The 115,343-nt window shown below is 45.7% G+C and carries 91 protein-coding genes (2 of these 91 cut by a window edge); 41 read left to right on the top strand and 50 right to left on the bottom strand.

The window, feature by feature from the left end:
* Positions 1 to 992, bottom strand: the start of a protein-coding gene (locus OCV11_RS12650) for a TonB-dependent siderophore receptor (RefSeq protein ID WP_261893248.1). 1,129 nt of this gene lie to the left of the window's left edge; 992 of the gene's 2,121 nt are visible here — the first part of the coding sequence; the start codon lies at positions 990 to 992; its stop codon lies beyond the left edge, outside the window.
* Between the two features lie 594 nt (positions 993 to 1,586).
* Here OCV11_RS12650 and OCV11_RS12655 point away from each other — a divergent pair.
* The 3 genes from OCV11_RS12655 to OCV11_RS12665 all read left to right on the top strand — a co-directional run bounded on the left by OCV11_RS12655 (position 1,587) and on the right by OCV11_RS12665 (position 6,861).
* Positions 1,587 to 2,468 carry a LysR family transcriptional regulator gene (locus tag OCV11_RS12655; RefSeq protein ID WP_261893249.1) on the top strand — a complete coding sequence of 294 codons (882 nt, stop codon included), beginning with the start codon at positions 1,587 to 1,589 and terminating at the stop codon, positions 2,466 to 2,468.
* 264 nt (positions 2,469 to 2,732) lie between these two features.
* Complete coding sequence (gene gss / locus OCV11_RS12660) at positions 2,733 to 4,613, top strand: bifunctional glutathionylspermidine amidase/synthase (RefSeq protein WP_261893250.1); 1,881 nt, start codon at positions 2,733 to 2,735, stop codon at positions 4,611 to 4,613.
* Positions 4,614 to 4,854: 241 nt separating this feature from the next.
* Positions 4,855 to 6,861 carry a methyl-accepting chemotaxis protein gene (locus OCV11_RS12665; protein ID WP_261893251.1) on the top strand — a complete coding sequence of 669 codons (2,007 nt, stop codon included), beginning with the start codon at positions 4,855 to 4,857 and terminating at the stop codon, positions 6,859 to 6,861.
* A gap of 134 nt (positions 6,862 to 6,995) precedes the next feature.
* Here the strand turns inward: OCV11_RS12665 and OCV11_RS12670 are convergent, their stop codons facing one another.
* The 5 genes from OCV11_RS12670 to OCV11_RS12690 form a co-directional block, all read right to left on the bottom strand.
* The gene (locus tag OCV11_RS12670) at positions 6,996 to 7,853 is read right to left on the bottom strand and encodes a DUF7281 domain-containing protein (RefSeq protein ID WP_261893252.1); all 858 of its coding nucleotides are present in this window, start codon (positions 7,851 to 7,853) and stop codon (positions 6,996 to 6,998) included.
* Positions 7,854 to 7,865: 12 nt separating this feature from the next.
* The gene (locus OCV11_RS12675; RefSeq protein WP_261893253.1) at positions 7,866 to 9,110 is read right to left on the bottom strand and encodes a hypothetical protein; all 1,245 of its coding nucleotides are present in this window, start codon (positions 9,108 to 9,110) and stop codon (positions 7,866 to 7,868) included.
* Positions 9,110 to 9,736: a condensin complex protein MksE gene (locus tag OCV11_RS12680; RefSeq protein ID WP_261893254.1), complete on the bottom strand. Its 627-nt coding sequence runs from the start codon at positions 9,734 to 9,736 to the stop codon at positions 9,110 to 9,112. The genes OCV11_RS12675 and OCV11_RS12680 overlap by 1 nt, the downstream gene beginning before the upstream one ends.
* Positions 9,729 to 13,427 carry an ATP-binding protein gene (locus OCV11_RS12685; RefSeq protein WP_261893255.1) on the bottom strand — a complete coding sequence of 1,233 codons (3,699 nt, stop codon included), beginning with the start codon at positions 13,425 to 13,427 and terminating at the stop codon, positions 9,729 to 9,731. Before OCV11_RS12685 ends, OCV11_RS12680 begins: the two co-directional genes overlap by 8 nt.
* 106 nt (positions 13,428 to 13,533) lie before the next feature.
* On the bottom strand, positions 13,534 to 14,118 hold the full coding sequence (locus OCV11_RS12690; RefSeq protein WP_261893257.1) for a LysE family translocator: 585 nt from the start codon (positions 14,116 to 14,118) through the stop codon (positions 13,534 to 13,536).
* A 109-nt stretch (positions 14,119 to 14,227) separates the two neighbouring features.
* On the opposite strand from OCV11_RS12690, the gene OCV11_RS12695 reads away from it, so the two are divergent.
* Positions 14,228 to 14,671, top strand: a complete 444-nt coding sequence (locus OCV11_RS12695; RefSeq protein ID WP_261893258.1) for an Lrp/AsnC family transcriptional regulator — start codon at positions 14,228 to 14,230, stop codon at positions 14,669 to 14,671.
* A gap of 420 nt (positions 14,672 to 15,091) precedes the next feature.
* Positions 15,092 to 16,603: a PTS transporter subunit EIIC gene (locus OCV11_RS12700; protein WP_261893260.1), complete on the top strand. Its 1,512-nt coding sequence runs from the start codon at positions 15,092 to 15,094 to the stop codon at positions 16,601 to 16,603.
* Here the strand turns inward: OCV11_RS12700 and OCV11_RS12705 are convergent, their stop codons facing one another.
* The gene (locus OCV11_RS12705; protein WP_261893262.1) at positions 16,604 to 17,599 is read right to left on the bottom strand and encodes a LacI family DNA-binding transcriptional regulator; all 996 of its coding nucleotides are present in this window, start codon (positions 17,597 to 17,599) and stop codon (positions 16,604 to 16,606) included. It abuts the gene before it with no gap.
* A 303-nt stretch (positions 17,600 to 17,902) separates the two neighbouring features.
* Here OCV11_RS12705 and hipB point away from each other — a divergent pair, with 303 nt between their 5' ends.
* Positions 17,903 to 18,151, top strand: a complete 249-nt coding sequence (hipB, locus tag OCV11_RS12710; protein ID WP_261893263.1) for a type II toxin-antitoxin system antitoxin HipB — start codon at positions 17,903 to 17,905, stop codon at positions 18,149 to 18,151.
* Positions 18,151 to 19,476, top strand: a complete 1,326-nt coding sequence (locus OCV11_RS12715) for a type II toxin-antitoxin system HipA family toxin (protein WP_261893265.1) — start codon at positions 18,151 to 18,153, stop codon at positions 19,474 to 19,476. Before hipB ends, OCV11_RS12715 begins: the two co-directional genes overlap by 1 nt.
* 96 nt (positions 19,477 to 19,572) lie before the next feature.
* Here OCV11_RS12715 and OCV11_RS12720 read toward each other — a convergent pair whose 3' ends face one another.
* Positions 19,573 to 21,261 (bottom strand): zinc ribbon domain-containing protein, encoded by a 1,689-nt coding sequence (locus tag OCV11_RS12720; RefSeq protein ID WP_261893266.1) that lies wholly within the window; start codon positions 21,259 to 21,261, stop codon positions 19,573 to 19,575.
* 143 nt (positions 21,262 to 21,404) lie between these two features.
* A complete protein-coding gene (locus OCV11_RS12725; RefSeq protein ID WP_261893267.1) occupies positions 21,405 to 23,258 on the bottom strand; it encodes a 3'-5' exonuclease in 1,854 nt (617 codons plus the stop codon).
* A 232-nt stretch (positions 23,259 to 23,490) separates the two neighbouring features.
* Between OCV11_RS12725 and OCV11_RS12730 the strand changes: the two genes are divergently transcribed.
* Positions 23,491 to 24,069 (top strand): class I SAM-dependent methyltransferase, encoded by a 579-nt coding sequence (locus OCV11_RS12730; RefSeq protein WP_261893268.1) that lies wholly within the window; start codon positions 23,491 to 23,493, stop codon positions 24,067 to 24,069.
* Positions 24,070 to 24,073: 4 nt separating this feature from the next.
* Positions 24,074 to 26,515, top strand: a complete 2,442-nt coding sequence (locus OCV11_RS12735) for a DEAD/DEAH box helicase family protein (protein ID WP_261893269.1) — start codon at positions 24,074 to 24,076, stop codon at positions 26,513 to 26,515.
* 197 nt (positions 26,516 to 26,712) lie between these two features.
* On the opposite strand, the gene OCV11_RS12740 is transcribed toward OCV11_RS12735, so the two are convergent.
* Positions 26,713 to 28,437, bottom strand: coding sequence for a KAP family NTPase (locus OCV11_RS12740; RefSeq protein WP_261893270.1), 1,725 nt, complete (start codon positions 28,435 to 28,437; stop codon positions 26,713 to 26,715).
* Between the two features lie 321 nt (positions 28,438 to 28,758).
* Complete coding sequence (locus OCV11_RS12745) at positions 28,759 to 31,884, bottom strand: DUF3427 domain-containing protein (RefSeq protein WP_261893271.1); 3,126 nt, start codon at positions 31,882 to 31,884, stop codon at positions 28,759 to 28,761.
* 352 nt (positions 31,885 to 32,236) lie between these two features.
* Between OCV11_RS12745 and OCV11_RS12750 the strand changes: the two genes are divergently transcribed.
* Together OCV11_RS12750 and OCV11_RS12755 are read left to right on the top strand one after the other, a co-directional pair.
* On the top strand, positions 32,237 to 32,551 hold the full coding sequence (locus OCV11_RS12750) for a helix-turn-helix domain-containing protein (protein ID WP_261893272.1): 315 nt from the start codon (positions 32,237 to 32,239) through the stop codon (positions 32,549 to 32,551).
* Positions 32,502 to 33,932, top strand: coding sequence for a HipA domain-containing protein (locus OCV11_RS12755; protein ID WP_261893273.1), 1,431 nt, complete (start codon positions 32,502 to 32,504; stop codon positions 33,930 to 33,932). Before OCV11_RS12750 ends, OCV11_RS12755 begins: the two co-directional genes overlap by 50 nt.
* A gap of 64 nt (positions 33,933 to 33,996) precedes the next feature.
* Here the strand turns inward: OCV11_RS12755 and OCV11_RS12760 are convergent, their stop codons facing one another.
* The 3 genes from OCV11_RS12760 to OCV11_RS12770 form a co-directional block, all read right to left on the bottom strand.
* Positions 33,997 to 34,233 (bottom strand): hypothetical protein, encoded by a 237-nt coding sequence (locus tag OCV11_RS12760; RefSeq protein WP_261893274.1) that lies wholly within the window; start codon positions 34,231 to 34,233, stop codon positions 33,997 to 33,999.
* A gap of 273 nt (positions 34,234 to 34,506) precedes the next feature.
* The gene (locus OCV11_RS12765) at positions 34,507 to 35,757 is read right to left on the bottom strand and encodes an HD-GYP domain-containing protein (protein WP_261893275.1); all 1,251 of its coding nucleotides are present in this window, start codon (positions 35,755 to 35,757) and stop codon (positions 34,507 to 34,509) included.
* Positions 35,758 to 35,849: 92 nt separating this feature from the next.
* Positions 35,850 to 36,743, bottom strand: coding sequence for a LysR family transcriptional regulator (locus OCV11_RS12770; RefSeq protein WP_261893276.1), 894 nt, complete (start codon positions 36,741 to 36,743; stop codon positions 35,850 to 35,852).
* Positions 36,744 to 36,885: 142 nt separating this feature from the next.
* Between OCV11_RS12770 and OCV11_RS12775 the strand changes: the two genes are divergently transcribed.
* Positions 36,886 to 38,022 carry an alkene reductase gene (locus tag OCV11_RS12775; RefSeq protein WP_261893277.1) on the top strand — a complete coding sequence of 379 codons (1,137 nt, stop codon included), beginning with the start codon at positions 36,886 to 36,888 and terminating at the stop codon, positions 38,020 to 38,022.
* A gap of 66 nt (positions 38,023 to 38,088) precedes the next feature.
* Here OCV11_RS12775 and OCV11_RS12780 read toward each other — a convergent pair whose 3' ends face one another.
* Positions 38,089 to 41,241: a DUF748 domain-containing protein gene (locus tag OCV11_RS12780; protein ID WP_261893278.1), complete on the bottom strand. Its 3,153-nt coding sequence runs from the start codon at positions 41,239 to 41,241 to the stop codon at positions 38,089 to 38,091.
* Positions 41,242 to 41,474: 233 nt separating this feature from the next.
* Positions 41,475 to 42,572, bottom strand: a complete 1,098-nt coding sequence (locus OCV11_RS12785) for an ABC transporter substrate-binding protein (RefSeq protein WP_261893279.1) — start codon at positions 42,570 to 42,572, stop codon at positions 41,475 to 41,477.
* Between the two features lie 286 nt (positions 42,573 to 42,858).
* On the opposite strand from OCV11_RS12785, the gene arfB reads away from it, so the two are divergent.
* Positions 42,859 to 43,272 (top strand): alternative ribosome rescue aminoacyl-tRNA hydrolase ArfB, encoded by a 414-nt coding sequence (gene arfB / locus OCV11_RS12790; protein ID WP_261893280.1) that lies wholly within the window; start codon positions 42,859 to 42,861, stop codon positions 43,270 to 43,272.
* Positions 43,273 to 43,629: 357 nt separating this feature from the next.
* Here arfB and OCV11_RS12795 read toward each other — a convergent pair whose 3' ends face one another.
* Complete coding sequence (locus OCV11_RS12795; RefSeq protein ID WP_261893281.1) at positions 43,630 to 45,111, bottom strand: LysM peptidoglycan-binding domain-containing protein; 1,482 nt, start codon at positions 45,109 to 45,111, stop codon at positions 43,630 to 43,632.
* Between the two features lie 725 nt (positions 45,112 to 45,836).
* On the opposite strand from OCV11_RS12795, the gene OCV11_RS12800 reads away from it, so the two are divergent.
* Together OCV11_RS12800 and OCV11_RS12805 are read left to right on the top strand one after the other, a co-directional pair.
* Positions 45,837 to 48,002 (top strand): methyl-accepting chemotaxis protein, encoded by a 2,166-nt coding sequence (locus OCV11_RS12800; RefSeq protein WP_261893282.1) that lies wholly within the window; start codon positions 45,837 to 45,839, stop codon positions 48,000 to 48,002.
* 207 nt (positions 48,003 to 48,209) lie between these two features.
* Positions 48,210 to 49,757, top strand: a complete 1,548-nt coding sequence (locus OCV11_RS12805) for a carboxylesterase/lipase family protein (protein WP_261893283.1) — start codon at positions 48,210 to 48,212, stop codon at positions 49,755 to 49,757.
* An 86-nt stretch (positions 49,758 to 49,843) separates the two neighbouring features.
* On the opposite strand, the gene OCV11_RS12810 is transcribed toward OCV11_RS12805, so the two are convergent.
* Positions 49,844 to 52,096, bottom strand: a complete 2,253-nt coding sequence (locus OCV11_RS12810) for a hypothetical protein (protein WP_261893284.1) — start codon at positions 52,094 to 52,096, stop codon at positions 49,844 to 49,846.
* A 568-nt stretch (positions 52,097 to 52,664) separates the two neighbouring features.
* Between OCV11_RS12810 and OCV11_RS12815 the strand changes: the two genes are divergently transcribed.
* Positions 52,665 to 53,570, top strand: a complete 906-nt coding sequence (locus OCV11_RS12815; RefSeq protein ID WP_373332790.1) for a DMT family transporter — start codon at positions 52,665 to 52,667, stop codon at positions 53,568 to 53,570.
* Positions 53,571 to 53,656: 86 nt separating this feature from the next.
* On the opposite strand, the gene OCV11_RS12820 is transcribed toward OCV11_RS12815, so the two are convergent.
* Together OCV11_RS12820 and OCV11_RS12825 are read right to left on the bottom strand one after the other, a co-directional pair.
* Complete coding sequence (locus OCV11_RS12820) at positions 53,657 to 55,801, bottom strand: TonB-dependent siderophore receptor (RefSeq protein ID WP_261893285.1); 2,145 nt, start codon at positions 55,799 to 55,801, stop codon at positions 53,657 to 53,659.
* Between the two features lie 34 nt (positions 55,802 to 55,835).
* Positions 55,836 to 56,753, bottom strand: coding sequence for an iron-siderophore ABC transporter substrate-binding protein (locus OCV11_RS12825; protein ID WP_261893286.1), 918 nt, complete (start codon positions 56,751 to 56,753; stop codon positions 55,836 to 55,838).
* Between the two features lie 478 nt (positions 56,754 to 57,231).
* Here OCV11_RS12825 and OCV11_RS12830 point away from each other — a divergent pair, with 478 nt between their 5' ends.
* A complete protein-coding gene (locus OCV11_RS12830; protein WP_261893287.1) occupies positions 57,232 to 58,209 on the top strand; it encodes a ketopantoate reductase family protein in 978 nt (325 codons plus the stop codon).
* Between the two features lie 176 nt (positions 58,210 to 58,385).
* On the opposite strand, the gene OCV11_RS12835 is transcribed toward OCV11_RS12830, so the two are convergent.
* From OCV11_RS12835 to OCV11_RS12875, 9 genes are all read right to left on the bottom strand, one after another.
* Positions 58,386 to 59,678, bottom strand: a complete 1,293-nt coding sequence (locus OCV11_RS12835; protein ID WP_261893288.1) for an amidase — start codon at positions 59,676 to 59,678, stop codon at positions 58,386 to 58,388.
* 46 nt (positions 59,679 to 59,724) lie between these two features.
* Positions 59,725 to 60,231: a flavin reductase gene (locus OCV11_RS12840; RefSeq protein WP_261893289.1), complete on the bottom strand. Its 507-nt coding sequence runs from the start codon at positions 60,229 to 60,231 to the stop codon at positions 59,725 to 59,727.
* Positions 60,232 to 60,277: 46 nt separating this feature from the next.
* A complete protein-coding gene (locus OCV11_RS12845) occupies positions 60,278 to 61,252 on the bottom strand; it encodes a PDR/VanB family oxidoreductase (protein WP_261893290.1) in 975 nt (324 codons plus the stop codon).
* A 38-nt stretch (positions 61,253 to 61,290) separates the two neighbouring features.
* Positions 61,291 to 62,061: an SDR family NAD(P)-dependent oxidoreductase gene (locus OCV11_RS12850; protein WP_261893291.1), complete on the bottom strand. Its 771-nt coding sequence runs from the start codon at positions 62,059 to 62,061 to the stop codon at positions 61,291 to 61,293.
* 9 nt (positions 62,062 to 62,070) lie between these two features.
* On the bottom strand, positions 62,071 to 62,553 hold the full coding sequence (locus OCV11_RS12855; protein ID WP_261893292.1) for an aromatic-ring-hydroxylating dioxygenase subunit beta: 483 nt from the start codon (positions 62,551 to 62,553) through the stop codon (positions 62,071 to 62,073).
* Between the two features lie 2 nt (positions 62,554 to 62,555).
* On the bottom strand, positions 62,556 to 63,860 hold the full coding sequence (locus tag OCV11_RS12860) for an aromatic ring-hydroxylating oxygenase subunit alpha (protein ID WP_261893293.1): 1,305 nt from the start codon (positions 63,858 to 63,860) through the stop codon (positions 62,556 to 62,558).
* A gap of 45 nt (positions 63,861 to 63,905) precedes the next feature.
* Entirely contained in the window at positions 63,906 to 64,433 is a 528-nt protein-coding gene (locus tag OCV11_RS12865) for a nuclear transport factor 2 family protein (protein WP_261893294.1), read from the bottom strand.
* Positions 64,434 to 64,443: 10 nt separating this feature from the next.
* Positions 64,444 to 64,806 carry a hypothetical protein gene (locus OCV11_RS12870; protein ID WP_261893295.1) on the bottom strand — a complete coding sequence of 121 codons (363 nt, stop codon included), beginning with the start codon at positions 64,804 to 64,806 and terminating at the stop codon, positions 64,444 to 64,446.
* 161 nt (positions 64,807 to 64,967) lie between these two features.
* The gene (locus tag OCV11_RS12875) at positions 64,968 to 66,158 is read right to left on the bottom strand and encodes an acyl-CoA dehydrogenase family protein (protein ID WP_261893296.1); all 1,191 of its coding nucleotides are present in this window, start codon (positions 66,156 to 66,158) and stop codon (positions 64,968 to 64,970) included.
* An 828-nt stretch (positions 66,159 to 66,986) separates the two neighbouring features.
* Here OCV11_RS12875 and OCV11_RS12880 point away from each other — a divergent pair.
* The 6 genes from OCV11_RS12880 to OCV11_RS12905 all read left to right on the top strand — a co-directional run bounded on the left by OCV11_RS12880 (position 66,987) and on the right by OCV11_RS12905 (position 73,316).
* Positions 66,987 to 68,132, top strand: coding sequence for an ABC transporter substrate-binding protein (locus tag OCV11_RS12880; protein ID WP_261893297.1), 1,146 nt, complete (start codon positions 66,987 to 66,989; stop codon positions 68,130 to 68,132).
* 93 nt (positions 68,133 to 68,225) lie between these two features.
* Positions 68,226 to 69,266, top strand: a complete 1,041-nt coding sequence (locus OCV11_RS12885; protein ID WP_261893298.1) for a branched-chain amino acid ABC transporter permease — start codon at positions 68,226 to 68,228, stop codon at positions 69,264 to 69,266.
* Positions 69,263 to 71,074: a branched-chain amino acid ABC transporter ATP-binding protein/permease gene (locus OCV11_RS12890; RefSeq protein WP_261893299.1), complete on the top strand. Its 1,812-nt coding sequence runs from the start codon at positions 69,263 to 69,265 to the stop codon at positions 71,072 to 71,074. The genes OCV11_RS12885 and OCV11_RS12890 overlap by 4 nt, the downstream gene beginning before the upstream one ends.
* On the top strand, positions 71,071 to 71,844 hold the full coding sequence (locus tag OCV11_RS12895) for an ABC transporter ATP-binding protein (protein ID WP_261893300.1): 774 nt from the start codon (positions 71,071 to 71,073) through the stop codon (positions 71,842 to 71,844). Before OCV11_RS12890 ends, OCV11_RS12895 begins: the two co-directional genes overlap by 4 nt.
* A 74-nt stretch (positions 71,845 to 71,918) precedes the next feature.
* Positions 71,919 to 72,686, top strand: a complete 768-nt coding sequence (locus tag OCV11_RS12900; RefSeq protein ID WP_261893301.1) for a class II aldolase/adducin family protein — start codon at positions 71,919 to 71,921, stop codon at positions 72,684 to 72,686.
* A gap of 150 nt (positions 72,687 to 72,836) precedes the next feature.
* On the top strand, positions 72,837 to 73,316 hold the full coding sequence (locus OCV11_RS12905; RefSeq protein WP_261893302.1) for a MarR family winged helix-turn-helix transcriptional regulator: 480 nt from the start codon (positions 72,837 to 72,839) through the stop codon (positions 73,314 to 73,316).
* Between the two features lie 66 nt (positions 73,317 to 73,382).
* Here OCV11_RS12905 and OCV11_RS12910 read toward each other — a convergent pair whose 3' ends face one another.
* Entirely contained in the window at positions 73,383 to 73,793 is a 411-nt protein-coding gene (locus OCV11_RS12910) for a type II toxin-antitoxin system YafO family toxin (RefSeq protein WP_261893303.1), read from the bottom strand.
* Complete coding sequence (locus OCV11_RS12915) at positions 73,790 to 74,083, bottom strand: type II toxin-antitoxin system Phd/YefM family antitoxin (RefSeq protein ID WP_261893304.1); 294 nt, start codon at positions 74,081 to 74,083, stop codon at positions 73,790 to 73,792. The genes OCV11_RS12910 and OCV11_RS12915 overlap by 4 nt, the downstream gene beginning before the upstream one ends.
* Positions 74,084 to 74,291: 208 nt before the next feature.
* Here OCV11_RS12915 and OCV11_RS12920 point away from each other — a divergent pair, with 208 nt between their 5' ends.
* Positions 74,292 to 74,630, top strand: a complete 339-nt coding sequence (locus OCV11_RS12920) for a cytosolic protein (protein ID WP_261893305.1) — start codon at positions 74,292 to 74,294, stop codon at positions 74,628 to 74,630.
* 166 nt (positions 74,631 to 74,796) lie between these two features.
* On the opposite strand, the gene OCV11_RS12925 is transcribed toward OCV11_RS12920, so the two are convergent.
* Genes OCV11_RS12925 through OCV11_RS12935 form a run of 3 tightly spaced genes read right to left on the bottom strand, consistent with a single transcriptional unit; the run spans position 74,797 to position 77,580 of the window.
* Positions 74,797 to 75,570 (bottom strand): transporter substrate-binding domain-containing protein, encoded by a 774-nt coding sequence (locus tag OCV11_RS12925; RefSeq protein WP_261893306.1) that lies wholly within the window; start codon positions 75,568 to 75,570, stop codon positions 74,797 to 74,799.
* A 28-nt stretch (positions 75,571 to 75,598) separates the two neighbouring features.
* Entirely contained in the window at positions 75,599 to 76,402 is an 804-nt protein-coding gene (locus OCV11_RS12930) for a carbon-nitrogen hydrolase family protein (RefSeq protein ID WP_261893307.1), read from the bottom strand.
* A gap of 11 nt (positions 76,403 to 76,413) precedes the next feature.
* Complete coding sequence (locus OCV11_RS12935) at positions 76,414 to 77,580, bottom strand: methionine aminotransferase (protein WP_261893308.1); 1,167 nt, start codon at positions 77,578 to 77,580, stop codon at positions 76,414 to 76,416.
* Positions 77,581 to 77,708: 128 nt separating this feature from the next.
* On the opposite strand from OCV11_RS12935, the gene OCV11_RS12940 reads away from it, so the two are divergent.
* Positions 77,709 to 78,587, top strand: coding sequence for a LysR substrate-binding domain-containing protein (locus OCV11_RS12940; protein WP_261893309.1), 879 nt, complete (start codon positions 77,709 to 77,711; stop codon positions 78,585 to 78,587).
* On the opposite strand, the gene OCV11_RS12945 is transcribed toward OCV11_RS12940, so the two are convergent.
* From OCV11_RS12945 to xylA, 7 genes are all read right to left on the bottom strand, one after another.
* Positions 78,557 to 79,654, bottom strand: coding sequence for an iron-containing alcohol dehydrogenase family protein (locus tag OCV11_RS12945; RefSeq protein ID WP_261893310.1), 1,098 nt, complete (start codon positions 79,652 to 79,654; stop codon positions 78,557 to 78,559). The two genes, OCV11_RS12940 and OCV11_RS12945, sit on opposite strands and share 31 nt — an antisense overlap.
* 22 nt (positions 79,655 to 79,676) lie before the next feature.
* Positions 79,677 to 80,612, bottom strand: a complete 936-nt coding sequence (locus OCV11_RS12950) for an L-lactate dehydrogenase (protein ID WP_261893312.1) — start codon at positions 80,610 to 80,612, stop codon at positions 79,677 to 79,679.
* A 169-nt stretch (positions 80,613 to 80,781) separates the two neighbouring features.
* Positions 80,782 to 81,558: a histidine ABC transporter ATP-binding protein HisP gene (gene hisP / locus OCV11_RS12955; protein WP_315972733.1), complete on the bottom strand. Its 777-nt coding sequence runs from the start codon at positions 81,556 to 81,558 to the stop codon at positions 80,782 to 80,784.
* A gap of 8 nt (positions 81,559 to 81,566) precedes the next feature.
* Entirely contained in the window at positions 81,567 to 82,286 is a 720-nt protein-coding gene (locus OCV11_RS12960) for an ABC transporter permease (RefSeq protein WP_261893313.1), read from the bottom strand.
* Positions 82,283 to 82,990, bottom strand: coding sequence for an ABC transporter permease (locus OCV11_RS12965; RefSeq protein ID WP_315972734.1), 708 nt, complete (start codon positions 82,988 to 82,990; stop codon positions 82,283 to 82,285). The genes OCV11_RS12960 and OCV11_RS12965 overlap by 4 nt, the downstream gene beginning before the upstream one ends.
* A 391-nt stretch (positions 82,991 to 83,381) precedes the next feature.
* Positions 83,382 to 84,014 carry a hypothetical protein gene (locus OCV11_RS12970; RefSeq protein ID WP_261893315.1) on the bottom strand — a complete coding sequence of 211 codons (633 nt, stop codon included), beginning with the start codon at positions 84,012 to 84,014 and terminating at the stop codon, positions 83,382 to 83,384.
* Between the two features lie 335 nt (positions 84,015 to 84,349).
* Positions 84,350 to 85,666, bottom strand: a complete 1,317-nt coding sequence (gene xylA / locus OCV11_RS12975; protein WP_261893317.1) for a xylose isomerase — start codon at positions 85,664 to 85,666, stop codon at positions 84,350 to 84,352.
* 284 nt (positions 85,667 to 85,950) lie between these two features.
* Between xylA and OCV11_RS12980 the strand changes: the two genes are divergently transcribed.
* A complete protein-coding gene (locus tag OCV11_RS12980) occupies positions 85,951 to 87,351 on the top strand; it encodes a sugar porter family MFS transporter (RefSeq protein WP_261893319.1) in 1,401 nt (466 codons plus the stop codon).
* A gap of 82 nt (positions 87,352 to 87,433) precedes the next feature.
* Here the strand turns inward: OCV11_RS12980 and OCV11_RS12985 are convergent, their stop codons facing one another.
* Positions 87,434 to 88,606: a XylR family transcriptional regulator gene (locus OCV11_RS12985; protein WP_261893320.1), complete on the bottom strand. Its 1,173-nt coding sequence runs from the start codon at positions 88,604 to 88,606 to the stop codon at positions 87,434 to 87,436.
* Positions 88,607 to 88,807: 201 nt separating this feature from the next.
* On the opposite strand from OCV11_RS12985, the gene xylB reads away from it, so the two are divergent.
* Positions 88,808 to 90,262: a xylulokinase gene (xylB, locus tag OCV11_RS12990; RefSeq protein WP_373332791.1), complete on the top strand. Its 1,455-nt coding sequence runs from the start codon at positions 88,808 to 88,810 to the stop codon at positions 90,260 to 90,262.
* A gap of 24 nt (positions 90,263 to 90,286) precedes the next feature.
* Here xylB and OCV11_RS12995 read toward each other — a convergent pair whose 3' ends face one another.
* Positions 90,287 to 91,201 (bottom strand): LysR family transcriptional regulator, encoded by a 915-nt coding sequence (locus OCV11_RS12995; RefSeq protein ID WP_261893321.1) that lies wholly within the window; start codon positions 91,199 to 91,201, stop codon positions 90,287 to 90,289.
* 169 nt (positions 91,202 to 91,370) lie between these two features.
* Here OCV11_RS12995 and OCV11_RS13000 point away from each other — a divergent pair, with 169 nt between their 5' ends.
* From OCV11_RS13000 to OCV11_RS13020, 5 genes are all read left to right on the top strand, one after another.
* A complete protein-coding gene (locus OCV11_RS13000) occupies positions 91,371 to 92,180 on the top strand; it encodes a putative hydro-lyase (RefSeq protein WP_261893322.1) in 810 nt (269 codons plus the stop codon).
* 17 nt (positions 92,181 to 92,197) lie between these two features.
* Complete coding sequence (locus tag OCV11_RS13005) at positions 92,198 to 92,947, top strand: 5-oxoprolinase subunit PxpA (RefSeq protein WP_261893323.1); 750 nt, start codon at positions 92,198 to 92,200, stop codon at positions 92,945 to 92,947.
* Complete coding sequence (gene pxpB, locus OCV11_RS13010; RefSeq protein WP_261893324.1) at positions 92,944 to 93,687, top strand: 5-oxoprolinase subunit PxpB; 744 nt, start codon at positions 92,944 to 92,946, stop codon at positions 93,685 to 93,687. The genes OCV11_RS13005 and pxpB overlap by 4 nt, the downstream gene beginning before the upstream one ends.
* Positions 93,687 to 94,649 carry a 5-oxoprolinase subunit C family protein gene (locus tag OCV11_RS13015; protein ID WP_261893325.1) on the top strand — a complete coding sequence of 321 codons (963 nt, stop codon included), beginning with the start codon at positions 93,687 to 93,689 and terminating at the stop codon, positions 94,647 to 94,649. The genes pxpB and OCV11_RS13015 overlap by 1 nt, the downstream gene beginning before the upstream one ends.
* Before the next feature lie 98 nt (positions 94,650 to 94,747).
* The gene (locus OCV11_RS13020) at positions 94,748 to 95,983 is read left to right on the top strand and encodes an NRAMP family divalent metal transporter (protein WP_261893326.1); all 1,236 of its coding nucleotides are present in this window, start codon (positions 94,748 to 94,750) and stop codon (positions 95,981 to 95,983) included.
* Between the two features lie 68 nt (positions 95,984 to 96,051).
* Here OCV11_RS13020 and OCV11_RS13025 read toward each other — a convergent pair whose 3' ends face one another.
* Positions 96,052 to 97,626, bottom strand: a complete 1,575-nt coding sequence (locus tag OCV11_RS13025) for a hypothetical protein (protein ID WP_261893327.1) — start codon at positions 97,624 to 97,626, stop codon at positions 96,052 to 96,054.
* Positions 97,627 to 97,862: 236 nt separating this feature from the next.
* Between OCV11_RS13025 and OCV11_RS13030 the strand changes: the two genes are divergently transcribed.
* The 3 genes from OCV11_RS13030 (at position 97,863) to OCV11_RS13040 (ending at position 105,387) form a co-directional block, all read left to right on the top strand.
* Positions 97,863 to 99,128 (top strand): pectate lyase, encoded by a 1,266-nt coding sequence (locus OCV11_RS13030; RefSeq protein WP_261893328.1) that lies wholly within the window; start codon positions 97,863 to 97,865, stop codon positions 99,126 to 99,128.
* Between the two features lie 71 nt (positions 99,129 to 99,199).
* The gene (locus tag OCV11_RS13035) at positions 99,200 to 104,266 is read left to right on the top strand and encodes an AvrE-family type 3 secretion system effector (protein WP_261893330.1); all 5,067 of its coding nucleotides are present in this window, start codon (positions 99,200 to 99,202) and stop codon (positions 104,264 to 104,266) included.
* Between the two features lie 173 nt (positions 104,267 to 104,439).
* Entirely contained in the window at positions 104,440 to 105,387 is a 948-nt protein-coding gene (locus OCV11_RS13040; protein WP_261893332.1) for a transposase, read from the top strand.
* On the opposite strand, the gene OCV11_RS13045 is transcribed toward OCV11_RS13040, so the two are convergent.
* The 6 genes from OCV11_RS13045 to OCV11_RS13070 all read right to left on the bottom strand — a co-directional run bounded on the left by OCV11_RS13045 (position 105,377) and on the right by OCV11_RS13070 (position 109,274).
* Positions 105,377 to 106,033 carry an HrpE/YscL family type III secretion apparatus protein gene (locus OCV11_RS13045; protein ID WP_261893333.1) on the bottom strand — a complete coding sequence of 219 codons (657 nt, stop codon included), beginning with the start codon at positions 106,031 to 106,033 and terminating at the stop codon, positions 105,377 to 105,379. The two genes, OCV11_RS13040 and OCV11_RS13045, sit on opposite strands and share 11 nt — an antisense overlap.
* Before the next feature lie 25 nt (positions 106,034 to 106,058).
* Positions 106,059 to 106,772, bottom strand: coding sequence for a hypothetical protein (locus tag OCV11_RS13050; protein WP_261893334.1), 714 nt, complete (start codon positions 106,770 to 106,772; stop codon positions 106,059 to 106,061).
* The gene (gene sctJ / locus OCV11_RS13055; RefSeq protein ID WP_261893335.1) at positions 106,769 to 107,548 is read right to left on the bottom strand and encodes a type III secretion system inner membrane ring lipoprotein SctJ; all 780 of its coding nucleotides are present in this window, start codon (positions 107,546 to 107,548) and stop codon (positions 106,769 to 106,771) included. Before sctJ ends, OCV11_RS13050 begins: the two co-directional genes overlap by 4 nt.
* A 13-nt stretch (positions 107,549 to 107,561) precedes the next feature.
* Entirely contained in the window at positions 107,562 to 107,942 is a 381-nt protein-coding gene (gene sctI / locus OCV11_RS13060) for a type III secretion system inner rod subunit SctI (RefSeq protein ID WP_261893336.1), read from the bottom strand.
* A gap of 68 nt (positions 107,943 to 108,010) precedes the next feature.
* On the bottom strand, positions 108,011 to 108,964 hold the full coding sequence (locus tag OCV11_RS13065; RefSeq protein ID WP_261893337.1) for a harpin HrpZ family protein: 954 nt from the start codon (positions 108,962 to 108,964) through the stop codon (positions 108,011 to 108,013).
* A gap of 88 nt (positions 108,965 to 109,052) precedes the next feature.
* Entirely contained in the window at positions 109,053 to 109,274 is a 222-nt protein-coding gene (locus OCV11_RS13070; RefSeq protein ID WP_261893339.1) for a hypothetical protein, read from the bottom strand.
* Positions 109,275 to 109,699: 425 nt separating this feature from the next.
* Here OCV11_RS13070 and OCV11_RS13075 point away from each other — a divergent pair, with 425 nt between their 5' ends.
* The 6 genes from OCV11_RS13075 to sctW form a co-directional block, all read left to right on the top strand.
* Entirely contained in the window at positions 109,700 to 110,032 is a 333-nt protein-coding gene (locus tag OCV11_RS13075) for a hypothetical protein (protein ID WP_261893341.1), read from the top strand.
* A 147-nt stretch (positions 110,033 to 110,179) separates the two neighbouring features.
* Entirely contained in the window at positions 110,180 to 112,069 is a 1,890-nt protein-coding gene (locus tag OCV11_RS13080) for a PAS domain-containing sensor histidine kinase (protein WP_261893343.1), read from the top strand.
* Positions 112,066 to 112,710 carry a response regulator transcription factor gene (locus OCV11_RS13085; RefSeq protein ID WP_261893344.1) on the top strand — a complete coding sequence of 215 codons (645 nt, stop codon included), beginning with the start codon at positions 112,066 to 112,068 and terminating at the stop codon, positions 112,708 to 112,710. The genes OCV11_RS13080 and OCV11_RS13085 overlap by 4 nt, the downstream gene beginning before the upstream one ends.
* Before the next feature lie 153 nt (positions 112,711 to 112,863).
* A complete protein-coding gene (locus OCV11_RS13090) occupies positions 112,864 to 113,736 on the top strand; it encodes a hypothetical protein (RefSeq protein WP_261893345.1) in 873 nt (290 codons plus the stop codon).
* Positions 113,737 to 113,793: 57 nt separating this feature from the next.
* Positions 113,794 to 114,117 carry a hypothetical protein gene (locus OCV11_RS13095; protein WP_261893346.1) on the top strand — a complete coding sequence of 108 codons (324 nt, stop codon included), beginning with the start codon at positions 113,794 to 113,796 and terminating at the stop codon, positions 114,115 to 114,117.
* 166 nt (positions 114,118 to 114,283) lie between these two features.
* A protein-coding gene (gene sctW / locus OCV11_RS13100) for a type III secretion system gatekeeper subunit SctW (protein WP_261893347.1) crosses the window boundary here: on the top strand, positions 114,284 to 115,343 show its 5' portion. Its footprint extends 53 nt past the window's final position; 1,060 of the gene's 1,113 nt are visible here — the first part of the coding sequence; it begins with the start codon at positions 114,284 to 114,286; the stop codon falls past the right edge of the window.

Below are 115,343 nucleotides of genomic sequence, written 5' to 3' on the forward strand. Positions count from 1 at the left end.
TCACGTAAATGGCTGTAACGCAGATTGCCGCTTAATTTCATGCCGTTTTCGAAATAATGGGAAATTTGCGCGGTGACGTTCGCACGGTCAACATTGTGTTTGTTGTAATCAGGCTCGCCAAAAAAGTCGCTGCGATCGTACTCTTTGTCCATCGGATAACCACCACTGTTAGGTGTCCCGTCACGACCAAGATAATCGACAATTAAGGTCGCAGTCGTGTCGAGTGAAGGTTGCCAAGACAGCCCCGCCATCACAAACTGAGAGTTATCTTTAGAGTGATCGTATTCTAAATCACTGTCTTTGATTTTAGTGGTAAGACGATAAGCGACCGTTTGTTCATCATCGATGGTATCGCCAAAATCAAGCCCCATCTCTTTATGGTCAAATGAACCATAAGAGACATAACTTGAGCCAAAGCGTTCAAACTTAGGACGTTTACTCACAAAGTTCACTGAACCACCAGGGTCTGCTGGGCCAAACAAGGTAGAGTTCGCACCACGAATCACTTCCACACGTTCAAAAGCGTAAGGGTCTTCACGCACGCCACGCATAGAACCTAGCGTCATGCCATCGCGATAAGTCGTTGCTTCATAACCACGGATTTTAAAGTAATCGTTACGGTCATCAGAGCCGTAATAATCCGTCAGCAAACCTGGAGAATATTGCAGAATATCTTCCGTCGTAGCAACGTCACGCTGATCCATCTCTTTTTGAGTAATCACAGAAACAGAAGCAGGTGTATCGAGAACATTAGTCGCCACTTTACCACCCACCCATAATTCTTTAGGTACGGTAGTTTGTGAATCGTCGGATAAAGCTTGACCATAAACCGAAATAGTATTGATACGGCCTACTTCTTTATCATCGCTATTATTTTGATCTTGAGAATACGCAACCCCTGAATAAGCTAATACAGGGAAACAACACAACAGCAAATGTCTTGGGTTATAACGTGTTTTACCTGAACACGTTCCACTTTTCATAACGCCCATAATAAAAATCCTACGCTGGTAAATTGTAATAATTTTTTTAATAAGTTTTTAAATTAATGAGTTACCCAATTCCCTTCGCTACTTTTTACAAACGTCAAAACACATGTCTTTCATGCTGATTTTTTATTTCCCTTCCCATTTATTTCATTCGCTTAATTTCATATAAACGAAAAATCACGGGATGAGACCAAGATAAAATTCAGACGCCTTATTCTATTTACGGTATGATCACGCAAGACTCATCCGTCCAAGATATTGGCATTCAATCAAATTCCAAACTGGCTGTGTTTTGTTTAGCGATAAAGCATGGTTGTTATCTGCGGATGTGATGAGCGGATTCAAGTCAAAGCTAAACCAAACTTGTCGAGATAAAGAGGCCATTTCTTTACCCGACGCATTCGATGACTTGAGTTATTGAAAATTGAGCGTTGTCCACATTACTGTCAAAACACGGATGAGCTCGACTCTCCACTCGCAAGAACCGATAAGAACCATTGGGTTGGTTTTCTCAATTGCGAAATGATAATGCTTTTTATTTGTAATCAATGAAATTGATATATAGTTATCAACCGATGCCGATTTAGAAGTGAAACGATGGAATTACGTCATCTTAAATATTTTCTGGCTGTAGCCGAAACACAAAACATCCGCTCTGCGGCGAAAAAGGTGCATGTTACTCAACCGGCCATTTCTCGAAAAATCAAGGAATTGGAAGATGAACTTGGAGTGCAACTCTTTGATCGCTTGCCCAAAGGTTTGTCATTAAATAAAGCCGGGAAAGTGTACCAAAAACACCTTGGTGCCATATTTCGTCAAATCGAAGATGCCAATGCTAAAGTACGTCAGTTCGCGAAAACGGAATACGGTTCGCTCGCTTTAGGCGCGCCTGACTTCATTTTGTGGCAAGGCGAAGTGACCAATCAAATCAATCACTTTCGTATAGACAATCCGCAAGTAGAATTAGAAGTGTTTTCCGATTCGCCGGTCGTCCTGCTAAAACGACTTGAGTTGGAACAAATTGATGGCACCTTTATCTATTTTTATCCAGAGCTTACCGCTGAATACGCGACCAAAGTCATCAGTGAAGATCGCTTAGTGCTCGCCTACCCTGCTAGCTGGGAACGGGAAATTTCTTCTGCGATATCCATCGATGAACTTAATCAGTTGCCTGCGATTCGCTTACCGAAAAGTGCCGACCCGTTCTATTTTGAGTGGCAAGAAACTCTGTTCCAACAGCTGGGTTGGGCACCACAAACCGTGCAGTGGGCACATGGTGAGAATACCATGTTAGGTTTAGTGGCCGCCGGTTATGGTGTTGCGATAGTCAACGAGCGTCATTTTTCTCGGCACTCAGATCAAGTTCGTTATACCTCATTAGATATGCTGTCTCAGCGCGCCTCGCTCAGTTTTGTCTATAAAGAGACCTCTGATAACCCAGCGCTCACCACTTTTCTCAAACTGTTAGATCCTGCTTAACGGGCTCTTTCTGCTCATTACTGTTTGGCCTAAAACCACTCCTACTCCTTTATTGTCTCATCTTTAAAAGAGAAGCTTTTGGGAAGACAAACGGCTTTGCCTTCCCAGATCATTTGGTCTTTAACCCGCTCAATTTCCTATCATTTATGGCCTATCCAAAGAGCCATAAACTTTTCCCCGCTAGCCCTTTCCCTATCCAATAGCAGAGTTATAATGCGATTAGTTGCATTTACCAGTCAGTTTTCTATAACTAAGGAATTTGCTTTGCACAAATTACAGTTTCCACCGGAACCTTTTGGCACTGTGCTCGGCCACGCTCCTGGGGGCGTGGCTATCTTCTCCAGCGATTACACCAGTGCTGATCCAGCCGAGTTTCGCCATCGATCGGATTACCGCAGCTACATCGGTAATGAATATATGGGCCACAAATGGCAATGTGTTGAATTTGCTCGCCGTTGGCTTTATCTCAATCGTGGTCTTGTTTTTACCGACGTACCAATGGCTTACGATATTTTCTCCCTTCGCCATTTACGCCGTGTTGAAGACGACGCCCTCTTACCTCTACAAGCCTTTAAAAACGGAACGCAGAAAAAACCCGAAGTTGGCGCGCTGCTGATATGGTCTGCGTATGGCGAATTTGATGTCACTGGCCACGTTGCCGTCATCACTGAAGTATTGGACGACAAAGTTCGTATCGCAGAGCAAAACCGCGAACATTGTAAGCTACCCACAGGCCAACAATGGTGTCGCGAGCTGACCTTAGAACAATCGCAAAGCGGTACTTTCCACATTGTTGAAGATTGGAGTAAAGCGCGCGTGTTGGGTTGGATGATTCAAACCGAAGACACAGAACATGCCGAACCGACTCACTGGTCAAATCCCGCGCTGTTTGATATGAACTCACGCCTAGTTGAAGACAAAGGCCAGTTCAGCAAGCCTTGGCTAGATCATCAAGATCCACTGCAACAAACCTTCTCCCAAGCGATGGGCGGTGATTTCCTTACCGAATCTCCCCAAGAGCAATTGCGTTACTTCCGCCTATCAGAAACCGCTGAACGTGAACTTATTCGCGCGACCAATGAGCTGCACTTAATGTACCTGCATGCCACAGAGCAAGTGCTGCGCGATGATGAATTGATGGCGCATTTCAATATTCCTAAAGTATTGTGGCCTCGCCTACGCCGTTCTTGGCAAACTCGCCGCCACCAAATGATTAACGGCCGTTTCGACTTTTGCCTCACCCATAAAGGGCTCAAAGTGTATGAATACAATGCCGACTCCGCGTCATGTCATACCGAAGCTGGCTTGATTCAAGGCCTATGGGCAAAACAGGCAGGCTGTGAAGATGGCTATGATGCGGGCGAAGATTTGCTTTCCGCCTTGGTGGAAACTTGGCGTCATAGCGATGCCAAAGGTACAGTTCATATCTTGCAAGACGATGATAAAGAAGAAAATTATCATGCTCTCTTTATGCAAAGTGCCATCACTAAAGCAGGTATACGCAGCAAAATTATCCGCGGCCTTGACCAACTGCACTGGAACGACACCGGTGAAGTGGTCGACAAAGACAACGAAGTCATTACCTACGTGTGGAAGACTTGGGCATGGGAAACCGCGCTCGATCAAATTCGCCACGAATGTGAAGACGATGACCGCGCGCCACCCATTCGCACTGGCGAACCTAACTCTCCAGTACGTTTGGTCGATTTACTGCTGCGTCCAACCGTGCAAGTGTACGAGCCGCTTTGGACACTGATTCCCAGCAACAAAGCGATTTTGCCCGTGCTTTGGGATCTCTTCCCTGAACATCGCTACTTGCTCGACTGCTCGTTTGAACTCACCGACGAACTAAAACAGCGCGGTTACGTCATCAAACCGATTGCCGGACGCTGTGGCGACAACATACTCTTGGTCGATAAACATCAACAACAATTAGGGCAAACTGAAGGGCGCTTCGCTCATCAAAACAACATCTATCAAGAGTTGTGGCGTTTACCTCAAATCGATGGTTATCGAGTGCAAGTGTGCACATTTGCAGTCAGTGGCAGTTACGGCGGCAGCTGTTTAAGAGTGGATAACTCGTTAATCATCACCACCGACAGTGATGTGCTCCCGCTGCGAATTGTCCCAGACGACGAACTCTAATCACCACGTAATCGCATCGCTTTGCGTGAATCGGCCTCAACCCCAACTCGGTGAGGCCGATTTTTTTGTCCCGATATTTGCCATCGCTCACCTCACACATCCCAATAATAAAACTGTTTGATATTTGCGCAGTAGCATAGGCGTTACTACACTGAATTCGTACAAAAAACAATCACAACGATGCTGCAAATATTGATTCGTTCAAGAGGTTGGCATGAGAGTTCATTCAATAAGATTAAAGATGATGCTCCCCATCATCTTACTCGCTGTATTAGTTCTCGCGATTTTTGTCTTTATGCAAGTCATCACCAAGATAGAAGCGCGAGCTATGGAAAAACAAACCAAGTCCTATTTTGAAGCCATCGCAGTGGTACTCAATGCGGACCGAGATATCTACCAAGCACGCTTAGCCCAAGCAGAGATGCTCTCTAATTTCGGCGATAAAGTGCAGCAGCTGCAAGATTTCCACGAAAACGCACAACAAGTGTATGACCGCTTTCAGCGGTATCGTAAATATTTGGTCGACGAACCAGAATTGGTTCGCCCTTTTAGTAACTTCGACCAACTCTATGATGATTGGTTACAAAGCAGTAAAAACGTCTCATCAGTTTATACGGCGAACAAGGCTATCAATGAGCGTCTCACTGCTATTGATAAAGACTTTTTCACCTTACGCAGTTTGCTTGACCAAGCCGAGGCAAAACTGCGGGTCCATGCGTCAAGTCGCAGTAGTGAAGATACCGACCGTCAACAACTCAAACGCTACCTTGATGCCCTAGCGGAAGTGCTCAATGCTGACCGTGACTTATATCAAGCACGTCTCGCTCAGCAAAAGTTACTCACAGGCATTGGAGACATAGCCAAAAACCGCAGTGAATTTGAAGAAAATGCACTACAGGCTATCAACCGTTTTCAGTCTTATCGCACCTTAATGTCTCCCGAACCAGACTTTGTCTCCCCTTACGCCCAGTTTGATCACCTTTTCGCGGGCTGGTTTAAAGAGAGTTCGGCGTTAATGGACTCCAATGAGCTGAAAACATCAGTAAGCCAAAACGATATATTGACCGCCACAGATGAGAAATTTGAGCGTATTCGAGATCTCCTCGATAGCGCGGGTGAAGCAGTTAAAGCATATGGTTTGCTAATGGAGCAAAAAACCGTCGAGGAAATTAAAGGCTACCAGCAAGCCGCCATCATCATTGTGATTATCGGTTTTATTATTGCCTTCTTAATTGGCTACTACATGCCTAAGCGCATCACGCAAAACGTCAATAATATCTCCCAACGTATTCGCGAGATTTCGCAAGGCGATGGGGATCTGACCGCGCGCATTAACTCGAAAGCGAAAGACGAATTGGGCGATTTAGCCCATGAGTTCGATGCCTTTGTCGGCAATTTGCAGGCGATTATGAAAGTAATCCAGTCGAAAAGTGCTGCATTAGGGGATTCCACTCATCAACTCGAAGCCGTAGCAAACTCCGTCAGCAACATCACCCAAAGATTGGTTGAATCAAGCGATTCCATCGTAAGTGCAGCCAGTGAGATGTCGATGGCCAATGAGCAAATGGCGGATGTGGCGTCCAATACTTCCGATGAATCCACTAAAGCGGCCGACCATATTGATCGCGGTCGCGGCGTAGTTCGATCTTCTCACGCCAGTATCGATTCGCTGGTCGATAACATCGACATCACCATGACGAAAGCTGAAGAGTTAGAGAAAAACTCAGAGGCCATCTCATCCGTACTGGAAGTGATTCGCGGAATTGCCGAACAAACCAACTTGTTGGCGCTCAACGCCGCCATTGAAGCCGCTCGCGCAGGGGAATTTGGTCGTGGCTTTGCGGTGGTCGCCGATGAAGTCCGTAAACTTGCTACTCAAACCGGCGAAAGTACCAATCAAATTGAACAGATGATCAGCCAACTGACCGCCAGTGTGTCCGATGCGTTTGCCGCCATTAAACTCAGTAAAAACAACGCCACCAGCGCAGTCAGTAACTTTGATAATGTGATTCAAGTCTTTGATGCGCTTAATAGCTCGTTTAACTCAGTACGTGATCTGTCGGAGCAAACCGCTCTAGCCACGCAAGAGCAATCGAGTGTCTCTAACGAAATCAACAAGAACCTGATTTCAATGAAAGACCAAACCGACGGTGTGGACCGCGCATCAAAAGAGATTCGCCAGCAGTTCAACCACCTCAACAACGTGTATTTAGAGCTAAATGGGCAAGTATCGAAGTTCAGAGTTTAAAAGTTAAGTTTCAACTTCTTGGCGTTGAATAGAAGTACAAAGGCTACGATGTCGGTCGTAGCCTTTTTCTTCTATCTTGAACATAACAATTTAAAGAAAACCTAACCGACCTAACCCATCATTTTCTTGTCGCTTTAAACTTGACTCAATTTGATTCCTTTCGCTGCCAATTGCTCCTGCATGATGGCAAGTTCATGTTCAACAATAAAATCATAAACGTTGGCAAGCTGAGGATGAGAGAACTCTGGGTTCTTGCCGTATTTTTGTACCTGTTTCACGAACGTAGCGTGCTTATTTCGCAGCGTCTGATTTTCAATAAGCGTTGGAAATTCCGCATAATTAACCGGCAAGATTGGCACTGCGCCCGTTTGTTGATACCAGCGTTCTGCCATTAAAATCCCTGCCAAATCAAAATCGAAATACCCAAAGCGTGGAGATTGATCTTCTGGTAATTGGGACAAAAGATGTTTGAGATGGGATTGATTACGGCCATGGCCGCGATAAACCAGCAAACAGTGTTGCAACGTTTCCGGTAGACAGGACACCCACCCAGACCACTGGGTGAGCATTGAACCATTTTCAATCACCATCAAAGGCACAGTGAGATCTAGCTGCTCGGGTAACACATTAAATGATGTGTCATTTGGGGTCGTCACCTCACCATGCTTGAGGCGAATAGGAAGATGGTGCGCACGCGCCACCGTCAGCACTTGACCAAACACATTGCCCGTGGCCCATTTTTCATCATCCACCAGCGCAGAAGTGGCGATGCGCTCTTGGGGCAGCGTCAGTTGCAGCACATTGGCGTCCACTTCGAGTTGCAATAGCCGATGAATCTCATCGAGTTCTTGGTGAGTAAAGTGCATCTCTTTGCCACGTAACTGACCTAGTCCGTAGTGCTCAGAAAAATCGCGCAAAGCCTTACTGGCACTTGCCACCTGCTTACGGTGTTGCACAATCCCCTGCAAGAGAGTGAGAGTTCGTTTATCCATCTTCAGCTCGTTTTACTCAAAAGATGAGCGCCGCGAAAAACGCACATCATCAATCCAGTGGTTACCCGAGTATCCCGGTAGCTCTCGTTCAATTCGCTCAAAATTCAATTGCTTAGAGAGTGCACTTCCTTGCGCTTTAAAATGGCTGACTAACGCCATCAGCCAAATATCAAATTCCACATCGGGAGCCAACACCTCATAAGCGTGCGAGCCCGTCATATCATAAGGGCCACGCGTTTGCGTTAACGCATCAAAGAAACACTCCACCGCTTGATAAACCGGGTCAACAGGCTCATCTTCCCAGCTCTGCTCGTTAGCAGTAACGGGAATCACCGCGGTGTTTTTCCCGGCTCCATCATTAGAAGAACTGCGTTTAGCACACGCCTCTTGCGCGAGCGTATCTAAAAACGAGGCGTACTGTTCAGAGTGTAAATCCGCAGCCGCCTCAAACCGCAGTGGCTCAACTCGCGTTAGCGCACTGGGCATATCGTCGGCCAACGACAAATCAGGCTTAAAGGTCGGAACACGCTGATAATGGGCATACAAAGTATCGACCAAGCGATTGAGTTTGGCGCTAGCCAAATCGCGCTGCAATTTTGCTAGAACATCTCGCAGCAACGCCGATGTCGCCACCAGCTCTTTGCGGCACACATCCATGGTCTGTTTCAACTGTTTGAGCAACAAGCGGTTAAGCAGCAAATCACTGCCCGCCATTTCACTTAACTCATTGATATTGAAATCAGCAAACAGATCATTAAGCCGCTTTATTTCATTGAGAGAACGTTCATTTTCACGAATTTTCAGCGTTAAACTGGTGATACCACTGAACTCATTGTGCACTCGGTAAGAAAACTGCTGCACCAGCTCCAACAGCAAATCAGAGAGTTCAAACACTTGCTCATAAATCGCCGCTTCGTAGGTCTGCTGATCGACCGATTCATGATGCTGACAAGCAATGCGATACCCTTCACACGCTTCGCGCAATCCATCAAGTAAGTCGGCCACCGCACCACTCGAAAGTTTTAAGCGATAGTTTTTCGTTACATGGTGAGATAACCGCATCACCGCACTGTTAAGCTGAGTGCCAAATCCTTCGGTACGAAAAGCCAAACGATGCTTGACCAACAGCTCCGCGACTTTCAAACCATCTTCGTCAACGGGCAAAGCGCCACTGTTTTCAAACGCCGCATCAGCAATGATCTCGCCATGCCGCTGCAAGGCTCCAAAGGCACTGATTAGCGATTGCTTTCGGCTCATTAGAACATCTCTCCTTGAATGTGCGTCTCTTCAGTCGGTTCTTCAATCCCCGAAAAACGCAGCACAAAATCCATCTGTTCGTAGAGCAGCGACCATTTCGCCGTAGCTTGATACACCGAACCTGTGCCCGAAATCGCGATCAGATATCCGTTATCTTTCAAATAATCGAATACCTTGCTCAATTTCACTTTCAGAGTGCTCTCTTTACGCCCCACATTGAGCTTGTGCGCCACATCGTCTAATTGCGTTTGCAACACGGGTGAAGATTCCATTTCCGCCAGCAATTCACCCTCTTTCACAATATCGCCCGCAACAATTGGGCGATCGAGATTTTGCGCCATGCGCGCTAAACGCAACCAACTGACCAAACCATCGAGTTTATCGCTCACCAATTCAAACTGGCGGCGAATACTCGCTTTGTGCTCTTCCGGTTGCAGATAGCCGCAGTAATACCCCAGCTCATCATTGGTGACTAACACCACGCGACCGATGCGCCGTAAGAACTGGCTCACCTCATCAAAATGCAGAGGCTGCGCCAAATATTGGGTCAACCCCGGCTGGCTGTAATGGCAAATCACCTCACCTTGCAGGAGCCGTTCAATGGTTTCCGTAAAACGATCACTCATGATCTTCTCCTTCCTCTAACAGTGGATTATGCCCAACCGCCGCTAACGCGGGACGATAACGACTCACGCCGCGTTTTTTATCCAACTCATTTTTCACCACAAAATAGCGACTGAGTGTTGGCGTTGGGTCGGGCTGAGCACAAAATAGCGCAATGTTGTGTTGCTGCATTAACTCAAACAAACGCCCAATATTCGCACCCGATAAGCGGCCAATTTCGTCCAACGGCCAGTGAATGCGCACTCGTTCGTCAGGACACAAAAAGCGCGTCATGCCGCAGAACACCACAATCACCGCCAGCAACGAGATACCGGTACTGCTCGCCCCTTTCAAATCCGCATCGGTGCGAATATGCACCGGACGACCGTTTTCCCGCATTGAGATGGTCAAATCCACCAGCGAATAGAGGTTACTGTTGATATGTGAGCGTTTCATGGTTTCCGACAGCTCTGTGAGCGCCTGAATAAACATCGAATTAGGCAACGATTGCTGTCCTTGCTCTACCCAGTTATCCCACACTTGTTTAAACGATTTGAGCAGCGGCCACATTTCAAACTCCGCCACTTTCGAGCGCAGCTGCACTTCAATATCGCTGATCGCTGGGAACGTGTGTTGGGTGTAGACCTTCTCTTTAAGCATGCTCGAGACTTGATTCACTTTGCGGTTGAGATGCTCTAACGTGTCGTGATATTCAGCAATCAGGTTACCAGACGAGGCGATATTGCTGATAATCGACCGCTCTGCTTGCGGAATAAATTCATTAATCAGTTGGCTAATATCATCAATCACCTCCAACTGATAAGTCGTGCTTGATGACACATGATGCGAGCTTTGACGTCGCGTATCACTGATGTTGCGCCAAAATTCGCCCATCTGAGTAGCCGGAGGTAAGCTTTGCAACTCTGTAGTAATTTCAAGAACTTGCTTACGCAGATTCATCCGACCGGATTCACTACGTTTGAGCAGCGTTTCACACTGGTCTTGCACATGCTGGCGATGGGTTGGCATTACCACAGGTTGGCTAACGAAATCTGTCGGTAACTCTTGCTCTAATGCGTGGATATCCGATGCAATATGTTCAATGCGCTTGAGTTCGTCATTGATCCCTCTCAAGGTCGTTAAATGGGTTTGCTGATCCGCGCGCCACTGCTTGGTCTGATTGTCATACTCAGTTTGATGACGCACCAATTGCTGCTCGATAGTAAACAGCGTTTGTTGCAACGCTTGCTCTGCTTGCTGTTTGCTCGTCAGCCCCGACCACTCGGTTATCAACCAGGCTTGATACTGATTGACCCGCTCACGGTATTGCGCCACCGTATCAACTCGCTGCTGCGCCTCTTCAAGCGCTTGTTTGGCAACCATTAATACCTTTTCATCAATGCCCTTTTGGGCGCAAGCACGCTGAAACGCAGCTTCAAGGTCGGCGATGCGCTGTTCAAATTGCAACGCTGCATGAGTGATTTGCTGTTGGATATGTTTGAGCTGCTCATCGAGATCGGCGGCATCAGCACTTTGGTCACTCTCTATTTGCAGCTTTTGCGCTTGCGTGTTGGCATCCCACTCTTGGCGCTCTTGTTTTGTCGTCTGCTGATACTGTTTGAGCTGAGCTTGCACTTGCTCTAATACCCGTTTTGCCTGTTCGATGCGTGCTTGTGCTGCTAACTTAGCACTCTCTTTGGCTTCTTCGGTGCGCAATTCAATTTGCTGCAAACGCTCTTGCTGTTTCTTTTGCTGCCGTTCGGCGGTGGTTCGCGTCACCATCAAGGTTTCGAGATGCTTTTTCGCTTCACGCAGTGCTTTATCAACGCGTTGAATCATCTCTTGTTTGAGCTGAATCTTACCCTCAACGTCCTGCAGTTGCTCTTGCAGTATGGCCTCATTGGTGGTGATGCTCGCCTCACCTAATACAGACACATCCAACACCAAACCAAAGACCGTTGCGCTTTCTTCGCCCCACGTAGGCTGCAAATCTTTGCGGCTGAATAACTGCGGATCGAGCACCTTAGCAATGTGCTGTTGCCAAGGGCGATCAGCGTTTTTCAAAAAGGCATGCAGGGAGTTATCAGCTGGAAAAAGCTGGCGCGAGAGCGCGGTTTGCTGCTCACGTAATTTGTCCAGTTCATGGTTTTGTTGCCTAAGCAGATCAAGCTGTTCGTCGCGCTCGTTTTTGGCATTGCTTTCGGCAAGTAACGCTTGCTGCCATGCGGCTTGCGCCTCATTTAATGCCTGTTGAGCAGATTTACGATCTTGCTCTAAAGCCGAAATGGCTTGCTGTTCTGGCTCGGTGAAATAACTCGCCACTTGATACTGGCTCTGCTTTTCGCTCACCAAGTTATTGAGTTCTAATAACGATTCGTTGTGCTGTTCAAGGAGCGCATTGCGACCTTTTTGCCGCTCGTTAAGATAGTCGCTTATCTGTTGATGATGGCGTTTAACCAACTCACTTTGCTGTTGCAGCTTGGATTTCAGCTTCTGATCCAATTCGGCATGCTGTTTTTGGTGGCTCTGCTGCAACGACTCTTTGGCGCGCAGCATCTTGGTTTCTTCCGCAGAAACGTGTTTTAACAGGGTATCGTAATGCTGCTTGGCATCACGCAGGCTTTGTTCAAACTGCGGCAATGCCTCAATGTCATTTTGTTTTTGTTGAATCTCTTCTTGTTCCCAGCTATCGCGCTGTTCATACAGTAAATTAAGCGCTTTTACCGTGCTTTCTAAACTGCCCTCGGTATCACTTTTTTCACTGCGTAACGCGTGGCGTTGCTGCTGGTAATGCTCTTCAAGCTGTTTTAACTGCTGACCAATTTGGTTAACTTGCTCTTCCAATTCCGCTTTTTGTTTTACTAACTGGCTTTGCCAGGTTTGCAATTCAGGGAAAGCAGAGAGCAAAAATTGCCAATCCTCTTTTAAGGAATCGTATTCACCCACCAACTTACGTAACACGTTTTCTCGGGAACGAAACGAATCCAGCGCTTCTAAGTCACGAATTAAGCCTTGGTTTTTCGGGCTATAAGGTAATTCAGGAATCGATAGCTGATCTTCAAGAAAGCTATCGACCAACATGATCTTAAATTGCTCTAGCAAGCGATCATGTTTGAGTACCACCGAGGTTAATGCCTCCATGTGCTGCATATGGGTTGTAGCATCACCCAGACAGTAACGCCCCGCATCGGCAAGGGCTTTGACGCCACTACTGCCACGCCCTAAACGGCGATGATCATTTTGCAATACAGCGCGATATTCGCGCGTAGTGTCGTATTGGTTCGACACCTCAAAACCGTATTGAGTAACATGCTGACGGAGCAAAATGCGCGCTTCAACACCCTCATCAAAATGGCGCTGCATCGCTGGGCTAAACAAAGCCGCATCCGCCGAGCCTGCAATAAATCGATAAGCAAAAGTGTTGCTGTTTTTACGGTACATCACCACGCAGCAAGGGCCACTTTTACGCTCGTACTCAAACACCACCATGCTCTGATCGCGTGGCAGATAGAAATCCACAAACGACACCTTATCCGCACTTCTATCGACCAACTTTTGCGGCTCTTGCCCGTAGAAAATAGGAATAAGCGTTAACGCGGAGGTCTTGCCTGCCCCGTTATCTCCGGTGTTATTGGTTTGATCATAACAATCAATCCGAGTGCGAATGCCACGGTAATACGAGTCATGCAAAATAATGGCTTTAAGTCCAAACATGAAGAGACCTTTGAATAAGCAACAAAGGTCTCATTGTACTCATCGCGCCACACAAAAAAGGGAAACACGCCTAAAATCTCAGCAGAAGTGTGATCGCGAATGCCATTTAACCCAACATTGGCAGGGTTGAAGCCACCAGTAAGCTAGCCATTGACCAGTTAAACCAACGCACATGATGATCGTGTTTAAGAAACTGACTGATTTTCTTTCCTGCATAAACCCAACTGGAACAGCAAGGAATGTTGATCAACACAAAAGTCACTGTAATCACACCCAATCCCCATAAAGTTGCCGTAGGGTTATATAAACTGACTGCTGAAAGCGCCATCGACCAGCCCTTTGGATTCACCCATTGAAACAGCATTGCGGAGAAAAATGTCATCGGGCGATAAGCTTGCGTTTCCAATTTAGGTTTACTGCGCGCGATTTTAATTGCCAAATAGAGCAAGAAAAGAACGCTTAATACCTGCAATACTTGGTGCGCGATAGGAAAACGAGTAAACACGCCCGACATGCCAACCCCCACCAAAAACACCATTAAGCCAAACCCCAGAGCCACTCCCAGAATATGCGGAATACTGCGGGCAAATCCAATGTTCGCCCCAGAAGTCATTAACATCATGTTGTTAGGGCCAGGGGTAAAGGTAGAAACAAAAGCAAACAGAACTAATGCCAACAGCTGATCATTCATTTTTTGTCCTTAAGTAACATCATTTGATGAGCAAAAGGATACGTAGAATGCAGCGCAATTTTGTGCTTATATTGTGTTCATTAGCCTTAATTAAACAACAATATTGCCCATGGATAAATTTAACGAAAGAATCTTGCATGAGCTGCGCAAGGACGGCAGATTATCGAATGTTGAGCTAGCAGAACGCGTAGGGCTTTCTCCTTCCGCGACACTGCGCCGTGTACAAGATCTTGAACGCACAGGGGTGATCAAAGGTTATCGCGCCATACTCGATCGCGATCAGCTTAATATCGGCGTGGTCGCTTATGTCTCTGTTGGACTCAATAACCACAGCAGGCAATCGCAGCTCGCCTTTCAGCAACACATTATGGCTGTACCTGAAATTGTGGAATGTCACAACATTACCGGTATTTACGAATACCTACTGCGCATTGAAGCCCGCGATTTAAAACACTTTCAACGCATTCATGCCGATGTGCTTGGCGAATCAAAACAAGTGCGCGAACTCAATACCACCGTGGTGATGGACTCCCCAAAAGACGAAAGACAGTAAGAGCAAAATAGGCAGTTAGAGCACTCTGCCCTACGCCCATTCACACTTTTATGCGCATAAAAATGTAAAATTCCGCACTTTTCTGCGCCTAAAAAATAGACAACAGCGTTAAAACCAACGTGACCGTAAGCCGACCACGTTGGTCTTATCCTCTAGTGGGGATAATTGAATCGTTATCCCCACTAGAGGATAAAGTTCTAAAAGAACAATAAAATGGACTTTTAGATTTCAACATCCACTTACCCAGTTAAAAGTTCATTTAAGTGAACTTTTAACCTCGATGAACATAAAAAAGCACCACATTCCTCAATAATCCTGCGAAGTAAAACGTTTTTCCTCCGGTTAACTCCTTGTTATGAAGGTATAAACTAGGTCTTATACCAAACACAGTGTTCATCGTGCTTCAATTAAAGGATTAATATGGCCAATTTAGTTAAAACACTTTCCACCTCGGTATCCAAACTGTCATTAATAGGTCGAGCTTTGATGCTTCCTATTTCTCTTCTCCCTGCTGCTGGGCTGTTGCTCGCTTTGGGAGACAAGTTTGGTATTGATTTAATGATGCAAGCAGGTGGCGTTATTTTTGATAACTTGCCGCTTCTGTTTGCTATCGGCTCTGCCGTTGGTCTGGCGGGTGAGTCAGGTATCGCAGCCCTTTCGGCAGCGGTATCGATTCTAATCATCAACTCAACCATCAGTTCGCTCCTGCACATTACTCCAGAAATGGCATCAAGCGGCGGAAAATACGCCATGGTACTTGGGATACCAACCCTCCAGATGGGGGTATTTGGTGGCCTCATTTCAGGGATTCTCGCAGCAGTTTGCTACCAGAAATTTCATGATATGAAGCTTCCCGAATTTTTAGGGTTCTTTGCAGGAAAACGATTTGTTGCTATCTCGACAGCAGCCTTTTCTTTCGTTTTGGGATTGATACTGCCCTATGTTTGGGTTTACGTCCAAAATGGCATCGATGCGTTATCACAAATCGTTAATGGCGATAATCAGGCTCTCTCAACCTTCATTTTTGGCTTTGTCGAACGAGCGCTGATTCCACTCGGCTTACACCATGTATGGTATCCGTCATTCTGGTTCTCTTTTGGGGAATACATCGGTCCAAATGGCACAGTGACCACTGGCGATCAGACTATTTGGTTCAAAATGCTTTCTGATGGGGTGAAATCGTTCTCCACCAACACCTACAACGATGCGGGTAAGTTCATGCAAGGCGAATTCCCATTAATGCTGTTTGCATTACCTGCTGCTTGCCTTGCTATGTATCATGAAGCCCACACTCGCAATAAAAAGATTGCTGCGGGTATTCTATTTTCAGCCGCATTAACCTGCTTCATAACCGGCATTACCGAACCCGTTGAGTTCACGTTTATCTTCGTTGCGCCTGTGCTATACGTTTTCAATGCGATTATGGCAGGCTTGTCCTACATGACGATGTACCTCATGGGGGCACACATTGCTAAATCATTCTCAGCCGGACTGATTGACTATATTTCTTTTGGGATCATGCCGTCGTTTAATGGCTTTCAGACACATTGGATTAACGCGATCATCATCGGCATCCCAATGGGGTTGATCTATTACTTTGTGTTTAGAGTGGTCATCCGTAAATTTGATGTCAAAACACCAGGCAGAACCGAAAGCACTAACTCAGTCGATAACCTAGACGATCAAGCGTTAGCCAATAACGTTATTGAAGCGATTGGTGGGTTAACCAATATACACAGCTCAACTGCTTGTATCACCCGTTTACGACTTGAAGTGAATGATAAAAACGAAGTAAGCAAAGAGCAGCTAAGCCAACTCGGCGCTCAAGGCGTTGTTTATGTCGGTGACGTCGGCATTCAAGTCGTGCTTGGTGCTAGGGCTCAATTCATTTCCAACATCATTGAGCAAAAAATGCAGCCCCAGCCTAAGTGATTAAATAAGGGTTGAATTAATCAGCATTTTTTCAATCGGTGAATGTGGCCGTTCTATCTTAGCCAACATGCGTAACGCAGCTGACTGCCCCACCGAATACAAATCGGTTTGAACAGTCATAATGCCTAAATCGCTAAATGAAGATGCACCATATTCACCAATACTGATCAAAGCCACGTGGTCATCTAAGACGTGGCTTTGTCCTATATTTTTACCAAGTCGATTCATTAAGTTCATCACAGCTAATGCGACGTCAGCATCGTGGCAAACCACTGCTGAGACTTGAGCATGCTGACTAAACAGCGAATGCAGAGTTTGCTCAAGATGTTGGTTGTTATCCTCAACGACCAAAATGGATTTACTCAGGCCATTGGATTTCAACGCCAATTCATACCCAGCAATACGCTCATTCCGACAAGCGGTTCCCTTTACTCCACCAACATAAGCAATTCGGCGGTGACCTTGTTGGATTAAATGCTCGGTGGCACAAAAACTGGCTTGGCTATTGTTTATCGCAACACTGTCTATCGTTTCAGCAATATCATGATCGGCAATGCACACCATCGGCACCGAATTCTCTAAATCAAGTTGATAAAGGTTTAAGGTGTTATTCACACTCGCAAACAAAATGCCATCGACGCCTTTTTCTTGCAGCGTCTTAAGCTTTAAGTGAAAGAGAGAATCTTGATACTGGCACTGAGTGAGAAACAGCATGTAGCCACGCTCTTCCAACGTGTTACTGATTCCAGCGATTAACTGATTGGGCATATGGCTATCAATGCCGTTAACGATCAAGCCAATAGTGCGACTGTATTGATTTCTCAAATTGGCTGCCGTTTGATTACGGGTGTAACCTAACGCTTCTACTGCTTGCAGCACTTTTTGGGCTGTCTCTGCAGAGATCTTTCCTTTATTACTCAATACATGGGACACCGTCGTAACGGATACCCCCACATATTTCGCCACATCCTTAATCGTAATCTTGGGGTTTGACATGGAATGGTCCATTTCCAATATAAAAAAGCAAAGACGCTATCTTACTCTTTAGCCCACGGTGTTCAAACCGAAGGTTCATTTAGTTGGAAAAACCCAACTCAGGCTCCCCCACCATAATGACTGGTATTACCTAACCTACTGAATAGGAATCTATTAACAGTGCAACAGTATTTACTCTTGCAGCTCAATTTATCCCCTATAGGGTATAAATTACTTATTATCCCCACTAAGGGATAAAACCTTGCTTATCCCCATTAGGGGATATATATTTTATGCAACTTGGAATTTGGTAAGGACCGTTTCATGATTTATAGCCCGCAACAATTGGCCAATCAATTAAAGCTTATTCGCACTAAACATTCTCTGAGCCAATCTGAGCTTGCTGAAAAAGTGGGAATAAAGCAGTCCACCTTATCCAATTTTGAAAATCACCCAGACACCACGCAGTTAAAAACGGTCTTCAAAATCATTCAGGCATTGGAACTGCAACTCACTGTCAGTGAAAAAGAGCAAGCTTACGTCATCAAAGATCCTTCTGGTGAGGTGTGGTAATGGCTTCTCTCAATGCCTACATGAATGGATTACTGGTTGGCGAGTTAATCAAATTACCCAACGGAGCACATCAGTTTCAATACGATAAAGCGTGGGTAGATTCGCCCATGGGGCGTCCACTTTCCTTGTCTCTGCCGTTAAGTTATTCAAAGCATACCTCAGATAAGGTCATCAATTATTTTGATAACTTATTGCCGGATAGAACTGAGATTCGTGATCGTATCGTAACTCGATATCAAACACCTTCACGCCAAGCATTTGACCTACTCTGTGCCGTTGGTAAAGACAGTGTCGGCGCAATATCGCTGATGACACCAGATAGCCAGCCTAATGTTCAACGGCTTGATTTTGAGCTGCTAAGTAAAGAGAAATTACAACGCGTCCTTATTTCTTATCAGTCCAGCATTCCCCTAGGCATGCTGGAAGATGAAGACGATTTCCGCATTTCAGTTGCCGGCGCTCAAGAAAAAACAGCACTGTTAAAAATGGATGGACAATGGTGCATCCCTCAAGGCTCCACCCCAACGTCTCACATCGTCAAATTGCCTATCGGTGAAATCAAACAGCCAAGTGCAACGTTGGATATGAGCGATAGTGTCGAGAACGAGTATTTATGCCTACAACTGGCAAGAGAAATGGGATTTGACGTTCCAGATGCAGAAATCATCCACTGTGATGAGGTAAAAGCCATCGCAATCAAGCGATTTGATCGCCGCTGGTCTAATGATAAAACGTGGCTATTACGAATTCCTCAAGAAGATATGTGCCAAGCATCTGGGTTATCGTCATCGATAAAATATGAAGCCGATGGCGGACCCTCGATAAAAGATATCATGAACTTACTGATGGGATCATCGAAGGCGCTAGCAGACCGAGAAGCGTTTATGCGCTTTCAAGTATTCCAATGGATTATTGGTGCAACCGATGGTCATGCCAAAAACTTTTCAATATTTATTGAGCCTCAAGGTGGCTACCACCTCACTCCTTTTTACGACATTATCTCAGCCTATACAGTGCTGGGTGGTAAAGGATTAAACATTCGCTCGTTAAAACTCGCCATGGGATTAAAAGCATCAAAAGGGAAAAAATACCGTTTAGATAAGATCCAACCTCGACACTTTCTTGCCACCGCAGAAGAGTGTGGTTTTAGTAAACAGAAGATGACTGAGATTCTTGAAGAATTTGCGACTGAGTTTCCTAAAGCGGTTGAGCGAGTAAAACACAATCTCCCAGTAGATTTTCCAAAACACGTCTCAGAGGCCATTTTCAGCCACTCGCTGAAAATGGTAAAGAAGTCGGGGCTTGTAAATAAAGAGGCTGAGTAACAGCATCTAATAACAAGTTAACTTAAAAACATCCCCCTTTGTACATCAAAGAGGGATGTCCGATAGAAATAATGAAAGCCGTGCTGCGCTTTTACCTCACCCCAGCACCTCAAGCTTACTGCGCAAGTTCTCTAGTGAAGCTTCGAACTGAGCGATTCGTCCTTGTAACGGCTTCATGATGTTTCGGCGTTGGCGGCTATTTCGCATGCCGTTGAGTGGCGCTTTAATCCACACAAAAGCGTTAAACAACACACAAGCACCAGCAGCGAGCATCGATATAGGTGAAAGGCCAGCCATACCGCATCCGATAGCAGCGATAACAAACAGTGCATTCCATCCCCACCAAGCAGCACTACCACGGTTATCTGAGTAGGTTTCTAACCCATTAAAATGGAACACTTTGTCTTTGGTGATGTTATAGAAATACTCAAAGGAGTAATGGTTCTCTTCAGCAAATCGAATATCACTGTCGGCCGCTGCAATCCAATCCCCCACATCGATATCACCTAAGATTTGCTCTTGAACACTCAAGGTGTAAGTGTCGCCATTCACCAACTCTAGTTTTATCTTGCCGCGTAAATCTGAGCTACGAGAACGAAAGCGACTCTCTTTGGTTTGATGGGTCGAATGTGAATAATAGCCACCGCGATAATGCTGAGTCTCGGTCGTGGTAGTCGTTACCGTGGTGATATCACTGACCGAGTTTTTCACATCCGTCGCAATCACTTTGCCGAGCATAAATTCGTTGGTCACTTTCGCCTCGCGATCGGCGGTTAGCACATGACGATGTAAGTATTTACTATCAGTTTGAAACAAATATTGTTCTGAAAGGTGAGCGTACACTTCAGAGACCGAAAAGCGCGCATTCACCTCTGGTGTTTCACTCACCATAAGTTCATTTTCACCGCTTCCTTGCGCTTGATTTTGATGAGAAAGCAAAGGCGCTTCGACGATCATTTGGCTCGCTCCACAGTGAAAACAGAAATGAGCGTCATCCGGTAAACGGGTATTACAAGAGATGCAGATAACGTCCGATTTTTGTGGTACCCGAGCAATATTGGTATAGCCAAGTTGATAGCGATGAATCCCCAACAGCTGCTGGAACGACATATTCAACGCGTCATGTTTCTTGATCGCCTTTGCAAACTTGGTTTTATTGCGGCTCATCTCTAACAGCAGCATTGCCACAGCGGCCACGGCACTGATAGCGAAAATCGTGTTCGTTGGCATACGCTGATAGTTAAACAGGTAAAAAGCGACTAAAGCACCAAGCACCAACCAAAGCCAAGCTGTTTTCTTTTGTGGCCTTGGATAAATGTTTTCTACGGTATAAGTCTGCCCTTCTTCTTTATGCACCACAACACAAGGCACCGCGGCGTTATCTTTCACAAAGCGCTTCGCTTCTTTGCCCTGCACTTTATGATACAAAGTCATCTCAGTTGGATAATAGAGCGTGAGAATATCCCCACGGCCAATCGATTGAGTGTATTGCGACTCTGCAGAAATCGACGTTTCTACGATTTGTTCATCGCTAGTGCGTAACTTAATCCACCAAAAAGCGTATTCCACATCATGGTTAGAACCACGCGAACGGCGTTTATAGTAACGCGAATCCAGCACCTGACCGGTTACCGCACGAGCATTAGGATAATAAGCCTTCACTTCTTTTAAGATATTAGGATCAACCTCATCGACCCCAACACACTTAGGGACAAACTCAAGTTGCTCGCCACAATCTGCGCAGTAGCGATCACCAAAATAGACAGTACTTTGACAATGTTGCATTCACTTTCCTTCTGTTTTAACCAACCGCGCCTGAACTATCAGGTTGCGTATTAAGGGAAGAACAGAATAAAAGCGAATCGTGAGAATGGGATATTGTAAGCTTATAAAACGCCGCTACCTATTTACCTTACAAATAGAGAAATTTACCCTAAAGCCTCTTCCAATTTTTCACTCAAAATATTCTGCCGATGATAAGTCGACAGCAAGTGATGAGTTGCTCTCGTAAATCCAACATAAAGGATACGTGCGGTATTAACTTCCTCATCCTTATCTTTTGGCAAATAACTACTGTCCATCATAACAACAGTATCAAATTCCAATCCTTTACTACTACGAACAGGAATAAGGCTAACTTGAGCCGAACTAGGATCATATTTTTTCTTAAACTCAGGAGTCGCTAGCCATTGATGAGCGACTCCATGTTGTTTAAGAACACTCGCCATTACTTTGCCTGACTCATGAGTCGGATAGAGTATGGCAATATCATGTAGAGAGCGACCGTTGTTCTGCCAATGCAATATACAACGTAAGATGAAGTTCACTTCATCGTGGAGACTTTCGAATCGTTTCAACACAGGCTCATCACCTGAATTACCAGCACCTTCCGGTTTGATGAGGGGAATATTTTCATGCTTAAAACCATCAAAATAGGACTGAGCAAATTTATAGGAGAATTCCAATATTTCTCGCGTGTTTCGATAGTTCAAACGCAATATCGTTGTACGGCCTTGAGCCTGTATTCCTGCACTTGCTAAAGAGAAATTAAGTGCGTTTTTCTTCTTATAAATTGACTGGGCATCATCGTATAGAAGTAATAAAGAATTGGTCGTTGGGTCGACCATTTTAGTGACAAGCGTTAACCATTCGGCCTCAAAGTCATGGCCTTCATCAATTAAAACAGCGCCGTATTGTCCAGCAGGAATTAGCCCTTTATTTACACCATGAATTACAGATTCAACATTTAATTCAAACACTTGCTTCTTATCATCTTTCAATCTATCAACGTTGTAGGTTTTAAGTTGCTGCCCACACCAATCGTGAAAATGATAAACCTGAACTTTATTACCAATGCCTTTCTCACTGATGAATGTTCGTAATTTAGCAGCGAGTGTGATGTTATAGCACAAGACCAAAATAGGTTTATTCAGCATTTCAGACAAATGAAGACATCGATATCCAAGAATAAGTGTTTTACCTGAACCCGCGACACCGTGAATGACCCGATGCCCCTCCCCCAAACTGCGAGCCAGTTGCTCCTGTTGAATATCCATAATTTTCACAATATCCGGAATGGCCTCGGATACTGTGATATCACTACTCTCAGTTTCCTCTTCCTCAAAGAGAAAGCCTTGCTGATGAGCAATGCGTATTTCCGGATATAAATGCCAACGAATTCTATCTATCTGTGGCAGGGTCAAAACATAATCGAATTGATAGTTAAACATCCCCCATAGCCTTGATTGAAAAGCTTCTGCATCCATGGTTTCTGTCATTTCATCACGACAAATAACTAAGTGACTCTGCAGTACACTTTCTTGAGCATCAAGAGGAATTGCGTCATCTAATTGTTTACGCGTAATAAAAGGAAACACCACTCCATATCCATAAGGGAAGCAAAGTTTGCCCTCATAATTGGCCTTATTGGAAAGCAATTGCGGATCTTTAACCAGCTTATTTATTACCGTATAAGCACACTGCCTAACCTGCTCGAGTGGATTCGATAAGGTTTTAATTCCATCACTGGTGAGCAATTCTACGTATTTCGAGTTAAAGGAAAATATGTTATCAATTTTCCAATCTTTCACTTCAAGAAATAGCAAACCACGTTGGGGGTGAAGAATAATAAAATCAGGGTAGCGGCGTTGTCTGCCAACTGGAATATCGAACCAACATAGATAGTCATCTTCAAGCAATGACTCCAAACGCCTTGCTAGACGCTTCTCTCCTGCTTCCATTTTGGATAGGCAAGAATTTAAAGAGGGAATGAGTTCAGCCATAGCATTGTCGGAAATAGAGGTCTATATCCGCATTAAAGCGACAAATCTTGGAAAACCAAACCGATATTGCTATGAAAGTTGATCCATATCTCACCATTGTAAAGAAACGTCAAGTCCTTTATTCCTAGGCTGTTTTAAAAGCAACATGCTTATAATTTTTAGCGTAATACCTATTAATTTATGAAGTTATTTCCTGTATCTTTAGCCGTACCAGATATGTGTGAATTTGAGTATGAACCCGAACTACTACAACCAAAACGCCCAAGAGTTTTTCGACAACACTGTTGCTGTGGATATGTCTTCGTTATATCAAGCGTTTGAAGCCCATTTACCTAAGCATGCGCACGTGGTGGATGCAGGGTGTGGTTCGGGGCGAGATACCGGTTATTTTCTAAGCCAAGGCTACAACGTCACCTCATTTGATGCATCAAAAGAGATGGCTAAACTCGCCAGTGAACACACGGGTCATGCTATCTCGCACAGTACTTTTCTTGATTTTCAGTTACCGCCAGAAAGCCAACATGGTATTTGGGCCTGTGCCACCCTTTTGCATGTTCCGCAACATGACTTAGAAAAAACCTTCGCTCATTTAGCTACTTGGCTTAAGCCTAATGGCATTCTCTATTGCTCATTTAAATATGGCGACGGTGAAGTGGAACGTGGTGGCCGCCAGTTTACCAACCTCACCGAATCCTCATTAAAACAAGTAATCAGCGGATTGGGATTAGAGGTGAAAGAGCTTTGGGTCACCCATGATCTCAGAGCTGGCAGAGCTGATGAAAAATGGCTGAATGCCATCTTGGTGAAGTAATCCTATGCCAACGTCACTACTTACTCTCGACCACGACATTCTCACTACGGGTGATAACGATCCGTTATTAACTCAGCTTTTGCACGCCATCAATCACGCAAGCGAAATCGAAATTGCCGTGTCGTTTATTCGTCAATCGGGCTTTGAGCTAATCAAACAAGCATTACTGGATGTGCTAGAGAACAAGCGTCATCATTCGTTGAAACTGCGTATTCTTACGTCTGATTATCTCGGCATTACCGAACCTGTTGCTCTACGTGGTTTGCTCGCTCTTGAAGGCGATGATGTTCAAATCAAAGTGTTTGAGACAGATAAGCAAAGCTTTCACATGAAATCGTATCTGTTTGTGCGCACTAATGAGCAAGGCATTGTCACTGAAGGCTCGGCTTTTATTGGTTCAAATAACATCAGTCGGCCAGCGCTGACCAATGCCCATGAATGGACACTGCGTTACGATTATAAGGCCAATAGTGATAGCCATACTCAGCAGCAATTTTTTAATATTCGTCAGAAGTTTAATGCGATTTTTGAGCATCCTAATGCTAATACTTTGAGTGATGAGTGGATTGATGCCTACATTCCTCGTCGCCAACAACCTGCGCTTAAAGACATCACTCTCGCTGTAACTGAAGAAGAAATCACAGAATACTGGCCTAACCTAGCCCAAGAAGAAGCGCTCACAGCTCTGAATACTACGCGTTTAAACGGTTATGAGCGTGGCTTAGTCGTGATGGGCACAGGCATGGGCAAAACCTTTCTCGCTGCCTTTGATGCTCAGCAGATGAAAGCAAAACGTTTGTTGTTTATTGCTCATCGCGAAGAAATTCTTTCCCAAGCATTAAGCACCTTTGCCAAAGTACATCCCGATAAATCATCGGGTTACTATCACGGCAAAGCAAAAGAGGCGGAGAAAGATCTGCTATTTGCTTCAGTGCAAACCATCGGCAAAGAGTCGCATCTGAGTCAGTTCGCGCCAGATCATTTTGATTATGTGGTGATCGATGAATTTCATCATGCCAGCGCATCGACCTATCAAAACGTGTTGAACTACTTTGAACCAAAATTCTTATTGGGGTTAACCGCAACACCAGAGCGAACCGACCAAGCCAACATCTTGGCGCTGTGTCATAACAACTTGGTCTTTGAGCGTAACTTGGTGCATGGCATCGACGAGAAGATTCTGGTGCCATTTCACTACTACGGGATTTGGGATGAAAGTGTCGATTACCAAGCCATCCCGTGGCGTAACGGCAAGTTTGATCCTGAAGCCTTAGAGAACCAATTCGCTACGCAAAAAAGAGCGGCGCATATCTTCAAGCATTGGCAAATTCACCAGCAGCAACGCACCTTGGCGTTTTGTATGTCGAAACGTCACGCTGACTACATGGCAGACTATTTCAACACGCATTTTGCTCAGCAAAACAAAAAGGCGATTGCGGTCTACAGCGGCTCAAAAGTTCTCCGTAATGAAGCATTAACTCAGCTCGATAATGGCGACATCGACGTTATTTTCTCCGTCGACCTATTTAATGAAGGAACGGACTTACCTTCTATTGATACCGTTATGATGCTGCGCCCCACCGAATCCAATATTGTGTTCTTGCAACAACTTGGCCGTGGTTTACGCCGCCATCAAGATAAAACGCATCTCGTGGTGGTCGACTTTATCGGTAACCACAATAGCTTTTTCAGCAAACAAAGCTGGCTTGGCATTGATATTAAAAATGCCAAAGGTGGCGAACAGATTGACCGCCCTGCTCCAGAATTAGGCGAAGGCACCTATATCAATATCGACCCACAAGCCGTGGACTTTTGGCAACGCTTAGCAAGACAATTACGTACAAGCGCTAAAGAAGATTTTGCCGCTCTCGCCGCCTATTTAGGCCACCGCCCGAGCGCATCGGAGTTCTATATCGCCAACAAAGAAGACCGCTTTGCTAAGGTCAATAAACAGCACGGCAGTTGGTGTGAATTGGTCGCCGAAATGAGTGACGATGCTTTACTCCAAGAAGTCGTGACTGAACACCGAGATTTTCTGTTCTACGCTGTGCAAACTACCAGCTTAACCAAATCCTTCAAAGCTATTTTGCTGGAAGCGTTTCTCAGCTTAGATGGTTTCCTTAATCCACCCACCGTGGATGCACTCTGTCAACGCAGCAGAAAGATCATCGATGGTTATCCAAGCATTAAGCAAAAAGACTTTACAGGCAAAGAGGCACAAGTCGCCATTGCCGATACCACGGGCGTTAAATGGCAAAAATATTGGGAGAAAAACCCAGTGCATTTTTCCATGCAAGCCGACAAGAAAACCAACATCGCTTGGTTTACGCAAGTGGATGAACGCTACCAAGCAAACTTTGCGGTGAAAGAACAGCATGTGGAGTTATTGAGTCAATTGGTGAAAGAACTAGTGGATTATCGGTTGGTTGGGTATTTGGGGGAGTGATGATATTTGTAAATTAAAGACGGGTACATCTCTAAATCGTTTCTGCCCTTAGTGTGTTTCGACAGCTAATTCGCCAAAGAATATGATTTGGAATTTGATCTAATATTTCCTTATATCAACAAAATACCTATAGCGCTCGAAACTTTCCATACAGTAAATTATCAGGCTGAAAAATCAGCCTGATATTAATATCAGTTTTATAGATTAAATTTGCTTAACCTTGCTTTGTTTAGGTCGCTTAAATCGCCAATTTCTAGTAATGCTTGTTTAGTATTCTTCATTAAATCTTCATTGCTACCTGCAAGCATTAAACAGGCTCTAATATTTTTGGTTAATTCTTTTCCATTAAAAGAAAGGAATAGTTTTTTTAGTTCATCAGAAGATAGTTTTGCTAGCTGAACTACATCTTTTCGATCATATGACCGTTTATCACTTAGGCGAATGAGGATTTGTTCTGGTGTCTCCTGTTTTTCACCTTGTTCAAACGCTTTTTTGAGAGCATCAACATATTCTTTGTCATTGATGCCAAAAAAGTTTAAATCAGTATTTTCTACATTGAAGCGCTCGCGATTCTTTTCATTTCTAGTTATGTAGAGATTGATCATTTCAGTCACTTTCTCATCTTGCTTGAGCTTCCTAAGCAACGAAATCGCTTGGCTGTATTGAGACAAAGTTGCAGTTTCTACTGCTTCTGTCATACCTTTAACAAAAGCATCTACTACTTCATTAGCGTTATCTAAGAATGAGCCATGGTAAAGTTCCCAAGCAGCATCGAGGCCAGTTGCTTGATTTATTATATTGATTTCATTCTGCTTAGCATCACAAATTGCTACCAAGCTCTCTTTGTCGATATAACCCTTTTCAATGCTATCCAATAGAACCTTAACAATTGGATCAAAGCTAGGGTAATTTAGGCTATTGAGCTTATCTTTCCAAATTGTAGAACGAGTTTTTTGACTTTCTTTTTCTTCTTCAATCATTGCAGCAATGGCCAATACATCATCATTTACATACGTTTCATTAAGTTTCTTCACAAAATTTAAACTGGGTATTTTATATTTATCAGAGCTGTGGCAATAGTGGCACCAACATAGAATAATAATGGATTGAATTATTTCTTCTTTAATGTGTTTGTCGTAGTCAGTAGTAACAGACAAAGCAGTATCGATGTGCATTCTTATTTTTTTTAGCACTCTAATGTTCCGAATATCTAATCGGTCACAAACAGCTTTTATTTGTTCGAGGTGCTCATCATTAGCTTTTGCGCAAAGTTTCGTAGAAATATCAAAACAGTATTTTGTGCTCGGTTCATAGTGTAGTTGCTTATCGACAATTTTCTCTTTGTACTGTTGGTACTCTTCTAGATCATGTGAGTCTTCATTCAGTAGAATTACGATCTTGCATTTTTTCTGTTCTTTGAGGAATGAGACTAAGCCTAAGAAATCGCGGAGAGATAATGACTTGCTATGGCGCTCGATGTCATCAAAACAAATTAGAGTCTCAGTAAGTAAAGCAGATGCCACGGAGTCGAAAATTTTGTCAACAGATGAACCTAAACCTTTCAGTACGAAATTAGCCCCTGCACCAGACAAGTCTTTCACAATATTTGATGATTTTCGTCCGTATTGTTTACCAAGTGCTTTGTAGTTTTTTTTGATGGACTCTAAGTCGGTTTTTTCACCCAAAACTTTAGGATCAATTGAGTTTTCGAACACAGTTCGTTTTATGTCATCGACAGATTTGACGCCAAATAGACTGACGTACGAATACTTATTTTGAGGTACTATCGTTTTGTTCTCTTCTATACTATTTTTCCATATATGAGTCTTACCAATACCCCATCGTCCTTGGATAGCTAATACTTGAGGCTCTTCACTTTTTAGGAAATCTAAAATTTGTTCTTTTACCAAACTTACCGACATTTCATCACCTTAACGAACTGTTTACTTAGCACTCTATTAGAGTATCAAAAGAATATGATGAACTATATCGAACTAGTTTCATTTTAAATATTCACTTAGGTAGGATTTCAAAGAGCCTTTGTATTAATTGAGTGAATTGGAGAGGTTGATCTGCACCATTAATGCTGAAAAAAACATCAAGTGCCTTGCCATACCTAAAGTAATTTGTGGGTTGCTAACTTAGTAAAGCTACGAAAACAGTTATGTCAAAAAGTAAGTTAACCCTTTAATGACCGCACACTTATGCTCTCTGCGATGATAGTAGTGGACCGCTTAAGTCCACTACCCCATTGCCAACTTAGCAGCCTGCTGCCACATAAAGTTTGGCATTGGGGTGTGTAGTTCCCATGTGATATTCATAGGCTGCGATCCGGTGTGGGAGACGTAGCTGACTTCCCCAAAGTTCACAAAGCCCATAGTTCTGCCGTATTCGTCTTTACTTTGCTCTCGTACGAAAAGAAATAGGCGCTTACCGATGCTCTGGTGTTCGATGTACTCTTTGCCTCGGCCGCGATCGGGGCGTGAACTGTTTTGTGATTGCCAGTGGAACAACTGTTCGTTAATCGCGTAATCGTGGTACATAGTGGTCGGTGAAAACTGCTTTTCGTTCTTATCAAGGGTGACAAACATCAGTTCGATATTGCGGTCTTTGAGAACAAAAATCCCCTCTCGTGCTGGCGGCTGATAATCAAACGTTGTGGCACCAAATCCCACTAAAATCTGCTCTCGGGCATAACGTGCGTGGAGTTTAAGTGGTACATCCACTAGCGTTGGCATAGCGGGTTGTTCATGCTTGGTTTGGGCTAATTGTTGGTTCAGCACATCCACTAACTCTTGTTTAAAGTCGAACGCTTTTAATGCTTGCAGGCTTTCTTTCAGCGTTGCAAATCCAACTTTAGAACCGGGTTGTTGCCAAAAGTCGTAATGGCACATCAAAGCATAATGAGCGTCACCATCCGCCAGCTCAAATTCGTTCAAACACAAATGACGCATTGAGAGCAGATACTCACGATCATCACAGGTCAGCACGCGAGTCTTGATGCCATTAACAATGTGTTTGGGTAATGCGGTGACATCGTTATCAAACGCTTTATTGACCAAGTTGGTCCAAGCATCTCGTTTGTAGAGATCGTGAATATCGACCTGTGGGTTCAATCTTAAGAAGTTGCCCAAGGTAAGCGGCAAATCGGAGTTCATGGAGAACTGGCGAATCATGGTTTGCAAACGCTTAGCGGTTAAAATTGCCTGCTGAATATTGCGCAGCACCATCTCTTGGGTCTGTTTGGTTAACTCGATTCGACAACCCAAAGGCGCATGAGGAAAGCCCTGTTTGATTTCATCGCCAATCGCGCGATTACTCTTGCCAATCAAGGCGTGGAATTTATTGGCAAAATCGTATTCGGGACGAGAGTTACCAACAAAGTCGAGTACGGTACAGCACTCTTTCTCATCGGATAAACGCAAACCACGCCCAAGTTGCTGGAGGAAAATCGTCAAACTTTCGGTTGGGCGCAAAAAGAGCAAGGTATCCACTTCGGGGATATCGACCCCTTCGTTGAAAATATCGACCACACACAATACGTTAATCATGCCGGAGCGAATCGCTTGCTGCTTTTGTTGCCGCTCTTGACTGTTTTTACTGGTCAGCACATCCGCTTTAATTCCCTTGAGGATAAATTGCTGCGCCATAAACTCAGCGTGCTCTTGGCTCACACAAAACGCCAAGGCTTTCATGCAGCTGAGATCAGTAATGAGCTCCTGCATGCTTTGCATAATCTTATTTAGGCGGTTGTGGTTATGGGTATAAAGATTGGTCAGTTCAGCAATTTCATAACGCCCACGCGACCAAGAAATAGTGCGCAAATCGGTATCATCATCGATGCCGAAATATTGAAATGGACACAGATGCCTGCGGTTAATCGCTTCAGGTAAGCGAATTTCAGCGGCAATCACGCCACCAAAATCTTGCAAAATATCGCCACCATCATGACGCTCTGGGGTTGCCGTTAGCCCAAGTAAAATCTGCGGCGTGAAGTGATTTAATACGCTGCGATAACTACTCGCGGCAATGTGGTGCACTTCATCTATCACGATGTAATCGTAAAAGTCAGCTGTGAGTCTTAGCTGTTCCAACTGATTGTTTAACGTTTGAATGGAGACAAACAGCTGACGATAGTGATCCGGTGTATGACTACCGACCCAAAGTTCACCAAAACTGCCATTGCGTAACACGCCACGATAAGCGGCGCGGGCTTGTTTTAAAATCTCTTCACGATGGGCAACAAACAAGAAGGTGGCATTGGGCTTTTGCTTCGCGAATCGCGCAAAATCGAATGCCGAGATTAAAGTTTTCCCTGTGCCTGTTGCTGCGACAACAAGGTTGCGAAAACGCTGATGTATTTCGCGCTCAACACTTAGCTGTTCGAGAATGTCGCTTTGGTGCGCAAAAGGCTTGATATCAAAGAAGTGCGTTGGCTCATCACCGCCCTCGCCTCGTTGCTGCTTTAATGCTTGCTTGAGTTTGACGCAACTGCTGGCATCACCATTGAAGGTCTCAAATTCATTAGAAGCCCAATAGGTTTCAAAGGTGCTCAATGATTTTTGAATGATATGGGGAATTTCTTGCGCGGTGATTTTTAAGTTCCACTCTAAACCATTGGTAAGCGCAGAGCGGGACAAGTTAGAAGAACCGATATAACCGGTATGAAAGCCTGTATCACGTAAGAATAAATAGCTCTTGGCGTGCAGACGCTCACGGTCGCTGTTGTAACTCAGCTTCACTTCGGTATTGGGTAAACTTGCCAAGTATTCGACCGCTTTGGCATCCGTTGCGCCCATATACGAAGTGGTGATCACTTTGAGCTGTTTACCGCTGTGGGTAAATTCTTCCAGCTCTTTACGAAAAATCCGAATGCCCGCCCATTTGATAAAAGAGACCAACCAATAGATTTTATCGGCGGAGCGAATTTCTCGTTTCAGCTCCGATTCCAAAGATAACCCAGCGTTACTACCACTAAACAGTTCGCTTTGAGTTAACCCCGTTAATGGCGTGATCTCTTCAACGTACTTTTGCAGCTCAGCCGCAACGGGATTGTCCAAGTCATACAATGCCGTGAGGATTTTTCCTTGGCTATGGATGAGGTTGTCTTCAAAGAAACCATCATCTGCAACTTGGTCTTTAAACCATAGAATCAGTTGGTTAGAAAGCTCGATCTGCTTTTGCAGTTGGTCTTCACCAGAAGGAACCGCACCGATGGCGAATTCGAGAATATGCGTCAGAAATCGGGATAGCCAAACCGTGGCTTCTGCACTGGTGAGTTCTCGCTCCCCAACATAGAAATGGTCTCGGTCTAACTGGCTGTTTATCAACTGAGTGATCAGTTGTTCGTATATCCCTAACTGCTGCATCTGATTCCGTTTTTCTCTGTTGGCAATAGTGGGATTATACGGGGATTATTTAAATCATGTGCAACCAATTTAACTCATTATGTGCACTGCATTTTTGTCTAATTTCGAACAGAGCACCGTCACGGAGTTCCCTCAAAGAAGGAAGGTACAGTTCGAGTAAAAATCAACCGCCATTATTTTAAAAGTCTATTAAAATGAACTTTAATGAGTTATCTTGACTTACAAGTCTAAAATACCATTAAAATTCACTTTTGTAGTTGTGTGACGTATTTTTCTATAAAAGTACATTAAAATGGTATTTTGTCGTTTATCTTTACACACAGAGTTTAAAATATCATTAGAGTAGACTTTTATGAGTGAAACATCGTTTAGAAAGGGAAAACAGATCAAAGCGACATCTCTGCCAGATCTCAATAGTTCATTTAGCCCAGAACTGTTAGCACAGTGCATCACGGCAAAACGAACTCAATTGAAACTAAGAATTGTCGATGTGGCTGACGCACTTTCTCTCTCTAAACAAACCGTTGTGAAGATTGAAAAAGGTGATCCAAAAGTCAATTTCATCAACATACTGAAGGTGATGGAATACCTCGGAATATCGTTCCAACTGATTACCGATGATGCGTCAAGCGTTGCTGGAGATGAGAATAATGATGAGTGGTTCTAAGCGAATGACACTTGATGTTTATATGGGTGGAAAACAAAAAATAGCAACTATCGCGATATCAACCGGCGATGAGTCAGACATTCAGTGGGAATATGAACCTTCTTGGATTAAAACGGGCTTTCCGATTTCACCTTATATTCCTTTTGATGCCAAACCTAGCGCGCGTGCAGTAAGAAATTATCTGCAAAATTTGCTGCCTGAAGGTAAAGGGCTTGAAGACATCACAACGAATACAACCGTTTCAAAGAACAACACGTTTGGACTCATCAGAATCATTGGTGAAGAAACATCTGGGGCACTATCGTTTCTATCAACCAGTGAACACTCGAAACAAACCTCTTTTAGAACAATTTCCAATGATGAATTGGGTGAAAAGCTCGCAAGCCTAACTCATACAGGTGATTCCATTACCTATTGGGACGGACAAACTCGACTTTCTGTTGCGGGAGTACAAGATAAACTCAACTTGCTTTGCATTGAAGACCAATTTGGCTTTGGTGAGGGTGAACTGTGTTCAAATAAAATATTTAAATTTGAAACGGGTAAAGCCCCTTTTATTGCCATTAACGAATTCTTCACCATGCGCCTAGCTCAATTGAGTGGTATTGAGACTCCCCATGTTTCTCTAGCTCAGTTTGGAGCGACACGGACATTTATTATTGATCGGTTTGATCGCCATTATTCTCCTGAAAATCATCGGGTTTTGAGACGTCATGTGATTGATGGATGCCAAGCCAGCAATTTGCCACCCTCTTACAAATATGAGCGTCAATTTGGCGATGAAGGTGATGGTAAATTCATGCGTGATGGCGTCTCTTTCCGTCAACTGTTTCAGATTAAAACAACGAATCAACCTTCGTACCACCTAAAACTCATCCAGTGGATGACCTTTAATTTGCTCGTCAGAAACTATGATGCTCATGGTAAGAACATCAGTTACTTTGTAGGTAAAAACGGCTTAACCGTTACGCCATTTTATGACTTAGTGAATATTGAAGCGATCATTCGAGAAGCAAACCGTCAAGCAGGAAGAGAACTAAAAGAAGATCGTTCCAACAGTATTTCACGTCACTATGCAATGTCGATTGGTGAATACGAACCTGCTACAGAAGGTAATTTTAGCAATCCCATCACCGCCTATATGTTGGCGGACTTTGCTTTAACTTTCGAAATTTCTTTGCCTCGTTTGCAGTTAACTATGACAAAAATGACCCAATCAGTCATAGACTCGATTCAAGCAGCAAAAGCCGCAGCCTATGAGTATTCGCTAGACGAGTCAGAGAAAAAACATATCGACCTTTGTATAGACGTAATTCAAGAATCTGCTGAACAGTTGATGCTTGAAATCGAACAAATTACACATATGGAAGACTTGTTATAAGGCATCGTTTGAGTAGATTGAGCACGTTAGTTAAATCAACGTATTACCGATGCAAAGATGGCTGTTAATCAAACAACTTCTTGGGTGGAATAAGCCATGCTGGTGGCTGTGCTAGGTGCTTATTTTGGCGTGCTTCGTTCGCCATTGCGGTTTTGATGGTGTTGTCGATCTCGGGTAGGGAGATGACTTGATCAGAGATACTGAGGGTATTGTCTTGCTGCTCATAGCTAAGCGTGATTGAACTTGTAAAGCAACCAACCACAGTAAACAAAATGAATAATTTACGAGCTTTTAGGAGCACGTTTACACCTTTCCCTGAACATGAGCAACATAACTGCGGATCAGCTCTATGTCTTAGCAAGGGCGAAACCGGAGATGCGAATAATAACTAACTATTTAGGGCTAGACTATCAGGTAGATTTTGCCTGCTCCATACCTGAAAACAGGTAGCATCCGTAATTAGTTCCAAAAATCAGCGATTTAATTTATATATTTATCACTAAAACACCCTTTAACTTTGTTAAAAAAATCTAGAGTAAATTGCCTAGCGCATGTGAGTGAGTCAATTTGTCCCTTAGGCGGCGATATTTCCAACAGCAATATCGTAACAAGTCTGTTGATGGTGGTTCACAAACTCAACAATGGTGTGATCAAGTTTTCCTGATTCCACCATTTCCTCCAAAATACTCATAATTTTATCGATGCTCATGCCTTCGCGATAAGGTCGTATTTGGGCGAGCGCTTGAAATACGTCACTCACCGCGATGATTCTCGCTTCCATCGAAAGGTTGGAGCCACTTTTATGAAATGGATAGCCATGACCGTTCATCCCTTCATGATGGGAAGCTGCCCATTGGGCAATCTCTTCAAGGCCATGAATATGATGCAAGATTTCGAAGGTTTCATAGCTATGCTGAAACATCACTGCCTGCTCTTCAGGAGTGAGCTTGCCCGGCTTATCGAGAATTTCATCGGGGATTTTCAGTTTACCGATGTCGTGCAATAGCGCGGCTATTTCTACCTTTTTACACTGCTCTTCGCCCATGCCGTATTGCTGGGCGATGTAAAGCGATAACGCGCCCACCCGCAAGGAGTGTTCGGCAGTAAACGGACTTTTTTGGTCCACAATATAGGCCATGATTTGCGAAAGCTGTTTAAGCTCATCTAACGACAAACTTTGCTGGTTAGAGCACCTTTGTGTCATCTCCCACGTAAAGTGATGGATGTGGTTGTCTTGCAGCATGATCCAAAAGGCTTCCGATTCCGCCAGTTTGATATAGGCTTGAACCAATTCGAAATCAAAATAGCGGGAAGCTTGATGGCAAATCTCTGCGGTAATTTCCATACGAGCCAACAAGATATCGCTGCCATAATGGGATGCCCCTAACACATCGACGCGATCAGCCAAGAAGACAAGATTTGCCATCATGGCATCACGACCAAAGATATCCGCTTGTTCTAGCTGAGGGTAAGGCGTGTGATGGTACAAAATCGGTACAGCAAACTGCGCGAGCGGAGGAAACTCTTTAAGCAGTTCATAACCAATTTTGCAGTGCTCTTGGGCATGGTCCCAATCAAACTCTGAGACCAATTTTTTGTGAGTGGCATTGGTTGATACACCGATATCATGCAACATGCCCAGTTCAAAAGCGTATTCCACATCCGTATCGCTAAGGCCCAACTGTTTCGCGATGCATGAGGCAATATAACCCACGCGTTTGCCGTGGTTGATGTCATCCACCCCCACCAGCGAAACTGCGGTTTCTATCGCCAATATCAAATCACGACGCTTGACTTGAAAAGCGCTTGGTGACGTCACTGTCATAGCATTCACTCCATCTAACCATTCTTTTGATAAGCATAGAGTTGTTTTAGTATCAACTAATGTTATGAGTCACAAATTGAGAAATCATGACGTTATTCGCTACAAACTTCTCTTAACTTTGCCAATACCCATTGATGAATTTGGCTTTGTTCTGTTCTTGTATGCCAAGCCGCGATGACCTCAAATTTTGGGGTATTAATATCAATATTTAGCGGTTTCACCTTCGGATTCGGTAACAAACGAGATGGATAAAACGCAATCATATCGGTGGTGTAAAGAATATCGGGAGCAGCTTTAAAACTCGGAATAGACATAACAATGTTGCGTTTTAATCCCTGCTTGGCAAACCACTCGTCATGAGAACCTTTTAAGTTCGCTTTAGAAGGAGAAATAACCAACTGTGGCAAAGCTGCAATATCGGCAATAGATAACGATTGATCTTGCATGGGAGATTCCACACTGGCTACGCAGATATGCTGCTCATCAAATAGTACAAACCTTTTAATGTAGTCAGGCACAAACGGGGGAAAAGTTAAGGCGAAATCAAGCTCTCCCGACGTGAGTAAGGGGCCGACATTATCAGATTCAAAATCAGTGATGATGATTTTTAATAAAGGCGCTTCCTTGCGTACCGCTTTGAGAAACTGCGGTAGCAGGGCGTCAATCGCATAATCTGTCGCACTGATAGTAATGACGCCTTCATACAAGCTGGGGGTAAATTCATGTAAGGTCAATAATGATTCCATATCACTCAGAATAGAGCTGACTCGGCGGCCAAGCTCTATCGCTAAGGGAGTTGGAACCATAGTATTCCCTTGCCTGACAAAGAGTTCATCATTAAAAAGTGCCCGTAACTTTCGCAACTGTTCACTAATGGCTTGCTGAGTTAAGCCCATTTGTGCGGCAACTCGTGAAAGATTTCTTTCGATCAAAAGAGCCTCTAGCACTCGTAACTGTTTGATGTCGAGCCGTTGGATACCACTCATATTTGTAACCTAAACAAAAAAGTCTTGTTTCAAATTGTACATAAACTTTCTTAAGCTGCACCTCCTATTGGAAATAGACCCTTTTTAACGAGATGAATCGACAAGGATGGATGGTTTACTCACATTAACGAGCACCATTGTAATGAGTGAAAAAACCTTATTTGATACCATCACCCTCGGTGATAACGTACTGAAAAATCGCATTGTTCTTCCCCCGCTAACCCGTTCTCGCAGCTCTCAGCCGGGAAACATCCCTAACGCGATGATGCAGCTTTACTATCAACAACGCTCTAGTGCTGGTTTTATGGTGACCGAAGGTACGCAGATTGAACCTCGAGGCCAAGGTTATGCTTGGACACCCGGTATCCACTCTCAAGAACAGATCGAAGGATGGAAATCAGTCACACAAGCGGTGCACCAAGAAGGTGGCGTTATTTTTTGTCAGTTATGGCATGTTGGACGTGTGTCCCACAATAATCTGCAACCGAATAATCAAGCGCCTGTCGCGCCCTCCGCTATCGCCACCGACGCGGTTAAAGTGTTTATTGAAACGGGTCCTGGCGAAGGTATGTTGACTGAACCTAGCCAGCCTCGCGCATTAGAAACACACGAAGTAAAAGAACTTGTCGAGCTCTATGCCCAAGCGGCACGTAATGCGATGGAAGCGGGTTTTGATGGGGTTGAACTGCATTGTGCTAATGGATATTTGGTGAACCAGTTTATTTCTGAGCACAGCAACCATCGCACCGATCAATACGGTGGATCTCTTGAGAATCGTCTGCGCTTTCTAACAGAAATTGTGGCTGCCGTATCCAACGCAGTGGGAGCGAACAAGTTAGGCGTGCGTTTTGCACCTTTGTTTGAAAGTACGACTGAAGATCGTGTGTATCTCGGTTTGGTTGAGCAAAACCCTCTTGAAACCTATGTTGCAGCGATCAAGGTTCTTGAAAACGCAGGGATTGCTTACCTATCTATTGCCGAAGCCGATTGGGATAACGCGCCAGACTTGCCAGAGGTTTTTTATCAAGCAGCACGTTCAACCTTCAGCGGCCGTATTATTTACGCAGGTCGTTACACGCAAGAGAAAGCACAGCGGATGCTAGACAATAACTACGGTGATCTGTTCGGTTTTGGTCGTCCGTTTATTGCTAATCCAGATCTCCCTGAGCGCCTGCGCAATAACTGGTCGTTGAATCCAGTCGATCCAACCAGTATGTATGGCGGTACTGATGTGGGTTACGTTGACTACCCGACTTATGAAATGAGTGATGTAAAGTAGCGCGAAAGGTTTAACGCCACTTTGAATATCGAGACGCCATTATTATGCGTCTCGATATTCCCTTATCTAATCCGATCCTAAAGTGAGCAGCGCTTCAGTGGCAGAATGAGACATCTGTTTACTGCTGAGCAGGAAGACTCGTTCAGGTTCGATCTTAAGTTGGTTCACCAAATAAGCTTTCACGGCTTGGCCGCGGGCAATCGCCAAATCGAGCAAATCCTCTTGAGTAATCTTCTGCGCCTTGATGAGCTGGTTATAGAGTGAGGCATACAAACGCGTATCTACCTCTTCCTCTTTTGGCGCTTTCCCCTCTACGGTTAACTCTTGAGTGATGGCCTCTCGCTGTACATCCACACTCGGTGTTTGTGGCTGCTGCTCACGGTAATCATCGTAAAGATCGTCCACAGCATCACGAGCGTCATCATCACTGGCGACATAACTTGCTGTTAACGTTGGAGCACTGTCGACGCCCATCAGACTCAGTTGAGCACGCACTTTTTGTTCCGCCAGCGCATTAGCATCCACACTGGGATTGACCGCACCTTCCACATTCAAACGCAACTGAGGGCGTTTGGTTAATGCTTGGGCGAGCGTGGTTAAACGCTCTTGCTCACTTTCCTCAATGTTGGCTTGCCCAGCAGCAAAATTGACTTTGTTGAGCTCTTCGTCACTGCCGACTAAGTTCGCCAGCAGAGAAAAAGGTGAAGTGACCGCTTTGGTCAGAATGTTTTTCACAGCAGTCCAAATCACACTGCCAAAACCAAAGCTTGGGTCGTTGACATCGCCACTCACCTGCACACCTAAGTCGATGACGCCATGACGGTCTTGCAGCAGTGCGATCGCCAATTTGACAGGAAGGCTGGTCGCCAAATCTGAGTTACTGGGCTTACCCAATTGCAATTGGTCGATATAAACCTGGTTTGATCCTTTTAGCTGGCCGTTATCCAACAGGTATTGAACCGCCAAAGAAAGCTGACCTTTATCGATGTAATACCCTGCGTAAGTACCTGAATACGTGTTGACTGACGTCAGCTCAGCGCTTTTCACTTTCATGGTCAAATCTAAATACGGTTTCGCCAATAGCGGATTCACTTTCCCTGTTAGGCTAATTGGCGCGTATTGGTCAATTTTGCCATTAAGATCAACCTTAGCTGCGGTGTTGCCTTGTGAACTCAAATCGGTAATCGCCCCTGCAAGGCTGCGAATCCCCGATGAGAAGTTAGGCAATAACGACAGATCCGAAAAATAGGCCGAACCATCAATGACATTGATACGATCTATTTGTAATGCGATTGGCAGTGGTGCACTGGGCTTGGCTTCAGTTTTAGTGCCTTTCGACGCCTTTTGACTCTTTTGCGCTGCCGCTGGTTGGTTAGGATCGGCTTTGGCTATATCACCAATATTGGTGGTGCGGTCTTTATGAATGATGACTTTGGCATAAGGTTTGGTGAAATCGATATGATGCACCGTGACCTTGTTGGCTTTTTGCGAGTAAACCAATTTATCGATGTCGAGCCCTTGCCAAGAGACCAATGGCTCGCGGCTACGTAAATCATTAAGACGGAACTGTTCTACCGCCAATTTACCGGTGTAACGGGTGTCGTTATTTTTCCATGCACTGCGCAATTCACCTTCAGTTGAAAAGCGCCCTTTTTGCAAGGTCAAATTAGCGTACTGACCAAGGTAAGGTTGCAGCGCAGTGAGGTCGAAATCTTTAAACGCCAGCAAGGTAGTCAGTGTTGATTTGGCAATATCCACTTGGCCTTTACCGCTAAACTCACCGCTATTTTCGGCGTTATCCCCTTTTGCCACACTGGCAGCGGAGTTATAGAGCGCGAGCGACCATGAATAGTCGATAGATCGGCGAAAATCGCTAAACACATTGCTTACGTTGAGCGAAATTGGCGTGATACGCCATGTAACATCATTCGCGTAAGCCTTATCTTGCATCGCAACATCTGCTGACAGTTGCAGCTGTTTAACGTTCACCACCCAAGGTTCAGCACCACTTTCTGGCGACGCGGTCGTGTTATCTACGTTGGCGGTCACCGCTTTTTTCTCTTCTACAGCAGGTGCTGTTTTGGCTGAGGCAGGTGGTGTATCGGTCGCCGCTGGTGTAAAGAGCGTTTGTAAATCAACACCTTGCTTGGTTAAGACGCCATTGACTTTTAAGCCGTTGACATCAATATTGCCCAAGGTGACGAGATGCTGTTTCGAGCTCAGAGAGATCTCCGATAGATCGAAGTTTTGCCACGCTAACTTCGTTGTCGCGTTTGTGGATTGACCATCATCAAACGCCACATCCTGTAGTGCGACACGACCTTGGGAGAGTGAGTACTGCGCCTCACCATTTTCATAACGAAAACGCACTATGCCGTTGGTACTCAACATACCTTGATTAAGATTGGCGGGAATCATGTTCTTGGCGTAAGGCCAAAACTGAGTGAGTTCGACGTTATCTAAAGCGAAACTGGCTTGCGCGACGACGGGCAGCAGTTGGAACTGCCCCTGCACGGACACCGTTTGATCATCACCGGATTTCGCTAAAAAGTTGAACTGGTTTAAGGCCTTATCATTTTTACCATCTTGTCCGATAAACGCCTGTAAATCGAGATGTGTCAGCTCAAAGCTCATATCGTGATAGGCAAGGTTTGCCGTCGCAATATGATCAGAAAATTCAAATACACCATCCACAATGGCGATGCGGTCAGCGCGAAATCCCGGAGTGGCACTTTCCGTTTCCGTCGGGTCATCCGCCGCTGATTTGGGTTGGCTATCCAATGCAGTGAGAATGCTGGTGATATTCAATTCTGGCTGATGCTGCGCATTATTGGCGCGAATCAAATCCACTTGCGGTTTTGTCAGCACCACTTCGCTAACGGTTGGCGTTAAAGTAAAGAGACTTTGCCAAAACTGAAACTGAGCTTGAAACTGCTCAAAACTGAACAGCTTAGGATCGACTTGCTGCGACCAGTTGGCAATGGCACCTTGTTTAACCGTGACACGCAGCAGAAATGGGTTGATATGAATTTCCCCGATGGTGACTTCTCGACCAAGCAATTGGGTCGCCTTTTGCGGCAATTGGCGTTCGAGCACCATAGGTACAATGCCACCCAATACAATGAGATATAAGGCATAAAGCGCTGCCAAATAGCTCAACACTCGCTGATATTTCGGCAGAGTTTTAAAACGTTGTCGCCACTGGGTTATTTTTTTCATTATCGCCTCACTGATCGCCGCTTCATTATTCTTTGTGTTGTGGTGAGCACCCACAGGTCATTTAAGTATGAAACACTTTTTACTGCTCTTCATGGATCAGCTTATCAGTCTCGGTGTTGTTTGTGAGACAGCAATAGGTAATATTTTCTATGCCCCAAAGCAAAAGCCCTTCGACGAGCGAAGGGCTTGATATTAAAACGAGATTCTCGTTGAGAATCGCTCTAAAGAAGAGGTTACTCAGTGATAGAAACCGCGAAAGTCCCTTTAGGCATCACAGGTAAATATTTTTTGTAGAAGTTTAAGTAGTCTTGCTCTGGATTTAGATCCTTGAACACTTCTGGATAGAGCGCTTTGGCTAAGTATTCCGACATGCTGTAGTCAAGAATCGAACGCGATGCGCCTTGGTAAATACCAAACACGCGCTCATCTTGTACTGCTGGAAGTTGCGACCACCCTGGGCGTTTAGTAAAACCTTTCAAACGGTTAACCGCTTCTTGGCGATCAACCCCCTCGCCCATCAGCACTGCATCTTTGACTGCAGAAGATTCAGTACCCGCCAAAAAGACCACTTGTGGTTTTGCCGCTAATACTTGCTCTGGGTTGATAGGCCCCCACCATTCAACATAAGGCGCAGCGATGTTATCGCCACCCGCTTGTTTCAGCATCGCGCCCCACATGTTTTTGCCGTAGGTAAAGCTGTATTGGCTTGGCCCTTTGTTACCAAATTCCACGTAAGCGCGTGGTTTTGGCAAACCCGATTTGGCAATGCGCTCTTCAATCATCGTCATTGCGTTGGAGTACTCACTTGCAATGGTATTGGCGCGCGCTTCTTGGCCCGTTAATTGACCAATGATTTTAGTACTTGCCACATGGCGAGCAACGGTTTGAGCATTGTAATCCACAACGACAATGGGAATACCGGCTTGCTCAAGACGCTTCACGTCTGACCCCAAACCTTGGTATTGCCACTCTGCCAACACCAACACATCCGGTCTCAAGCTAATCACTTTTTCAATCGAAAAGGTTTGTGCTTCGACTTCACCAACATCCGGAATTTGCGCCAATTTAGGATCGTGTTGGGTGTAAATTTCCCAACTGGCAGGACGCCAAACTTTCCATGTATCGCGGGAAAGCCCGACCACTTGATCAAATGATTTTTCGCCGCCAATCGCCATATAGTCTTCAGCATAAAAACCGAGGACCACGCGTTTGGCTGGCACATCCACTTGAACATCACGATCCAAAATATCGTGAATCGTTTGTACTTCAGCTTGAGCAGAGAAGGTTCCCATGGCGAGCGCCAATGGAAGTAAGACTGACTTAAAATTCATGTTGAGCTCTCGTTATTTTAATTAGGATTTTGCCAATGAATTCGATAAGTAACGATTGGCGACATGAATACTAACATAGTCAAATAGTAATCAATATCATTTTTGTTTAGTTGATAACTCACTAATATTAAAGATATTATTCTTAAACGAACGTTTTTAATGCACGAGAAACCCCTCCTCAATTCGAGCTACTCGGTAGGTAAAAGGCGAGATCGAAACCCGCATCAGTTTTGACATCTGCCGGGAAGCCGTTACACTCTCCTTTTTTCAACCCTCCTGGTATCTCATGCTCAAAATTTCCAACACTGTAACCCTCGCCGATTGGGAAATTGAGCTGACGGCAATTCGTGCCACGGGTAACGGTGGTCAGAATGTGAATAAAGTCTCTTCGGCAATTCATTTACGTTTTGATGTGCCGCACTCAACCTTGCCTGCCGTCTATAAAGAACGGCTGCTGGCGCTCAGTGATTCGCGCATTTCTAAAGAAGGTGTGATCATCATTAAGGCGCAAACCTTTCGCACCCAAGAGAAAAACCGCGAAGATGCGTTAAATCGACTGTTGGAAATTATCCAAGGTGCCATGGTGGTGCAAAAGAAACGCCGGGAAACAAAACCGACTCGCTCTTCACAAGTAAAACGCGTCGATAATAAGAAAAAACAAGGTGAGAAAAAGTCACTGCGCGGCAAAATCAGCATTTAGATCATCGTAACCCCAAAGCTTCCCAACCTGCCTTTAAAGTGTCGCCAAGCCTTTTATATCAAGGGCTATACCGCTCTCTAGATTTTCACTGTACAGCTGAGCGAGCAAAAAGATCATGGGTAACCCAAAGCTCCACTCCTTCGCCCTGGTCAACTTAAGAAACCCATCAAACTCTCAGCGATTGCTATGCAGCCAAACAGCCTACTGGCTCTGCCTTATTCTCAAGCTATCAGCACTGGGGACAGTTATTATTTGGTGTGGCCGCCAGAGACAGATAAAAAGCGCATTGAGATCTTGTTGGCTTTTCTCAAAGACAACTTACCAGCGGAAATTCCATCAGGGATAGAAATAGTAGAATTAGTTAAGACGGCCTAGATTGATGATCGGTAGCTCTTCATCCACCACACTAAAATTATTAAGCGCACGTAGATGTGTACCAGCAAGCATCTTGTCGGGGTAACGATAGCGCGCATTCACTGGTCGTTGATAGAGACGAGGCTGTTCACGAGGTAGGGTCGTTTGCTCATTAGAGAGCAGGTATTCTTTGGCGTCGACAACATTAATTTCATCGCCCACCTGCAAAGCGGCAGGATTAGCTAGATAACGAGGATTGAGCTCAAGCAGTTTCTTGGCAGAAAGACCATGTTTGGCGGCAATCTCACTCCAACCTTCGCGCGTATTGCTGCCGAGTTGGCGCTGCACAAAATAGGTCAAAGCACGTTTCTCACTATAGGCATCCACAAACGCAGTGCGTTCACTTTGCCAATCGCGTTGCTGGCGAGTCTTAAGCAATTTTGCCATATCGATAGCGACACTGTACTTTTCCAGCCATTGATCGCTGATGTTATCCAACTCGTCGCGCGTGATTTGTCGTGGTAGATAAACCAAGTGTTGATGTTTGATCACATGACCACGCAGTTTCCAAAAGAGCAAAATCGCCGTTTGGTACTTGTTAAAACCTTGGCGAACATCGAGTTTCTCGTGGGTTGAACGCGTGCCGTAAAAACTCCACTTACCGTCACCCAAGATTTTGTACTCTTGGATTAAACGTCGATGACAAAAATGGTAGTAATACCCTTCGGTAGGCAAGCCTAAACGCTCGGCACTTTCAACGGCAGGAACCACTGGAATATACGCGTCACGAACGCTATCGGTGCCAATCTCATCTAAGGCGAGCGGATTCGGTAAGGTAATGCCCATTGGAGCCGACGCCACTTGAATCATTAGGCGTTTGGGCTCGTCAAAAGCGGTATGAATGGTAAATTTAGTGCCATGCTTGGTTTGCGATTTATGCCAAGTACCTAACATAGGTTCTTGAACTGTCTTCGCCAAAGCAAAGGAGCAACCGACGTTGTTAATGAGTGTTTGTTCTGAACAAGCAATTTCGAAATTATATTCGTATTTTAGTGGCCTAACCGTGTCACTAAAATCTGGCCTAACTGACGTTGTTAGCTGAGATTCTTTGTGAGAAAACTGCGGACGCAAAAAGGGAAATTGTCCGGTTTTCGTTTGCTTCGATTTTGCTTGTTGGGAGGAGAAACCACCCACTGCTTTTTTATTCGTTAATGCATACAATGCTTGATTTGCCGATTCAGATAACCCACCTTGCGTGCCTGAGTCTAGCGCCCAGTGCACATCGGAATCTTCAGCTTGTTTAAGTGCTGGATTCTTTGGGTTTTCTGTTAGCAGCCAAAGTTGGCCTTCTCTCAATTTTTCGGCAAAGCTATCCAACTCCATCCCCTCAGGCACTAGAGCTTCTAATTCTTCGCGCGATAACTGATCCAGCCCACCTTCGACTTGACTGTACAACGAGCTATCTAACTCCGTCAGTCTTGCCATTCGGTAAGTCATTTTTATTGTATTGCCTAGCCATAATTCTATTTTTATGCGCTCATAGTACTGATTTATCTGGTTAAAACTACCTCATTTCGTCAGAGCTTTGTCAGGGAAAATTCTATTAGGCACAAGATCACATTTTTCTCTCTTGATTATGCAACTTTACACAAATTGACATGCCTTTCTCATCATTCCAATATCTTGACGCACGATATTCTCCACTGCTTTACACTCCTTTACTGGCAAAAATACAGATAAAGCCGCTTTATTTTCGACTCAAATCCAGATCAAATAAAATCCCCTATTGAACTCAAACACGAGGCAAGCAGATTAAATTCATCACGTATAATTTCTTTATTTGGTACAAATTTAATTATTTTAATTACTTTTAAAACACAAAAAATAACATTAAATTATTTTCCATTTATCCCATCTTCAATCATTCAATATGAACCTAATTGATTTTAGAAAAATAATAACAAATAGACTAAGCATGGATAAACAGTGGTGTTGCTCTAAAAAATTAAAATAATAGATTGTTTCATCATTATGAAACAGTTTACTATTCAACGGTTATTTTCTAATGACATTAGAACATTAGCATCAAATCAATAACGATAAATATTCTTATTTACTTTACCTTATTCAGTTTAGGGTGCTTTCCCACACCTGATGGTTATCGGTATTGGGTTTAATTCAACTCATTAATTTAATCAGTTAGAGACTTTATGAGATTACAATCTATTCAAACCAAAATAGCGCTGATTGGCGGTATCGGATTAGCGGTAACGGCTACTGTATTGGCTGGCTATAGTATTACTTCTGCCAATTCGACTAAGGATATTGTTTTAGCAGAAACCACATCATTAATAACCGAACGAACTCACAAAGAATTAAGTATCACCACTGAAAAATACGCACAAGTCATTGAGAATCGTATTGAACAAGGTATTAATTCAGCAAGAACGATTGCGGAAACGATTTCGTCAAAAAACAATGGTCAACAAACGCTTTTTAACCGCAATACTTTTAACCTCACTTTGCAGTCGGTATTAAAAAGCAACTCTGATTTAAATGGTGTTTATAGCGCTTGGGAAGCAGACAAATTTGATCATCAAGATGATCAATTCATCGGTGCAGATAATGGTAGTGAAGCAAACACTGGTCGCTTCGTTCCTTATTGGACGCGTTCCGTTTCCGGCCAAATCTCGGTGGCACCTTTAGTGGACTTTGATAGTTTAGAAAAACACCCTAACGGCATCGGCCGTGGGGCTTGGTATCAAATTCCAAAACAGCAAGGTATTGAAACCGTTACTGCGCCATTGCCTTATCAAGTTCAGGGTCAATCGGTGTGGTTAGCAACACTTTCTGTGCCAATCAAACTCAATGGTCAGTTCGCAGGCGTTATCGGTGCGGATTACAATCTTCAGTTTGTCCAATCACTGAGCCAACAAATTTCGCAGCAGTTGTATAAAGGCCAGTCGCAAGTCACCATTTTGACTGACCAAGGTTTAGTGCTCGCCGATAGCCGTGACGCCTCCACCATTGGCAAGAAAGAGCAGAACTTGTTTGGCCAAGCCCAAGCGCAGATAAAAGATCTGGCTCTTAGCCACAAGTTAGGTTCATTTGAATCAACCAATGCCAAAGGTGAGAAGGCGTTTTTTGCTCTAGCACCTATACAGTTAGGTCGTGGTAACAGCTTTTGGATCGTGGTTGTGCAAGTGCCTAAAGCCACGGTATTAGCAGACGCCTATAACCTTGAGCAACGCATTAGTGATAACAACGACAGTAACATTCACATTCAATTGTTATTGAGTTTGGTGGTGGCATTAATCGCTATCGCTGTCCTTGCAATGTTTGCGAAAAAAATTGCTGCGCCTATTTTGCGTGCCGTCGATATGGCGAAATCCATCGCTGGTGGTGAGTTTGGTAAACGCTTGGACTATCACAGCCACGATGAAGTGGGCGAGCTAGCAGAAGCGCTCGACAACATGACAGCAAGCCTAGAAAAACACGTCGCGGTTGCAGAACAAATCTCGCAAGGCAACCTGAATGTTACGGTAACGAAAGCGTCTGATCATGACCAACTCGGTAACGCGTTAGCGCAAATGCTGGATGATTTAAACAAGGTCATTTTTGAGATCGGTCGTAACTCAGATCACATCGCTTCTAGCGCTGAGGGCGTATCCGATTTAAGCCATAACCTTGCTGCTGGAGCGGCGCAGTCGGCCTCTGCTGTGACAGAAATCAGTGCATCGATTGCTGAAATTGCAACCCAGATTCAGCAAAGTTCGGTTAATGCCCATCAGGTGAATGAATTATCACAGAAAACCTTAACGGCAGCTCATGAAGGAAACAAGATGATGGATGATCTTTCTAGCGCCATGCATGACATTAATCAATCCGGCCAAGACATCCATAACATCATTAGCTCAATTGAAGAGATTGCCGAGCAAACCAATTTACTTGCACTAAATGCCGCCATTGAAGCAGCACGCGCAGGTGAATATGGCCGAGGCTTTGCTGTGGTGGCCGATGAAGTTCGCCAGCTTGCTGTGCGCAGCGCTGCCGCCGTACAGCAAACGGCCAAACTCATTGAAAACTCGGCGAGCAATACGCAAAAAGGGATTCAACTGACTGAAAGCACCTCGAAATCACTCAATGCGATTTTGGGACACATTGATCACGTCGCAGGGTTGGTGACAGAAATCAGTTCAGCATCAAGCGAGCAAAGCTCTGCCGCTGAACAGGTCAATATCGGTATCCAACAAATCGATGAAGTGGTGCATCAAAACGGTCAGATCTCTGAAGAGTGTGCAACCTCATCTAAAGAGATGGAGCAGCAATCTCGCACGCTGCTCTCTTTGGTGGCCCGTTTTCAATTACGCAAATAACACCTTGAACAATCCTGATTTCACACCGCCTTCGGGCGGTGTTTTTGTTTGTACCGCAGGATTCGCATCTTGTTGAATGAGTAAAATAGATGAATTCTTAAGCGAACTATTCCCCTGATTAATAAGCTTTTATAAACGTTCCTCATGGATTATGGTCTTAGCAAAATTGCAGTAAATTGCTCGCAAAATTTGAGGTGATGTTTTGCTATGAACCATTCATTTTCGCTCTGGTTACGTTCCACGCTATTAGCCAGTCTTACTAGCCTTACAGCGCTTGCTCCAGTAGCACAAGCTGATGAGGTTGATCCCCTACTCATTCACACTGAAACCGGTGCGATTGAAGGCAAAAACTTGTCACAAACCTATAGCTGGCAAGGCATACCCTACGCAGAGCCATCGGTTGGCGCTTTACGCTGGCACGCACCACAGCCAATCAAAGCTTGGGATGGGATAAAAAACACCACCGCATTCGGCGCTTCCTGCATGCAAACACCCCCACCGAAAGGCCCAGAAGCGATCCTAAGCCAACAACCGATGAGTGAAGATTGTCTCACCCTCAATATTTGGAAACCCAAAAGACGTTTTGAGGAAAATCGTCTTCCGGTAATGGTATGGATTCATGGTGGCGCATTTCGTATGGGCGCTTCATCACTCAAACTCTACGATGGCGCAAATGTGGCGAAAAAAGGCGTGATTGTTGTGACGCTCAATTACCGTCTTGGTCCATTGAGCGTATTTCCTCATCCTGCGCTCGACAAAGAAGAACATGGCAAAGCTCTAAACTTTGGCTTGCTCGATCAAATCGCGGCGCTGCAATGGGTGAAAAACAATATTGGTCAGTTTGGTGGCGATACCAATAACATCACTCTTTGGGGCGAATCTGCTGGCGGTGCATCAGTAGGATATTTACTCACCTCTCCTTTATCTAATGGACTGTTTAATAAAGCCATTATCGAATCAGGTGCTTTAGCCCTGCCTGAACTATCAAGGAAACAAGCGGTTACCTCGATTAAAAAGCAGCTACCCAAATCGCTAGCCAATATGACCCCAGCGCAATTGCGTGCGTTACCCGCAGGCCAATTACTGACCTTGCCACTTGCCAAAACCTCGACCATGCCGATCATTGATGGTGTATCGTTAATCGAGAAAACCCAGAAAGCGATCGCAAGCGGTCACTATCACCATGTGCCGCTTTTAATTGGTAGCAATAATGATGAAGCAGGCTTCTTTCCACCAGCGTGGAGTGCGTCGGTACAAGAGAAACTCGGTAAACTGTGGCCTCAAGCGGCCAAGCTCACCGATGGCTACGGTACGAATTTGGTTGAGAATAAAGAAGCGCAGCTTGCAACCGACATCTTCGCGACAGTCAATACTCGCGCGCTGGCAACCAATTCAGTCAAAAACAAAATGCCTACTTGGCGCTACTATTTTAGCTATCAAAGTTCAGCTCAATCGAAAACACATCCAGGGGCGATTCATACCGCAGAGATCCCTTATGTGTTTGGTAACGTAGACCAATTAGGCTTTACGCCAAATGAAGAGGATAAAGAGCTCGCCAATAACTTAAGCGAACGTTGGGTTCATTTTGCCAAACACGGCACGCCTAATCCCGTCGCCTTTAAGACTTGGCCGCAATACGATCCTAACAGCGATAGCTTATGGCTTATCGACAGCCACGGCGAACGAGCCATTGTCGAACAAGGCACCGCACGTCTCGACTTGCTGCAACGCCATCCTGAGATTCAGTTAAACTGACCCTAAAGGTTAATTTCACTAGCTATTCATACAAAAAAAGCCCTCAATTTTAATTAAGGGCTTTGATTTTATGAATCAGTTAGTAATTACTTAATGGCTGCAATCCATTTTTCATAAATACTTGTCAAGGTTGCTTCATCACCCATCATGATGTAATCAGCATCATCTTCATCTGCGTATTTGTCTGTCATATACACACTGAATTTGCCAAAATCACGGACACGATAAGTATTACGCTCGTAACCACCATCAAAGGTTTCATGCTGGTTCAAGTACACTGTTGTATCGCCATCTTCAGTGATTGTATCGACTTTCCAAGTACCTGGTTCAGATACTTCGCCAGTTGTATCATTTACATCAACGGCATTGAATGAACCGTCAGAATTGAAGTCGTAATAGAACAAAACAGGCTTAACGTCACCAGTGCCGTTAGATTGTTCGTTGTTATCATCACCCAAGACAAAAACTTTGCCGTCAAATTGCGCTTCTGTCACTTCAAGGAAGTTGTAGTAATCTTTATTGGCTGAATCTAACCAGAATAGTTCTCCATCTGCCGTACCGATAACCATTTGCTCGCCATTTCCGACGTTAGCATGGTAAAGAACAGTGAAGCTATTTGTCTTACCTTCTTCGTCAAAAGTAAGCGTGCCGTCATCTTGAAGAGTGACAGGGAAACAATCGGTTAAATCTGCTGAGCTTTCAGATAGATTATCCAGCACAGGACCAAAGTCGTGACCTGTTAGTGTCTGTCCAAAATCCAGACACATTTGAGTTTCTGAACCATTCACTTTGAAGGTCGCGAAACCGACTTCTGTATCACCAGCATTAAAGCTACCCATACTCCATACTTTCGCTTCGCTAAACATAGCGTTGGTAAAGCCTAGAGAATCATCTGAGGGAGAATCGCTATTATCATCAGCGACACTTTCTGAAACAGAAAGATTAAATGTATACGATGCGCCGGTACTATGCGTTGAGTCTTTTGCTGAAATAGCTAATGTCACCACACCAGATGTGGTTGGCGTACCAGATACGGTTAGCAAACCAGATTCATCAACAGACACTAAAAGACCACTGTCTGAAGACGATACTGAGTAAGTTAAAGTGTCACCTTCAGCATCATTAAACAGCTCACTCACATCAACGCTATTTTCAGTGCTTTGGTTTTGTTCCAAATTCCAAGCACTCAATGTGTTTTGAATTGCCGAGGTCACTGAAGTATTGACGGTAGGTGCTTCATTTGCAGAGGCTACAGTAAAGGTAATCAATGCAGGCACAGTCGCAACAACTGTTCCGTTGGCAGCTGCATCTTTTGCTTCAATAACAATATTGTAAGTTCCAGCTTTTGAAACGTCTCCTTTCAGAATCAAACTGCCACTGGTTAAAGAAACATCTAAACCACCAGCCTTTAGCTCATCAATACTAGTTTGAGTTAATGCTGCCGTAATATTGCTATTATCTTCATCACTAAACAGACCTGAGTAAGCTTCACTAAATGTAATGCTGCTACCCACCTCAAGGTTCATATTTACAAGCTCTGCTTCAATGCTAGCAATGTAGTCGCTGCTAACCACTAGGCGAGAGTTTGTAACTGAAGTCAAATTAACACCGTCGCCAGAAGATTGATCGATAATGACTGGCTTAACAGTCACATCGTTTAACTCTTCTTCACTCAGAGTCTCTGTAGTTTGTGCTGCTGCTGCTGCAAACTTTAGTGCATTTGCGTGGTAATTGTCATCACCTTCACCTTCTGCCACTTTTGACACTGTCAGAATTTGAGCCGTCTTATGCAGTTTTTTAGAAGTGTTGTCTGTCGCACCAATATAATCGGAGTAAACATTGATGGTTGCATCACCTAAAGCTTCAGCAACATTGCTTGCAGCCTGCTCTTCAGTGGCACCATTACTGATCTCAATTGCAACCAGATCAGTTAATGGTGAAATAATGGTTGAAGATGGTGTTGAACGGAATACCACTTCACTCTGCATCGCTTGAGTGGGTTGATCCATATCTACAGTGTAAATACCTGCGTATTTCTCACTATCCAACGCAACTAGTTGAGCCTGAGCTTCACCACCTGGGACAACGGTTTGTACTGCTAAAGTACCTTCGGGACGAGAGTCCAACTCTAACTGCCCATTGTTATCAGTCAAGCCAAGGAAAACTTCACTACTTTGCCATTGACCATCCGTGTTTGCATCCACGAACACAACTGCATTTTTCAAATAGCCATCCAACGCTTTTATGGTTGTTTGAGCACTTTCATCACTACTGTTATCACCGCCACATCCGGTTAATGCGAAGCTCACAGACAAAGCCAACAGACTTAGTTTTCTCACTAGTTAATCCTTTTAAACTTATAGTTTTATATTTTTAAAAATAGACAAAATAAACACAACCCAACTTGGAATATATTTACTTGGTGGCTTTATAACTTTATTTATTCAGATTGTAAATATACGTAAAGTAAAAAAATCAAATAATAAGCCCAAAAATATAAAACAAATCGCACATTAGTCATTACCATATAATTCAACAAGTTAGATTTATAGAAATCAATCCAACACATTCAATCATAGCTATAAACTGCAGATGGCAATTTTTATAAGCTTACAAAAATACATTAGCAATTGATTAATTACCACCCAATTAATAACAAAAATAACAGTAATATGATTTTAGAAAATATAATATTGATAATAATGAAATTAAATCATACAAATCTCACATCTTGTTATTTTTATTTAAAATGAATCATAACAAATACAAAAACATCACAATGCAACAATATGAATAACTGCATTTATTCACACCTGAAGAAGGCCATTTATTAACTAAATTGCGGGACTTTCGTCACAAACAGCGATAAATTAACCACTTATTTTTTAAGCTAGTCAAATCTGAATCATGGAATCAATCCCCTCACCTTCACCCATTTTCCCAATCGGTGTTCGGTTTATGTTTTTGTCTGCATTAGGTTTTTCCCTAATGACTGCCTTTGTGAAAGGTGTGAGCAATTACGGTATCCCGGTCTTCGAAATCGTTGCCGCTAGGGCTTTTGTCTCGCTGATCATTAGCTACGTTGACGTGAAACGTAAGCACATCTCGCTGTGGGGCAACAATAAGAAACTGCTGTTTGCTCGCGGGGCATTTGGTACAGCCTCCTTAATGTGCGTTTATTACGCGGTGACCTCTTTGCCTTTGGCTGAAGCGACCATTTTGCAATATGTACATCCCATTTTTACTGCGCTTCTTGCGGTGCTGTTTTTAAAAGAACGAGTTCAACCGGCAACGGTAGTGTGTATCGTGTTGTGCTTACTTGGTCTTTACACCATGTTGCACCCTGAACTTGCCAGCGGCCAGCACTCAGACATTCCACTCTTTAGTGTCGGAGTTGCGTTGCTCGGGGCATTCGGTAGTTCAATTGCTTACGTGATTGTGAAAAAACTGAGCCGTACAGAAGACAGCTCAGTGATCATCTTCTACTTCCCTATGGTGGCTCTGCCGATTTCCGCCATTTTGATTGGGCGCGATTTTATTTGGCCAGAATGGCACGTTACAGTCATGATGATTTTGGTCGGCGTGTTTACCCAAATTGGTCAATATGGTTTGACTAAAGCGATGCAAACCCAAGATGCGGGCCGAGCTTCTGCGTTCTCTTATATCCAAATCGTGTTTTCGATTTTTATCGGCGTGATTTGGTTTAAAGAGATCCCATCGGTGTGGACTTACCTAGGCGGTATTTTCATTGTGTCGGGAGCTTTGATTAACGTGTTTGGTCAGCGCATTCCTTTGCTAAGACGTCGTACTTAATCACGATATCCGCTTTACCCACCCAGCAACAAAAAGGGCGTACTTGCTAGTACGCCCTTTGCTATTTCATGCTCTTGTCACTTTAACTAGAAACTGTAATTCATGGATAAAGTGGCATTCAGCGGCGCACCGTAACGCACTTGATTACCCGAATCTAAGTAGTTGTAGTATTTCTTATCGAAGAGGTTATCGATATTCAAATTCACACCCAACTTCTTCGTCACTTGGTATTTCACCATCATATCCACCAAGCTGTAGGCCGATTGGCTAACATCCGATACGTAAGTGCGACTTTGCCAGCGAACACCAGCACCCACGGTTAATTTTGGCATCCACTCAACAAAGCGATAGCTAGAGAAGAATTTCAACTGTTTACGAGCGTATTCGGTATTAATCTCTGTGCCATCTTTATCTTCTGCTTTGAACTGGGTATAGCCCAGATTCACATCCAATCCCTCGGTTGGTTTGCTCGCCACTTGCACTTCAAAGCCTTTGCTCACCGCTTCATCAGCGGCCGTTTCTGCCTGCTCCAGAGCTGAACCTGGCACATAATAGCCTTCGTCGTCTTGGGCTAAGTTATCTTCTTCAATGCGAAACAGCGCAACGGAGAACTGCACTTTGTCATCGAAGTAGCGATTTTTCATGCCCACCTCGTAGGTGTCGCCTTCGATAGGATCGAGGAATTTACCATTACGATCTTGCGCATTTTGCGGTTGAAAAATAGTCGCGTAGCTCGCGTAAACACGGGTCTGATCGTTGATGTCATACAGAGCGCCAGCGTAAGGCATAAAGATGCCATCTTTACCGTAGGAAACATCTTCATCGTAGCTCATGCCGGTTTGTTGCCAGCTGGCAATGCGTCCACCGACGATCAGTTTTAGGTCATCGCGCACATTAAAACGTGTCGCAGCATAAAGTCCTTTTTGCACAACTTTAAGGTCGTTTTCAGCGGTAGAGCTGGTTGCCCATTCAGGCTCAGCAAAATTGCCATCCCAAGCATAGAAGTTCGACACATCCATGTAGGCGTTATCACCGAGCGCATCATAATATTGCGATTGGCGAGTCTGGCGGCTGTACAACCCACCGACAGTAAAATCATGCCAACGGTCAAACAGCGCATATTGACCATCTAAGTGCAAATCAAGGCTATCTTGCTTCACTTCCCCTTTACTTTTATAAGGGTAGCTCGCCAAACCTGAACCATTATCTTCATCTAGATCGGTGCTATCTGCGTAAACATACAACAACTTAGACCATTGCTGATTTTCGGTATGGTTGTAGTGTGCTTTCCATTTCCAACCGTTGTCCATGCTGTGTTCTAAGTCGGCATAACCACCCACACTTTGCGTATTCCAATAGGTCCATTTTGCCGCGGTACTTTGTGAACGGCTGAAATTGGTTTTATTCCCATTGGAATAGACACCCGGTAAGCCACCCCAAACCACGCCATCAGAATCGTCTCTTTGGTAGTTAACACCAACGCGGACCAATGTTTCATCGGTGATGTCTTTTTCAACCACGCCATAGAGCACATTGCGTTTGGTGCTGTAGTAATCGCTGTATGAGTCGGACTGTTGTGTTTTCGCCACAAAGCGACCACGTAACGAACCATCGTCATTCAAGCCGCTTTGCACATCCATCATCAAAGAGCGGTTGTTCCAACTACCGAGTGACGCTTCAACATTGCCTTTAAAATCAGCACTATCGGCATGCTTGTGTACTAGGTTAATCGACGCGGAAGGGTCACCGATACCCGTAGTGAGGCCAGTTGAGCCACGCACCACTTCAACGGTTTCAAACACCGACATATCCATCTGCGTTTCACCCATATCTCCAGCGGTATCGGACCAACTATAAGGGGTGCCATCAATCTGGAAGTTGGTAATGTCAAAACCACGGGATTGATATTGAGTACGTACGTTATCGGTATGCAGCATCGAAATACCAATCACATTATCCAAAACGTCGTTGATGGACGTCATGTTGCGATCCGTCATGGTTTGCGCATCCACTACGGTGATCGATTGCGGAGTCTCATCGGCACTGATGTTTAGGCCGGTTCCGCTTTTGATCTCTGGCGACAGCATTTTGTCTTTGCCAACGACCGTCATGGTCTCAATCGTAGCGTTATCTGTTGAGCTAGTAGAGTTGTCCGCTAAGGCAAACGTTGGGCAAAGCGCCGCCACACCCCAGATTGCAATCGCAACGGGTGAATAAGAGAAGTTTTTCACTGCAAGTTCCTAATCTATTGTTATATTTGATAAATCACTTAGCTGGAAGGGTTAACAAGGCTTCCGTTGCTGCTTGAGCAATATGCTCAATAGAAGCCGCACTACCGTATGTCCAACAAGGTTCAACCGTTAGAAAATGGCCTTGGCGAACAAAAGGAAGATGCTTCCATAGTGGAGAAGAGAGTAGTTTTTTCTCCTGAGCAAAAGGACGAATGTAAATCACCACGCCATCTTTAATCGCAGCCAGCGATTGCAGTGGCAAGTTCGTTTCACCCCATGCGGTTTTCTTTGATGGCAGAGCAGGCTCAATGCCAAGTTGAGAGAGTGCGTATTCAACCGTTGAGTTATTGCCATAAGCGGCAACATGGCTGATATCAGCAAAGTGCACCATAGCAACATTAGGAATTTGATGATTAAAATGCTTATTTAGCGCTTCACGCCACTGCGCAATTTTTTGTGTGCGTTGTGCTAAATACTGTTTCGCTTCTGCTTCTTTTCCGACCACTTTCGCCATATTTAAAAAGGCTTCATCCACCGCTGGGCCGTTTTCGTGATCATCACGAAACGTATCAAAACTCAATACTGGCGCGATTTGGGTTAATGAATCATAAGCAGCGGGTTGACCAGAACCACTAATGATGACATCGGGTTTGAGCTGATGAATTTGCTCCAAATTCGGTTCACCACGCATCCCCACGTTAGTCAGATTATCCGGCACTTTAGGTACTTTGACCCAAGTATCGTAGCCTTCTGGATCGGCGACACCCACAGGTTTCACACCCAACACAAACATCGCTTCCGCTGCAGACCAGTTCAGCACAACCACGCGTTTAGCCGGTTGTTGCCATTCATGACTGCCGTTGGAGTCGGTGACTACAAAGGCTTGGGCGGTAAAGGTAGTAAGTGAGCCAACAAACAGGGCTAATCGAGCTACACGCTTTAAAATCATCATATTTATCACTGCTATAAAGAGGGTAAAACAAACAACAAGAATGATAACGATTGTTATTAGCAATCGATTATACAGAAAAAACCTCCTTCTCCTAGGGGGTTATTATTTTTTGTTCGTATGAAAATGATTTTTTTTATTTGAGGAGTACCACTATTCCTCACGCAAAAGCGTTTTCAGACAAAGAGCGGCCGTAAACAGAAACAGCTCTAACCCCACGTCTCCCCTGTGGATTACAGGTTTTATTGGCATATTTTTCAATCCGTGATAAATTCAAACCTATACACATCAATAGATACAGGCGAAGTACTTACTAACTAGTGTACTAGCACGCTGGTCGTTAAAAACTTCGCTGCATGATCAAAAAAGGAATATCGGTCGTCTTCGTTTAGGTCAGAAAGGTTAAGCCATGCGGTTTAAACAAACGCACTTAACCGCTTAATCGAACACCGAGATTGAACAGACAAGGAAAAGAACCACCATGAAACTTTGTATTGCTGGCGCAGGCGCTATTGGTTGTACGCTTGCCGCTCTACTGGCCAAAGCAGGAAACACCGTTAACGTTCTAGCGCGTGGTGCAACATTAGACGCATTGCAAACCAACGGCATTTCTCTTAAAGACCTACAGGGTCAACATCGCGTAAATGTTGTAGCAAAGCAAAATGCCGCAGAGTTTGGCGTACAAGACGTGATTTTCGTTTGCACCAAAACCACAGCGCTTGAAGTAATTGCCGAATCGATTCAACCCATGATTGGTGAGCACACCATTATTGTGCCAATGATCAACGGCTTACCTTGGTGGTATTTCCAAGGCATCGACAACCCGACTCATCAAGTGATCGAACGCTTAGACCCTACAGGCAAATTGGCTAAACTGCTGCCAGCGAAGCATTTGATTGGCTGTGTGACCTTTATGACTGCGTTTCGTAAAGCGCCGGGAGATGTGGTGTCTGAGAACCCGCATTTGCTGATTTTGGGTGAAATCCATAATGAGCTGACTGAGCGCTTACAGCAGCTACGTGCCGTGTTAGAAGCGGCAGAAATTGAAGCTCGCGCGGTGGATAACATTCGCGACCAAATCTGGACTAAAGTTGCAGCGAACTTAACTTCTAACCCACTGTCTGTGATTACCAAAGGCACGCTAAATCAGCTGTATGCTGACCCACGTTTAAGCCCATTGGTGCGTCATATCCTTGATGAAGTGCTATTAACAGCAGCGGCTTACAGCGCACGTATTCGCTTTAATCCTCTGCAAATCATGGAAATGGGCGCAGGCATGGGCAATATTAAAACGTCCATGCTGCAAGACTTCACTGCTGGTCAACCGTTAGAGCTGGATGCCATTGGCTACTCGGTTATTGAATTGGCAGGCAAAGTGGGCATTGAAATGCCGCGCACGAAACAAGTGCTCGACATGGCAGCGTTTATCTCTGAGCAGGATTTGGCAAGTCGCGCTTAATATTTAATGAATTAAACGTCAATGGGGCTCTTTGCGAGCCCCATTTTTATGGTCAACATTTCCCATTTAACTTCCAAGGGACAGAGTCCAATTACGCTTCCCTATCCTCTAGGAACAGGGGTTACATCGCCCAAATTTTGGACTCGTTTCACTTGGGATCATTATCTTTAGATCGTTCATTTTTGATAGATGCTGGTTAGTAACCATTTGGCTTGAGCGAGCAGTACATCATCTTCTCGCTGATAACCCACTAACTGCAATCCAAGCGGTAAACCTTGTTTATTGGTGTAACCAGGAAGAGTCACGGTTGGCAAACCTAACACTTGCCATGGTCTGCTCATGTGAGGTGACCCAGTGCCTTGGGTACTCAGAGGTGCAATTCCAGGCGCGGCAGGGGTTAAAATCGCATCGTAAGAACTGAGCTGCTGCTTAAGCCACAATGCAAGTTCAGTCACCTGATTAAGGGCATCGATATACTCTTTACGTTCCATCGCTAACCCATTGGTTAACAAAGTTTGTAGCGGTTGACTAAGCAGCTCTTGATGGCGTGATTCATAGGCCAAATTACGACACACTTCCCATGCCATGATCTGCTCGTGACAGTGCACTAAACGGCGAATATTGTCCGTATCCGCCATCACGTCCACCACCACGCCGTGATCTTCTAACCTAGCACTGAGCAGAGATAATGCATGTTCCATTTCAACACTCACCTCACCGACTAATCGCCCCGGGCAAACCAAGACACGTTGCAGTGGAATTGCTTGGGGTAACGCCTCAAGCGTGCTATCTGTGCGCAATAAAATGGCGCGTAGCAACTGAATATCTTCCACTTTTGCGCCATACAAACCGAGCGAATCCAGTGACTGTGCTAAAGGCTGTCCACCGCGTAGCGAAAGCTCGCCACGACTGGCAACATAACCGATAGTCCCACAATAGGCCGCAGGGCGAATCACGGAAGCAGCGGTTTGTGAACCAATACTCATTGGCACCATGCCATCAGCCACTGCTGCGGCAGAACCACTTGAAGAGCCGCCCGGCGTGCGCTCGCTATCAACTGGGTTCGTCGTTTTGCCCGCTTTGAAATAGGCAAATTCGGTGGTCACTGTTTTACCTAATACGATACCGCCCGCTTGTTTAATCAGCTCCACGCAGGTGGCATCATCAACAGGAATACGCCCCTGATGAATCGTCGAACCCATGGCGGTGGGCATTCCTTTAGTGTCGATAATATCTTTAATCCCGACGGGAAGACCTTTTAGAACACGGGTGCTCAAAAGCGCTTGGTGCTCATGATAGTAGGCAAGATATTCGTCGCGACTCAAACGATATTGCCAAGCGCCAACTTGGTCTTCTCTTGCTTCAATCTGGTCAAAGCAAGTGTGAATCCAATCTTCTGCACTACGCTCTCCTTGAGCTATCGTGCGTAACATCTCTACTAATCCTGGGAGTGTTGCTGTGCTGTTCATTTTCTCTCTCTTTCATTGGGCAAAAGGTGACTATGCATTCAATCCATTAGCTGGCTTTTTGCATCGAAGAGACGTCACCCAGAGAGTGATAACTGCGATTGAAGTAGACCAAGCCAGCCCCTTCAGAGCTCACTTTGGCGGCTTTCACTTCACAATAAAAAACGGTGTGTGTACCGATGTCGTGCATGTCACTAATCACACAGTCAAAGCCCACCAAAGCTTGTTCTAAGACGGGTGAGCCTGTTTCAAGAGTTAGCCAGTCGTGGCGCGCAAATCGCTCTTCCGAGGTCAGATCGCGATTAGCAAAATCCCAAGAGATGTTTTGATGATGGCTGCGAAGCACATTCACGCACAGCACACCATTTTTCTTAAAATGCGGATGAGCAAACGAGTTACGGTTCATGCACACCAAAAGTGTTGGCGGCTCGTCGGTCACGCTGGTGACGGCTGTGGCGGTAAAGCCAAAACGTCCCGCTTCACCATCGGTGGTAATCACATTCACTGCTCCACCGAGTAGGGCCATTCCGTCGCGAAATAGATGTGTATCAATCATGGGTCACTCCTTTGAATCATTAATCCGTTTCTGGGTTACTCAAGCACTAGATATCGAGCACTAAACGGGCGCTTTTGGCTCGCGAGCAACACAAGGTAATTTGGTCGTTATCTTCTTTCTCTTCATCGGTGAGATACACATCGCGATGATCCGGCGTACCTTCCAACACATCACAAAGGCACGTACCGCAAGTGCCCTGCTCACAAGCCACTGGCACTTTAATGCCTGCCGCTTTAAGCGCTTGGGCAATGGTTTGGTCTTCTTCGACTCGAATAGTGATCCCGCTTTGCGCTGCGACCACTTCAAAGCTGTTGCCGCCCGTTTCGACTTCCGCACTGAAATACTCGCGGTGCAATTGTTCATCGCTGTAGCCCAGCGCTTGTGCGGTATCAAGAACGCATTGCATAAAGTTGTCTGGACCACAGACATAAAGATGCGCGCCTAGTTTTTTCTCTGCCGAAACGCCATCAGCTAGAACAGCGTTAAAATCCAAACGCTTACCGTCATGTTCGGTGGTGAAATAGCAGGTCACATTGTCGCTAAAAGGCGCGCTTTGCAGTTCATCGACGAACCCACATTCAGCGCGGTCATGAGCGCAATACCACAGTTCAAACGGCTGATTAAGCTGATGCAGGCGATGCGCCATCGCAATCATCGGGGTGACACCGATACCACCTCCGACCAAAATGGTTTTAGGGCTATTTTCTGTTAAGGGAAACAGATTACGCGGCGCACTGATCTCCAATGCCACACCGGGCATCAAGGTATCAAATACCGCTTGTGACCCACCGCGCGAGTTGGGATCTTTTAACACCCCAAGACGATAGCTCTGTTGCTGAGCAGGGTCACCGCACAAAGAATATTGGCGTACTAGGCCATTGCTTAAATGCAGGTCGATATGAGAACCCGCATCAAACTCTGGAAGTAACTGACCATCTGGCGCGGTTAACTCGAGGACAACCACATCCTTACCTTGTACTTCCCGTTTATTGACGACCACAGTTAAGAGTTGTTCAGACATCCTTGCCTCCTGTTACCACACGTCTTCGCGCATAAGTCTTAGCGCATAAATAGTCCGCCATTCACATCCCAAGTTGTACCGGTTGTGAAGTAGGCTTTAGGGCTGGCAAGCTGCACCACCACATCCCCGATAAAATCAGCATCCCCAAGGCGACCAACTGGAATCGCATTGAGTAATCCCGGCAGGCGCTCAGCAGGCACTAACTCTTTTACCATCGGTGAATCAATCGGACCCGGAGCCACGGCATTTACCGTCACACCACTGGCCGCTAGCTCTTTGGCAAACACTTTGGTTAGAGTGATGATGCCGCCTTTTGATGCGGCATAATGAGCACCGGTAGAAGTCCCGCCATTTTGCCCCGCTAACGATGCCATGTTGACGATGCGACCATAACCTTGGCTCGCAAAATAGCGGCCAATCACCTGACACCCAGTAAAGGTTCCGCCAAGGTTGATGCTTACGAGCTGTTTGAAATCTTCCGGTTTCAGCTCCATGGTTGCGACGGCTTTGGTCATCGCAGCATTGTTCACCAATACTTGAACACTGCCCCACAAGGTAATGACATGATCCAACGCTTGAGCAAAGTCAGCTTCTTGCGATACATCCAGTTGGCATGCTTGGGCGCGCTCTCCAGTAGGATCTAACTGATTAGCCGCCGCTTGCGCCCCAGCAAGGTTGATGTCGGTCAGCAGCACTTTGTAACCTGCAGCAAACAGGCGAGAAGCGATGTGCAACCCCACTCCTTGCGCCGCGCCGGTCACCATAGCGACTTGGTTTTCGATTTGAGAGGCGATCGATTGTTCTATCATGATCTCTCCTTAGAAAATAAAGCTAACGGTACGTAGGTAACCTTCCGCATGCAGCAGTTTGACCACCTTTTGCTCGATAGCGAAGCTGTCATCTTTAGGCACCAGCGTGAATTCCACATCCGCTGGATAGGTAATCAAATTACCGTGGCGCAGTTCATTTAGCGTCATAGCGCAGCGCACCAAAATGCGATCTTCACCCGCATCGAGAACTCGAATACGAGAAACCATACGCACAGTGACCGTAGCTGAAGCAGCCGATACCGATTCACCACTTTCAAGACGTGCGATACGCATGCGACGCATTGCACCATCGTCATAAGCCAAATTGAGTGTACTTTGATAATCGGTAACTTCACGATCGGTAGGCACAATGTAGTGACCTTTTTCTGTCCACAAGCCAAGCCACTCTTGGTAGCTGCGATGGTCCAAAAGGTCGGCTTCATACCACAGGAAAGCGGCGACTTTGTTTGCTAATTCCAATTCGTTGATCATGATTACGCCTCCTTCCCTGCTGCCATCATCTCTTTGTATTTACGATACGCCCCGCGCATCCCAGTTTCAGAACACACCGCCCCAGTGACATTGCCATCAGGTGAAGTGTGTAAATGGTTCATCCCGCGGTTTACTAAGATCCAGCCATCGGTTCCCGCTGCTGCGCCTTTTTGTACTCGTTCCCACGCTTCGCCATCATCTGGCGTACCAAAACCCATAGGGCCTTGGAAGTGTTCATGTAAACGCATCCGTTTTTGGTTAAATGCTGCAGGAGCACCTTGTCCACCAATCGCCACATGTTGAATTTCGGTTTCGCCAACCGATACTGGGCGCAGCACACGGAAGAACGCCATTGAGCAAGAGACATTCGGGAATAAATTGAGGTTAAAACCCGTACCGTGCGCAGCACGCACTAAACGGCGCACCATACCTTCTTCATGACCTTCAGCACGCAGCGCTTCAGCAAGCTCCTCAAAACGCTCCGGAATCGGTTGATCAAGGTTGGCTTCTAGATCGACCAGTTCAGGGATCATCACCATTACGCTATGACCATGACCTAAGTCTTCGACAAAACCTTCACCGTCTAAGAAATCAAAAATATCGGCGGTTGCGTTATCTAATGAGCTGATAAACGATTTGTGCACGATAGGGAAATGGTACGCGTCGGTGGTGTTTTCGAGCTGAATTTTCCAGTTACCAGGGAAGCTAAAACGGTGCTCACCCAACACTTGAACAGGGAACCCACCCGCTTGTTTCACAAACAGATCGAGCCATTTTTTAGCGCCGCCAAGGTAATCTTCTAACGGTTCAATCTCGTTATTAAACGTCGCGAAAACCAACCCTTGATAAGACTCATGACGTAGTCCTTCCAATGGCAACTCTTCTTTGTTGATAACGCCTTCGTACTCTTCTGGTTTAGGGATCGCACGCAGACTGCCATCTAAGCCGTAACCCCAACCGTGATATGGGCAAGTGAAGGCTTTGGTTTTACCACGATGCTTTTCACAAACGGTAGCACCGCGGTGACGACAACGGTTTTCCATCACATGAATGTTCATCTTGCGATCGCGTGCCATAATGACGGGATGGTGACCGACATAAGAGGTTTTAAAGCTTCCCGCTTCAGGGATTTCACTTTCATGACCGACATAGACCCAAGTGCGGTTGAAGATTTTTTCTAACTCTTCATCAAAGATCTCTGGGTTGGAATAAAGGCTTTTATGAACACGGCCTTCTTCGACTAAATCGGCGGCATCCATTGCGATATTACGTACTTGAATTTGTTCCATTTTGACTGTCTCTTCCATGTGTATTGCTCACTAGCCAACATGAGGCTGACGTGGTTTATCGGCTTACTGCTGCAACTCTGTGGTATCTGGTACGGGCAAGTTAGCCTCGCTGCTCCAATGCGATACAGGTCGACTTAACCGATTCTCGGTTTGGAAATGTGCCATGCGCCACACGCCCTCTTCACGACTAAACGTGATACTAAGACGGGCACTGTTAAGATGGCTGCCACCAGAGCTAAACGTAGACACTTGAATCATGTTCCAACTCCCTTGCGCTTGGTCACCCTCAACCCGGATACATTCCGAAGTAAGATAGTGCACGTTTAGCGCAAAGTGTGGCGGATTCGTTGCATACTTCCCCAACATAGCAACAATCTTCGCTCTACCCTGGTAGCCGCCAAAACTTTTGGCATAACGTGCACCTTTTCCCTCCCAAAGCGCCTCTAAGGTGAACAAATTACCGAGTTCATCTAAGGGCGTTTGTGGTGAAAGTTCGTCACACAAATCCATATAGCGGTGAAGGCAAGCGCGAATCGCTTGTTCGCTTTCTAGGGCATCAACCCGTTGGCGCAGCAGTTCCAGTTCCGTCATCTCGTGCTCCTTAAGCACGTTGCACGATCAGTTCACGACCGATGCGCGCTTCAATTTTGACGTAACGCCATAACTTATAAGGGGTGTCACCCACTGCGGTGGTGCGCAGCAAATTGCAGCATTGCGTCACGGTTTCGTAATCGGCCACATCGGCCAATAAGTAGGTGGTCCATGGCGATTCAGTAGAAGGACCAACCATGGTTTGGTCGTCATCCATATTGCCGATCACTTCCACACCGGATGTATCGTGAATGCCATTCCACATCGCACCAAACGCGGCCCAAACGTCCAATTGTTCTTCACGTGGCGCATCAAAAAAGTTCTGGTTGATACCAAGACAAAAGAGAACTCGAAGTGGTTTTTTATCTGCCATAACACTTTCCTTGTTGTATTTTTCGTTGAGCTTAAACTTGCTAATTTACTCATTATTTGTAAGCACTTACTTACTCTATATTTATTAAAAATAAAGACTTAACCAAATTAATGAGCATTGTTATCTAAATAAATTATCGAGATACATCGATAAAGAAATGGTTATAAGTAACCGGGGAGCGGCGGCTGACCAAAGAAGACCGCGCCAGCATTTTGCCAAGTGATATCGCCCATAAAGGCGTGTTGAGTCACCACTTGTGCATCGCGCACAAAACGGGTTAATGGACTTTGGTTATAAACGCCTGTCATACCAGACAACATCTGCGCCTTACGCGCTACATCCGCAGCAACTCGCGAAGCATGGGTGGAAGAAAGGCGTAAGTTACTGATCTGTTCGATAGTCAGTTCTTCACCCTGCTCTAAGATTTGCCATGCATCATTAATGGCTTGATAGAAGAAACAGCGCGCAGCGTTTAATTCCGCCTGAGCCTTAGCGACTTCCATTTGTGTTAGTGGACGCTGACCTAAGTTAGGAGCACCTGTCACTGAAGCACGACCCGATGCCATATCGCGTAGTTCATTTAGCGCGGCACGCGCAATGCCTAACCCCACCACTGTTAGCACTTGCGTTGCAAAAGAGAGTGATGGGTAACGGAACATGGTTTCTTTAAGTGTTGAAGCGCCGCCGCGAACGAAAGTCCACTCCTGGCTGACATCGACATTTTCCACAACAAGGTCGTGACTGCCTGTTCCAGCAAGGCCAGACACATCCCAGTTTTTTTCAATTTTCGCGAGCGAAGCAGGTAAAACAGCCATACGAGGCAAGCCAATTTTGTCCCCTTCTTTAGGCGCAATACCGACCCCTAGAACGTCGGCTCCCATGCAACCGCTTGAGAATTTCCAACGCCCATTCACTTGGTAGCCTTTCTCAGTTAATTCAGCCGCTTGAGGAGGGAAAATGCCACCAGCAAACACGATATCTGGCGTGTCACTGTAGAGCTGTCTTAACGTCTCTTCAGGTAATGCAGAAAGGTACACGATACCCATACCAAAACTCGCTACCCAACCGACCGAACCATCGGCTTCAGCAAGGGTCTCAATCACTTCACAAAACTGCGCTGCAGTAATGCCATTTCCCCCAAGTTGCTGTGGTACTAGGGCGCGATAGATACCAAATTCGCGTAACTGCTCAATCACGTCTTGGCTAATGAACTGCTGAGAGTCGAACTCACCGGTTCTGGCTCGTTGGCGAACTTCGTCTAAAAACTTTTTAAAATCAGCACTGCGCATCTGGTCATAAACCGATACTGGCACGGTAACCAAAGGCGTTGCTAAAGTGGTTTGCAAATTCATATAGGTTTCCTCATCAATGAGTTAATCCCTTGGTTTGTCTTGCGCCGTCCTCGTGTTGAACTGCGTATTCGGCTTCCTATCAGGAGAAAAACCAAGGTTGTCACATCCTGTCGACTCACCCGTTTAACCAGCCACATCCATCACCGACCAGTTGTTAATAATTCGTGAGCTTTTATTTAAAATGGAATGAATTTAGTTGAATTGTCAATTAAATTTTCAATTATTTATCGATTAATTTTTATGCACAAAAATGATGCTAATTTTTTGTTAATGCACCATTTTAAAACACACTAAAAACAGGCAACCCATGTAACAATCGGATTAAAAATTAGATTAATTTATTGAATTTTAATGATTTTTATTTTTAACAAATAACAAACCTATTCAACACTCCAGAAACATATACATTTTCAATTTCTCAGTAAAAAAGAGTTTATTTTGATTTTTTATTCGACCCCAAATACCGCTAAAAAAGAACTTTTTTATTTAACATTTACACTCTATGCAACCCTATGAACCATGCGGGATTGATGGATATTTAAACAACTTTAGAAAGTCCCTTTGACACCTCCATTTGCGCACGTTATTCAGGCTCACCAGATTGATGCACCCGTGCAATGTGGCACACAACGTGCAGCGCATCCCCGACAAGTTATGACCAACACGATGCTCAAGTAGTCGATATCAAATGCCCTAAACGCCCTTTCTGTCTGAGCTACAGGCGATTTGATCAACCGGCCTACTTGATACACGGGCAAGCAGAAACACAGCGAACAACGTGCAACTGCCAAACAGGATGTCGCCCATTTCCATTGAACGGAGAAAGTTATGCTCTCGAAAAAGTCGTTAATTGCTTTAGCACTTGGTGCTGCCGTACTTACCCCAGCCAGTTATGCCGAGATCAAAATTGGCGTTGTCACCTCTAGCACTGGCCCAATTGCGCTGGTGGGCATTCCACAGAAAAACTCGATTCCACTACTGCCCCAATCGGTAGCCGGAGAAAAAATTACTTACTTACCACTCGACGATGGCAGTGACCCAACCGCCACCGTGAAAGCATTTAAAAAACTGATCAGCGAAGAGCATGTCGATGCGATCATCGGCCCAAGCGGTTCAGGTAATGCGATGGGTGTGATTCAATTTGCGGCCGAAGCCAAAACCCCAATGCTGGCACCAGTTGGCACAGCTGCCGTGGTGCTACCGATGAATGAGCAGAAAAAATGGGTATTTAAAACCACCCAGAATGACGATTTGATTGCCGAAGCGCTGGTCAATCAAATGAAAAAGACTGGGATTAAAACCTTGGGGTTGATCGGCACTGCCGATACCTACGGTGAAAACTGGGCCAAAGTGATGAAATCACTCACCGCCAAAGCGGGTATCACCATCGTCGCCGATGAATACTTTCAGCGCCAAGACACATCGATTACAGGGCAAAGCTTAAAAGTGCTGATGGCTAACCCTGATGCTGTGCTCGTTGCCGCACCAGGCAGTTCGTCAGTCATGCCTGAAACCACACTTAAAGAACAAGGCTACGCTGGGCAGATGTATCAAACCCACGGCGCGGCGCTCGATTCCTTTCTTAAATTGGGTGGACAAGAGGTAGAAGGCACCATTTTGGCTGCGAGCTTAATGTTGGTGTTAAACGATGTTCCGGATAGCCCAGAAAAAGAGGTGGCCCAGAAATACGTCGATGATTATCAAAAGATGTATCAAGTCTCACCACCGACGTTTGGTAGCAACGTGTATGACGCGGGATTACTGCTGCAAAACGCTCTGCCTGCAGCACTCAAAGTCGCTAAACCGGGTACTGAAGAGTTTCGCGTAGCACTACGAGAAGCGTTGGAAAACACCAAAGACCTTCCGGGTACACAAGGGGTGTACAACATGACTCCAGAAGATCACAGCGGATTTGACGAACGCGGCCGAGAGCTGATTCAAGTGAAAAACAATCAGTGGGCTCTGCTCAAATAGCCCACGTATTTCAATTACAAACACTAAAAAAAGGGCAAAGCACGTACTTTGCCTAATCATGCACTTCAAGGAAGATACCGAGGAATCAGAAGGATGAATTTTCAGATTGCTGTACTGCTCGGACAAGATGGAATTACCAATGGCGCCATTTACGCGTTACTCGCGATGTCGATTCTACTGGTTTTTACCGTCACTCGAGTTTTGCTCATCCCACTAGGTGAGTTTGTTACCTATGGCGCGCTGACCATGGCTGCCATTCAGGCGGGCATCGCCCCAAAATCAGTGTGGCTCCTGGTCGCTTTTACCTTAATCACCTGCGTGATGGATCTTTACGCGGTGAAGCAAGGCAAACTCGCCGCCAAATCTATCAGCTTCAGCGCCCTTAAAATCGTTTATGCAATGGCGCTGACCTGCGGCGCGTACTATTTGCCACTCAATACCCTACCTATGTTCATGCAAGGGGTACTGACACTGGCACTGATCGTGCCGCTGGGGCCAATGATTTATCGCGTTTGCTTTCAGCCATTAGCCTCAGCACCCTCATTGGTGTTGCTGATCGTTTCTATTGCTCTGCACGTTGCGATGGTCGGAATTGGCTTACTGATTTTTGGCCCAGAAGGGTCTCGTACTCAGCCATTCTCTTCGAGCGTTTTTCGCTTAGGCGATGTGATGCTCAAAAGCCAAACCATCTGGGTGATCGCCGCATCCCTGTGCTTGATTGTGATGCTATTTATTGCCTTTGATCGCACGCTCTATGGCAAAGCACTCAAAGCCACTGCGATTAACCGCACGGGCGCACGGCTAATCGGCATTTCACCGGATTTCGCCGGCAAGATTACCTTTGCTCTCGCCACCTTTATCGGGGTCGCGTCTGGCATTTTAATCGCCCCAATTACCACTCTTTATTACGACTCTGGTTTTGTTATCAGCCTCAAAGGTTTCGTTGGCGCCATTATTGGTGGTCTAGTGAGCTATCCGGTGGCTGCTCTCGGTTCCGTGGCCGTGGGCTTGGTGGAAGCTCTATCGATGTTTTGGGCCAGCAACTACAAAGAGATCATTGTGTTTATGTTGATTATTCCGTTCTTGGTGTGGCGCTCAATGCGCGGTCAGCATTTAGAGGAGAATGACGGATGAAACTTCGCTTACTGATTGGCGCATTGCTGTTGGTTGCCGTTATTGCGCCACTGGCACTGCCAAGCTACCAAGTTACCTTGCTCAACTATATTGGTTTGTACAGTTTAGTGGTGCTGGGATTGGTGCTACTCACTGGCGTGGCAGGAATGACCAGCTTTGGTCAGGCCGCCTTTGTTGGACTGGGCGCTTACACTACCGCTTATCTCACCACCAGCGAACAGTTACCAACTTGGCTGGCATGGACTGCCGGATCGCCTTGGATCGCTTTGATCATCGGATTGGTGCTTACCGCAGCTATCGCTCTACTTTTGGGCAGCATTACCTTAAAGCTCTCTGGGCACTATTTACCTTTAGGCACCATTGCTTGGGGGATCTCTCTGTACTATCTCTTTGGCACATTACCTGCCATGGGCGGACATACTGGGTTAAGCGGCTTACCCTCCTTGGAGCTGTTTGGCATTAGCCTAAAAAGCACCTCCGATATGTTTTACCTGATTTGGGCCATTTTGCTGGTAGCGGTCGTGATCACCGCCAATCTTCTGAACTCCCGTGAAGGTCGGGCGATTCGCGCCCTGAAAAATGGTCAGCTAATGGCAGAAGCGATGGGGATTAATACCTTTCGCTCTAAGATGGTGATCTTCCTTATCTCTGCTCTCTTCGCTGCTATTTCTGGCTGGCTTTATGCTCACATGCAACGGTTTGTGAACCCAACGCCCTTTGGTTTAGGAATGGGGATTGATTATCTCTTTATGGCACTCGTTGGTGGGGTCGGCCATGTGTGGGGCGCGATTTTAGGTGCGGGTATCCTCACTATGCTCAAACAGTGGCTGCAAGACTACTTACCGAGCATCTTAGGCAGTGACGGTCAATATGAGACCATCATTCTCGGCTTGATGATCGTGTTGCTCATGCAAAAAAGCCCAGAAGGACTTTGGCCCAATCTGATTAAACACCTGCCTAAGCGGTGGCAACCTAAACGGATGCAAAAAATAGCGCCGAGCCAATCTCCAGCTCAACCACTAAGCAAACGAACTCAACCCAAAGCGGGTACTAAAGTGTTAGAAGCGAGCAACATTACACGTCGTTTCGGCGGCTTAGTGGCCAATAATGAAGTGAGTTTTTCTCTCTATGCAGGTGAAATACTGGCGTTAATTGGGCCTAATGGCGCGGGGAAAAGCACCATGTTTAACCAACTCTCAGCGGTAGACACCCCAAGTGATGGTGAAGTGCGCTTTCTCGGGCAAAGCTTAAAAGGCAAAACCGCGCGGGAAGTCTCCCACATGGGCATGAGCCGAACTTTCCAACACGTCAAACTCATTCCGACCATGACGGTTTTGGAAAACGTCGCGCTGGGCGCACACCAACGTGGACAAAAAGGGGTTTGGAGTGCCGCACTGCATACCGACCGTCAAGAAGAGCTGCAAATTTTGGCTGAGGCTAAACAGCAACTTGAGCGCGTTGGCCTGGGTGACTATCTCTACCATGAAGCGGGTAGCTTAGCCCTTGGACAGCAACGTATTTTGGAAATTGCTCGCGCCCTATGCAGCGACCCCTGCGTATTACTGCTCGATGAACCTGCCGCAGGTCTACGCCATAAAGAGAAACAAGCATTAGCCACGCTTTTGGACAAACTGCGTAAAGAAGGCATGGCGATTTTGATCGTGGAACACGATATGGATTTCGTCATGAATCTGGTGGATCGAATTGTGGTGATGGAGTTTGGCGAGAAAATCGCTGAAGGGTTACCTGAAGAGATCCAAAGTAATCCCGCCGTATTAGAAGCCTACTTAGGAGGAGTTGCAGAATGAGCCAAGTTACCCCACTCAAGGTAAAACCTGCCCTACTCAATGTCGAAGATCTCTGTGTCTCGTACGGTCAGGTCGATGCCTTGCATCATGTTGATCTTTCATTAAAAGAGGGCCAACTCATTACTGTGATTGGGCCAAATGGCGCTGGCAAAAGTACCTTATTATCAGCTCTCATGGGGCTTTTGCCTGCGCGCGGTACGATTCGCTTTGACGGTCAACCTCACCAGCAAAGTTCAGTAGAATCACTGGTGGAAAGAGGCTTGGTGTTAGTGCCAGAAAAGCGCGAACTGTTCACCTCAATGAGCGTGGAAGATAACCTCAAGCTCGGCGCTTTCTTACGTTATCGCAAGGGCGATGGCAGCTATAAATTCACCCTAGATGAGATTTACAGTCTGTTCCCTCGCCTACTAGAACGTCGTCATCAGCAAGCAGGTACGCTCTCCGGCGGTGAGAGACAAATGCTCGCCATTGGTCGCGCCATGATGAGCAAACCCAAAGTGCTAATGCTAGATGAACCCAGCCTTGGGTTAGCCCCGTTAATCACTCGTGATATTTTTAGAATCTTTAATGACTTACGCTGCCAAGGCGTCTCTATTTTACTGATTGAGCAAAACGCGCGAGCGGCCTTAAAAGTCGCCGATTACGCCTATGTATTGGAAGGCGGCAAGATTGCTTTGCAAGGACCTGCAGCCGAACTTGCCAACGATTCACGCGTGATTGATGCCTACCTTGGTGTGGCAAGTAAGCACCAAGAACGCTTAACCGGTTAATCAGAAAAAACTTGCAATGACCAGATGTGGTAACGCATCTGGCACCCTCTTTTTACCTCAAAAACAAGGAAGATATGATGAGTAAAGCAACACAAAAACCTGCCCATATTTCTGACGCAGAATGGGCACTACGCATTAAATTGGCTTACTGCTATCACCTAATCGATTTTTTTGGTTGGACTGAGACCATTTTCAACCACATATCGGCTCGCCTACCGGATGTTGAAGGGGAATATCTGGTCAATCCATTTGGTCTTAACTACACCGAAATTACACCGGAAAATCTGATCAAAGTGGATGTGAACGGACACAAATTAGACGATTCACCTTACGATGGTAACCCTGCTGGTTTTGCTCTGCACGGAGCCATTCACGCGGCTCGCGCCGATGTTCACTGCGTTATTCATACTCACACCAACGCCGTCTCCGCTGTGGCAATGAAAGAACAAGGTTTTAACCACGATAACTTCTATGGTGCGCAGCTTTATGGTCGTGTTGGATACCATACTTTTGAAGGCATTACTCTGTTTGAAGATGAAAAGTCACGCATGCTAGCCAGCCTAGGTGATAAACATGTTTTGGTGCTACGTAATCATGGGATTGCAGTGGGCGAATACGATATTGAGCGTACACTTTTCTTACTGTGGACAGTACAGCGCGCGGCAGAAATTCAACTGGCAGCCGGAGCGATGGGTGGCAATGATGTCAAACTGCCTGAGGCGATTGGCGAAAAATGTGCAGGGTTAACTCAAATGCTGATCAAAGAGAGCAGTTTTGCCGATAAATTCTTTGAAGCGATGGTACGCAAAATGGAAGCTGAACGCGGCCCATGCTGGAGCTAAAATTGCGTACTTTACTGCTTGGTCACAGACCGCTTATTTGACCAAGAGATTCGTTCGCTAACATGCCTTGTTTTGTGTATTATCTGTACCAATTTCAGTAAGGTAACACTATTACTGAACACGATAATGACAACAAGACAAGGCTGTTCAATGACTGAAAATTCCCGTCTGCCCAGAAGTCAAAGGTACAATCCATCCAGTCAGGATTTTCACAAGGAAGACTTCCCTTTTTATTGGCTGGCCCAAGTACATGGCCGTTATTCGCAAGCCATGGAGCGAGCACTTAAAAAGGTCAACCTCGATATTCCTCGCTGGCGCATTCTCGCAACCTTAAATCAAGAAGGCTGTTGCAGTATTTCGCAAATCGCCTTGCACTCAATAGCTAAACTGCCCACCGTCACCAAAATCATCCAACGAATGAAAGAAGATCAACTGGTTGAAACCCAAATCAGCGCCGATGACGGACGCGTTACGGAAGTGGTGATTACCGACAAAGGCCGCGCCGCTTTAGATGAAATCCACGCCGCCACCGCCCCACTGTTTCGCGACAGTTTTAAAGGAATGACCCAAGCACAGATTCAGCGCCTCAATAAACTGCTTGAACAGCTATTTCATAATTTGCCTGAGTAGGTGAAGGGAAATAAAGCCGTGTCAGAAGGTGAAGTGAGTTCTGGCACGGTTATGGGTAACAACGCTTTAGAATTTCTGCCTAAATTTTTCGGCTATCAAACCCAAGTTATGCATGATAATTCGATTACGAGCTTGCTCATGAGCGTTAGGAGCAAGGATGGCGATTAACAGAAAGCAACTACGATCATTCCAACCTTGACAATATACTAGGTGCTTATCACTCGTTTGGTAAAACTGAATAGAACTTAAGAACGGAGCATCACTAGCAGCTAAATGAATGTGCTTCACTTCCTCTGATTTCAAGAGCGGTAATGTGTTGGGATGATCATAAGCTTCATCTCGACCAAAAAAATCCGGTTTTTGCCCCGTTTCCTTGTAGTGTTTAAAGTCTTTAGCCAACGATTGAAGCTCACTTTCCGTCAGTGAGTCAATTAAGATCTTATGCTTAAAAACTCGAATATTTAACGAGTTACTCACTCTTGAAAATCATCCAAATCACTTTCTTCGAGCTCGGTTAATGCTTGAGCATTCAGATGAGCAATGACTTCTAGGCGAGCACTCATTGGCCTAAATGATGAAACAGAGCCAGAATTCTTAGCTTCTAAAGCTTTCATTAGTCCTTCAAAAAAAGTAGCGCTCATCATATAACCCGCTGGCTCATTGTTCGATAGGATTACGACAGGCTCTCCTGATAAGCAATCTTTAAAATGCTTTCTAGCTTCGCTTGATGACACAGCTTTTTCTGCATAGATTCGACTTGTTTTCATAACACACCTGAGTACTTAATTATGTACTTAATATTGTATATTGGCGTTGATTATTTGTACAGAATCAAGTCGATTGACGCATGTACTTCACCAAATGGAACAATAACCTATTTCAAATGGCTCGAGAGAACAACCACCTTTAGCCACGATCTACTACGTTTCCCCTAATAGTGATAACATTCCCGCATCAGAATGACCGAGAAAATCTATGTTTATCCATCATGTTAATGACATCGACTGGCTGGTAATTACCGCTTTTGAAGAATTCAAAACTTTATTTATCGAAGATGCCGGTGCGATCCCTGCTTGCTTCTCTACCACCAGCGAATTGAGTCTGATTGATCAAGCCAGGCGCACTTATGGATATTTGCCAAAACTCAGCGGCATAATCACCGATACTGGAACCTATCAAAGTACGGATATCAAAGAGGATTTACATCCACAGCTTGCCTGCTTAGTAGAAGGGCGAGGTCGAGTGTTTATCTATCACGGCGGCTTTGTCGCTTTTGTGGATGACGAGCAAACCTTCATTACCCGAATCGACTAAACGTGATTCAGTGAGTTGCAATGGAGCGAAGTCAGATTCAAGCTTCAATAACAAACAATGCAGCCGTTATCCCCCAAAGAAAAAAACACACAGTGGATGCAACTGTGTGTTTTTTATTAGAGATGTTGTGTTTGCAGAAACGGTCTGCAAGATAAGCGGTTAACGCTTATTTCACGCTGACATCAAAGCCTGTGAAGTATTGTGCAGCCAGTTTTTTCACTGTGCCGTCATCTTGTACTTCTTTGATGGCTTTGTTGAATTTTGCTTTTAGCTCATCGCTGCCTTTACGCAGACCAAAACCGATACCGCTGCCTAGGATTTTAGCGTCTTCAACCGGTTCGCCGATAAAGCCATAGCCTTTGCTTTCTGGTTTGCTGAGGAAGCCTGCTTGACCAGCTGCTGCCATCACTAATGTACCGTCGATACGACCGGTCATCATGTCGGAATAAACCATGTTTTGGTCTTTATACGCTGTCACGGTTACGCCTTTTGGTTCCCAGTGAGCTTTTGCGTACACTTCTTGGATTGAACCTTGAAGCACACCAATGTTTTTGCCGCGTAGCGCATCAGCTGTTGGTGCGAGGTTTTGATCTACACGAGCGATCAGCTGTGAAGGAATACGGTAGATTGGATTGGTAAAATCGATCGCTTTAGCACGCTGCTCAGTAATGTTCATCGCAGAGTTGATCACGTCGAATTTTTTCGCATTCAGTGCAGGAATCAGCGTATCAAAGCTGCTTTCTTTCCAGACACATTCGGTTTTCATACGTTCACAAATAGCTTTACCCAGCTCAATATCAAAGCCGACTAATTCGCCTTTGGCATTTTTACTTTCGAAAGGAGGGTATTCTGCTTCTAAGCCGTAACGTACGGTATCTGCAAAAGAAGAAGCTGATGCCATCAAACCCAAAGCAAGCATCACTAAACGCGCTTTATTCATAGTAATTCCCTTGTTATCCAATCAGTAACTAATAAAAAATCCGGTTCTTTAACGCCGGTAATTGTTGTCGACTTTGATCAAGTCGTTCTAAATCGATTTCCGCAGTGACGACGCCTTCACCCTCTTTCAGCATTGCCAGCACTTCGCCCCAAGGGCCGATGATCATACTGTGACCAAAAGTGCGATTGCCGTTGGGATGAACGCCCGTTTGCGCCGCTGCAATCACGACACATTGGTTTTCCACAGCGCGAGCTCGAAGTAATAGCTCCCAATGTGCTTGACCTGTGGTGTACGTAAACGCAGCAGGAACCGTGATCATCTCATACTCCTTATGCAGACGATACAGCTCAGGAAACCGTAAATCATAACAGACGGAAGGTCTGACCTTGGCAAAAGGCAGTTCAAATGTGGTAACGACCTTGCCAGGATAAAGTGTGTCTGATTCTTTGTAACTCTCTTGCCCGTTATCAAAGCCAAATAGGTGAATTTTATCGTAGCGACCGACACATTCACCCTCTGGGTTAAACAGCAAGTTAGTGTTGTAAACTTTGTCTTTATCAGGGCTGATTAACGGAATGGTGCCAGCCGACAACCACACCTGCGCCTCTTTGGCTATCGCACGCAGCGCTTGCGAAATCACTCCACCGCTGTCGGGTTCGGCATGCGCCAAACGCGCTGCATCATTTTGCCCAATAAAGCAAAAATACTCTGGCAAAACAACAAACTGCGCCCCCTTTTGAGCGGCTTCAAGAACCCACTTTCTGGCACGCTGCAGGTTATCAGCAACATCGTCGTTGCTGTTCATCTGAATCGCGGCAACCGTGACTTTCACAGGAAGACTCCTTAATCAAACCGAGCGCGACAGAGTGCCTGTGCGCCGGCAATGATGGTCGCATCGTCTTTCGCAAACGACAGACGAATCACTTTGTTATCTGTGCCATCAGTATAAAACGCGGAAAGTGGAATGGTTGCAACCCCTTGTTCTTTGATTAAACGGGTCACCACATCACTGTCTTTCTCTTGGCTTAAGTGTCCATAGCTGGCGAGCAAGAAGAAAGAACCACTGCTTGGAATTAGTTCAAACGGACTTTCAGCCAGAGATGAGATCATCAAGTCACGTTTATGTTGGTAAAACTTCGCCAGATGCAAATAGGTTTGTGGATCTTTCATGTACTCAGCAAACGCATACTGCATTGGTGTATCCGCTGAGAACATAAGGAACTGGTGAACTTTCACCACTTCGTCCATCAAAGCTTGTGGCGCAACACAATACCCCACACGCCAACCTGTCACATGGAAGGTTTTCCCAAAAGAAGAAATAATCACACTGCGCGCCGCTAACTCGCTGTGAGTGGCCATGCCGCAATGGGGTTTATCATCAAACACGATGTGCTCGTAAACTTCGTCAGACAAAATCACGATGTCAGTATTACGGGTAATAGCAGCCAGCTCATCAAGATCCGCTTTGTTTAGCACTTGCCCTGTCGGGTTATGCGGAGTGTTGATGATGATCATTTTGGTTTTGCTGGTAATGGTGGCACGCACTTCATCCCAGTTAATACCAAAATCAGGCGACTGCAATTTAAGCGGGATCGCCTTAGCACCTTGCAAACGAACAATCGGAGCATAGCTATCGAAAGAGGGTTCGAAATAGATCACTTCATCGCCTGGATGAACTAACGCAGAAATCGTTGAATAGATCCCTTGGCTAGCACTGGCGGTGACCAGAATTTCCCGTTCTACATCGTATGAGCGCCCATAGACATTCTGGATTTTTTCCGCGATGCGCTCACGCAGTAACCCGTACCCTGTCATCACAGCGTATTGGTTATGGTTATTCTCCATCGCGCGCGTTACGCCTTTGATCAACTCAGAATCACAGGCAAAGTTAGGAGCACCTTGAGATAAGTTGATGGCTTTGTAACGGCTGGATAATTCACCAATAACAGAAAATATGGTGGTACCAACATCATCCAATTTAGTGCGCGATGAAACGGGAGTGTGAATCATGAAAACCTCTTAACGACAACTATCCACCGACAGTTCTAGACCCGATAATTTACCGTGATAACCGTTGTCGCGAGTATCGAATTCTTGTCATAATAGGCATGAGAAAAACACATAGCTTGGACTTTTTGATGTCACGACGCACACCACCATTTAATGCTCTGTATGCTTTTGTTATTACTGCAAAACATCTAAATTTCACCCATGCGGCTAATGAGCTGTGCGTGACGCAAGGTGCTGTCAGTCGTCAAATTGCCACCTTAGAAGAGTACTTGGGCTTTGCGGTATTTAACCGCCTGGCGCGCGGATTATCCTTAACCGCGCAAGGACAAGAGATCTTGCCTGAGCTGCAAAAGGCGTATGACCAACTGCTGAGCGTAACTGAAAAGGCGAGTTTGCAGCGCAGTGAAATTCGTTTAAAAGCCCCCACCTGTTCAATGCGTTGGTTAGTACCTAAGCTGATGCAATTTCAACAAGAAAAGCCGCATATTCATGTCTCGTTGACCACCACAACCGATCACGACGTCAACTTTCGTACTGAGAATTTTGATGCTGGGATCGTGTTTCGCGCCGCTCATGGTGAAGGTCATCATGGACTCAAGCTATTTGAAGAGGCGATTTCACCGGTGATCGCCTCCCACATTGCCCCGTCGGATCTCAATATTTCCTTAGAGAAATACACCTTACTGCATCCAACGCAAGATCAAACCGACTGGTCACTGTGGCTCAAAGAGACCCACCACATAGCGCCTAATTCCCATAAACATCAGTATTTTAATACCATGGATTTAGCAATTAGTGCGGCGGTACAAGGCTTTGGCATCGCCATGGCAGATGTCCATTTGGTCGAAGATGATATTCGCATGAAGCGCCTCGTTAAACCGTTCGCTGAAAACGTAAAAACCGGTGCCAGTTATTATCTGGTACACCGGTCTTCATCCAACTCTTCTCAAGTATTAGAAGAGTTCATCAGCTGGTTTTACAGTGTTGCAGAAAGCGCTGACACATGATGCATCGCCGCAATGGTCTGCTCGATAGAGACTTTGATTGGCATGTTATCCATATCGCTGGTGGCAACCGCAGCTTGAGCAACTAAGAAGAGCTCTTCTTCAGTAAGATCAGCGGCAATCTCATTAAGTGATACCGGCACAGCACAACGTTTTGCTAACTGAATCGCATCAATGATTTCAGAGTCAGGACGACCTTCCAAAGACAATAGGCACAAGTTACCAAAACCCACTAGCAAACCGTGGCCAAATTCGCGAGTCTTATCAATCACGGTAAACCCATCGTAAATTGCATGTGCAGCAGCAACGTGATCGCCTACACCCATGGTTGAGGTCAACGCAGCAAAAATAAAGATCGCATCCATCACTTGCTCAAGGGCAAAACCGGCTTCTTTACGCGTCACTTCCGCAACCGCTTCTTCGCCATAGCGATTGATAACGTCGTAACACAAACGACCATTACTAAATGCTGACATATTCAACGCACATTGAGGTGCCTTTTCAGCAATTGCGCGAAATTCATACCATTTCGCTAATGTATCCCCAAGGCCTGCGGCTAACCAACGCAGCGGAGCTTCAGCAATGAGTGCGCTGTCTAACACCACAAAAGCAGGAGCATTTTCTAACTTATAGATGTAATCGTAGTGGCCGTTATCATGGTAAACCACGGAAACAGAAGAGTTTGAAGCGCAGGTTGCAGCGATGGTGGGAATGGTAGCCACAGGCAAACCTAGGCTTTCACCTACGGCTTTACCAGTATCAATTGCTTTACCACCCCCAACACCGACGATGACATCGGCTTTGAATTCTTTTGCCAATTTCACTAAACGGTCGATATTGGTTTGCGATGTTTCACCACCAAACCACTGCGTTTGCACCACAAAATTGTGTTCTGCATTTTGGGCAAGGCAGAGATCCAATTTAGGCATCACACTGGCCAAAGCGCGCTCACCACCAATCACAAATAGGCGATGGCCTTTGGTTGCAACGGCAGGCAGAAAATCATTTAGCGCCCCTTTACCACGTAAAATTTGGCCAGGGAACGGGAGTTTCATTATTGTGTTTGACATGTTTTTTCTTCTCGCGTGATGCTTATTTTACCGTTGGACGGTGCTTTTTAATGATGTTACAAGTTTGCGTCATTAGGTCTTGTTCTTCAGACGTTAGGCTCAGTTCAAGAATGGTTTGCACGCCCTCTTTACCAATCACACAAGGCGTACTGGCGTAGACATCGTGCTGACCATATTGACCTTTGAGCAGGGTTGAACAAGGTAAGACACGACCATCATCGTGGAAGATGGCATCGATCAGCTCACAAGCTGCGGTGCTGATACCAAATTCAGTGGCACTTTTGCCTTTAAAAATATCCCAACCGGCACGAATCACTTCGTGTTGTAGTGCGGCAAAATCCAATCCATCGAAACGACCAGATTGATCTTTTAGGCACTCAGCTAATGGTACACCCATAAAAGAAACATGGCTTTGTGCTACAAACTGGCTATTACCGTGTTCACCTAAACAATAGGCTTGGATATAACGTGGCGAGATGCCAGTTTCACGAGACAGCGCCGCGCGCAAACGTGCAGAGTCGATTAAGGTGCCTGTCCCGATAACGGAAAAACCGGTCAGTTCATGAAAATATTGCGCAACTACATCACATGGGTTGGTAATTGAAATCACCACACCGTTGAACTTGGTGGCTTTGAGCTTAGTCGCCACTTCATTAATGATGCTCAGGTTGTTATCCAATTCAAGCAAGCGGTTCTCTTCCACAATAGGACCACTAGCACTGATGACAACAACGTCAGCATCATCCAGATCGGAATACTCACCACAACTGATGGTCATACGGTGATAACCAAAAGCGGCACCGTCGCGTAAGTCGATACGATGACTTTCTGCTTTCTGAGTATCCTTATCAATCAAAACCAATTCATCACACAACCCACGAGTCACAAGATGGCTAGCCACATGTGAACCCACTCGTCCAACGCCGATAACGGCTACTTTTCTGGTTTTGATACTCATAATCGATCCCTGCCTTTGTTGTGTTTACAGTGGGCATGGCAACTTAGATGATTCACGCGCTAGTGAGTAGCGAATTGTGATCATAGTAGCCATGAGAAAAAGTCAGATCTGCGCAAACGGCTTGCTGCAGATAGAAAAAAACCTGACATGGTCAGGTTTTCTAGAAACGTTATTTGAGAGCTCCGGAGAGGAATTGCTGAAGTCGTTCGCTCTTTGGATTTCCTAAGACTTCCTCAGGAGCGCCTTGTTCTTCTATCTTTCCTTGATGTAAGAACACCACATGGTTGGACACATGGCGTGCAAAGCCCATTTCATGGGTCACCACCACCATGGTTTTTCCTTCTTCCGCCAATTGCTGCATGATTTTGAGTACTTCACCCACAAGTTCTGGGTCGAGGGCTGAAGTCGGTTCGTCGAACAGCAAAACTTCTGGCTCCATGGTTAACGCACGTGCAATCGATACACGTTGCTGTTGACCACCAGAGAGTTGCGCTGGGTATTTCTGGCGAGCCTTGGCATCAATCCCTACTTTATCAAGATACATTTCTGCACGTTTAATGGCTTCTGCTTTAGGCATTTTTAACACATTGACCGGAGCTGCAATGACGTTTTCTAGCACTGTCATGTGTTCCCATAGATTGAAGTGTTGGAACACCATAGTCAACTGTGTGCGTAGATTTTGTAGCTCTTTTTTATTCACTACGTTCAGTTCACCTTCAGCATCCGCTTTCATCTGAATGGCTTTACCATTAACGAAAATTTCGCCCGCACAGGGCTTTTCAAGGAAATTCAAACAACGTAAGAAGGTACTTTTACCTGAACCGGATGAACCAATAATACTGATCACATCACCGGCTTTCGCTTCAAGAGAAACGCCTTTTAATACCTCGTGATTACCATATTTTTTATGCAGGTTGCTGACTGCGAGTTTTGTTGTATTCATCATGGACCTCACTATGCATTCTGTGACGCAGGAGCTAAATGTTTCAGCCAGCGTTTTTCTGCTCGTTTAAACAAGCTAATTAAAATTAGAGAAATAATTAAGTAAATCACTGCCGCAATGCCAAAGGCATGGAACGGCATGTAAGTCGCAGCGTTAACATCACGCGCAATTTTCAAAATATCCGGCACGGTTGCCGCAAAGGCCAGCGACGTTGAGTGCAGCATCATGATCACTTCGTTACTGTAAGAAGGCATGGCGCGGCGCAGTGCTGAAGGGATAATGATCTTGGTGTACATCGCCCAAGTGCTAAAGCCATAAGCGCGCGCAGCTTCCACTTCACCCGCTTTGGTTTCACGAATCGAACCGGCAAAAATTTCCGTGGTGTAAGCACAAGTGTTCAGCACCAAAGAGAGCAACACACAGTTATAACCACTACGGAAGAACCAGTTTAAAAACTCGGTATCACGCACAAAGCCCAACGTATAAACGCCGGAGTAGAACACCAACAGCTGCACATAGAGTGGCGTACCACGAAATACGTAGGAGAATAGCCACACAGGCACCGAGAAAATCTTGTATGACGATACGCGGGCAACTGAAAGTGGAATCGAGATACAAAAACCAATCGAAACTGACACCACCAATAACCACAAGGTCACGGCGACACCTGTTAGGTGGTATCCATCGGTCCATAAGAAAGAGATGCCGTACTGTTGTAAAATCTCAATCATAGCTGTGCCTTCTTATGTCCAGTAGAAAAGACGCGGTTCAACCACCAGAACACCAAATTGGAAATCGTGGTAAACATCAGATAAAGCACACCAGCGACGATAGTAAAGAAGAAGAAATGATAAGTTCCTTTCCCTGCATCTTGCGTCACTTTCACAATATCGACTAAGCCAATAATGGAGACCAAAGCAGTCGCTTTCATGGTCACCAGCCAGTTATTCGATAGACCTGGCAGAGCAAAACGCATCATCAGAGGGAAGATGATTTTGATAAAGACTTGCGCCGGAGTAAAACCGTATGCCACACCCGCTTCAATCTGACCTTTAGAGACCGTCATAAATGCGCCGCGGAACGTTTCGGTAAAGTAGGCACCGTAGATGAAGCCGATGGTTATCACACCAGCAGAGAATGGGTCGATATCAATTTGATCCATGCCCAGAGATTCTGTCACGCTGTTGAGCGCCATCTGCAGGCCATAGAAAATCACCAACATCAGTACCAAATCCGGCACACCACGAATCAAGGTTGTATAACAATCAGCAATGATAGCGAGAGGTTTTGAACCAAATAATTTTGCTATCGCAGAGACAAGTCCTAAGACAATCGCCACCAACACCGACAATAATGCCAATTGAATAGTGACCACTGAACTCTGCCAAATTATGCTTTGATAGTCATGTAATATGCTTACATACTCGTGTAGCATCTGGAAAGCTCCTGACTAAAAAGTGGTTACCCCACCAAAGTGAAACAAGATGAATAAAACCACTAAAAATCGAATAAAAGTGCAAGAATTTGCAAAATAGTAATAAGAGTCGCTGAGTCTATCACACTTATTTTCAATGATTAAAGAGATTAAAAACCAATTGGTCACTAATGTTTAGTATTTTCTCATTGCATAGATATTCAATAAAAGTCAAAAACAGCATGCTGAACTGTTACTTAGCGAGAATTCAGACATAAAAAAAGCCATCTAAAAAAAGATGGCTTTTTTGCATAATTATCTTTTCAGGCAATCACACTGCTAATGGGGATTTCTGAAGAAGAAACCACCAGCAGTTCATACCAACAGTTCGTTATAAAGAGCGAGTGTGACCTTAGAAGTTACGACACAAGGCTTCTTTACCAAAGAGATCTAGCTCATTAGGCATGACGTAAACTTTTTCTAAGCCACAATCGATACGGATAGCTTGGTCGGAATGACGTGCATCTGCGGTTGAATACTGAAAGTGACTGACAAACAGCAGCACGGCAGCAAACACACCAACCGAACCTAATACCATTTGAGTGACACCATAACGGCGATAAAAACTTGGGTGCCAACCTTTCCACAACGATTCACCTTGTGTGAGTTTGCGATAGTAATCGAAGTTCGCTAACTGAGCACTCATGGCTGAAGGCGGTAACCAATAGCACATATCAGGGAAGCGCACACCGAGGAGATATTCCACTGCAAGGAGCAGCGCACTCCAAAGCATAGTGACGGAGAAGATTAATCCCGCTTTGCCGACCATTCCTTTAAACAGGTAGTAAGCAAACCCGCCAAGAAATGCCAAAGGATTGAAAGAGAGCAGCATGCGCTCTTTCCAATTAAGATTTTTATAAGCCGATGATTTAAATACATCTGAGCGACTTCGATCTTGGGCACCTAATGTATCGAACAGCTCAAAACGCCGTTTCCAAACATCACTTACCCCAAGACTCATCGCATCGATAGTCTGGTTATTCATTATTATTACCTAGCCAATTTATTTTTTATATTTGTATATCCTCATGATCTTCAAACTGCGAATTCATTAAGGACTAAGCAAATTGTCACACAAGGTTTGGCAACATTTAACGAAGAGTTGAACAAAAAATAACTATTCTGGGCAAAGATCACATTTTTGTTTCACCAAGCCCTAACAGTGTGGTCTAAACACCCGTATTTCTCTGACATTTCGATCGCTGTTGATCTTTACGATCAAAAAAACAGCCTGTTAAGGTACAGGCTGTTGATATGCTTTGCTTTTTAGGTGACTGTCGTTTCAAGAACCGCGTTGAAAGGACAGGCACTCTAACGTAACTAAAACAGGAAGCGATTGACGATGTTTTCCAAGTACTCTTGGCGACCTGATTCTTTGACAGGTTGGATATTGCTATCCACTGCATATTTCGCTAGCGATTCCAGTGAATGGTCGCCGCTGAGAATGGCTTTGCCTAGCGGTTCATTCCAGCCTGCGTAACGCTGTGCAATGTTCTTCGCCAGAAGGTCATTTTCAATCATGGCGGCGGCTTTTTCTAACGCGAGCGCCATGGTATCCATACCACCGATATGACCGTAGAACAGATCTTCTGGAGCAATAGATGGTCGACGTAAACGTGCATCAAAGTTAAAGCCACCGGTAGTAAAACCACCTGCTTTAAGAATTTCGTAAACAACGAGGGCGTTTTCTTCCACACTGTTTGGGAACTGGTCAGTGTCCCAACCCAGTTGAGGGTCACCACGATTCGCATCAATAGAACCAAAGATACCTAGAGAAATTGCGGTAGCGATTTCATGTTGGAAGCTATGCCCAGCTAAGGTTGCATGGTTAGCTTCAATGTTCACTTTGATCTCATTTTCCAAACCGAACTGTTTCAAGAAACCATACACAGCAGACACATCGTAATCGTATTGGTGTTTGGTTGGTTCTTGAGGTTTAGGTTCGATCAAAATCGTGCCTTTAAAACCGATTTTGTGTTTGTTTTCCACCACCATCTGCATCAATCGACCGAGTTGCTGACGTTCTTGACGCAGGTCGGTATTCAGCAGAGTTTCATAACCTTCACGGCCGCCCCACAACACATAATTTTGACCGCCTAAGGTTTTGGTCGCTTTCATCGCATTGAAGATCTGAGTGGCAGCGTAGGCAAACACTTTAGGATCTGGGTTACTTGCTGCCCCTGCCATATAGCGAGGATTAGAGAATGCATTGGCAGTGCCCCACAGCAGTTTTACTCCGGTTTCTTCCTGTTTTTTACCTAACACGTCGACCATCTCTGCCAAGTTATTGACGTATTCGCGAATATTGGCCCCTTCAGGTGACACATCCACATCATGGAAACAGTAATAAGGGACATTCAATTTGGAGAAGAATTCAAACGCAACATCGGCTTTCGCATGCGCCAACTCAAGTACATTACCTGGTTGCATCCAAGGACGTTCAAATGTGCCTGTACCAAAAATATCGGCACCGGGCCAAGTCAAACTGTGCCAATAACACGCAGCAAAACGAAGATGATCTTTCATCGATTTACCCAAAATCATTTTGTCTGGATCGTAGTGACGAAACGCAAGTGGGTTTTCAGTGGTATTGCCTTCAAATCGAATTGGTTTCACGTTGGAGAAGAACTCATTCATTGTTATGTCCTCATATTAGGTTCGAGTCATCTTGAGTTCATCTTTGACCGTGAGAGGCTTTTGAACAATTACGTTTTTTCACTCCAATTTTCATATATTTATCAAATGTGAAACACCACCCAATTTAACAATTTCACCGTTAAGTAACCCTGTTTTAACGTCAAATCACCAAGCAATTCACATTAGCGAAATATCGTAATCATGATGTTTTTTTCGACAATTTATTAATTCATGCGCTTTTCCAACAATGAGGTGACCCTACATAAAAATAATGAGGAAATAACATGAATAACCAGATAAGTGTGCTGAGGCTAACCTTAGTCGTCGCACTCGGAGGTTTGCTGTTCGGCTACGATACAGCGGTCATCTCCGGCGCAACGGAAGCACTGCAAAACTACTTTGATTTAACCTCTACTGAACTTGGCTTCGCCGCCTCTTCTGCACTGATAGGTTGTGTTCTCGGTGCGTTGATTTCTGGTGAAACAAGCTCCAAATATGGTCGTAGAGGCGCTCTATTCATTGCTGCGTTACTGTTTTTGATTTCCGCGATTGGTTCGGCGATTCCGCAAAACTACTGGACCTTTGTTATCTATCGCATTATCGGCGGGGTTGGTGTGGGTATCGCCTCCATGGTTTCCCCTATGTACATTGCTGAAGTCGCACCACCTAAAAAACGCGGTGGCTTAGTGGCTTGTAACCAATTTGCGATTATCTTTGGGATGTTAGTGGTCTATTTCGTTAACTATGGCATTGCACTACTCGGTACAGAGCAGTGGCTAAACCAAACCGGTTGGCGTTATATGTTCGCCTCAGAAACCCTGCCTGCAGGTCTGTTCTTGGTTTTATTGTTCTTTATTCCAGAAACGCCACGTTGGTTGGTCATGAAAGGACGAAACGATGAAGCTCATGCGCTGCTGCAATCGTTAAGCCCTGGCGACAATATCGAAGGTCAATGGCAAGAGATCAAAGCCTCACTGACTCATCACAGCAGCCCTTCCATCATGGCCGCTGGTTTAATGGGCGTATTGGTGATTGGCATCATGCTTAGCGTGTTGCAACAAGTGACAGGGATTAACGTATTCCTTTACTACGCTCCAACAATCTTGAAAGGCTTTAGCTCCTCTTCAATTGATTTAGCGCTGCTGCAAACCATCTTGGTGGGCGCGGTGAACTTAAGTTTTACCGCTGTGGCTATCTTCACTGTCGATAAATTTGGTCGTCGCCCACTGATGATGTTGGGATCATTTCTGATGGCGATCAGTATGATAGCAATTGGTACGGCTGCGTACATGGATGCGATTGGCGGCTATCTGCTGATTTTCGTGCTGCTCTACATTGCCGCGTTTGCTCTTTCTCTTGGTCCAGTGGTTTGGGTATTGCTCTCCGAAATCTTTCCCAACCACATTCGTTCTAAAGCACTTTCCATTGCGGTATTTGCCCAATGGGCCGCTAACTTTGTGGTGTCACAAACCTTCCCAATGATGAATGACCACGAAAGCACAATCTATAAAGCATTTAATGGCGGATTTCCATTCTGGTTATACGGCATTATGGGCTTATTTACGGTCTACTTTATCTATCGCTGGGTACCGGAAACCAAAGGGCTGTCTTTGGAACAACTTGAATCGCTGTGGCATAAGAAAGAGACGCGCGTACCGCAACACACCTCTTTGCATCTAAAATAGTCACGCCATTTTGAACTCGATAAAGCCACCTAAGTTGCACTCAGGTGGCTTTTGTTTAAACGCATGGGACCTTGATGAAACGTTAATCACCGCCAACGCGATACTCTTTTGGGGTTTTGTTATAGGCCTTTTTAAACACAGAATAGAGATATTGGATAGAGGGGTAACCACACACATCGGCAATATCAGAAATCGGCAATTCACTGTTTTCCAATAGATAACTTGCCCGTTCTAACTTCGCCTGATGAATCTCTTGGTGGAGCGAATGACCACGCTGCAGCTTAAAGCGAGCTTCAAGATTAGTACGCGATACTCCCACATGATCAAGCACTTGCTCTACTTTGATCCCTTTGCAGGCATTTTGCCGAATAAAGTGCATCGCATGAACCACATAGGGGTCATCGACTCCTTCATAATCCGAGCTCTGCCGGGCATAAACCTGAGTGGGTGGAATTAATATGCGTGGTAATTGCGCCGGTGACCAACGGGTTCCATTAAGCATTTTGTCGAGCAGTTTAGCCGCCGCGTAACCCATAGATTTGGTGCCTTGCCCCACAGAGCTTAACGAGACTCGCGTGAGATAACGAGTCACCTCTTCATTATCGATACCAATCACCGCCACCTTATCCGGCACCATCAAGTTGAGGTCTTCACACATTTGCAAAAGGTGCCGAGCACGCGCATCGGTCACCGCAATAATGCCAATCGGCGTCGGAAGTTGTTGCAGCCAATCCGACAAACGGTTCATATCAAATTGCCATGTTTTGGAGTTGGTCGCACTGCCACGAAACACTGAGTAATCATACCCTTCGCGCTCCATCACATTCACAAAGGCGCTTTCTCGTTCTATCGCCCAACGCTCCCAAGAATCATCGGGAATGCCATAAAAAGCGAACTTTTCTAAGCCCTTATGTTTAAGGTGCTCAAACGCCATTTCAATCAATTTGACATTATCGGTTGCCACATAAGGGACGGGCGGATAGTCCTCTTGCTTGCCATAAGATCCGCCGATTCCCACCACAGGAATGGTTGCTTGAGACAACAATTGAACAATGCTCGGATTATCAAAATCCGCTATCACTCCATCACCACGCCAGTTGTGAAATTGTTCAATATCGGTAGTAAAGTCTTCTTGAATAAAAATATTCCAACGCGATTGCGAAGCCTGTAAATATTCGCCAATACCTTCCATTACCTGTCGGTCATAGGCTTTATTGGCATTAAACAGTAACGAAATTTGGTAGTTCTTATTCATAGCCAATGTTAGCACTCCCTTATTTAAACCGATGAGTCTATCAACGTGCTAGTCAAGCCAATGTGATCCTATGCTCAGTCGTTAAATCGCAGAATTTGGTTGAGAGAAAACGTAATTGTGGTCACGTTGTTAAGGATTAAAATCAAGGGAAAAGAACAATAAATCTAACGTATAAAAACTCACTGAAACAGAAGGGAAATAATGATGTTCATCGGTATAGATTTAGGCACCTCTGGAGTCAAAAGTATCCTGATGACCGCATCTGGCGATGTGGTCAGTTCCGCTACCGTTAATATGACTGTGTCTCGTCCAAAGCCGCTTTGGTCTGAGCAAGATCCCCTGAAATGGTGGCAAGCCACTTGCGCTTCCATTCGTGAATTAGGCGCGCAACACTCTCTCAAAGAGGTGCAAGCGATTGGCCTGTCTGGTCAAATGCACGGCGTCACGCTACTCGATAAACACAATCAAATTCTGCGCCCCGCCATTTTGTGGAATGACGGACGCTGCGCACAGGAGTGTCAGTTACTTGAACAAGAAGTGCCGACTAGCCGAGCAATCACCGGTAATCTGATGATGCCTGGATTTAGCGCGCCTAAAGTCAAATGGGTTCAGCGCCATGAACCTGAGGTTTTTCACCAAATAAACAAAGTGTTACTGCCCAAAGATTACCTGCGCTTTCGCTTAACAGGCGATTACGCGTCAGATATGTCCGATGCGGCAGGAACAATGTGGCTCGATTTGGAAAAACGCGATTGGAGTGATGAGCTTTTGGCTGCAACCGGACTTACCCGTAGCCATATGCCAAACCTTTTTGAGGGATCAGAAATCACGGGTTATTTAACTCGTGAGGTAGCAGATCAACTCGGATTACCTATTGTTCCCGTCGTCGCAGGTGGCGGTGACAACGCGGCTGGTGCTGTCGGTGTGGGGATCATAGAACCGGGTCAGGCGATGATTTCACTTGGAACATCAGGTGTCTACTTTGCCGTCAGTGATGGTGTGGTCACCAACCCAGAAGCTGCACTGCATAGCTTTTGTCATGCTCTGCCCAATACTTGGCATACCATGTCGGTGATTCTGAGCGCCGCCTCATGCCTAAACTGGGTGGCACAATTAACGGAATTTAAAAATGTTCCGACCATGATGAGTGAGTTAGAAGCTCGTAAGCCAAGCACTCAAGTGATCTTTCTACCTTATCTCTCTGGCGAAAGAACCCCGCACAACAACCCCGATGCTAAAGGCGTGTTCTTTGGTTTAACTCACACCACCGACCGCTATGAATTAGCCCAAGCGGTCTTGGAAGGGGTGGGATTTGCCCTAGCCGATGGTCTAGATGCGATGCATAAAACCGGCGCTCAACCCAAAGAAATCGCCCTCATCGGCGGCGGCGCTCGCAGCCCATATTGGCGACAAATGTTGGCGGATATTTTCCAGCAAACGTTAGTGTATCGCCAAGGTGGCGATGTGGGTCCAGCGCTTGGTGCAGCTCGTTTAGCCCAGTTAGCGCTAGCCGAACCTCACACCGACATTCGCCAGATTTGTCCATTGCCTGAAGTATTGGCCCAGCACACACCCAATAGCACTGCGCATCAGCAGTATGCGAAAAAACGCGAGACCTTTATCGCCCTCTATCAACGTTTGCAGGATCTGTTTTAGGTTCGCTGAGCAAGACCGAGAGATTCATGGATTGGCAATCGCTAATCCATGATCCCCTGCCGCTTGCAGCGCTAACTCTACCGCCTGCTCTAATAACTGTTGGCTACGAATGCGTTCACTCGCGTTCAAATACGTTACGGTAAAATAAAGTGGTTTTGGGTTCCATTCAGCTTCAATGATCACCAGCTCACCGCTCTCTAACTGCTCTTGCACCACTTCCTTGGGTAGTGACGCAATACCCACACCATTTTCCACTAGCTTGACACAAGCAGACAAAGAGGCAGAAGAGTAGAACCGCATATCATGTTGATTATTTTGTTTAAAGTAATGCGATATTTCATGATATGGCGCGGTGTTGCGCCCATAAGTAATGATGGGCCAATGGATAAAATCACGAAGCCCACCGCTGACTTGGCTGGCGATATCGGGTCTTGCAACCCAAAAAAGTTGGTACGTGCTAAGAGGGCTATTTACTGCACTTGGCTCATTAATCGGCCCCATCATCATGGCGATATCCAAGTTACGCGCCAGCAGTTCACGCGTGAGATTGACCGTGGCATCCACCGACAGCTCCACTTCCACTTGCGGTAACACCTGATGCAGCTGTTCCAAAAATGTCGGCACCCAAGTGTGAACTAATGTCTCTGACACACCAATTTTGAGTAGCCCCGATAAGGTGGTTTCATGACTGGCTTTTTGCATAAATTGCTGACTACTCGCCACAATACTTTCGGCCAGTGGCAACAGCTCACGCCCTTTAGTGGTTAACGAAACTTTGCCGCCATCGCGATGAAACAGCGTGGTATCTAACGTGTGTTCAAGATTAACAATACGAGTTGAAATCGCTGGCTGCGTGGTACACAACTGCTCAGCGGTTTGGCGAAAGCTACCTAAATGTGCGATGCACACAAAGGTCTCTAACTGTTTTAGATTTAGCATTCTTATCTCCCTGCGATGCTCAATCAGTTTCACTTAATAACTTACTAACGCACTGTTTTCCCTAGGGCATTAATTTTATTTATCAGATATCGAAAAAAATCATTAATAGACATTATCACCATAACCGTTATTTTGGTGTTTTACAATTCACGAACCAAGGACTGGTTATATGGATAAGCTAGATACCTCAGCATCGCTTGAGTCTCTCACTCCCGCACAAGTGCGCGCCTTAATTCGGACCAACGATCACACCGGTTCAACGAGTGGTTTAGCCAAAGGTTACCTACAAGCCAACCTATTGATTTTGCCTGCGGACTGGGCAAATGACTTCCTGCTCTTTTGTCAAAAAAACCCAGTCGCATGCCCACTGGTTGGTGTGTCTGAACCGGGAAGTCGTTACATCCCTGAACTGGGTCATGACATCGATATTGGTCGTGATGTGCCGGAATTTCATGTGTTTCATGATGGTCAATTTACCCAAGCGGTGTATGACCTTGATGCGCTGTGGCGGGATGATTTGGTGATCTTCGCTTTAGGCTGCTCTTTCTCTTTTGAAGAGGCCTTGATTCAAGCTGGATTAAAAGTCCGTAACATCGAACAAAACACCAATGTCTCGATGTACGATACCAATATTGCCTGTCTGCCTGCAGGAAAATTCAGCGGCAACATGGTGGTATCGATGCGTCCATTTCCCCCCAAAGATGCAATTCGCGCCGTGCAAGTGACCAGCCGTTATCCAAAAGCACACGGCGCGCCAGTGCACTTTGGCGACCCACAAGCGATTGGGATTGACGATATTAGCAAGCCAAACTACGGCGAGGCGGTCGATATCTATCCTGGCGAAGTTCCGGTATTTTGGGCCTGTGGCGTTACACCACAAAACGTCGTACGTCACAGCAAACCACCTTTCTGTATCACCCACTCTCCGGGCAAAATGTTGATTACCGATCTACTGAGTAATGCGTTAGCGGTGCTGTAAGTAAAAGGAGTTCAAGGATGAAAATTAACTGCGATATGGGCGAAAGCTTTGGCCACTGGACCATTGGCCACGATGACCAAGTCATGCCTTTTATTGATATGGCGAACATCGCCTGTGGCATGCATGCCTCTGACCCAACCGTCATGTTAGAAACCGTTCGTCTGGCGAAAAAACATGGCGTCACCATTGGTGCTCATCCGGGGTATGCCGACTTACAGGGGTTTGGCCGCCGTCCGATGCCTCTTAGCGACACTGAACTAAAAGCGCTTTTTATCTATCAAGTCGGCGCACTCAAACTCTTATGTGAAAGTGAAGGGGTTGCCCTCAGTTACGTCAAACCTCATGGCGCGCTGTATAACACCATGATGAAAGACGATAAAGTCTTTACCACTTTACTTGAAGCGATGCAGCAAGCAGCACCCGAACTCCCGTTAGTGGTGATGGCAGTGCCCAATCACGCCAAATACCAAGCCGCTGCAGATAGCTGTGGGATTTCGGTCTGGTTTGAAGCCTTTGTTGACCGAGCGTACGACGAAGATGGTCGCTTAGTAGCGCGTTCTATTCCCGGCTCTACCTACACTGACCTTGAGACCATTGGTGCCCAAGCGCGCTCTTTGATTGAATTTGGCCAAGTCACCACCCTCGATGGCACAACGATTGAAGTGCATGCCGATACCCTTTGCATCCACGGGGACGGCCCAGCCGCAGTGCCAACAGCGCGTCTGCTTAATGACATTTTGCGGTCTGGGAAAGGGAACGCATTATGAAGATGAGCGCGGTGAATGAAAACTCGTTGATCCTCTACTTTGGCGATGCGATTAACGCGCAAGTGGCCGATCGAATTGGACTCGCCGTGCCACTAATTCGTTCTGCGCTAGGACAAGCCTTAATCGATGTTGTGCCTTCGTACACCTCAGTTTTGGTGACTTTCGATATCATGTCGATGGGAATGGAAGAGTGCCTTGCCACTTTGCAAGCAACCCTTCAAGAGATCGACGAACTCGAGGGGCACAGCCAACAAAGTGCGCAGATTGAAATCCCCGTGTACTACGGACCAGAGGTCGCTTTGGATGCCGATGATGTCTGCGCCCATACTGGCCTGAGCTTTGAGGAAATTGTCGCCATACACAGTAGCGAAACGTATCGCGTGTATGCGATTGGCTTTACGCCAGGCTTTGCTTACTTAGGTAATACCGATGCCCGCATCGAGATTCCGCGCAAAAAAACGCCGCGGTTATCGATTCCCAAAGGCAGTGTTGCCTTAGCCGATCGCCAAACCGCTATTTATCCCAAAGTCTCTCCCGGTGGCTGGCAAGTGATTGGCAAAACACCGATTGATCTTATTGATTATCAACGAGATAACCTGACCTTATTTGAGATGGGCGCTAAGGTCACCTTTAAGCCCATTACCCGGGAGCAATTTTTGCAACTCGGCGGTGAGCTGCCACAAGCGACGCACAAGGAAACGCGCGTAAAAAAGCCGCAGAGTGATAAGGAGATCGCCTGATGTTAACCCTACTCTCATCTGGTCCGTTGAGCCTGATTCAAGATTTGGGGCGTCAAGGACACCAACATATTGGCGTGAGCCCCGGCGGGCCAATGGATGAACATGCCTTTTTGTGGGCAAATCGCTTGGTAGGAAACCAACCTAATGCACCACAAATTGAGATCACCATGGGTCAGTTTCGTGGCTGCTTTACCAAGCCCACCACCTTTGCACTGACCGGTGCTGACATGGGAGCGCGCTTAAATGATAAACCGCTAACGCCTTGGCAGAGTTATCACGCCAATGCTAATGATGTACTGGTTCTGCGCGGCGCACGTTTTGGCACTCGCGCCTATTTAGCCGTGGCAGGCGGTTTTACCGTTCCGACCATTTTAAATAGCGCTACAACGGTCGTTCGCGATCAATTAGGCGGACTAGATCGCCATGGCGCTGCGCTAAAAAATGGTGATGAAATTGACTACCCAACTTGCGACGCGCGTAGTCTACATCAAGTTCCACCAGAGTTTATTCCTCATTACAGCCAAGACGTCGTGATCGACATGATCGGCAGTTATCAGTATGAGTGGTTTGCCCCCGAACAACGCACACGCTTCTTTCAATCTGACTATACCGTGACAACGAACTGTGACCGGATGGGATATCGTTTATCAGGCGATGCCATTACGTGTCGCCAGCAGAATTTGATTTCCGAAGGGATTGCGCTTGGAGCGATTCAGATCCCAGCCGATGGTCAACCGATAGTGTTGATGCGTGACAGACAAACGATTGGTGGTTATCCCAAGATGGGATGCGTCACCACCAAAGATCTCAGCAAACTGGCTCAATGCCAGCCAGGAACTCGAGTACGTTTTGTGGAAACAACCTTGGAGAAGGCCACGCAGCAGCGCCGCCTTCAGCAGCAGTTTTTCCATCATTACGTAGCCAAACACCGTGCAGCAGAGTGGCTTACTCAAGCACTTTAGTACCACCTTGTTTGCAAGATGTGTGAATGGGTAATTTCACCTTATTCACAAAACCACTGTGACCGGATTGTCACAGCGAACTTTACAGGAGTTACATTATGTCGTCAGAAAAAGTCATTTCTGCTGCCACCAGCGCAGTGACGCCCAAAGCTCAAGGCGGCTTTAACTGGTCACTCATCATGGGTGCCGTATTTCTTATGGCAACCTCTGCGGTGGGACCGGGCTTCCTTACTCAAACCACTGTTTTTACTCAAACCTTAGGGGCAAGTTTTGCCTTCGTTATTTTAATTTCCATCTTGTTGGATATCGGTGCACAGCTCAATATTTGGCGCGTCATTGTTGTCGCTAGAAAACGTGCACAAGATATTGCTAACGACCTGGTACCGGGGCTAGGCATTGCCATCGCAGCGGCTGTTGCATTAGGTGGCCTTGCCTTCAACATTGGTAACATTGCTGGCGCAGGTCTTGGGGTCAACGTACTCTTTCCTGATATCTCACCTATTGGTGGGGCTGCATTGAGCGCGGTGATCGCTGTAGCTCTGTTTGTGATGAAAGATGCGACACGCATGATGGACCGTTTCACCATCTTAATGGGTGGCGCACTGATTCTCATGATTGTGTATGTGCTGTTTTCGACTCAGCCTCCTTATGCACAAGCCGCTTATCACGCGGTTGCGCCTGAGAAACTGGATATCATTTCCATCGTCACTCTCGTGGGTGGCACAGTGGGTGGTTACATCACCTTTGCTGGTGCACACCGTTTGGTGGACGCAGGAGTAGTAGGGAAAGAGTCGCTTCCTCAAGTCACTCGCGGTTCTATCTCTGCTATCAGTGTGGCTTCGGTGGTGCGCATTATGCTGTTTTTGGCAGCATTAGGCGTGGTAAGCCAAGGTATTACGCTTGATCCAAGTAACCCACCAGCGTCTATGTTCCAACACGCTGCTGGCGCTGTCGGTTACAAGCTATTTGGTTTGGTGCTTTGGGCAGCAGCGATTACCTCAGTTATCGGTGCGGCTTACACCTCGGTTTCTTTCTTGAAAACCTTACACCCAGCGATTGAACGTCACAGCCAAGGGGTGACTATCGCCTTTATCGTGATTTCGACCTTTATTTTCTGTTCGATTGGTAAGCCGGTGACTCTGCTGGTTTTAGTTGGTGCGATTAACGGCTTCATCCTACCTGTGACCTTAGGCACCATGCTGGTTGCAGCGCACAAAACCAAAATTGTCGGTGACTACAAACACCCTATCATCCTGACTGCTATTGGCTGGATTATCACCATCATGATGGCGCTTATGAGCCTTTACAGTCTGTATAAAATGCTGTTTATGTAATTCTAAATACATAAAATATTCAGCCACTAAACCTCCCCCGTCGTCTTGCGTCGGGGGATTTTTGTTCGTTACTCACTCATATACCGAGCAATGGTTTTGTACATATCATCTATCAGCTCACCGGTTTTACCGCGATTTAAGATAAGAGGTGAACTGTCACAAAGCTGGTCATGCATACTGTCTGCCTCTTGAGTCAAATTAAGCATCTGCTGAGGAGTGTCACTGTCCATTAAATCTTTCATCAAACTATCGATTATCAGCGCCTTGCCGCCAGCAACTCGTGAATCCAGATTAAACCAACTGTCGGCTTTCTGCTTTATTTCATCTACTCGATCTTGAAAACTTTGCTGTAAACCCACTTTCAAATGGCTCAATTTTAGGTCATCAACACCACGTAATACGGTCGCTTGGAGCTTATCTTGCGGAGACAATTGTTCACTTGCATGAGCATCGGTTAAACGCTCCGTCGCTTGCTCCGTTAAAGCCAATACCTTTTCACCTTTAGCGTCCTTGTGCCATTCCACATCAGGGCTGGCTTTAATCGCCTCTTTTACTGCGGTTTTATCGTAGTTTTTGGTCATTAAATGGTAGATATCATCTAATGCTTTAACGAAATCATCGGTGGGTAAAGCCCCAACAGAATGGGGATTAACCGATACACTCAAGGTTTTATCTTTGTTGATACTCACTTCAAATAGCCGACCATATTGGTTTTCAATTCGCTGCTTCACATGCTGACTAAACTCAGCAGGCGTTTTGACATCCACACCCATCTTTTTCAAAAGCTTACTGTGTTTTGCGAGCCAGCCTTTCGCACCATGCCCTCTCGCATCTAACGTGGCTTGATTGAAACCTTCCACCGCGCTGCCGAGCATTTGCGTAATATCTTGCTGCAACGCGGCTTCTGACATCGCCCCATCAAGACGGTGATCGAGAGTTGCTTTACGTTGCGCTAAAAAGTGAATCACCTCTGGTGAAGACTTGCTCAACGTGTGCGCCATGCTGCCCATCTGATCTTTCACATACTTAGATAACAGCGACAAACTGTCCATATTATTGACCAGAGGAAGAATCTGTTTCGGTTTATCCATCAGCAGCGCCACCACATTACGCTCACACAACACATCGTGTTTGGCGTATTGCGCCATGGCTTTCATGTCAGTGAAACTGTTGCGATTGTCTGGCGTACCTTTGCCTTCCAATAGCATCGGCGCCATCTGCTCCAATTGTGCTAGGGACTCAGAAAACTCTTTTCTTTGCAGATTTTGCTGGTGGGAAAACGGCTCGCCTCGCTGCTCAAGGCTTTTCACTATCGCAGCGAAATCCTTAAACAAGGTCATGTGCACCTTAAACTTCTGCTGATATTCAGCGTTCAAAATCGGCGTTGACTTGGCAGCTTGGAGAGTTCTAACGTCACCACTTTGCGTGTTTTTTGCCTCCGCTTGTTGGTTAAGTTGATACGCCACTCGCTCACCACGAAAACGCGCCATCATGCGATCAATCGGACTGCGTTTGGCTTTTAAATGGGTCGGAGCAGCCTCGTTGGACGAAGAAGCAGCAGTCTTACTGGCAGAAGATGACGCATCGGCGACGTCATAAATTTGAGAAGCCGCTGAGGAATGGATTGAATGAATAGGACTCATGCGAGAAAACTCCTTTTTCGTCATGAGTAGCAATTTATTGCATATAGTTCCCAGTGTGTATTTATTAACCTGCACTCTGGCTTATTGGGAACTAATGAGGCTTGCCTGACCACACAATGGGCACATCGCATTTTGGCAGAAACCTGCACCTTGGACACCATTCCTTGGACTGAATCAAACGTCTGGTATCACCAAATAAGATGGCATTTACTCTCTAGCCCAAAGGAACTTACCTCATGATTAACCTAGGCATTCGATTGTCCGACTCATCGGACTGGCAACAAAGCTCCGCGCTTGGCAACTCCTCCGATATGGGGACAGGCACGTCAAGCTCCACTTCCGGCGATATGGGGACAGGCACCTCAGGCAGCCAAGATACCACCACTAAATTACTTGCACTGCTCATCATGGCTGCACTGGAAATGATGAAGCAAAGCAACTCTTCAAGCGATAACGGAACAGGCACTTCATCAGATCCGTTTTCCAGCAAATCGTCTACCGACAACACCATGCAGCAACTCACCAATAGCTTATTGAACGGTTCGATGTCCGATAGCAGCAACGGTGGCGCTCAGCTATCTCAAGCCAGTTCACCACTCACTCAAGAAGTGGGCAAAATGATGGATACCCAACCAGAAACCTTCTCTTCCCCTGCCGCTTTGAAAAGTACTGGTGGTACTGGCGAAAGTGCGGGAGCCAGCGATGTGGGGACAGGCACCACAAGCCTTGGTGATACAGGTTCTAAAACCAGTGACTTAGGCGGTAACGTTATGGGGACAGGCACTTCAAATACTGCAGCAACGAACTCAACTTCCCTAGACGGAACCTCCGATACCTCAACTGCTGATGTGGGGACAGACACTGCAACGCAAGAGGCCAACAACACCAGTAACTCCGCAGTCAATATGTTCCCTACCGCATCGAGCAGCCCTAACGTCGTGGATGAAACGATCGTGGTGAAAGCGGGCGAAACCTTTGATGGAAAAGGACAAACCTTTACGGCCAGCAGCAAGCTAGGTAAAGGCGACCAAGCCGAAGACCAAAAACCACTGTTTGTGCTTGAAGATGGAGCAACGTTGAAGAACGTAGTGATTGGCGATAATGGCGCTGACGGGGTTCACACCAAAGGCGATGCCACCGTCGATAACGTGCACTGGACCAATGTAGGTGAAGATGCTCTGACCATGAAAAAAAGTGGTGATGTAACGATTAAAAACAGCAGCGCGAAAGGTGCTGATGACAAGATCTTCCAGTTGAATGCCGCAGGCACTTTAACCCTCGATAACGTGCAAGCTGATGACTTTGGCAAGCTAGTGAGAACCAATGGCGGACAACAAGCCGATTGGGAAATCAATTTGAATAATGTGAAAGCCTCTAACGGTCATAGCGCATTAGTTCAAAGTGACAGTAATACCGTCAAAGTGAATGCCACTAACGTCAGCACTGACAACGTCAAAGGCATGTACAAACTTCCTGAATCAGGCCAACTCAATATCGCTTAATCCAAGCAGCCTCTGAACCCTATCAGAGGCTTTTTCCCCTTAGTCACATGTTCATTTACACGAGATAGCTTATGAAGTTCAATAACTCCGCCCAGTTAGATATTGCGGCGCTACAGGCAACGCAAACCGCAGCCCACGAATCCCCCAGACCCGATTTACAACTGGTACAAAAATCAGCCACATCGCAACACGGACAAGTGAGCTCCCTCGCCAGTGAGGGCAAGCAGGCACCGGTTCCCAAAAATTTGAGTCAGCAAACAGCCGATCCTGATGGCCAGCCACTTGCCAAACAAGCGCAAAAACCACGCACGTCATTACAAGATCTGTTTAAAGCAGCTTCGTCTGAATCAGCATCAAATTCATCGACGCCCGATAACAACGCTTCAACTAAAACCATCAAACGAGAAGCGACAGTAACGAGCAACACTAAGCGTCCCAGCCTGCAAGCACTTTTTGCGGCCGATAAAAGTCATGCAACTCATCATGCTAACGAAAGCTCTGCCGCCAACGCTGCGAATAAAACCACTCACACTCAAGCCGCAACTAAACCTGTCGCCGCCGATGTTCTCGCCGCTCCCCAACTTAAACTCACTCAGGGCAAATTAAGCATCAGGGAACAAACCGCTCCGGGTGTATCAACGCTTCTTTCCCACACTTTAGGTAAGCCGCAGCAGAACTATCTAGCGCACCATACAAAAGATGAGGGCACGCAGCAGTGGCTACAAGACAAAAAAGGTCGCGTGATTTTCTTAGCAACAGATACCCAATCTAACTTGGTTGGTCTGCATCGCAGTTCATCGCTGCCTAACCCATCACTGAAACTCGATGGTCACACACTCGAAAAGCAACATACCCCATCAAGCAATGTAATGAGCCAGCTAACAGGTATCCATAAAGACAAAGAGGGCAGCCTGTGGCGAGTGCATCGCGATAAATTATTCTCGATTGATGAACATGGCACTTGGCAACAAACCGATAAGAACGTGAGTAAATTGACGAGCCAAGCCAGCGGTGACGTTTATGGCATCGAAGATAAAAAGCAGCTCACTCTTCTCGGTCAATCCTCCTTACCTAAATCAGAAGAGAATATCGATGGCTACAGTGTTAACGAAAAAGGCAATATTGCCCTGCTTTTCAAAGGGGATGATGAAAAAAATAAGCCCGGCAGCATCGAACTCTACTCTTCGATCTCAGATACCGCAGACAAAGCTCAATCGCTGTCGGTGCATTTAGCTAACGCAGTGGAAACCGATGGTGAGACACCGCCACTCCATTTAGAGTCGATTGGTATTGATAACCAGCATCTGTTTGCCATCGACAAAGAAAACCGTCTGCTCAAGGCTGATTTGCCTAAAGCCGATCAGTCGCACCTTGAGCTCAGCGAAATCACGCCAGAACATCTGCATCAAGCACTGGGTAAAGACATTAAATTAGAAGGCTTTCTGCATAGCGATGACGGTGCAATTGGCTTGCTCGTCAAAGATAACCACGGCCAGCAACATAGCTGTCCGATGGACAGTGCCAAGAATCAATTCACCACTGGCTGGAACCTATCTGATGTATTACACGTCGATAATACTCAAGGGTTGAGCAACGTAGATAATCAAACACTCGATGTGCAAGACTTTGGTAAACAAGGCAAATTAGCTGTGCATGAGCAGACTCTTTACGCCAAAGATCCCCACACTCAAACTTGGCGTGAACAAGCAAAAGATATTGACGCGCTTCAACGCGGCAACGATGGCCAAGCCTACGCGTTACAAAACGGCAAGCTGAAGAAAATCACACTGAGTGAAAAATCTGACGCGATTAGCTTTGGTGACAACAACTTATTCACTCTACATCAAACCAAAGGCAACGTCAGTTTGGGAGATGGACCGAAAGGTTTACCAGAAGGTAAGTTAACCGCAGCAGCCGTGATTAACGCCAATCAACACGTGGTGCTAAAAGAGGATGGCGACCTAGTTCATACTCATCTTCATTCAGGCACATCACAAGCTGTGCAGCCAAGTTCGACCCTGTCACAAAAAGGAATTGAAGGTAAAATTGCCCAGCTTTCTGTCGATAAAGATCAGCATTTATATGCCCTAACCGACCAAGGCGACCTATTCCGCTTAGATAAAGATCAGTGGCAAAACAAACTTCGTCCAGATGAACAAGCAACATGGCAGAAAGTCTCCGTGCCGCAAGGTGAGGAAGGCAGCAAGATTCATCAACTGAGTGTCGATGATAAGCGCAATATCACCCTCACGAATGACAAACACCAGTCACTCTCTTTAGGTCAAGATAACTGGTCGCAAGGTCATACAGAACCGCACGCCTCAGGGATAAGCCAACGCGATCAGCTGTTTGCTCGCTTGTCACAAGCCACGAAAGGAACGCGACTCACCGAACACGGAACACAAATCAACGTGACAGCGCAAATGGGCGGTATGTCGGGTGCAGAAGGCGGGCAAATCAATAGCAAATGGACTTCCCGTCTTAAAGCGCACGTGTTTAAACCGTCGCTAGAGGTTCCACGACCACTGCAAACCTTAGGAAATTCCGTTCAACACAAATGGCAAGGCCGAGAAGGTTTAAAAGAGCTTTATCAACAGCAACATTCGCTCTATACCGAACTGGAAGCACAGCACAAACAGTTACCAACGGTGGTGAAGCCGGCGCTACAAGGTGCTGACCTTAAAAGTCGTTTAGAAAAACTCGATCTGGGTGAACAAGGCCATGCTTTGAAAGCAGCAATGGAGAATTTACGTGAGCAAGTTGAGACGAGTGCAGAACACCAATTAACTGCATTAGGTAAACATCAAGGCATCATAGATAAAGAAGGCGCGTTGAAGTTTGATTATAAACCCTCGTCAACGAAAGCGGCGGTACAAACACTTAACCCCAATCGCTCCGGTCATAATCTCAGTAATGAATTACTGAATTTGTGGAAGCACACGCCCTCTTCTCCCGAGTCGGTACCAGGGAAAATGCTGACCTCATTTTCAGCATTAAAGCTTGATATGAGCCATGAGAAAACCAATGTGCCATTGGGTCGACAACGCGATCCCAACGACAAAATGAGTTTGGTGAAATCACGCTTGGTGCTCGATACCCTCACCATGCGCAAGCTCGACACGCTTCTAACCAAAGCCGAATCGATCGCCACCGATGTGGGGACAGGCACTTCAAGTAAAGCGCCGTCATCTGCTGAAGCGACAGGCACACTTAAGGGGACAGACGCTTTAAGCTCGCTCGAAAAAGAGTTTATGCAGTTAGCGAATCAAGGCTATGAGCAAACCCCGGTGAAAAAGGCCAGCGACCAAGGTTTACGTAGCAACAAAGAGGCAGAAGCCGCTTATGATGCAACCAAATACTTTATCGGTGCCATGCATGATAAGGATAACGGGGTGAACGTCATTACTCGTTCCGCCCTAAAAGCAAATGACCAAACGGAACTAAATCATCAACTTAAAGCGTTGCTGCATTCAATGAAACCGTCTGACGATGTCAACATGACTCGCGGTTACAGCGTCGATGCGTCTGTCACCTTCATTCCGACCCCATTAATGGGTCATGCGGTTAATATGTTCCCGACCGCAGGGGTGAGTGAAAAACGTAACTATACCTTGGATTTCAACGGTCAAGACGACGGTGTTCAAGTCACCATCAGCGGTAACTTAGGGCCATCTGCTTCTGGCACATTTGGTATCAGTAAAAACGCACTACCGCATATGTTGGATAAGTCTCCGGCCGATCTTAAAACCTCCCTTAATAATGGCAATCAAACGTTAACCCCTGACATCATGGCGGGCGCAGGGTTGACCGCCAACATGAGTAAAGTGGAAGATCACCAGCTAACGTTTGGCTTAAAGGGGCATGATATTGACCAGTTTATTGATGGCCTTACATCAGGCAAATTGACCGTGCAAGATCTTGTAAGCAAAGGACAAGAGCATGCAAACACTCACGGCACAAAGACCAGCTTTAGCCTTGATTTAGGTCTAAACATCAATGGTCGTCTTGGTTTCGCATTGAACAAAAAAGGCAGCGACCCTAGCGCCTTTATGCGAGCCAGTGCTGGCGTCAATGCTGGGATTAACCTTGCAAGTGCTAACAAAGACTCTTACCAATCACACTGCATTGATACCGCCAAAGTGAACGTGGCAACTAAACACGGTTTACTTAACACCGCCACCGCAGGGGCTGGTTTCGATATCACGGCAGGGATAAGCCACACCGACAAAAATGGCACTCTGCCGGCCACCAGCAAAATCGCAGCTAGCGTGACAGCCGCGATTGATAACTCGGTCAAAGTGAAAGGTGAACTCAAAACCAAACACGCAGATCCTGTGACCAAAGAGACGCTGGATGGTCTGCGCGATACCTTAAGCGGTGCATTCCCTGACGCCAAAAGCCAAAAAGTGCTGAAAGATGCGAAAGAGATAAGTGCACCAGAGAAACAATTAAGTTCACTGCAAGAGCATTTTGGTCAAAGCGAAGCGAATAACGATGGTCAGCATTCAGCGCTTAACGAACTGCACAAAGTGAATATTCAGCAGCAAGCGGTTCAAAATAAAGGCGATATTATCAGTGATACCAAAATGGTGGTGACCAATTCCAACCCAGCTCATTTGGACAAACTGGGTATGGTCGATTTTCTAACATCACTTGTCGCACCATCACATCGTCATGATCTGACCGAGCAAATTCACGCGATGATGCAGCAAGACCCTAACTTTGCATCTGTATTGGATAAGGCTCGCACTAATCCAAACACACATGCTGGTATTACACTTGAGTTAAAAGACGATGTGCGTCAGAAGCTAGAAAAAGAGTTTGTATCAGGAAAAGTCTCTTTGAACGAAGTGAAAGCCGCGTTGGAAAATCCGGAAAACCGCCGCATCAAATCCATTACTATCTTTGAAAAAGGACAACACAAAGAAGGATTTAGTGCACCAACCCCACTCGTGAGTGGTTCAAGTACCGCCAATATTTACATGGAGCGAGATGCAGGCAGCATCGCATTTAAATATGGCGCAGACCAAAAGACACCGCGAACGTACACCATCGGTGGGCAAGCCGCTGTCGACCAACCCCAGATCGTCAAAGCCATGACTGATCTTAAACTGCAAGGTATGGACGTTAAAGCCTAAGCGGCATAGGCCTCTGGTATCCAGAGGCTTATTTCGTTGCTCGATAATCGTTAATTGTAAGGACAGGCACGCCAATTTCTTGAATTCACTCGCACCAAAGTCACGCTGCTCTCGCCTTAAGCGTTCATTATTTGCACACTCAGCATCACGCCAATATCAACGAGTATGCTTTCATGACCACCGCTAGACGTCAGCAAGTCGACCTTGCAGTCACACCTTATTATCACTGCGTTTCGCGTTGTGTTCGTCGCTCTTTTTTATGCGGCCAAGATCCACTCACCAATCGTTCTTACGAACACCGCCGTGCTTGGCTAGAAAAACGCATCCACCATCTGGCTTCCATCTACTGCATTGATATTTGTGCTTATGCCGTAATGAGTAATCACTACCATCTGGTTGTTCACATCAATAAAAACAAGGCGCTAGCACTTTCAGATCAAGAGATCATTGAGCGTTGGTCACAAGAGCACAAACTTGACCCATTTATCACTCGCTTCCATGAGTTGAAACAGCCCAGTAGCGTCGTTATCGAGCAATATCATAAGATTATCGAAAGCTGGCGTGAACGGCTTTACTCACTAAGTTGGATGATGAAAGAGCTCAACATGAGCATCGCATGTTTGGCGAATAAGGAAGATGAATGTACTGGGCACTTTTGGGAAGGACGTTATAAATCTCAGGCACTGCTCGACGAGAAAGCACTCTTAGCCGCAATGACTTACGTTGATTTAAATCCTGTGCGCGCAAAAATAGCCAAAACTCCTGAGGAAGCAGAGCACACCTCGCTTAAACTGCGGATTGATGCCTTAAAAAAACACCAGCCGACGCCCATTGCACTCTTTCCTTTCGTCGGTATCCAAGAACAAGAGCAAGGCTTGCCATTTCGTCTTATCGACTATATCGAATGGGTCAATTGGATAGCTAAAACAACCGTTCACCAGCAATCATATTTTGACTCCAAACCCAGTATGATGCAGCACTTAGAGCTTGAACACAGTGAATTTTTCACCACCTGTAATCAGATAGAAAAACATCGCTGCTTATGGGTCGGAACTCCAGATAACTTACAAAGTGCCAAAGCCAGTTTAAACAAGCAGCGTATTCAAGGTGTTAGAGTGTAGATGTCTCATCAACATCTTCAGTCTCCGGTTCTGCCAAAGAGAGTAAACCTTGTTCGATAGATGACCACTGACAGTCAAACATGCCCCCTGCAGTATCCAGTCGCACCTGCAAATTAGACAAGCGGCTATCCTCTTTGACTTGCCATGGCAAATCCTCTCTTTGAGCCAACAGAGTTTGTGCTTGAGCAACAACATCAGAGCTACAATACATAGTCCCATCCGAATAGTGCTTTTGGGTTGCCATGATCTTTTCCATCATTAAGCTGAGTTTTTCTTGGTTCGATGCTTGTTTACACCAATAATTTAATAGCTTATTCAATACATTAGAACAATGCTGCTCAATACTTTCCCACATCAGCGCATCGCTCTCTTTGAGCTGATTTAACCATTCACTACTCTGCTGCCAAGTCTGTTGCTCTATTGATTGAGTCAGTTCTTGTGCCTCAACGTGGGCTTGTTCTTTGGCATCGGCTATCAATTGTTCACATTGCTTTTGAGTTTCTTCAAGACGTTGGGTTGCCCGAGTATTAGCTTCGTCTATCACTTTTTGCGCCGAAAAGAGCAAGTTAAAATCATCAGCCTTAAACCATCCGTTGAAGTGTCTGTCCTCACAAAGAGGAAGTGAGATATGTCGTTTGACGAACATGGTTAGATCCTTTCAAAAATAGTCGCTACTGGGATTGCTCGGCACGCCACAGTACGCTTTGCCATAACTGATTGATTCGATTGCGCGGTAATGGCTCATTTGCCAATAACTCTGCAGTTTGAACCGCTCGATGTGGCAAGGTCACCCTAAGTCTCTGCCATAACTCTTGCGCAACAAACTGGCGAATGACTAAACACAGCAGCACTTCTGGATCAGTGTTCAAGATGGCTTCATTCAACCAAAGACCTGGGCGTAGCGCTTTCGCTAAATGGCGACACCACTCTTCATCAGGCGCGGCTAATTGGCCATGACTTGCGCCTTTACGAACGATTTCAACAAGCAGCAAAGCCACCAGATTTTGGCGATCTAACGAGAGTTTCAACCAACGTAACGTCTGTTCATCACGCTTGGGCATAGCGCAATCATCTAATTCAAGCCAAACGCGTAAAAACCTTGGTGCAACAGTCCCAACCAACTCAAGTGACTCTATTGGCAGGATTTTTAGCCAACTCTCGTTCAGGTGTTGCCATGGGCGATACCAAAATTCAGACCAAAATGGTAAGTCGTTAGCGTGTCTGTCCTTGTAAGAAGTAGCCTCATGCGAAGAACTTTCCTCCGTCGTCAACGCTTGAGTTGGCGTGCCTGTCCTTTCAAGAACAGCTTCACTTGAAGTGCCTGTCCCTTCAAGGAGGTTGTCCATATCGTGGGTTGAAGTGCCTGTCCCCATAAGGTTGGTCATGATTGTGGTGTTTGGGTTGGGTTAGTTTTGGGCTGGCGGTGGAAAAGTGCCGCGCGCCATTCGGGTTTGAGCCATAAAACCAGCGCACAAATCAGTACGATAAAACTCACAATTGCCCCAATAAACAAGGTTTCCCAATAGGAGACTTGGCGCTCATCAAGCAAAAATGGTCCCCAATTCACTAAGCGTTGCTGTTCGTGATATTCCGCCGCAGGCACAAAAATCACACTCAGCTCATCAGGATTATCCGAAAGCCCAGGAATACTGGTGCGTACCAAACGCAAAATTCTCGGTCGAATCACATCTGGGTCGAGTCCTTGGCGATGCTTAATAAACACCGAGGCCGAGGCAGGTTGAACTGGCTCGCCAGGAGCCACGCGTTCGGGAAGCACCACATGCACGCGCGCCACGACCACGCCATCAATCTGAGATATAGTGGACTCAAGTTCTTGAGACAGCGCGTAAATATAACGAGCGCGCTCTTCTAAAGGAGAAGAGATGACGCCCTCTTTCTTAAACACATCGCCAAGGGTAGAACGTGCTTTTTTCGGAAGCCCCGCCGCATCCAGAATCCGCACTGCTCGTGCCATATCGTCTGCATTAACCGAAACCGTAATCCCCTCTTTTGACAACGTTTTTTCCGCTTGAATATGACGATACGCCAATTCTGCGATCACCTCATTGGCATCTTTTTCACTAAGATTACGGTGTAATTCGACACTCTGCTGGCAGCCAGCCAAAACGAAGACGAACAGGACAATCCACCAGCGACACATGAGCGATTCCTTATTACTGCAAATTGGTAAGTTTTTCGATGGCTTGAGTACCTTTACTGATCAACTTAGTCGTCAGCAGGCTCTCCAAATAAAAGGACGATAAGGCTCGGTTAGCCTGAATAACATCGTGAGGATTACTGGAGTCAGCGGCTCTACGTAGTGCACGGTCGGCGTTATCAGATAACTGTTGTAAATGCTGAGAAGACCCCGACAGCTGACCCACAATACGTTCCGCCACATTGGCATCAGGTTGGCTAGGCGTCACCTTGAGTTGAGCACTAAACCAGTTCACATCATCAGAACTGGGACCTTGACCATCGAGGGACAATTTAGGTGAATTTTCTGGGGTGACACCAGCAGAAGAACGTACCGATTGAATAGCTTCAAATGACATGAGTTTCTCTCCTAGACTCATGGAAAAGCAGGTTGGATGAGGCCTAACCTGCTCATCCTGTTATGGATTTACTGAGATACTTTATACAGTGCATCACTCATGATGGAGTTACATAACATCATGCCATCGGAATCCAATTGTGAATTACCCATGCTTTTGCCATCCATCAGATCTTTAACGTCTTGCATCGCTTGCTTGAATTGGCCAATTTCTTCGCTATTGAAATCTTTACGTTTTTCAATGCGATTAGCCCAACCACCTTTTGGCGGCTCGCCATAGGTTTCAGGATGCTGATCCATGAATTTGCCAATCTCTTTTGCTAGATCTTTATCTTCACGACCAAATTTGAATCGTCCATTACGCTCAATGATGTTCAGTCCATCAATCGCGGTGTGACCGACGTGAGCTGCAAAGTCGCTCCCCATGGAGTAACCAGATTCGCTCGCTGCACTTTGATCTGAACAGCGTTGCTGACCACCACACATAGAAGATGATGATGAACCAAAACCTGCCGCACCAAAGCCAGAGGATGAGCCAAAGTCATTTTGCTTAAAGCCACCAAGCGAGCTACCAGCGCCCATTGAAGAACCAAAATTAGACGAACCACCAGTCATAATGCCAGCGTAGGTGCCATCCATGATGCTATTAAACGCATCTTTAATGCCTTGCTTAAACTGGGCAAACTCGTCTGCGTTAAGACCATTGTCTTCTTTCAGTTCGTTCTTCCAGTGGTCTTTACCACCGAAATCGCCATTTGGACCCGCGTATTTTTCACTCTGCTTGTCCATAAAGCTTGCCACCATCTCCATGACTGGATTGCTGCCGGTGTTATCGAACGTCGCACCGTTATCGTTCTTCTTAAACAGCATATCGATAAGAAGATCCGCCATGGTATCGGCAAGGCTGCTGCCACTCGATCCGAAATTGGTCCCGGAAGAGCGGCCACCCATCGAATTGAGTGCACCCATTTGGCCAAAGCCTTGTGAACTACTAATTGAAATCGTTAGCGTTGCATTGATCATAAATTTCCCCTTGAGGAGTTCCGTTTATTCATAATGAAACCAAAATAAATGGCGACACGTGTGTCGCCATAGAGCCAATCCAACGGGATTAGTAGTTGATAGCTTTACCACTTTGGGTTGCAGCGTTGTTGGCTTTGTTTGCCGAGTCAACGTAGCCGTTCATGATGCTGTTTACTGTGTCCGCTTGCATTTTTTGTGATTGCGCTTGAGCGTTCATCATGGTTGTTTGCGCTGAAGTTTGATCCAACATTGCTAATGCTGATTGAGAAGCTGCTAGACCTGCACCACCCATTCCACTTAATAAACTCATGGTATATTCCTTATATATTCGCTAATGACACTCTAAGGCTTGGCAACTATTTGTTTTTCAATGCAATAGAGCTTAAGAGTTTGTTTATAAGACATACCCGATGCATGTCTCGCAAATTAAGTGGAGCGCGATGCAAGCCAGTTCCGACCGTTTTTAAAAAATTTCCAATTTTCTAAAAAGAACATCGCCTAGATGAGGCGCAGTAATTCATAACCCTCTAATTAATAAGTCGTTAATTCACCACTAATCCATCAAGCCACCATCAACATTTTGAGCACTCAGCCCCCTCCAACAATCATGGGAACCAAAACAGAAAAGTAACCACTCAAGAGATGCTTTAGTGTTCGGTGATTAAATAAAGCTAAGAGGCTAATCAATATCGAAGACAAAAAGCATCGAACTAAAAAGTAGCAAGGAGATGGGGAATGGCGTTTGCAATCACATGTCGGACATACCCGCTGTTCGAACACAACATCAATAGTCAGCCACTACAGTCAAAACCAAACACTAGCGCTTCTGTTACTAATGAGAGACTGGTGAATGATGTGGAAAAGCGAGCCCAAGAAGTTCAACGCCAAAATCAACAAGCCTTACTCATGACGGACAGAGACATAGCGAAAACTGTGTTACAACAATCTCTAGGGCAAGCGAGTAAGATGTATGTCGATACCACTAACGCCATCACCAACGGGTATCTGGATTCAGCCAATAAGGCGAATAATGCCAATACTCAAACGGGTAAGGGTATCACCTTCTAACCTATTGATTTTTCAAGCCCGAAAAAATCGGGCTATTTTCCTGCCTCATTTTCCAGCATGCTGACGGTATAATGTTTGAGTCACAGACAAACATTAATGAATTAGTTAATAATAAATTCAATAACTTATATTGTTTATTTGGGTATTATGGATAGATTAACTCCCGATTTTTTCCACCAATCTGAAGTCGAAGTTTTACGTCAAGAAAATGCATTACTGAAAACCCTGATTGAAGAAACCTACGATCCTGCGATCGTGGTGATAGACCCTGACCACGATTTTCATTTCACCTTCGTTAACCAAGCGACCTGCCGACTGTTTCAGCTCAGTAAAACCCAGCTCTATCAACGCCAACCCTGGCACTTTAACCCTGAATATGATCGAGCCAAGTTATTGAAAATGAATCAGGAACTGCGCGAGCAAAAAAGCATTAGCTATGAAATCCACTACCATCCGGATAATGCACCGCCCCGTCTGTTGCACATTGTCGCCAACGATTTTGTTTACCAAGAAACCCACAAGATCATCGCCTACTTACGGGATATTACCGATGAAAAACAGGCGCAGCAGGAGCATCGCGATCGCGAGTTAAGCTCGCAAACCCAGTTAATCGAACGGGAATATCAAAAGGTGTTTGCTCATATGGATGACAACATCATGTTGCTTGACGTAACTGAAGATCAACAATTGCGCATCGCTGACCTCAATCAATCAGCCAAACAAAGCTTGGGAGAAAGTGCCAACAGCTGTATCGGTACTTATCTCGAATCGGTGATGCCAATCCAAAATCTTGACCAGCTAGAGTCAATTAAATATCAGAGCCTAAGCAGTCGCAGTACCACCCATTTGGAGAACATTTTTTGTTATCGCGATAGTCACTACTACGACATCACCATGACCCCACTGCTCGATAGCCTCGGTGAAGTGAAACGCATGGTGTTTGTGAAACGCGAAGTGACCGATAAAATTTTGCGGGAAGAAGAACGCCGCCAACGTGCACAAGAGTTTCAAATGTTGGTAGAAAACTCGACAGACACCATAGTCAGGCACGATTTAACCGGCAGGCGCATTTATGTGAACCCGACATTTCGCCGTCTCTATGGGCACTATTCTGCGCAGGAACTGGCAGCTCCACCCCATACTTTCCCCGGCGGAATCGAAGGGTTACAGTATCAAGAGCACATTCAAACCGTGATATGTACGGGAAAACCTTTGGAGTTTGAGTTCCATACCATAGTGAGCGTCACAAAACGCTGCGCACTGATCAGCTTGGTACCGGAGAAAGACTCTTCGGGCAATATCACTCATATTCTCGCCATTGGGCGAGATATCACCTTACTCAAACAATATCGCCAAGAACAAGAATTGGCTCAGCAGCAACTGCGCCGTTTGGCAGCCTACAACGATAAGGTTCGCGAAAATGAACGTAAGTACATCGCACGCGAAGTGCATGATGAACTGGGTCAGCGCCTAACCGCATTGAAATTTGGCTTACAAAGCCTGGCGGTTCAACTGGGTGAACACGCTCCCATCGCCCCCACCTTAGGTCAAATTCATACCCACTTAAATGAAACCATTACCTTTGCTCGTAACCTTGTTTCTCGGCTGCGTCCTGGTGCATTAGATATGGGCATGGTGGCGGCATTAGAGTGGTTGGTGGAGGATTATCGCCATCGCAACCCTAAGTGTCATTACCAGTTACGACCATCGCAGCCCGATTTGACGCTGGATGAGGACATCGCGATAGCATTGTTTCGTTTAGTGCAAGAGTCGCTCAATAATGCGCTCAAACACTCCAACGCAACCCAAGTGGTTATCGTGCTTGATGTTTTATCCGATCAACTGTTCCTCACTGTGCGAGATAACGGTTGTGGTTTTGATCCAAGCCAAACCCATCATCACGCTTCATTTGGTCTTATCGGCATGCGCGAAAGAGTGCTCGCCATGCAAGCAAAATTTACTTTAGAGAGTGCATTAGGGGAAGGAACCCAAATTGAAATCCGCATTCCATTGACACCACAGGAGGTAGAGTTATGAGTGTGAATTTGTTGATTGTGGATGACCACTTAATCGTTCGAGAAGGCCTTAAGCAGCTGCTCTCTCTTTACTCGGATTTTCATATTCTCAGTGAAGCCAGCAATGGCAACGATCTGCTTGAGCAGTTGCAAGTGAAACCACAACAGCCTGATTTAATTACGCTCGATATTCTTATGCCGGGGCTCAGCGGCACCGCATTAATTGAGCGGCTGCGTGATGATTATCCTCATATCCCTGTGCTGATTTTAAGTATGCACAACGAAACACAAATTATTCGCCGTGCCTTACTGGCGGGAGCCAAAGGCTATCTCACCAAAGATTGTGATGCACAAACTTTAGTCGAGGCAATTCGTCGTATCGCGGATGGCGGTCGCTACTTGGAGTGTGAAATTGCAGAAAAGTTAGCCTTTGAACCGGCAGAAAGGCTGGCTAATGAAGAGAAGCATCAGTCGCTTTCAAAGCGTGAATTCCACGTATTTTGTCTCTTAGCTAAGGGATTAACTGTCAACGACATTGCAGAACAGCTGCATATCAGCAACAAAACCGTGAGTACTCATAAGTTTCGTCTCATGCAGAAAATGGATCTGACCAGTAACAGCGAAATTGTCCGTTATGCATTATCCCATAACCTGATTCAGTAACCTCCATCCATGGAACTCGCTGAGAAATTTGACCACATAAACAACGGAGAACGACACCCTTGCACTTTTGCGTAGGGCATCGCCAACCACCGAATGCCACCAGCGAAGCAAGCTTGGTGGCACAGTCAAATCTTAGAGATAGGAACATAACGGATGATGTCGTTAACAATTCAAACCGGTTCAGCCGGCGGAATGAGTGGCCTGGGCGGTCTAGGCGATATGGGTTCATCAAATTCACTCTCTGGCTCCAATTCCCTTGGGCTGAGTGGACAAGATTCAGGTTTACAGGGCTCACAAAGTGGTCAAAGCAATCCACTTGAGCAACTGGTCGGCATGATGGTGAAAGCCCTACTGAAAATGGCGCAAGGTGGCGAAAGTGGCACCACAGGCCAAGACCAAAGCACTGGTTCGAGCCAAAGTGGCCAAGGTTCTGATTTAGGTGACATGCTCAAGCAACTGCTTGAGCAAATGACGCAAGGAACCCAAGGTAGCAACGGTGCTTCTTCAGACCAAGGTGGCGACGGTAATAGCTCTGGCGCCCAAGGCCAGATGAACATGGAAGATATGATGAAACTGCTCATGATGATGATGAAACTCATGATGAACGGTTCAGATTCTAGCAGCTCAGACAGTGGCACTGGTGCCGTAGGTGGTACAAGTGGTGCTGGCGGCACGGGCAGCTCAAGTGGCCTTGGTGGCACTAGCGGTTTAGAGGGTTCTGATTCAAGCGGCGGCGATTTCTCCATGCAAGACTTGGGTAAAAGCCTAGTCGATTTGGGTAATAGCTTAATGCAAGGCTCTAGCCAAAGTGCCCTAAACAATACCATCTCTCCCACCCAAGATGGTGGTGGTCAAATCGGTGACATGTTCAAAGATGTCCTCAAGATGGTGGCCAAAATGATGGACAACAACAGTGGTTCATTTGGTCAATCAGGATTAGGACTCGGTGCTGCGATGGGTGGTATGAGCGGTATGGGCGGCCAAAGTGGCTCTCCTGCGGTTTCCCTTTCTATCGGCATGAACTGATTGAGTAAGCAGGCTCTGGATTCCAGAGCTTGTTTTTCGTGTTAAACAGGATCGATTATGACGCTATCAACCTCTACTTATCCACAAACATGGCTAGAACTGATTGAAAAAGGTGACGGTTACCTTAATCCAGAGCAGCGTAAAGCCTTCGAACAAGCCATTGCTTTGGTCATGGAGCGACTCACCATCACTTTAGGTCGCCATTCGACGCCCGCAGAGCAAAACGAACCCTTTGATTTTTCAACTTATATAGAACGTTTAGAAGATCGCTTCCTCGCCGATGCTGAGCAAGAATCTGAGCTTCAACAAGATGCTGCACTCACCGCAGCGCGCGTGGTTTCGCATATTGCGCAATTGATTCAATCTCATACTCCACGCTAAGCATTCAAGTCCCTGCCCACCGAGCGGCAGGGCTAATCTCCTTCCCGACTGGAACTTTTCCTTCCTCTTGTTCCACCCAAAGAAAAACCTTGTGGAGCCGTGGTTGATTTCACTATCCCACCCACATTTATCGCCAAACGCAATCAGTATCCGGAGCCTAAATACAATGAATATTCACTCCATACCGAATACGCCTCAACAACCCTTAGAGCCAGTAACACCCTTAGTGACGACCTCTGCCGTGGTTGCTCCTGCGATGGTCAATCCCGCTCAAGAGATGGCCGATTCCATGGAAGAGATCTCGATGAGATTCAGTGAACACGTGGAAAAGAGCACTAAAAGTCTCGCGGAGCGCAGTATTAAATCGCGCTCTGAACAGCGCGTAGAAAAACTGGCCGAGCTATATCAGCTATTGACCAGTCAAGATACGCACACTTTGGATCAAGAGGTGCGTAAGCTGCTGGCAATGAACCAGCAGCAGATGTTACTCGATGATCTGCTCAAAAGTGTGGGGGGCGACCCAGCCAAAGCGGAAGTTCTGCTACAAAAAGCGCTGTTGCAAGCCAAAGGCTCTCGCCCAGCGGAACAAGTGGCTCGCTTAGAACAGCTAAGCCAAGAATTACATGCACAGCATGGCGCACAAGTGATGGCGGGGCTCAACACCGCTGGAGCGTTAGCGCTATTTAGCCAAGACCCAGATAATCGTCAATCGCTGCGCCAGCTTTACTATCAGCACATCGTTGGTCAAGCGTCTCTCGCCACCCTTTTTGATGCCTTGTTAACCCGTTTTGATGAACACCATTTTGCCCAAGGTATCCATACCTTAATGCGCGCTATGACCGACGATTTAGCTGCCCAATTTCCATCGCTACCACGTGGACATTTGCGTGTATTACTGCGCGATTTGAATGCCAGCCAACAACTTAGCAATATTCTTAATGGCGTACAGGCAATGCTCCTTAAGCTCTCTGCCAAAGGCATACTTAAAGAGATGACCGCGGCAAGAATGACTCGCCGCCTCATCGACTTTACTCAAACCAGTATCTATCCCCGAGAAGTGAAAACGCTGGGCAATGAAACGGTTGGCGATCATCCACTGGCTCATGTGGTGCTGCTTAACGCCCTTTATCCCCTGATTCAGAAAATGCCACTGCCACTTTGGAAAGACGGTAAATCCCGTCAAAGCACGTTAAACCTCATTTTACGGTTAATGACCGAATACGCCC

The organism is Vibrio porteresiae DSM 19223 (assembly GCF_024347055.1).
GTDB classification, from domain to species: Bacteria; Pseudomonadota; Gammaproteobacteria; order Enterobacterales; family Vibrionaceae; genus Vibrio; species Vibrio porteresiae.

Coding starts and splice junctions, on each gene's coding strand:
- OCV11_RS12745 (WP_261893271.1), bottom strand. CDS start 31,884: ATGCAGCAGTTAGGGATATACGAACAACTGATCACTCAGTTGATAAAC.
- pxpB (WP_261893324.1), top strand. CDS start 92,944: ATGAAGATGAGCGCGGTGAATGAAAACTCGTTGATCCTCTACTTTGGC.
- OCV11_RS12785 (WP_261893279.1), bottom strand. CDS start 42,572: ATGAATTTTAAGTCAGTCTTACTTCCATTGGCGCTCGCCATGGGAACC.
- OCV11_RS12875 (WP_261893296.1), bottom strand. CDS start 66,158: ATGAATTTGCAAACCACTTTAGCAACGCCTTTGGTTACCGTGCCAGTA.
- xylB (WP_373332791.1), top strand. CDS start 88,808: ATGATGTTCATCGGTATAGATTTAGGCACCTCTGGAGTCAAAAGTATC.
- OCV11_RS12750 (WP_261893272.1), top strand. CDS start 32,237: ATGAGTGAAACATCGTTTAGAAAGGGAAAACAGATCAAAGCGACATCT.
- OCV11_RS12740 (WP_261893270.1), bottom strand. CDS start 28,437: ATGTCGGTAAGTTTGGTAAAAGAACAAATTTTAGATTTCCTAAAAAGT.
- OCV11_RS12755 (WP_261893273.1), top strand. CDS start 32,502: ATGATGCGTCAAGCGTTGCTGGAGATGAGAATAATGATGAGTGGTTCT.
- OCV11_RS12985 (WP_261893320.1), bottom strand. CDS start 88,606: ATGAATAAGAACTACCAAATTTCGTTACTGTTTAATGCCAATAAAGCC.
- OCV11_RS12890 (WP_261893299.1), top strand. CDS start 69,263: ATGAAACTTCGCTTACTGATTGGCGCATTGCTGTTGGTTGCCGTTATT.
- OCV11_RS12850 (WP_261893291.1), bottom strand. CDS start 62,061: ATGATAGAACAATCGATCGCCTCTCAAATCGAAAACCAAGTCGCTATG.
- OCV11_RS12655 (WP_261893249.1), top strand. CDS start 1,587: ATGGAATTACGTCATCTTAAATATTTTCTGGCTGTAGCCGAAACACAA.
- OCV11_RS12830 (WP_261893287.1), top strand. CDS start 57,232: ATGAAACTTTGTATTGCTGGCGCAGGCGCTATTGGTTGTACGCTTGCC.
- OCV11_RS12690 (WP_261893257.1), bottom strand. CDS start 14,118: ATGAATGATCAGCTGTTGGCATTAGTTCTGTTTGCTTTTGTTTCTACC.
- OCV11_RS12980 (WP_261893319.1), top strand. CDS start 85,951: ATGAATAACCAGATAAGTGTGCTGAGGCTAACCTTAGTCGTCGCACTC.
- OCV11_RS13050 (WP_261893334.1), bottom strand. CDS start 106,772: ATGACCAACCTTATGGGGACAGGCACTTCAACCCACGATATGGACAAC.
- OCV11_RS12680 (WP_261893254.1), bottom strand. CDS start 9,736: ATGAGTGATCGTTTTACGGAAACCATTGAACGGCTCCTGCAAGGTGAG.
- OCV11_RS12840 (WP_261893289.1), bottom strand. CDS start 60,231: ATGATTGATACACATCTATTTCGCGACGGAATGGCCCTACTCGGTGGA.
- OCV11_RS13000 (WP_261893322.1), top strand. CDS start 91,371: ATGGATAAGCTAGATACCTCAGCATCGCTTGAGTCTCTCACTCCCGCA.
- OCV11_RS12805 (WP_261893283.1), top strand. CDS start 48,210: ATGAACCATTCATTTTCGCTCTGGTTACGTTCCACGCTATTAGCCAGT.
- OCV11_RS12945 (WP_261893310.1), bottom strand. CDS start 79,654: ATGTCAAACACAATAATGAAACTCCCGTTCCCTGGCCAAATTTTACGT.
- OCV11_RS12940 (WP_261893309.1), top strand. CDS start 77,709: ATGTCACGACGCACACCACCATTTAATGCTCTGTATGCTTTTGTTATT.
- OCV11_RS12855 (WP_261893292.1), bottom strand. CDS start 62,553: ATGATCAACGAATTGGAATTAGCAAACAAAGTCGCCGCTTTCCTGTGG.
- OCV11_RS12695 (WP_261893258.1), top strand. CDS start 14,228: ATGGATAAATTTAACGAAAGAATCTTGCATGAGCTGCGCAAGGACGGC.
- OCV11_RS12920 (WP_261893305.1), top strand. CDS start 74,292: ATGTTTATCCATCATGTTAATGACATCGACTGGCTGGTAATTACCGCT.
- OCV11_RS12885 (WP_261893298.1), top strand. CDS start 68,226: ATGAATTTTCAGATTGCTGTACTGCTCGGACAAGATGGAATTACCAAT.
- sctI (WP_261893336.1), bottom strand. CDS start 107,942: ATGTCATTTGAAGCTATTCAATCGGTACGTTCTTCTGCTGGTGTCACC.
- OCV11_RS12815 (WP_373332790.1), top strand. CDS start 52,665: ATGGAATCAATCCCCTCACCTTCACCCATTTTCCCAATCGGTGTTCGG.
- OCV11_RS13020 (WP_261893326.1), top strand. CDS start 94,748: ATGTCGTCAGAAAAAGTCATTTCTGCTGCCACCAGCGCAGTGACGCCC.
- arfB (WP_261893280.1), top strand. CDS start 42,859: ATGCTCAAAATTTCCAACACTGTAACCCTCGCCGATTGGGAAATTGAG.
- OCV11_RS12765 (WP_261893275.1), bottom strand. CDS start 35,757: ATGACAGTGACGTCACCAAGCGCTTTTCAAGTCAAGCGTCGTGATTTG.
- OCV11_RS12925 (WP_261893306.1), bottom strand. CDS start 75,570: ATGAATAAAGCGCGTTTAGTGATGCTTGCTTTGGGTTTGATGGCATCA.
- OCV11_RS12915 (WP_261893304.1), bottom strand. CDS start 74,083: ATGAAAACAAGTCGAATCTATGCAGAAAAAGCTGTGTCATCAAGCGAA.
- OCV11_RS13045 (WP_261893333.1), bottom strand. CDS start 106,033: ATGTTCGTCAAACGACATATCTCACTTCCTCTTTGTGAGGACAGACAC.
- OCV11_RS12700 (WP_261893260.1), top strand. CDS start 15,092: ATGGCCAATTTAGTTAAAACACTTTCCACCTCGGTATCCAAACTGTCA.
- OCV11_RS12895 (WP_261893300.1), top strand. CDS start 71,071: ATGAGCCAAGTTACCCCACTCAAGGTAAAACCTGCCCTACTCAATGTC.
- OCV11_RS12705 (WP_261893262.1), bottom strand. CDS start 17,599: ATGTCAAACCCCAAGATTACGATTAAGGATGTGGCGAAATATGTGGGG.
- OCV11_RS13030 (WP_261893328.1), top strand. CDS start 97,863: ATGATTAACCTAGGCATTCGATTGTCCGACTCATCGGACTGGCAACAA.
- OCV11_RS12795 (WP_261893281.1), bottom strand. CDS start 45,111: ATGGCAAGACTGACGGAGTTAGATAGCTCGTTGTACAGTCAAGTCGAA.
- OCV11_RS12965 (WP_315972734.1), bottom strand. CDS start 82,990: ATGCTACACGAGTATGTAAGCATATTACATGACTATCAAAGCATAATT.
- OCV11_RS12845 (WP_261893290.1), bottom strand. CDS start 61,252: ATGTCTGAACAACTCTTAACTGTGGTCGTCAATAAACGGGAAGTACAA.
- OCV11_RS13065 (WP_261893337.1), bottom strand. CDS start 108,964: ATGATCAATGCAACGCTAACGATTTCAATTAGTAGTTCACAAGGCTTT.
- OCV11_RS12670 (WP_261893252.1), bottom strand. CDS start 7,853: ATGGATAAACGAACTCTCACTCTCTTGCAGGGGATTGTGCAACACCGT.
- OCV11_RS13095 (WP_261893346.1), top strand. CDS start 113,794: ATGACGCTATCAACCTCTACTTATCCACAAACATGGCTAGAACTGATT.
- OCV11_RS12865 (WP_261893294.1), bottom strand. CDS start 64,433: ATGACGGAACTGGAACTGCTGCGCCAACGGGTTGATGCCCTAGAAAGC.
- OCV11_RS12770 (WP_261893276.1), bottom strand. CDS start 36,743: ATGAGTGGTATCCAACGGCTCGACATCAAACAGTTACGAGTGCTAGAG.
- hipB (WP_261893263.1), top strand. CDS start 17,903: ATGATTTATAGCCCGCAACAATTGGCCAATCAATTAAAGCTTATTCGC.
- OCV11_RS13040 (WP_261893332.1), top strand. CDS start 104,440: ATGACCACCGCTAGACGTCAGCAAGTCGACCTTGCAGTCACACCTTAT.
- OCV11_RS12730 (WP_261893268.1), top strand. CDS start 23,491: ATGAACCCGAACTACTACAACCAAAACGCCCAAGAGTTTTTCGACAAC.
- hisP (WP_315972733.1), bottom strand. CDS start 81,558: ATGATGAATACAACAAAACTCGCAGTCAGCAACCTGCATAAAAAATAT.
- OCV11_RS12870 (WP_261893295.1), bottom strand. CDS start 64,806: ATGGCAGATAAAAAACCACTTCGAGTTCTCTTTTGTCTTGGTATCAAC.
- OCV11_RS12775 (WP_261893277.1), top strand. CDS start 36,886: ATGAGTGAAAAAACCTTATTTGATACCATCACCCTCGGTGATAACGTA.
- OCV11_RS13080 (WP_261893343.1), top strand. CDS start 110,180: ATGGATAGATTAACTCCCGATTTTTTCCACCAATCTGAAGTCGAAGTT.
- OCV11_RS12900 (WP_261893301.1), top strand. CDS start 71,919: ATGATGAGTAAAGCAACACAAAAACCTGCCCATATTTCTGACGCAGAA.
- OCV11_RS12970 (WP_261893315.1), bottom strand. CDS start 84,014: ATGAATAACCAGACTATCGATGCGATGAGTCTTGGGGTAAGTGATGTT.
- OCV11_RS12825 (WP_261893286.1), bottom strand. CDS start 56,753: ATGATGATTTTAAAGCGTGTAGCTCGATTAGCCCTGTTTGTTGGCTCA.
- OCV11_RS13025 (WP_261893327.1), bottom strand. CDS start 97,626: ATGAGTCCTATTCATTCAATCCATTCCTCAGCGGCTTCTCAAATTTAT.
- xylA (WP_261893317.1), bottom strand. CDS start 85,666: ATGAATGAGTTCTTCTCCAACGTGAAACCAATTCGATTTGAAGGCAAT.
- OCV11_RS12665 (WP_261893251.1), top strand. CDS start 4,855: ATGATGCTCCCCATCATCTTACTCGCTGTATTAGTTCTCGCGATTTTT.
- OCV11_RS12880 (WP_261893297.1), top strand. CDS start 66,987: ATGCTCTCGAAAAAGTCGTTAATTGCTTTAGCACTTGGTGCTGCCGTA.
- OCV11_RS12905 (WP_261893302.1), top strand. CDS start 72,837: ATGACTGAAAATTCCCGTCTGCCCAGAAGTCAAAGGTACAATCCATCC.
- OCV11_RS12780 (WP_261893278.1), bottom strand. CDS start 41,241: ATGAAAAAAATAACCCAGTGGCGACAACGTTTTAAAACTCTGCCGAAA.
- OCV11_RS13015 (WP_261893325.1), top strand. CDS start 93,687: ATGTTAACCCTACTCTCATCTGGTCCGTTGAGCCTGATTCAAGATTTG.
- OCV11_RS13005 (WP_261893323.1), top strand. CDS start 92,198: ATGAAAATTAACTGCGATATGGGCGAAAGCTTTGGCCACTGGACCATT.
- OCV11_RS12950 (WP_261893312.1), bottom strand. CDS start 80,612: ATGAGTATCAAAACCAGAAAAGTAGCCGTTATCGGCGTTGGACGAGTG.
- OCV11_RS12720 (WP_261893266.1), bottom strand. CDS start 21,261: ATGCAACATTGTCAAAGTACTGTCTATTTTGGTGATCGCTACTGCGCA.
- OCV11_RS12935 (WP_261893308.1), bottom strand. CDS start 77,580: ATGATTCACACTCCCGTTTCATCGCGCACTAAATTGGATGATGTTGGT.
- OCV11_RS12675 (WP_261893253.1), bottom strand. CDS start 9,110: ATGAGCCGAAAGCAATCGCTAATCAGTGCCTTTGGAGCCTTGCAGCGG.
- OCV11_RS12995 (WP_261893321.1), bottom strand. CDS start 91,201: ATGCTAAATCTAAAACAGTTAGAGACCTTTGTGTGCATCGCACATTTA.
- OCV11_RS12685 (WP_261893255.1), bottom strand. CDS start 13,427: ATGTTTGGACTTAAAGCCATTATTTTGCATGACTCGTATTACCGTGGC.
- sctJ (WP_261893335.1), bottom strand. CDS start 107,548: ATGTGTCGCTGGTGGATTGTCCTGTTCGTCTTCGTTTTGGCTGGCTGC.
- OCV11_RS13070 (WP_261893339.1), bottom strand. CDS start 109,274: ATGAGTTTATTAAGTGGAATGGGTGGTGCAGGTCTAGCAGCTTCTCAA.
- OCV11_RS12835 (WP_261893288.1), bottom strand. CDS start 59,678: ATGAACAGCACAGCAACACTCCCAGGATTAGTAGAGATGTTACGCACG.
- OCV11_RS13075 (WP_261893341.1), top strand. CDS start 109,700: ATGGCGTTTGCAATCACATGTCGGACATACCCGCTGTTCGAACACAAC.
- OCV11_RS13085 (WP_261893344.1), top strand. CDS start 112,066: ATGAGTGTGAATTTGTTGATTGTGGATGACCACTTAATCGTTCGAGAA.
- OCV11_RS12960 (WP_261893313.1), bottom strand. CDS start 82,286: ATGATTGAGATTTTACAACAGTACGGCATCTCTTTCTTATGGACCGAT.
- OCV11_RS12800 (WP_261893282.1), top strand. CDS start 45,837: ATGAGATTACAATCTATTCAAACCAAAATAGCGCTGATTGGCGGTATC.
- OCV11_RS12735 (WP_261893269.1), top strand. CDS start 24,074: ATGCCAACGTCACTACTTACTCTCGACCACGACATTCTCACTACGGGT.
- OCV11_RS13035 (WP_261893330.1), top strand. CDS start 99,200: ATGAAGTTCAATAACTCCGCCCAGTTAGATATTGCGGCGCTACAGGCA.
- OCV11_RS12715 (WP_261893265.1), top strand. CDS start 18,151: ATGGCTTCTCTCAATGCCTACATGAATGGATTACTGGTTGGCGAGTTA.
- OCV11_RS13090 (WP_261893345.1), top strand. CDS start 112,864: ATGATGTCGTTAACAATTCAAACCGGTTCAGCCGGCGGAATGAGTGGC.
- OCV11_RS12725 (WP_261893267.1), bottom strand. CDS start 23,258: ATGGCTGAACTCATTCCCTCTTTAAATTCTTGCCTATCCAAAATGGAA.
- OCV11_RS12860 (WP_261893293.1), bottom strand. CDS start 63,860: ATGGAAGAGACAGTCAAAATGGAACAAATTCAAGTACGTAATATCGCA.